A 112,687-nucleotide genomic window follows, 5' to 3' on the forward strand; every position below is an offset into this window, starting at 1 on the left:
CCATCTCCTGGCCGAGGGCGATATCCCGGACTTCGTCGATGCCGACGCACATCACGTCTTCCTTGGGGCCGATATTCCATCCATAGGTGGCATCGTCGGTGTAGAAGCGTGCCAACGGTTTCCAGTCGCCGGCCTTTTCGGCATCCAGGTTGGCCTGTAGCCAGTCCGCGACGACATCGTCGAGTTCTTGGCGAGGGAATTGGGGCACAGTCGGCACTCCTAATACTTTTCGGTGATGAACAGGGCTCGTGCAGGACATTCCTCGACGGCGCGCTCGACCTCGTCGCGAGCCTCGTCGGGGGGTTCGTGGTCGAGAATCTCGACGGTGCCTCGCTTGGGGACGCGGAAGTAGTCCGGGGCCTCCAACTCGCACATCGCGTGGCCTTGGCACAGGTCGCGGTCCACATCGACCCGGAATGGCATCAGGGCCTCCGGCGGTAACGAACCTTGGCCGGCTGTGCCAGTTGCACCACCATCTTGGAGTGGTCGTTGTGGTACGAGTCAGCCGGCTGTGCCATCTCGAACTCATACTCGCGCAATAGCACTGAGAAGATCGCCTTGATCTGCATGGTGGCGAAGGCCGCGCCCACGCAGCGGTGTCTACCCGCGCCAAAGGGTATCCATGTCCAGCGATTGACAATGTCTTCCTGCCGCGGCTTCTCGTAGCGGTCCGGTATGAAGCCGTCCGGGTTGGGGAAGTCCTCGGCGATCCGGTTCGACACGGCGGGGGAGGCTGCCACCATGTCGCCGTTGTGAATGGGAAATCCGCCCACCTCGAATTCGCCCTTGGCGACTCGCATCAGGACGATGAGTGGTGGGTGTAGTCGCAGCGTTTCCTTGAGCACATTCTCCAGCTTCGGGATCTGGCGCAGCGCATGGAAACTCACCTCGCTCCCGTCCGCGTATAGCTCGTTCAGCTCATCGATGACCTGCGTCTGGACGTCGGGGTGGCGCAGCAGCTCGATGAGCACCCATGAGGCGGTGCCCGAGCTGGTGTGGTGCCCGGCGAACATCATCGAGATGAACATGCCGGTGATCTCGTCGGCGGTGAAGCGGGGATTGCCGCCTTCGTCCTTGATCGTGATCAGCACATCGAGCATGTCGCGCCGACTCTTGTCCGTCGGCGGGTTGGCGATCCGGTTGTTCATGATCTCTTGAACGAGCGCCACCAAACCCTGTCGCGCCGCATCGCGTTGACGGAAGCTCTCGATCTCCAGGTACGGGTCCACGTAGCACAGCGGATCGGTGCCCTGCTCGAGCTGGTGGTACAGGTGGGCGAACCTGCCGTCGAGCTCGTCACGGAACTTCTTGCCAATCAGGCAGGCCGAGGAGGTGTAGATCGTCAGCTCGGCGAAAAAGTCGAGAAGGTCAATCTCACCGCTGTCGCCCCAGCGCGAGATCATCTGCCGGACTTCATTTTCGATGGTTGTCGCGTGCCCCTTCATCTGTTCGCCGCGCAGCGCCGCGTTGTGCAGCATCTCCTTGCGCCGTTCGGGGTCGGCGTCGAAGACGACACCCTTGCCGAAGATCGGGGTCATGAAGGGGTAGGCCTCGGCCTGGTCCAGATCTTCGTCACTGGACCGGAAGAAGAACTCATTGGCTTCAGCGCCGGAGAGAAATACCACCTGCTTGTCGGCGAGTTGGAAGGTGCCGACGTTTCCGCACTCGTCCCGGATGCGTTTCATCAGCGCAATGGGATCGGTGCGGAATTCCTCCAGATGACCGTACTGATCCTCTCCGCCGGAGACCCGCGGAACGGTTGGGGTAGTCATGACGGCATGCCCTCCTCGCCGAGTTCAAGCTTCTGTTTATCGGCCGGGGCGTCCGTCAACGGCGCCTCCGGCTGTACTTCCATCTCCGCGATATGGGCGCCCCTGGGGGTTTCGGCGACAAAGGTGACCGCGCGCGCGATATCGGAGGGACGCAGAAAGTAGGAGTGACGCGCCTGTCCCCAGGTTTTCCAGTCCTCGAGCATGGGGCCGACTTGTTCAGCGGAAAGCTGCCAGCCCATCGAGGTCAATGTCGGGCCGGGGTGCACGATCGAGGCCCGAACACCGGTGCCTTCCAGCTCCATGCGCATGGTGTTCACCATGGCGAGCAAGGCGGCCTTCGCCGCCCCATAGGCGCCCATGTGCGGACGCTGGTGCAACGCGACATCGGACCCGATGAACACCACATCGCCGCGCTGTCGCGCGACCATATCGGGCACGATCGCCGTGGCGAGTCGATTGGCACCCAACAGGTGCACCTGAATCTGTGCGGCGAAGGTGTCTGCGCTCATTTCATGGACCCGGCCCGGGTACATGTCGCCGGCGCCGGACACTAGCAGATCTATCTCGCCCAGCGCGTCAATGCTCTCCGCGACAAACGATTTCACCGAGTCAGCATCGGTGACGTCGAGGGGAAAGGCCACGGCTTCGCCGCCGTCGGCCCGGATCTTCTCGACGAGTTCGGTCAGCTTGTCGACACGGCGGGCGCCGAGCGCAACCGGAAACCCCCGGCCGGCGAGTTCGATCGCCGTCGCCGCACCGATGCCCGAGGAGGCTCCGGCGATGATTGATGGGCGTCGATCCGGGTGGGGCTCAAAGCGCGGCATCAGTAGACCTCCACGGTGATGGGCAGATATGCGAAACCGCGGACGTTGCTGGAATGCACTCGTACGGAGGCACTTTCGTCGATTTCGTAATGTTTAATCCGGGTGAACAGCTCGGTCAGGGCGACCTTGGCCTCCATGCGTGCCAGGTGTGCGCCGAGGCAGAAGTGGGCACCGCTGCCGAAGCTCACGAGCTTGGCGCCGATCTCCCGTCCGATGCGATAGTCGTCGGCATCCTCGAACACCCGGTCGTCGCGGTTGGCCGAACCAGGAAGCAGCAGCAGGATGTCACCGGCGGGGATGGTCGTGTCGTACAACGTCATATCCTCGGCCACGGTGCGCGCGAGAATCTGGCTGGAGGTGTCATAGCGCAGCGATTCCTCAACCCACAGCGGTATCCGCTCGTGGTCTGCGTAGACGCCGGCGAGCTGATCGGGATTGCGGTGGCCCCAGTACACGGCGTTGGCCAGCAGCTTGGTGGTGGTCTCGTTACCCGCGATCACCATGAGGAACAGGAAGGCGATCACTTCCTCGTCGGTGAGGCGGTCGCCGTCGATTTCCGCCTGTAGCAGAGCGGACGTCAGATCGTTGGAGGGCTGACGTCTGCGCTCTTTGACCATGTCGATGTAGTAGGTCATCAGGTCGATCGAGGCCTGAATGGCCTTCTGTGGCACGTCGGCGACGCCATCCTCGCGATGCATGACGCCGTCGGCCAGTTCCCGGATGCGGATGCGGTCGGGCCCGGGCACGCCCATCAGCTCAGAGATGACGTCCATGGGCAGCTTGCCGGCGTAATCGGCGATGAAGTCGAAGCTCTTGTGCTGTAACGCCCTGTCCAAGTGCATGCGTGCCAGCGCGACGACCCGGCCCTCGAGTTCGCGGATTCGCCGGGGAGTAAACCCCTTGGACACCAGCGTGCGCAACCGAAGGTGCTCGGGGTCGTCCATCGCCAGAAACGACATCACCAGTTTGGCATGCGGCCCGAAGGAGGCCTTGTCCATCGAGACCCCGTTCGCATTGGACAGAGCCTCGCTGTTCCTGAAGCCCTGCAACACATCCTGGTGTCGCGACAGTGCCCAGAAGTTCAGCTCGTCGTTGCGATACAGCGGTGCCTCGTCACGCAATCGCCGGTAGTACGGGTACGGGTCTTCGTGGAAGTCGTAGTCGTACGGGTCGAACACCAATGAGGACATAGAGGCGGCTGTCATTCGTTCTTTCCCAGCATGAGATCCACCACGAAGGTGAGCTTGTCGGCGATCTCGTGATAGGTGAAGGTGCCGCTGCCCGCGTGCATGAGGGCGCCGAAGAAGGTCATCTCGAGGGCCGACACCACGCGTGGATCTGCATCGGGTCCCATCGCCGAACGGATCCTGCGGTGGATTTCCAGCCCGATCTTGTCGCGGACGGCGCGCACGGCCTCGTCGTTGTTGCTGAGCAGTGCCGTCGTGCATCCCGTGGCGATCTCGGGCTCGTCGGCAACCACCAACGCCAGGCTCCGCAGCGTCTTGGTGACCCGCGCGGACTGGCCGTCGTTGACATCGGTGAAGTACGGCGCCTGATGGATGAGGTCGAGGTAGATCTCGGCGACGAGATGACTCTTAGAGGAGAAGTACGTGTATGCGGTCGCGGGGGCGACCTTGGCGCGGGCCGCCACGCCGCGGATCGTCATATCCGCGTAGGTGGTCTCGCCGAGCATCTCCCGGCCCGCGGTGACGATCTTGCGAATCGTCTCTTCCTGCCGCCGGTTTCGGGGCGATTCACTTGTGAGGGTCACCACAGCTTCACTGGACACATGTCCAGATTAGCGCGCGCATCGAGACTGAGCAAGACGTCCTGTGAAAAATACTGTCCACCACTAATTTCTAAGCCTTCCCTGACTCCGGTCTTGCCATGGTGGGATTTGGATGGTTATGGTTCACAGGTAGGGAATGGACAAGTGTCCAGATTTGTGGGATGAGGTGACATGGCACTCCTGGCCGATGGTGACAGTGATCTGTTCATCGACGGAAAGTTGATTCCCGGAGGTGCCGGGCGGTTCCCGACGGTGAACCCGGCCACCGAGGAGGTGCTCGGTACCGCGGCCGATGCCGACATCGATGACATGAGCCATGCCATCGAGGCGGCGCGTCGGGCGTTCGACGACACCGATTGGTCACGGGATGTGGGTCTGCGCGTGCAGTGTCTCCGTCAGCTGCGCGATGGCATGAGGGCTCATGTCGAAGAATTGCGAGAACTGACCATCGCCGAGGTGGGGGCGCCCCGGATGCTGACCGCCGGTGCGCAGCTCGAGGGGCCGGTGGACGATCTGCGCTTCGCCGCCGATACCGCGGAATCCTTTGACTGGAACGCCGATCTCGGTGTCGCCGCGCCTATGGGTATCAAGACCAGGCGCACCCTCGCTCGTGAGGCCGTCGGCGTGGTCGGGGCGGTGACGCCGTGGAACTTTCCGCATCAGATCAACCTCGCCAAGGTCGGCCCGGCGCTGGCGGCTGGTAACACCCTGATACTCAAGCCGGCACCGGATACCCCATGGTGTGCAGCGGTACTGGGGCGAATCATCGCCGAACACACCGACTTTCCGCCGGGCGTCTTCAACATCGTCACCGCCAGTGATCACCGCATCGGTGCGCTGCTGTCGACGGATCCCCGGGTGGACATGGTGTCGTTCACCGGCTCCACGGCGACCGGGCGCGCGGTGATGACCGATGCGGCCGCCACCGTCAAGAAGGTGTTTCTGGAACTCGGCGGCAAGTCGGCATTCATTGTGCTTGACGACGCAGAGCTGAGCGGGGCGTGCTCCGTCGCCGGATTTACCGCGGCCATGCATGCCGGCCAGGGTTGCGCGATCACCACCCGGTTGGTGGTGCCGCGCGCACGCTATGACGAGGCGGTGCAGGCGGCGGCGGCGACCATGGGTTCCCTGAAACCGGGGGATCCCAACAAGCCGGGAACCGTATGTGGACCGGTTATCTCGGCGCGCCAGCGCGACAGGGTCCAGTCCTATTTGGATCTGGCTATCGCCGAGGGTGGTTCGTTCGCCTGTGGAGGCGGGCGACCCGAGGGCAAGGATCGAGGTTTCTATATCGAGCCCACCGTCGTCGCCGGGCTGACCAACGACGCACGGGTGGCACGCGAGGAGATCTTCGGTCCCGTACTCGTGGTGATCGCGCACGACGGCGACGACGACGCGGTGCGGATCGCCAACGATTCACCGTATGGACTGTCCGGGACGGTCTTCAGTGGGGACGACGAACGCGCGGCGCGGGTCGCGTCGCGGCTACGGGTCGGAACCGTGAATGTCAACGGCGGTGTCTGGTACTCCGCAGACGCCCCCTTCGGTGGGTACAAGCAATCGGGTATCGGCAGGGAAATGGGTGTAGCCGGTTTCGAGGAGTACCTGGAAACCAAAGTCATTGCAACGGCTGTGAAGTAGGAAGGATCGTAACGTGAGTTCGACTGGGCAGTTCGAGGGCAAGGTGGCCATCGTCACCGGCGCCGCGCAAGGCATCGGTGAGGCGTACGCGCATGCCCTGGCGCGCGAGGGCGCGGCGGTGGTGGTCGCCGATATCAACGCCGAGTTGGGCGAGAGCGTCGCCAAACAGATCGTGGCCGATGGTGGTAAGGCCCTCTTCGCGAACGTCGACGTCTCCGATCCCGATTCAGCAATAGCCATGGCGGACAAGGCTGTCTCCGAGTTCGGCGGTATCGACTTTCTGGTGAACAACGCGGCGATCTACGGCGGTATGAAGCTCGATCTACTGCTGTCGGTGCCGTGGGATTACTACAAGAAGTTCATGAGCGTGAACCAGGACGGGGCGCTGGTGTGTACCCGGGCCGTGTACAAGCACATCGCCAAGCGCGGAGGCGGTGCTATCGTCAACCAATCCTCTACGGCGGCATGGCTGTACTCGGGCTTCTACGGACTGGCGAAGGTGGGCATCAATGGCCTCACCCAGCAGCTGTCCCGCGAATTGGGCGGGCAGAAGATCCGCATCAACGCCATCGCGCCGGGGCCTACCGACACCGAGGCCACTCGCGGCACCGTGCCGGAGCAGTTCCGCAGCGAACTGGTCAAAAACATCCCGCTGAGCCGGATGGGCACCGTCGACGACATGGTGGGCATGTGCCTGTTCCTGCTGTCGGACAAGGCGTCCTGGATCACCGGTCAGGTGTTCAACGTCGATGGCGGACAGATCATCCGATCATGACGCAGTCTGCCCTCAAATTGGGGTACATCGGTCTGGGTAACATGGGTGCTCCCATGGCCCAGCGACTTGTCGACTGGCCCGGCGGGCTCACGGTTTTCGATCTGCGGGCCGAGGCTGTGGCAACGCTGGTCGAGGCGGGTGCGCGCGCGGCGGACGGCCTGGCCGATCTCGCGGATGCCGACCTGATCAGCGTCACGGTGCTGGACGACGCGCAGGTACGTGAGGTCATCGGGGAGCTGGCGCCGAAGGTAAAGCGCGGCACCATTATCGCGATCCACTCCACCATCAGCGACACCACGGCCGTCGAACTCGCACAACACTGGGCGCCCAAGGACATCCACGTCATCGATGCGCCGGTGAGCGGCGGCGCTCCGGGGGCACACAAGGGTGAGCTTGCCACCATGGTCGGCGCCGACGATGAGACATTCGCGCGGGTCAAGGAACCCTTGTCGAAGTGGGCGTCACTGGTGATTCATGCCGGCGCGCCGGGCGCGGGGACCCGAATGAAATTGGCGCGCAATCTCCTCCATTTTGTAGCCTTTACCGCGGCGGGGGAGGCGCAGCGACTGGCCGAAAGTTGCGGGCTGGACATCACCGATCTGGGCAAGGTGGTGCGCCACACCGATGCCATCACCGGCGGGCCGGGCGCCATCATGCTGCGAGACACCACCGCACCGGTGGCATCGGACAGCTTCTGGCATCCCATCTTCACGCATGTGCGCGGTCTCGGCGAAAAGGACCTGAGCCTGGCATTGGCACTGGGTGAAGAGCAGTCAGTCCAGCTGCCGCTGGCGACGTTGGCCCGTGAGCGTCTGGCCGCGAGTCTTGGTGTGCCCCATGCTGTGCCGTCTACGGAGGGAGAGATCTAATGGATGAGCTGCGCCGCAAGGGGCTGGACAAGATGAAAGAGGTCTACGGCTGGGACATGCCCGACCTGCCCGGCGACTATTTCAAGTACACCGCAGAGCATCTCTTCGGCACCATTTGGGATAGGCCCGAGCTGTCCATGCGTGATCGCCGGCTGCTGCTCCTCGGCGCGGTGAGTGCCCTGGGGCTCGACGAGATCCTGGAGATCCAGACGGGGGCCGCGCTCAAGAACGCTGAGCTCACCGATGCCGAGCTGCGGGAGGTCGCGCTGTTCATCACGCACTACGTCGGGTGGCCACTGGGCCAACGGGTCAACAAGCACGTCGAGATGGCCATAGCAAAAAACAATGAAGCCAAACGTGCGAAAGAGTCAAAGGGTGACTAGCCGATTCTCCGGGTTGTCCCAGGGCCAGTTGGCGGTCCTGGTTCCGGAGCTGCTGCTCATCGGTCAGCTTATTGACCGTTCCGGAATGGCTTACTGCATACAGCATTTCGGAAGAGAGGAGATGCTGCAGGTCGCCATCGAGGAATGGGCGTCATCCAGCCCGATCTACACCCGGCGCATGCAGAAGGCGCTGCGGTTCGAGGGCGACGATGTGATTACCATCTTCAAGGGTATGCAGCTCGACATCGGGGCCCCGCCACAGTTCATGGACTTCCGGTACACCGTGCATGACAAGTGGCACGGGGAGTTTCATCTTGACCACTGCGGCGCGCTGCTCGATGTGGAACCGCTCGGACCTGACTACGTGACGGGCATGTGTCACGACATCGAGGACCCCACATTCGATGCGACGGCATTCGCCACCAACCCGCATGCGCAGGTTCGGCCGATTCACCGGCCTCCGCGCACGCCTGCGGATCGGCATCCGCATTGCGCATGGACGGTGACCATCGACGAGTCCTATCCGGCGGTGTCCGGGATTCCCGCTCTGGACGTGGTCGGCGCGTCTGTGGCCGCCGGTTGGGAATTGGACGCTATCGATACCGCCGATGCGGGGGCCTCCGACTACGCCGGGCCCCTGCTGTCCGACCTGGATTTCGGTGCCTTCTCGCATTCGGCGCTGGTGCGGATAGCCGACGAGATCTGTCTGCAGATGCATCTCCTGTTTCTTGGGTTCTCGATCGCGGTAGGCAAGAGGGCTCCCGATGCCGAGTTGGCGCGCACCATTCGCACCCAACAGCTCATCGGTATTGCGGGTGTCGCCGCGGCGCGGATCAAGCAGGCGTTGCAGGTACCCGACGGGATCGACGGAGTGCTGCAGGTACTCCACGTGCACCCGCTGTTGAATCCCGTCGGATACGTGAACGCCGAAATCTCCGATGGCCGGCTCCAGGTGTGGGGGTCACCCGCTCACCAGGAGCAGGCCTGGATCTCGCTGTGTGGGCCCGCGGAAACACGGCCGTTGCAGGCGATCGCGACCGCGGTCGATCCGCATTTCGGTGTGGAGGTTTCGGGGAATGCCGAGGAATGGGTGGCGGTATTCACCGAGCATGAGGGTGAGGACAAGCAGCTGCCCGAGGTGATGATCGCCAATGTCAGCGGGGGATCGCGGTTCGTCTTCGAGCCGCGCAAGTCGCTGCCGCTGACGGTGGTCTGAGGTGCTGATGGCAAAGAGCTCGAAATATGTTGTGCGGGTTCCTGTTCAGGTGCAGACCGCGAACGGGGTCGTGGAGGGGTTTCGCGATAATGGTGTGCATCGCTTTCGTGCCATACCGTACGCCGAGCCTCCGGTGGGTGCTTTACGTCTGCGCAGCCCAGCGCCCGCGAAGCCCTGGGTAGGTGTGCTGCCGTGTGATTCTTGGAAATCGGCGTCACCGCAGAAACGTATCTACGTACCGCTCTCGATCAATAGGTTCCAGGCGGTCAGCGAGGACTGTCTGACGGTGAACGTGACTGTGCCGGAAGAGACCTCTACGGAGGCCCTGCCGGTGATGTTCTACATCCACGGCGGCGCCTATGTTTTGGGGAGTTCCGCACTGGCCTTGTACGACGGCGCCGACCTTGCGCGGCGCGGCTGTGTTTTCGTCTCCGTGAACTATCGGGTGGGGGCCTATGGCGCCATCGACCTGTCCTCCCTGTCGGATGACCGGCATACCATCGACAGCAATCTGTACCTGCGCGATTTGGTGCTGGCACTGCAGTGGGTGCGCGACAACATCGCGGCCTTCGGCGGAGACCCCAACAGTGTCACGATCTTTGGAGAAAGTGCCGGGGCGCATTGTGTCCAAATGCTGTTGACCGTTCCGGCGGCCGCCGGGTTGTTCCAGCGCGCGATCTGCCAGAGCACGGCCAGCGGAATGATCCACACCCGGGACGAAGCGGCGGCCAATGCGCGCCGGCTCGTCGAGTATCTCGGTATCGACGTCCGCGGCCCCGCTGGGGCGGTCATCAATGCCAGACCGCGCGATCTCGTGCGGGCGACACACCGGCTACTCACCGCGAAAACCAGGGAATCGGCCTTCTCGTTGGGCGTGGGCCCCAGCATCGACGGTGAGGTTGTGCCCGATGACCCGATCGCGATGATGGAACGCGGTGAGGCGCATCGGGTCCCGCTCATCATCGGATATAACGCGGAAGAGGTTCGGTTGTTCAACCGACTGCTGACCCGGGTGATGTCGTTGTCCCGGTTTGACGCCCGTGCTGTTGCGAGCACCCTCGGCGCGCTGAGCCCGGAGGCCGCGAAGCGGGTGATCGACTCCTATGAGGGCTACCCGTCCAAGGCTGCCCTGGTGCGTCTCATGGGTGATGCGATGTTCGGCTCGGAGGCCTGGCGGGTGGCGCAGGCGCACAGCCATCACTCATCGGTCTACTTCTACCGGTACGACTACGCGCCGCGACCGCTGCGACGGTTCGGGCCGGGGGCCGCGCATGCGACGGAACTGTTCGCGGTGTTCGGCCTCTTCAAGCGTTGGCCCGCGTTGGCAGGGAAGAGAGATATGCATGACGCGCTGGCGCTGACGGAGGATATCCAGAGCCGTTGGCTCGCCTTCTCGCGGACGGGTATCCCGGGCATCGAGTGGCCGGTCTACACGGAGCCGGAGCACGCCGTCATGGTGTTCGACCAGCATCGGCGTATCGAGCTGGACCCGCAGCGCGCGCAGCGGGAGTTGTGGCGCGATATAAGCCGAGCAGCCTGAGCGGTTCTTGCGGGAACTTGCCACCAGACTGCTGCGTTGACGGTCAATGCCAGCTGCTCAGGATGAATTCGACCGCCAGCTCGCCCATCTGACCGAACGTGGGTACCCGGTGAGCGACCGCGCCGCCGAGCTTCGTACTCGGGTCGCTGATCTTCCGCCGTCCACCGTCGATCCCGCCGATCATATTCCCTTCGTTCTCGCCGTCACCGGAACCAGCTATGAGCAGACGGCGCCGCTGATGAGCTTGAATGGGCGCAACGGGTTTCATGTCATGGATGACGGCGATACCGAGGTGTACCAGCCGATCGTGGAGATCCCGGATCAGGCCTATCTGCTCACCGATATCGACACCGGGAGCGAGTTCTGCAATGTGACACCGGAGCAGGCATTGGCGACAATCACCGCCCGCGGACGCAGTCCGCTGACTATTGACGAGGGCATCGCGCTGGTGCTCGCGCGACCGGACATGCTGCGCAAGAACAAATGTTTCTCACTGGCGGCCTCCCGCGGGAAGGGACAGCGGGTGCCTGCCATCTGGATCTCTGATCGCAAGCCCAAGCTCGGTTGGTGCTGGGACCGCAATCCGCACACTTGGCTGGGCACCGCCTCATGCGGTGGCCGGGTAGTCCCGTAGCTCCAAGGTCCGGCACCTGTCACACTGTTAGTGATGGTGGCGATGTCGGCACTGGTGTTCGGACTCAGCTGGTGGCTGGGTCTGTATCTGCTGGCGCGCAACCCGCGAAAGCCCGTCTTGGTCCTCGCCGCGATCGGGCTGATCGGCTACTCCCTCGTCGTGGCACTCGACGCTATCCGGGTCACCGCGGGTTCCGATGCCGAACTCCTGGGTCGCATCGAGGTCTTCACCGCGATCATCCCGAGCGTTGCCTGGCTGCTGGTGCTGCTTGAACTCACCAACACCGGCGACCGGTGGCGTGATCGCGCCGCGATGGCGATACCCGGCGCTGTCCTGGCCGTCGTGCTGCTCGTGGGGGCGTCGCTAGCGGGCACCATCGCGGGTCCCGCACAGCTCGGGCACTGGATCATGTTCTATGCCAATGGGACCGCCGCCATCGGGGCCGCCATTCGGTTGTTCCGCCGACGTGCCTCGATACCCGGTTCGGCACGGGGCGTTGTCCTGGTCGCCACCATGTTCTTCACCCTCGGCGACGCTCAGCTGATCATCCCGCTCGGTATCTTGCCGAGCTGGCTGGCGTTGGCGTCGACAGGTTTCGACCTGGTGCTACTTGGTCTGGGTGTTGCGCTCTGGGACGCCTTCGACGAGGGGCAGGCGCTGCGCGGCGACATGCTGCGCTCCTTTGTCGCCTCCATTCTCGTCGGAGCGTTGTTCGGCGCCCAGGCCATGGTCGGCATCGCTGTCGTCGGTCAATCGGTCGCTCTGGTGGTCCTGCTGTTCACCAGCGTGGGCCTGGCCATCTGTATCCAGGTGCAATCGGGCCCCTTCGCGGACTTCCTTGACCGCCTGGCCTTCTCGCGTTCCCCGCAGCTACGTCACGAGCGTTCCGAGCTGCGCAGCACCGAGGCGGCACTGCCGTTGAAATCGGCATCGCCCATCGAGGGCGTCGACGACGAGACGTTCACCCGGCTGACGCGCCGGGCCCTGAGCCACTACGGCGATCTCGCCAAACTCGTCGCCAGCCCGCTCACATCGCTGCCCGCCATCGATGAACGCCTCACCGATCGCGGCGCCTCTGATCAGCCTGTCGAACGAGCCAACGAACTCAGAGCGGTGCTCGCCGAATCCATCTCACGGCTCAAACCGCGGGATGACGGGGATTTTGGCACCACCGATCAATGGCGTTACTACAACGCCCTGTACTTCCCGTATGTCATGGGCGTGCGAGCGTACGCACAAGGCGCGACGGCCGCGGGATTGGACCCGGTAGCGCGTCAAGCGTGGCAGTGGCTGGTCACTGAGGTGCCGCAGCGTTCACTGCATAACTGGCAGAACGCCGCGGCCAAACTCATCGCCGCGGACCTGCGCGTGCAGACCGCCCCCGCGCCGAATGGTCTTCGCACGACTGGCTCATCACCAGTTCCGCGGTAGCCGTCCCCGTTCGCGCCGCCATCCGGCATGGCTGCCCGGATGCCATCTCCACGATGTCGGGATGAAGGGCCACGCCAGTGGCACGGCCCGCAGTAGCGCGCGGTAGGCCGTCTCGTCCGCCAGGTTCCAGCGGATCCCAAAACGTTTGCGTACCTGGGGCGGCAAGCCACCGTAGATCGTCAGCCGGAGCGGAGGTGCCAACGCCATACGCATCGGCGCCGTGGGCAAGGCAAGTCTCGCGGCCGGCTTTAGATAAGGCGCCACCGGTAGATACGGAGACTTGCTCATATCGGGGACGGCACGTCCCTCGATGACCTTCATCAGATAGTCGGCCGCGGGGTTGGGTGCGAGCACCTCGTCGCAGTATCGGTCCCACTCCTGTTGGAATGCGGCTCTATTCGGTGGCAGCGGCTGCTCGCTCATCGCGTACCGGCGATACCATTCGACACCCTCCTGGTAGAGCTGCTCACGTTCGGCGTCGGTGAGCCGGTAGGACGAGTAGCGGTCCACCGTCTGTTCGACCATCACCTGAAACGTGGCGTGAGCCCACCAGAAGGTCGTCGGGTTCAGCGCGTGGTAGCGGACGCCGTCGGGCTGGGTTCCCTTGATATCGCGGTGAAAGTCCCGCACCTTCATGCCGGTGCCGGCCGCGGGATCGTCGTACACGGTGCCGAGGATCGGGGGCAGCGAGCGGAACACTCTGTCCACGGGATCTGCGAAGAAGTTCGAGTGCTCGATCAGTGCGTAGCCGATGGCGGGATCCATCGTTTGCAGGAGTCCGGCGGTGCCGCCGGTGAGCGCGATACGCATATCACCAGCCCAGCGCCATAACAGTGAACGACGGTCCAGCTGGGCACCGGGTGCGATAGAGATGACATCCGCTGTTGTCATCATCAGATGATGGCACAGCACGCGGCGAATTGGCAGGAATTGGCAGCGTCGAATGTCGAGATGGCAGTGCATCAGCGGCAATGTCGGTGGTGTCAGCTTTCGCACAGAGCTTTCTCACAAGGAGTCCCTCATGTCCATAGCTTCGGAGAACGCCTCGGTACTTCGCACACGCTTCGCCCAACCCGACTCGCTTCTGCGATTCGGCATCGGCCTCGACGGCATCGCCACCGGTTCGGTTGCCGTCGTCCTCCTGATCGCCGCGAAATGGCTCGTCGGGCCGCTCGGTCCCTCGCTGGGATTTCAGGTGGCGCACGCCGCCGCGCTCATCGGATACGGGGTGCTGGCCTTCGTCTTGAGCCGGGCCGACAGGTCCAAGCTCGCCGCCATCGGTGCCGTCTACATTGTCGGTAACCTGCTGGCGACCGTGCTCTACGTGGTGGCGGGCGTCATGAAATGGGTACCGCTGACCACCGCCGGCGTCACGCTGTGCATCGTGTTCGGCATCTACACCGCCGTCATGGCGGACATCCAATTCCTCGGACTACGGCGCCTGCGCTCCGCGTAGCCGCCCACATGCTCACCCGTTTCCACGGTGAGCCGGTGCCGGGCCATCCGCTTGGTGGCCCGGCACCTTTATGTCTAGACCGGTGTCAGCGGTAACCGCAGTGCGCCCGGCGCGGACTCGGGAACGGTCGGATGGTTGGGCTGTACCGGGAAGACGCGCTTGTAGGGCGAACCCAGCTCCGGCCGCGGGTCGAGCTCACCGTTGTTGGGCCAGAACGCCATTGCGCGCTCGGCCTGGGCGGTGATGGTGAACGACGGGTTGACCCCGAGGTTGGCCGATATCGCCGAGCCGTCAGCGACATGCAGTCCCGGATAGCCGTAGATCCGCTGGTACGGGTCGATGACACCGGTCTCGGGAGAGTCGCCGATCGCGCAACCGCCGATGAAATGCGCGGTGAGCGGGATGTTGATCGAGTCCAGGTGGGTGCTCCCGGCGTACCCGTCGACCTTCTCGGCCATCCGGCGGGCGACATCGTGGGCGACCGGTATCCAGTCCGGGTTCGGTTCTCCCGAGCCTTGTTTGGTGGTCATCTTCTTGCCGAACAACCCGCGTTTGAGGTATGTGGTCAGCGAATTGTCGAGTGATTGCATGACCAGCACGATGATCGAATGTTCCGAGGCATTGCGCGGGAACATGGAGCGCATCAGCAAGCCCGGATGCCGCGCATTGGTGAGCCAGGTCCGCGCAAAGCGCCAGGGGCCGCCGTCGGCCATGCCCGTGCCCAGCATGCTCAAGAAATTCGAACCCTTGCCATACCGGCACACCTCGACATGGGTGTTGGGCTCCGGGTGAATCGAGGAGGTGATGGCCACGCCCTGGGCGAAGTCATTGCGCTTGGGGGAGTAGACGACCGGCACTTCCTCGGAGTTGGTGCGGGTCTGCTCACCCAGGCGTGCCGACAGATCGGGCAGCGATCCGGAGTCCTTGAACTTGTGTAGCAGGCGTTGCGTGCCGAGCGAGGCCGCGGAGAAGACCACGTGCCGCGCAGTGAAATCCCGCTTGTTCTTCCGGACCAGGCGGCCGGTCTGCTTGGTGCTGACCACATACCCTTCGCGGTCTTCGAGCGGGCGTACGTCGAGTACCTGCGTCAGCGGGTGGATCTGTGCCCCAGCATGTTCGGCCAGGTACAGGTAGTTGGTCTCGGTGGTGTTCTTGGCGTTGTGCGGGCACCCGGTGAAACACTGTGCGCATCCGATACAGCCGGCACGCTCGGGCCCCGCCCCGCCGAAGAACGGGTCGGGAACGGTCTTGCCTGGCTCGTCGCCGAAGAACACGCCCACGTTGGTGGGGTGGTAAGTGTCCTCCACGCCTAGGTCCTTCGCCACTGCCAGCAGCACCTCGTCCGGTGGTGTGGTGTGCGGTGTCTGTACGACACCCAGCATCCGGCTGGCCTGGTCGTAATACGGCGCCAGCTCCACCTTCCAGTCGGTGATGTGCGCCCATTGCTTATCGGTATAGAACTGCTCCAGCGGCTCGTAGAGCGTGTTGCCGTAGATCAGCGAGCCGCCGCCCACACCCACTGCGCTGGCGATGAACGTCTTACCCAGCACCGTCATCCGCTGGGGGCCGTAACAGCCCAGCCCCGGTGCCCACATGGCCTTGCGGACATGCCAGTTGTTAGGCGGAACGTCTTCGCGTTTCCAGCGCTTTCCCATTTCAAGTACGCCGACTCGGTAGCCTTTTTCGGTGAGGCGGAGGGCCGCAACGCTCCCACCGAAACCGGACCCGATGACGACTACGTCGTAGTCATAGTCCATGCGGTCAACCTACTGGTTGGTTGCCGCTGACGCACTGTAAATCAGGACGCAGCTTCTAGAGCCGCGCGCATCTTTTCGTGGATGGCGTTGATGGCCTGCAGCGGGCGGATCATGACCTTGAACTCGATGATCTTGCCGGCGTCGTCGCAGGTGATGATGTCGACTCCGTTGACGTACTTGCCGTCGATGGTCGACTCGAACTCCAGGGCAGCGGTGTTCCCATCAAGAACTTCCTTGACGTAGTGGAAGTCGCTGTCGGGTCCGGCGAGCGTCGTGAACGCGGCCAGCAAGTACATGGCGGTGATAGCCTTGCCGCGCTGGGGGGTGAACACCACGGGGGAGTAGAAGACGACATCCTCGGCCAGTAGTTCGTCGAGCGCTTCCGGGTTCGCGCCGGAAATGATGCCGTGCCAGGTTTCAACCACGCTGTTGATCATGGGGCGAATATACCAGTCGGTCTACCTGACGCAAGTCCGTCTACAGCTTGCGCAGGCGCAACCTGTTGATCGTGTGGTCGGCGTCCTTGCGTAGTACCAGCGTGGCGCGCGGCCGGGTCGGCAGAATGTTCTCCCGCAGATTCGGCAGGTTGATCGAATGCCAAATCTCCTGTGCGGCAAGGGTTGCCTGCTTATCGGACAGCTTGGCGTAGTGGTGGAAATGCGAGGACGGATTTGCGAATGACGTGGAGCGCATCGCCAGGAATCGGGAGATGTACCACTGCTCGATGTCCTCGATGCGTGCGTCCACATAGATCGAGAAATCGAACAGGTCCGAGACCATCAGGGTTGGGCCGGTTTGCAGTACGTTCAGGCCCTCGAGAATCAGGATATCGGGTTGCTGCACAACGTGTTTCTCGTTCTTGATGATGTCGTACAGCAAGTGCGAGTACACCGGGGCCGTGACCTCATGCGCCCCCGATTTGACCTCGGTGACGAATCGCAGCAGCCCGCGCCTGTTGTAACTCTCCGGAAATCCCTTGCGGTGCATGATGTTCCGTCGAGATAGCTCGGCATTGGGGTAGAGGAATCCGTCGGTGGTCACCAGGTCCACCCGGGGATGGTGATCCCATCGCGCAAGCAGCGCCTGCAGCACGCGGGCCGTGGTCGACTTGCCGACAGCGACGCTGCCCGCCACCCCAATGACAAAGGGGACCAGACGGTCCGGGTGCTGATCTCCGAGGAAGGTCGCGGTGGCGGCAAACAGGCGCTGCCGGGCGGCCACCTGAAGGTGGATGAGGCGAGCGAGCGGCAGGTAGACCTCGGCGACCTCGGTCAGGTCGATCTGCTCGCCCAGACCGCGCAGGCCGATGAGCTCTTCTTCGGTGAGCACCAGCGGCGTGGACTTGCGCAGCGCGCGCCACTGTTTCCGGTCGAACTCCACATAGGGGCTCGGCTCGCTCAGCCGCGGCATCGATGCGCCGCTCGCGAGAAGGAAGAGTGCGTGGATGGGCCGCTTGCGCGAAGACCAACACTCATAGTGGCAAGTCTTGCAGGAACCCTTCGTGAACGCGGCACTAGGGTTGTGTGACATGGGCGATAACGGCGAGTCGGAAAACACCCTAGTTACCGAATATCTGCTGCTTGGGCTGCGATTTGACCGTATCGAAAGTGGATACGTCGACGCGTTCACGGGTGACCCCGCGCTGCGGCAGCGTGTCGAGAACGAGCCCACCCCCAATCCGGTCGAGCTCGCGCGTCAGGCCAGTGCGTTGCGTGGCGAGTTGGCCGCCAGCGACCTGGACGAGGCGCGTAAGGCCTTCATCGACACCCACCTGAAGGCACTGGCCTGTGCCGGGCGCAAGTTCGCGGGCGAGAACATCGGATTTGTGGACGAGGTGCATGACTACTTCGATGTGCGCATTGCCAAGGGCGACGAGGAGCGTTATCGGCAAGCGCACGAGGCCCTCGAAAGTGTTCTGCCGGAGGGCGGTTCGCTATTGGAACGAAAAACGGCCTACGACCGGTCCCAGGAGATCGACCCGAACCGGCTGCAGGAATGTGTGGATGCTTTCTCCAGCGCACTGCGCGACCGGGTACGCGCGGAGTTTCCGCTGCCCGACACCGAGACGGTGACGTATGAGGTCGTCAGCGACAAACCCTGGTCGGGGTTCAACTACTACGAGGGCAACTACCGCTCGACGGTCGCCATCAATTCGGACCTCAAGCAGTATCTGAGTAATGTGCCCGCGCTGATCGCCCACGAGTCCTACCCCGGGCACCACACCGAGCACTGCCGTAAGGAAGCCGGCCTGGTGCATCTGGGGGACCAGCAGGAACAAACCATCTTCCTGGTCAACACCCCGCAGTGCCTGATGGCCGAGGGGCTCGCCGACCTTGCCCTCTACGCGGCAGTCGGAGAGGACTGGGGGCTGTGGGCCCAGGAGATCTACGCCGACCTCGGGCTGCGTTTCGACGGTGAACAGGCGCAGGCCATGGGGCGCGCGCGAGCCGGACTGATCAACGTCCGTCAAGACGCGGCGCTGATGCTGCATGACGAGCACCGCGACGTCGACGAGGTGATCGCCTTCCTGAAACGCTGGCTGCTGGTCTCCGAGGAGCGTGCCCGGCACATGCTCACATTCCTGTCCTCGCCACTGTGGCGGGCGTACATCTCCACTTACGTCGAGGGCTATCAATTGTTGAAGGGGTGGCTGGATCGTCGTCCGCCGGAGCAGTCCCTCACGACCCGCTTCGGGCGGCTGCTGGACGAGCCCCTGGTGGCGTCCACCTTGGTATAGGCGCCTACTAGGCTGAGGGGCATGACGACTTCAGCTTCCAGCGACATTGCGCAGGGCGCGCAGTACGCCGAGACCGCCAGCGCCGCGTACCGTTCGGCCCTGGAGGTCATCGAGACCATCGAACCGCGGATCGCGGACGCGACACGCAAAGAACTTGCCGACCAACGCGATTCGCTCAAGCTGATCGCCAGCGAGAACTACGCCTCGCCCGCCGTGTTGCTCACCATGGGCACCTGGCTCTCCGACAAGTATGCCGAGGGCACCATCGGCCACCGCTTCTATGCCGGCTGCCAGAACATCGATACCGTCGAGGCGCTGGCCGCCGAGCATGCCCGCGAGCTGTTCGGTGCGCCCTACGCGTACGCCCAGCCGCACTCGGGAATCGACGCCAATCTCGTTGCCTACTGGGCAATCCTGGCCACTCGGGTCGAGGCACCGGCTCTCGCTGAGAAGGGTGTGCGCAACGTCAACGACCTGTCCGAGACCGATTGGGAAGAGCTGCGCCACCAGTACGGCAACCAGCGCCTGATGGGTATGTCACTGGACACCGGCGGCCACCTCACCCACGGCTTCCGCCCGAACATCTCGGGCAAGATGTTCCACCAGCGCAGCTACGGCACGGACCCGGAGACCGGGTTGCTGGACTACGACGCGCTGGCCGCGGCCGCACGCGAGTTCAAGCCGCTGGTGCTGGTCGGTGGTTACTCCGCGTACCCGCGCCGGGTGAACTTCGCCAAGATGCGCGAGATCGCCGACGAGGTGGGCGCCACCCTGTTCGTGGACATGGCGCACTTCGCCGGCCTGGTCGCCGGAAAGGTCTTCACCGGCGATGAGGATCCGGTGCCGCACGCTCACATCACCACGACCACCACACACAAGTCGCTTCGCGGACCCCGCGGTGGCCTGGTGCTGGCCACGGCCGAGTACTCCGATGCCGTCGACAAGGGCTGCCCCATGGTGTTGGGCGGACCGCTGTCGCATGTGATGGCCGCCAAGGCCGTCGCCCTGGCCGAGGCGCGCCAGCCCTCATTCCAGGCGTACGCACAGCGTGTCGCCGATAACGCCAAGTCGCTGGCCGAGGGCTTCCTGAAGCGCGGCGCACGCCTCGTCACCGGTGGCACCGACAACCACCTGGTGCTCCTCGACGTGCAGTCCTTCGGGCTCACCGGGCGACAGGCCGAGTCCGCCCTGCTGGATGCCGGCGTCGTCACCAACCGCAACTCCATTCCGGCCGACCCCAACGGGGCTTGGTACACCAGCGGCATCCGGTTCGGCACCCCGGCGCTCACCAGCCGCGGATTTAACGGCGACGAGTTCGACAAGGTGGCCGAGCTCGTGGTCGACGTGCTGTCCAACACGAGTCCTGCGGGAGGCACCGCTGGTTCTTCCAAGGCGAAGTACACGCTCGCCGACGGTGTCGCGGACCGCGTGAAGGCCGCTTCGGCCGAGTTGCTGGCCGCCAACCCCCTGTATCCGGGCCTCACTCTCTAGGGTCTTTAGTCACCACGGCTCGATGTAAAAGCCCCCGGCACGCTGGTGTTTCGGGGGCTTTTACTTATGCTCGCGAAGAGTCGCGCGGCGATTTCACATTTCTGACGCGTCCGGTTAGTGTTACCGCATGGCACAGAAACCTGTACCCAATGCGTTGACTCTTGAGCTGACGGACGTCGTCGCCGAGAACATCGATCGCCATCGCGATACGGCGGAGCTTTGGTACTCCCATGAGCACGTCCCCTATGACCAGGGCGAGAACTTCGCCTTCCTGGGTGGACGCGACTGGGAACCCTCTGACGTCAAGCTGCCCAAGGCTGTTGTCGACGCCATCCAGATCCTGCTGATCACCAAGGACAACCTGGCGGGCTACCACCGCGAGATGGTCGAGCATTTCTCGCTGGAGGTCATCCCGTGGGCGGATTTCATCGGGCGCTGGACCGCCGAGGAGAACCTGCACGCCATCACGCTGCGTGAGTACCTCGTGGTGACGCGCAATGCCGACCCCAGCGCCGACGAGGACACCCGGCTGGCTCACGTCATGAAGGGCTACCGGGCCGACTCGTTCAGCCAGATCGAGACGCTGGTGTTCAATGCGTTCTTCGAGCAGATGCACGCCGTGTTCGTCCGGAACCTGGCCGCGCAGGCCGAGGATGACGTGCTCAAGGGCCTGCTCGCGAACATCGAGAAGGATGAGCGCCGCCACGAGCAGATGTACAGCAATATCGTGCTCGAATGCCTGCGGCTGTACCCCGAGGACACCATCGCCGCCATCAAGGCCCGCGCCGCGGAACTGAAGGTCATCGGCGCCGACATCGACGGTTACGAGGACAAGGTCGCCTCCGTGGCCGAGGCCGGGATTATTGACGAGGTCACCGTCCAGGACGTGGTTCGCGAACTCACCGACAAGTGGGGCGTGACCGAGCGGCTCTGATAACCAGTCGGCTGTTCGCCGAGCGCATACCGCACGCACAGAATCCGGGGGTTCATGTGCACCCGGTATGCGCTCGACGCATTTCAGGGCCCCGCCGCACGCCTGTAACCGGCGTTAACCCGGTGTTAGTCAACACGCTCGATTCGGTGCGCGGCATCCGCGTGTAGGTGCGAGTAGCGTCAAAAGCGATGGCTAGCGACATGCTTTGCTATCCGGGAGGTACTGATCGTGGCGAAAGCGACAGGACCGGCCCCGGTCCTGATGTGGACGGTCTCATGAGGCGTCCACACACGGTACCGACCGCGTCCACGACAGATCGCGTGTGGTGCCGCACGGATGTCAGGAGCGCTCGGTGACTGCTTCAATGAACCCTGGGACAATCCGTACCTATGTGCTCGACACCTCGGTGTTGTTGTCTGACCCTTGGGCCACAAACCGATTCGCCGAACATGAGGTAGTGATCCCGTTGGTGGTGATCAGTGAGCTGGAAGGCAAACGTCACCATCATGAGCTGGGTTGGTTCGCCCGCACTGCGTTGCGGATGCTTGACGATCTGAGGCTGGAGTATGGCCGTCTTGATCAGTCAATTCCTGTTGGGACACAGGGTGGTTCGCTGCATGTCGAGCTGAATCACACCGATCCCTCGGTGCTGCCCGTGGGCTTCCGCACCGACTCCAACGACTCTCGGATTCTGGCGTGTGCGCTCAATCTCGCCGCCGAGGGCAAGCTGGTTACGTTGGTGAGCAAGGACATTCCGCTGCGTGTCAAGGCCGGCGCGGTGGGCTTGGCCGCCGACGAGTACCGGGCCCAGGACGTGGTGAACTCGGGCTGGATGGGTATGGCCGAGCTGGACACGGCTCCTGACGTCATCGACTCGCTCTTTGAGGCCGGCGAGGTCGATCTGGAGGCGGCGCGAGATCTCCCGTGCCACACCGGAATTCGACTACTCGGTGGGACCTCGAGCGCGCTTGGCCGAGTCAATGCCGAGAAGCGGGTGCAGCTGGTACGCGGTGATCGTGAGGTCTTCGGGCTGCGTGGGCGCTCCGCGGAACAGCGTGTGGCACTGGACATCCTGCTCGACGAGTCGGTCGGAATCGTCTCTCTCGGCGGCAAGGCGGGTACCGGTAAGTCGGCACTGGCGCTGTGCGCGGGGCTCGAAGCGGTGCTGGAGCGGCGTAGCCACCGCAAGGTAGTGGTGTTCCGTCCCCTGTACGCCGTCGGCGGTCAGGAGTTGGGCTATCTGCCGGGCAGCGAGAGCGAGAAGATGGGCCCGTGGGCGCAGGCTGTCTTCGACACCCTCGAAGGGCTGGCGTCACCGGCGGTCATTGAAGAAGTACTCTCGCGCGGCATGCTCGAGGTACTCCCACTCACGCACATCCGTGGACGGTCCCTGCATGACTCGTTTGTGATCGTCGACGAGGCGCAATCCCTGGAACGCAACGTGCTCCTGACGGTGCTGTCGCGGTTGGGCAGCGGCTCGCGTGTGGTGCTCACTCATGACGTCGCGCAGCGCGACAACCTGCGTGTCGGTCGTCACGACGGTGTGGCCGCGGTGATTGAGAAGCTCAAGGGCCATCCACTGTTCGCGCACGTCACGTTGGTGCGTAGTGAGCGTTCGCCCATCGCCGCACTGGTCACAGAGATGCTGGAGGAGTTCGGGCCCGGGCTCGCTCCCTGAACTGACGGTTACGCTGTTGGGCGTGCTATCCAAGCGTGATGTCTTTCGGTGGACGATGGTCGCGGCCGCTGTGGGAAGTTTGATCGCGGCCGCGATCGTCGTCACCGACAAGCAACGCGCCCTGGACGAGCCGGTGGACTGTCAACGTGAGAAGTGCGTGGCGCTGACGTTCGATGACGGGCCGAGCCCGTTCACCGAGCGGCTGTTGGAAATCCTGCGAGCCAATGGCGCGCACTCGACCTTCTTCGAAATCGGCAACAAGGTCCAGCGTGATCCGGCGGGCGCCAAGCGGGTCGTGGACGCCGGGATGGAGCTGGGAAGCCATACCTGGGAACACCCCAACATGACGACGATCCCGCCGGAGGCAATCGCGGGCCAGCTGAGTAAGGCCAGCGACGCCATCGAAGCCGCCACGGGCCAGCGCCCCAAGCTGTTCCGCACCGCGGGTGGCCTGATCAACGATCAGGTGCTGGCCGAAGCCAAGAAGCAGGGCCTGGCCGATATCAACTGGGATGTCATCCCGTTCGACTGGGCCAACGACGCGAACACCGATGCCAGCCGGGCCATCCTGATGTCACAGATCAAGCCGGGATCCGTGGTGCTTTTCCACGACACCTATTCGAGCACAGTGGATCTAGTCGAGCAGTTCCTCCCGGTGCTTCGGGCCAACGGTTACCACGCGGTGACCGTCACGACGTTGCTTGGTCCGCGTGAGCCCGGCAGCAGTTATGGAAGCCGGGATAACGGTCCGCCTGTGAACCTCCTGAAAGACATTCCGGCGTCGGAGATTCCGCCGCTGCCGAACACTCCGTCGCCGCTGCCCGCGACCAATATCCCCATTACCGACCTGCCCAATCAGGGTGCGGGTGGGCCGGCCGTCGGGCAATAGGGGTGCGTCTCGTCGCTTTGGCGTTGATCACGGCACTACTTGTCGGACCCGCCAGCGTCGTGCTTCCCGCCCCGCAGCGCTATTCGGCGACGATCAGCCGAGACGAACGTGGTGTCCCGCATATCAGCGCCGATGATTGGGGCTCACTGGGTTACGGCACCGGGTACGCGTTCGGTGAGGATCGTGCCTGCACCCTGATCGATCAGATTGTGAAGGTGCGCGGTGAGCGCAGCAAGTGGCTCGGGCCGGGCCCCAACAATCGGAACGTCGATATGGACTTCGGTTACCGGCACCTGAAACTGTGGGAGAACGCGCCCAAACGCTGGGCCGACCAGCCGGTCAGAGTGCGCGAATTGGTCGACGGATACGTCGCAGGGTTCAACGAGTCGTTGTCGGTCAACGGTGTGAACGGCGGCTGGTGCGATGGAGCCGGCTGGGTGGGGCCGATCACCGCGCAGGACCTGTACGCGCATTTCTCCGATGTCGTGATGACGGTGTCCAGCATCTCCATGATCACCGAAATCGGCAGGGCACAACCACCTTCAGGTGCATCGGCACCTCGACCGGGTGCCTTGCCCGCGCCGCCGCGGATGGGTAGTAACGGGTGGGCCCTGGGTTCGGAACGCTCCAGCACCGGCGGTGGCCTGCTGTTGGCCAACCCGCACTATCCGTGGACGGGCGAGAACCGTCTCTGGGAGGCGCACCAGAGCATTCCCGGACAGCTCAACGTCTACGGTGTCGGATTGTCCGGAATGCCTTTGGTGCAACTCGGATTCACCGATGCGGTGGCCTGGACGGCCACTGTCGCAGCCGGACGCCGCTTCGCGCTGTATCGCTACGACCTGGATCCCTCAGACCCCACCGCGTATTACGTCGACGGCCGGCGTCAGGTGATGACGCCCGACCCCATCACCATCGACGTGGCCGGTGAACATGGCATCTCGCCGATGAGCCGCACCCTGTACTCCACCAACCACGGGCCGGTGGCCGATGTGGATACCGTGGGCTGGACACCGGTGCAGGCCATCGCGATGGCCGATGCCAACGCCGACACCAACACCACGCTGTCGCAATACCTGGGCATGGCGACCGCGGGTTCCATGGATGAGTTCCAGGATGTGTTCCGGACCAATCGCGGTGTGCCATGGATGAATACCGTCTCGACGAGTGCTGACGGACGTGCCTGGATCGTCGATTCCTCCGCGACCCCCAACCTGTCCAGGGAGGCCCTTGCCGCGTGGGCGATCGACCGCGAAAAGCCGGGGTTGATCAGGGACGCGTACCGCTCCGCGGGCATGGTGGTGCTCAATGGATCCCGGTCGCTCTTCGACTGGACCGACGATGAGAATGCCGCCGCACCCGGGCTCATCGGATACGACCACATGCCGCAGCTGGAACGGCGCGACTACGTCTTCAACGCCAATGACAGCATGTGGCTTGCGCACCCGGATCAGCTGCTCACCGGATATCAGCCGCAGCAGGGCGGTGAGGGGTGGATTTTGTCACCCCGGACCAAGACCAACGCGCGACTACTTGCCGAGAACCGGGGCAAGTGGACCACTGACGACGTCAGTGCCGCGCTGTTCGCCGACCATGCGATCCTTGCCGATCAGCTGCGCATACCGCTGGTGCGGGCGTGCATGGCGACCAAGGTCGTCGATGGCGTCGACCTGGGGCCCGCCTGTTCCGCGCTGGCGGGCTGGGATGGCAGGTTCACCAAGACCGCGCGCGGCGCCGTCGTGTTCCGAGAATGGCTCTCCCGATTCACTCCGGGGGAGCGCAAGGACCGGGGCAGGCTGTTCGCGGACGGATTCGACCCGGCCAAGCCCGTTGATTCGCCCTCGGTTCCGGCGGCCGATGTCAAGCCCTGGCTCACGGAACTGGCTGCCGCCGTGCGCCTTCTGCAGCGTGCCGGTGTTCCGGTCGACGCCCCCTTGGGTGATGTGCAACGCGAAGTGCACACCGGCCGTCTGTTGCCGATAGGTGGCGGAACGGATATCGAGGGTGCCGCCAATATCGTGGATTGCTGTTCCTGGGGTACCAGCTCCGAGCCGCAACCCAACCCCGGGGAGCGCCTGGAACCGGGTACCGAGCTGCGCGCCATCCCGGGTGCCGCGGGGGTGCTCAACGGATACCCGGTTCAAGAGGGGGACAGCTTCATCATGGCGCTGCAATACGGTCCCGATGGCCCGGATGCGAAAGGTGTTCTGGTTTATGGAAACCCGGACGACTCGAAGAATCCTGCGTACTACGCGGGGGCACAGGCGTTCAGCGCCGAGCAGCTGCGCCCGTTGGCCTTCGATGCCCACGACGTCGCCAAGACCGCCGTTTCCACGGTGACCATATCGCGGCCGCGTTAATGGGAGCCAAGACCGGCGTGGGCGTGTGCTCACCACGCCGGCCCTGACACCAGGGCGTGAATTACTTGCCGGTCAACTTGTCTTTGACCGCCTCGATGCCTTCCTTCACTTTGTCTGCTGCATCAGAGATCGCCTGCTTCGCGGAGGCAATTCCCTGGTCCGCCTGACCCTCGGCCTTGAGGTCATCGTTGTCGGTGGCCGCTCCAAAGGCCTCCTTCGCGCGACCTTTCAAGTCTTCAGCCGTGTTCTTTGCGTCGTCGGTTATTCCCATGTCGTGGAATCCTTTCCGTTGGGCGGTGCTCGATCGTTACCTACTCCCGGGGGCAGCCGATCGATTCACGGTTGCACCCAAGCTTTTTCGTCCTGTGCTCAGACGACCTGCGGGCGGACCTTGTCCTCGGATACTTCCTTGACCAGGAGCTGGACGTCCAGGTCGTTGTTGGCCGCACGCCGAATATCGGCGCCGCATTGTCGGGCGAGGTGTCGGATTTCAGTGGTTGAGGTATGGGGCGAGACGCCCATGGTGACTCGGACCACCGGTCGGCCCTTCTCGCGGAGTGTCACTGCGCGGGCACTCTGCACGGAGGGGTGACGTGCCAGGTCATCCGCGGCCGCGTCGGCCAATCGGGACAGATCGACTTGCCCGTCGGTGTCGCCGAGACTGCGGACCGATGTGGGGCGCAGATGGACGAGCAATAACCAGAGCCCGACGAGGAAGGCAGCGACTCCGGCTCCCGCAAGAACGCCTGATAGCCACGGCCATTCGAGTGCGCGGGCCGGGGCCTGTGAGTCGACTGCTGCCGCCGCCTGGCGCGCCTGGCGCGCCAGGCGGGTGTCGGTGCGGTAGCCAATCAGCCAGACCGCGCTGGTCAACAACACGATGGCCAATAGAGCCGTGAGTAACCTATCGATGAATTGCGTGGTGCGCGTCACTGATTGGTTCCGCCCTTCTTCTCGCGAAGTGAGCCGCGATGTCCGTCGCGCCATCGGTGAACTGATGCATGAGGCACCAAGATTCCATCGCCTACCGCGATATGGGTGCGGCGTCGCGGCTTCACCGCGAGGACGAGCAGGATCAATCCCGCGATCCCCGCCACCACGGCTGCTGGCCAGGTCCACCACATCCAGTGCGCGTGCTGTACCCACCCGGCCACTGTGGCGGTCCACATCGAACCGCCTACCCATCCCACACCGATCGCTGCGTCGCGCAGCGCGATCACGCCCGCGGCAACCAGCCCCATGGCGATGAGGGTGCTGGTGATGGTTGATCCGGCGACACGGTGCGGTCCTCGGTATCTACTGCTTACCTCTATCGCGGTGTCGCTCTCCTCCGGGTCACCGGCATCTGCGGCGTAGGCGTCGGCCACTTCGGCCGGCGTGCGATTGCTTTCGATCCGCGCGATACGCACGTTGACGCCGGCCGGGTCCTCGCCGAGCGATTCGTGCAGTTCTTGGGCCACCGCTGCCCGGACCGCGTCGACAACGCGCGCACCGTCAGTGGGCCAGGTGGCCGCGATCTTGACGTTCACCGTGGGGCGTATGTCGTCGGCGATGGCGATCGATGGCAATGCCCGGCCGGGAGCCATGCTCCCGTGGCGAACCACCCCGGGTACCGAAAGCACGGCATGCTCAATCAAACGATGGCGCACCCGCTCGTGAACGCGGGTAGTACCGCGCACCGGTACCACCCCAGTAGTGGTCACCATCGTCAGCTCCGGTCGCGGCGACCGAGCGCGGTGAGATCGATGGTGCCGTCGAGATGCGCACCGAGGGCGCCTCCGGCTCCGGCCAATACCACCGCAAGGAGGAATCCGATCAGGCCACCAGTGACGACTGCTATCGCCAGCAGCAGGCCCGCGAACAGGCCGATCACTGTGTAATTTCCATTCATTCTCGTCATCTCCTATCGAGATATTTGATGCGTTGTCGCTGGATGCGCCGCCGGCGAGCTGCGCTCGCAAGGGTCGTAAACCGGCCGCGCCAGGTCCGCTGTACTCGAACCGTGGCGCGCCGCGGGGCTCGATCGTCGGCCAGAGTCTGCAGCGCTGCCATGAGCGCCTCTCCCGATCCACCCGCATCGGGGTGATGCCTTCGTACGGCCTCGCGGCGTGCCTGCCGTTCAACATCGAGCACGGCGGTCAGGCCTGTGCTTCGGCCACTGCCACGTCGTCGACCACGACGACAACCGGTACGCCCGCCGCCTCGCTGGCGGCCCGGCGCACCCGGGCCGCCACGTCGAGTAGACCGGTCCGGAGGTCGAGCACCACGTGAACCTCGCCGCCGTCGGCCCCCAGCCGCACACCTCGCACCGTCCGACCGGGTAGGTGTGTGGCGGGGACTCCCAGCCCTCCGGAATAGAGGCCGATGACGCCGTCGACGGCAGTCACCGCCGCGACCACACGATCGACCCGCTCGCCGGTCGCGTCCGTCACTGGACTCGTGGCTCTCCGGCGTCGGATGCGTCGTCATCACCGTCGGCGAAGTGCACGTCGTGCACGGTGACGTTGACCTCGGTGACCTCGAGCCCGGTCATGTTCTCGACGGAGGAGATGACGTTGCTGCGAATTCCCTCGGCCAGGTCATGGATGGCGATCCCGTAATCAGCGACTATCCCGATGTCGATGGCTGCTTGACGTTCGCCAACCTCGACGCTCACGCCCTGGGTGAGGCTGGGTGAACCTGGCAGCGTCTCGCGCAACTTTCCCACGACGCGGGCAGCCTGGCCTCCCAGGTCGTAGACACCGTCGACCTCGCGCGTAGCGATACCAGCGATCTTGGAGACCACCACGTCGGCGATGGTGGTGACGCCATGGTTGGCGACTTTCTCGACGGCATTACTGGACTTGTCTACCTGCTTCGACGAACTCACTTCATGGGTTTGGGTTGCCGTGGTCATCAGCTTCTCCTTCGACTTGTCTCAGCTTCCGGACATTTCCGTCCGGCACAATGAGTTCGTCGGGCAACGGTTGGTATTACGCACGCCGATGAGATCTAACGCACATTTCCGCGCTCACGACGACAGGGGACACAGTGGTGCTGCCGCTCTTGCCGCGGGGGGAACTGCTGGCGTCACTGTCGGACGAGATGCTTGCTCGACGCGCCCAGCACGGTGATTCAGAGGCGTTCGATGTTCTGGTCGTCCGGCATGGCCCCGCGCTGCTGAGATTCGTTGCCCGCACGTATCCGGAGCGGGCGGAGTATGACGACATCGTCCAGGAGACGTTCATCGCCGCCTGGAAAGGGCTGCCGTCGTTTGCCTTTCGGTCGCAGTTCCGCACCTGGTTGTACTCACTTGCGTCCCGGAAGACCGTGGACGCAATGCGGCGGCGCCGTCGCGACGTCGATATCGACGACGTGCCCGAAGTCGCGGATATCAGTGCTGGGCCCGGTGAACGAGCCCTGGACGGCGATTTCCTTGCCGCGTTGAGTCGTGAGTTATCGCAGCTGCCCTATTCGGCGCGGGCGACCTGGTGGCTTCGTGAGGTCTACGACCTACCGCTGGCGGAGATAGCGACGGTTCTTCGGACCACTGAGGGATCGGTCCGCGGCAACTTGCAGCGCACCCGCAAGCGGCTGGCGGAAGCGCTGAAGGATTTCCGCCCATGAACGAACGCGGAGACCACATTGAGTCCGCCAGCTGTACAGCTCCCGGCATATGGCGTAACACTGGAGAACTGATGGATGCGAGAACCGGGGACCACCATGATGCCGTCGCTGACGCCACGGCATGGATCGCCGATGCCACCCGCCGATTGGCCGAGCTCGACGGCGGACCAGATGACTATGTACCGGGAGCATCCTGGAGTGAGGGTGGATCGGCTCTTGAGCAGCTGCGCGCCGCCGTCGCGCACCGGATCGCCGCACTTCCACGCAGGGGCAAGCCGATCAGCACGGCAATCCCGGGGATCACTGTCAGTCATCTTGCGTTGGCAAAAGCACTGGCATCAGGCCTGGCCGAGCTCGCCGCTGAGGCGTCAGCGGCGATCGCTGCCGTAGACGTGGAGGTGGACGCGCAGGCAGTGACAGCGCTCCGTATCAACCTGGTGGCCATCGGTGCCGGCGATCGTGACCACACCTACCTCGATGACGGTGACGCACTGCGGAAGCGAGCTGCCGCAGTGGTCAACGACATCATCGGTATCGAGCCACCGACCATAACCGTCACCTGGGAGGACATCGTCCTGCCGTCGTACTAGGTACCCACGGTCACGGGGTCTTAATTAATCTTTCACCTTTGCCATGGCGAGCACGTCCAGGCGCTTGTCCAGCTCCTCGATGCTCAGCTTGTCGCCGATGAGGCCGCGGTCGATGACGGTCTGGCGAATTGTCTTGCGCTGCTTGAGCGCCTCCTTGGCCACGGCCGCCGCTTCCTCGTAGCCGATCGCCGAGTTCAGCGGGGTAACGATCGACGGAGAGGATTCCGCCAGCGTCCGCAGGTGGTCCTCGTTGGCGATCAGGCCGTCCACGCACTTGTCGACGAAGAGGCGAGACACGTTGGCCAGCAGCGTGAATGACTCCAGCAGGTTGCGGGCCATCACCGGGATGTACACGTTGAGCTCGAAGGCGCCGGACAGTCCGCCCACGGTGATGGCGGCGTCGTTACCGATCACCTGTGCGGCCACCTGGGTGACTGCCTCGGGTAGCACCGGGTTCACCTTGCCGGGCATGATCGAGCTGCCGGGCTGCAGATCGGGCAGCTGGATCTCGCCCAGACCGGTCAGCGGGCCCGAACCCATCCAGCGAATGTCGTTGGCGATCTTGGTCAGCGACGCCGCGATGGTCTTCAGTGCGCCGGAAGCCTCGACCAGCCCGTCGCGCGCGGCCTGCGCCTCGAACGAATCCGTGGCCGTCTTCAGTTCCGAGAGGCCCGTCGACTTCTTCAGTACCTCAACAACTTTCGAACCAAAGCCATCGGGTGCGTTCAGGCCCGTGCCGACGGCGGTGCCACCGATGGGCAGCTCGCCCAGGCGGGGCAGGGTCGCCTTGACCCGCTCGATGCCGGCCTCGATCTGTCGGGCGTAACCACCGAACTCCTGGCCGAGAGTCACCGGCACCGCATCCATGAGGTGGGTGCGGCCGGACTTCACCACGGTCTTCCACGCCTTGGCCTTGGTGGCCAGCGCCTGCTGCAGGTACTCCAGCGCCGGAATCAGGTCGCGCGCAGCAGCTTCGGTCGCGGCCAGGTGGGTGGCCGTCGGGAAGGTGTCATTGGAGGACTGCGACATGTTCACGTCGTCATTGGGGTGAACAGTGGTGCCACCTAGTGCGGCGATCGACGCGATCACCTCGTTGGCGTTCATGTTCGAGCTGGTGCCCGAACCGGTCTGGAACACGTCGATGGGGAACTGGTCGTCATGCTTGCCGTCGGCGATTTCCTGTGCCGCAGCGATAATGGCGTCGGCCTTTTCCGGCGCGAGCAGGCCCAGGTCCTTGTTGACCTGGGCGCAGGCGCCCTTCAGCAGGCCGAGCGCACGGATCTGTGTGCGCTCCAGGCCACGCCCCGAGATGGGGAAGTTTTCGACGGCGCGCTGTGTCTGCGCGCGCCACAGTGCTTCCACGGGCACGCGAACCTCGCCCATGGTGTCGTGCTCGATGCGGTACTGCTGCCCTGGCTGGTCAGTCATGTGATTCCTTCTCGTCGTCGATGAGGGAGTGATCAGGGGAGGGGATGGGTGGCGTCGTCGTCGCCGGTGAAGTCGACCGCGGAGTATTCGCGGAGCTTGGTAAGGCGGTGGTATGCCTCGATCATCCGGACGGTGCCGGACTTGGAGCGCATCACGATGGACTGTGTGGTGCAGCCGCCGCCGAAGTATCGGACGCCCTGCAGCAGGTCGCCGTCGGTGACACCGGTCGCGCAGAAGAAGACGTTTTCGCCGGATACCAGGTCTTCGGTGGTGAGGATCTGGTCCAGGTCGTAGCCGGCGTCGATGGCCTTCTGGCGTTCCTCGTCATCGCGCGGAGCGAGCTTGCCGTGGATGGCGCCGCCCATGCAGCGCATGGCGGCAGCGGCGATGATGCCCTCGGGGGTGCCGCCGATGCCGAGCAGCATGTCGGTGCCTGAGTTCGGACGGGCCGTCGAGATCGCACCCGCCACGTCACCATCGGAAATCAGGCGAATGCGGGCGCCGGTCTCGCGGACGTTCTGGATGAGCTCGCCATGGCGGGGCCGGTCCAGGATGCACACGGTGATGTCGGAGACCGAACAGTTGCGCACCTTGGCGACGCGCTTGATGTTTTCCGAGACGGGTGCAGTGATGTCGATGACATCGGCGGCGTCGGGGCCGACGGCGATCTTCTCCATGTAGAAGACGGCCGACGGATCGAACATGGTGCCACGCTCGGAGACCGCGAGCACGGAGATCGCGTTCGGCATGCCCTTGCTCATCAGGGTGGTGCCGTCCACCGGATCCACGGCGAAATCGCAGTCCGGTCCGTCGCCGTTGCCGACATCCTCGCCGTTGTAGAGCATTGGGGCGTTGTCCTTCTCGCCCTCACCGATGACGACCACACCGCGCATGGAAACGGAGTTGACCAGCTCACGCATGGCGTCGACGGCGGCGCCGTCGCCCTTTTCCTTCTCACCGCGGCCGACCCATCGACCCGCGGCCATGGCACCCGCCTCGGTGACTCTGACCAGCTCTAATGCCAGGTTGCGGTCCGGGGCTTCTCTGCGCGACGGGCTCATGAGTTGTGATTCTTTCATGCGCGCCTGCAAGGATGGGGGCGTGGGAGGTGCACCAGATCCGGACCAAGATTCCGGACCCGACGATCGCATCGCCGTGCCCGCACCCCGGCCGGCCAAGCCGCGGTTGTTCCAAGATGGCCGCGACATGTTCTGGTCGATGGCTCCGCTGGTGGTCGCGTGCATCGTGCTGGCCGGCTTGTTGGGAATGTGCTCCTTCACTCCCAACGGCCCGACGGCCGGTGACCCGCCCTCCTATGACGCGCACGCCGCACTGCAGGGCGACGCCCGGCAGTTCTCGTTCCCGGTCCGGGAGCCGTCGCTGCCCGAGGGCTGGCGGGCGAATTCCGGGGGGCGAGACAGTGTCGAGGGAGTTCCGCTGACCAGGGTGGGATACCTGAGCCCATCGGGTGCCTACATGGCGGTGGTGCAAAGCGGCGCCCCCGAGGAGAAGCTCGTCCCGAAGCTGAACAGTGCACTCGTGCCACGCGGGCCCGAAGATGTGGACGGTGTGCGTTGGATCGCGTACGAGGGCGGCGAAGGTACCGAGCCGCTGTGGGTGACCCGACTGGACAACACGGTGACCGTCGCCGTCACCGGTGCCGGTAACACCGAGGCCTTCCAGACCGTCGCCCGCGCGGTACAGACGGCCAAGCCGCTGCCGCGCTGATCCGCTAGGTGTTGGTGCCGCGCGCCGCTACCGCCCAGTGCCGCGGACCATCCGCCGTGGCAATGACCAGCGAGTCGACCAGATTCACCGCGTTGCACAGATGATTCGGCGCGATGCGCAGGCGGGTGCCGGGAGATGGTGCAGCGCCGGGAAACTCGATGGTCGCGTGGTGCTCGGACAGTGCGACGATGCGGGCATCCGGCTCGTCGATCAGACGCCCGAAGCCAGTGGCCCACCCCGGCCGGTCGGCGCCCAGGATCTTGCTGCCCGCATCCACGATCGCGGTCCGGCCCCGGGTGTGCACCACGGTGGTGACGGCACTGAGTGCGATGTCGTCGAGCGTGCAGACGTCCAACTCGAATTGCTGTGCGTCGTTGAACGGGTAGACGCCGGGCCTCACCTCGGTCAACACAGTGTTGTCGGCGGAGTCGACGGTGGGGGTGGAGCCGCCGCTGCGCACCGAAGGTTCGATTCCCGCTGCACGCAGGCTGTTGGCTGCCGCGTCCAACGCCTGTGCTTCCTGCGCGGCGACCTCGGCACGTTGTCCAGGGGTGTAGCCGTGGCCCGGAAATGTGAAGACACCCACGACATTCAGCCCGGCCGAGCGTGCTGCTGTCGCCACCGCACCGGCTTCGGCCGGGGCTACCCCGGTGCGGTGATGTCCGGAATCGATCTCCACGACTACGGTGATGGGCAGATCGCCGAGGTGTTCGGCCAACTGCTGGGCACCCGCAACGGAATCCACCGCCACACGGAGCCCCGCGCGGGCAGACACCCGCCGCAGCCGATGTGCCTTCTGCGGGGTCAGCCACAGCGGGTAGGCGATGAATAGGTCGGTGAATCCCGCCTCGGCGAATACCTCGGCCTCGCCGATCGTGGCGACGGTAAGGCCAATCGCTCCGCTATCGATCTGGCGCTGTGCTATTTCAACGCACTTGTGGCTCTTGGCATGTGGCCGCAGCTGGACCCCGGTGCCGCGGAGACGTCCGGCGAGCCGTTCGATATTGCGGTCCATCACTGCCAAATCGACGGCCAGGAAAGGAGTGTCGATATCGTCCAGACCACCAGGCTCCGTCGTGTCAGACATGCTGCGACACTAACGGAGGCGATGCTAGTCATAATCCAGCCCGCGCTGCTCGAGCTGCCGCACGCCGTCGATTAGCTCGGCGCGCACCTGCTCGTAGCCGAGTTCGGCGACTCCTCAGGATGGCAGGGTTTTGGCCACCCACGCATTGATGTCGCCGCGGGTTAGGGCTTGTGCCAGCAGATCAGGGAACATGTCCGGCGTGCAGGCGAAGGCGGGTATCTCCATGGTCGCCAGTGCCGCCGCGATTTCCCGGTCGAACGCGGGGGCACCTTCGTCCGAAAGCGCCAGTAGCACGATCACCTGGATGCCCGCCGCTTTCATCTGTGCGGTACGAGCCAGCATCTTGTCTTTGAGACCGCCCTCGTAGAGGTCGGATATGAGGACGAACACCGAGTCTCGAGGCCGGGTAATCAATCCCTGGCAGTAGGCAATGGCGCGGTTGATGTCGGTACCGCCGCCGAGCGTCGCACCAAACAGGACATCCACCGGATCGGCGAGCTTATCCGTGAGATCCACGATCTCGGTGTCGAACAACACTAGTGAGGTGTGAACGGCGCGGATCGAAGCAAGCACAGCGCCGAACACCGACGAATACACGATCGAGTTGGCCATGGACCCGGACTGGTCGATGGCCAGCACAATGTCCCGGCCCACGATCTGCGACCGGCGCGCATACCCGACGAGCCGCTCCGGAACGATCGTCTTCTGCTCGGGTAGGTAGTTCTTGAGGTTCTTGCCAATGGTCCGGTTCCAATCGATATCAGCCGTGCGAGGTCGTTGGGTGCGGGCGGCGCGGTTCAACGCACCACCGACTGCCGTGCGTGTCTTGTCGGCGATGCGCCGCTCGATCTCGGCAACCACCTTGGCGACGACGGCTCGTGCTGACGCACGGGACGTCTCCGGAATCGCCTTGCCGAGACTTATCAGTGTGGCGACCATGTCCACATTCGCTTCGACGGTCTCGATGAGTTCTGGTTCGACAAGTAGCGCTGCGAGATTGAGCCTCTCCACCGCGTCTTTCTGCATTACCTGAACAACGGTGGAAGGAAAGTACTTTCGGATATCGCCGAGCCATCGGGCCACCGATGGAGCGGAGGAACCGAGCCCTCCCTTGCGATCGCCGTCGTACAGCGCGGCCAGCGCCTTGTCCATCGCCGACGCGTCGCCGGAGAGTGCGCCCAGAGATTCGGTGGATGGCTCCCCGAGTACCAGGCGCCAGCGGCGATCGCGCTCACTCATGGTCCAGCCCTAGGATTCGGGCGACGGTAGCGACAGCGGGCGCGGCTCGCTCGGTATCCAAGTCGGTGGACTCCAGGCAGGTAACCACTCCAGTCCCTGCGCGCAGGTTCTCGGCGATGTTGCGCCTGACCGGGGTCTCGAATTCCGAGAAGGTGCGGCGCAGCAGCGGCAGCAGATCGGTGAACGTGTCATCGCGAAGCTTGGTCAGCCATTCGTCGATAACGTTCAGCAGCATCCGATCGTGGACCAGTAGCACCCCTCCGCCTGCCAGGAAGCCCGCCAACCATTGCGCCTTATCGACCGGGGTTGCACTTGTCGACAAAGCGCGTTGCAGCCGGACGGCAGTCTCGTTGGCATCGATCCTTCTGGCATCGAACAGAATTCGAACCAATCGCCCAACCAGGATGCCGTTGACATCGCCGCGGTTGGCTAGCGCGATAAGAGTGGACAGCCAGTCGGCGCGACGCTCCTCGGACATTAGCGCGGTCGCATCGTTCACCCCATCGATGAGCGGCCGTAGTTGTTGGGCCGCGTCTTCACCGAGCCCGGTCACCGCGGCGGGCAGGCTGGCGCAGATGCGGACCAGCAATGAGGCGGCGACATCGGCGACGATCTGGATGCTGGTGCCGCGAACATCTCCGTACCGTTGCGCACGGGCCAATGCTGGCAGCGCGGCCATCAGGTGTTCGATATCACGGTCCACCGCGGCACGCGCGTCGAGTGCGGCCAGGATCGGTGAAATCGCCTGGGGGAGTTCGGCGAGCAGTGCGGCCTCGAGAGCGTCGGAGATGTGGGCCAGGGTCTCGGCCGAATCAGCGCGGTCTATGAGTCGGGCACTGGCGGCGGTCGCCACAGTACTTCCCCACACCGCGGCGACGACGATGTCAACGGCCAGCTCTGGTCGCCAAGTTAACGACCAGCCTTCCTTGAAGGTGCCGGTGCCGCGGGTCGCTGCCGGTGTTCCCCAACCGATATCCAAGGCATTGAGCCGGTGCAGCAGGTGGGACTTGCCAAGGTCATTAGGCTTACGAAGATCCAGCACCACCTCGATGGTCAGCGGATCAATTTTGAGGCGTAACGATTTCGCGGTGGCACGTAGGTCTGCCTCCAGCGGCACCATCGGAGTGTCATCGGGAATCGTACCCAGCGCCTCGCCGACGACGAGGTCGCGCCAGATGAGGTCGACGAGCATGGGTTCGCCCTCACACATCACCGCCTCGGTGGCCTCGGTGACTTCTGCGAGGCCGGCCAGCGGACGTCGGCGCATGGTGGCAAGGGCGTCGGCGAGCCTGGCACTTTCGATGATATGCGCCGACGACACCGGAACATCCTTCTCGCGCAGTCGATACGCGACCGACGTGAGCCAGCGTTCGACCGGCCTATCAGGTGCGGTAAACAGGTGGTGGTACCAGCCAGGGGAGAGTACACCGGCTCCGTAGCCGGACGCGTACGCCAACCGGGAGTGCGTCCACGGCACCCAGGTGAGTTGGGTCTTGCGTTTGGGAGTATCGCGAAGGAGTGCGGTGTCCGCGGTCGCGGTGGTTAGCTTGCCGGTGAGGGCCGGCGCATGCCAGGCTCCGCACACTACCGCGACGTGGCCGACATCGGACGCTTTCATATTCTTGCGCAGTACCTGCCGCATGTGGGCTTCGCGACGCAGATCGCGGTCATCAACCCCGTCTTGACGCAGCTCACCCATGGCTTCTGTAATGGCATCGAATCCTTGGTCGCCAGAACGTGATTCGATGACGTCGTCCCACCATCGTTCCGGGTCGTCATAACCGGCGGCGTTGGCAAGTGCGGCGATCGGGTCTGTGCGCGGACTGTCGGCATTGCTGTTGTCGCTGCGGGACTCGCGTTCGCTTTCGGCCAGCACCGTGCCGGTTGGTTGATCGCAGAATCCGACGGGTACTCCACGGCTAGACGCCCACACCATCGCCTGCCACTCCGGCGAGAACACTCCCAGTGGCCAAAACGCGGAGAGTCTTGGATTATCGGGTGCGTATCCGAGAATGGCGACCGGTGGGATCATGCCCTCGGCAGTGACCAACGGTATGAGATGGTCGGCGTCGCTGGGCCCTTCGATGAGAATTCGATCAGGGTTGATTCGATCGAGGGCTGCCAACACCGCTCGTGCCGATCCGGGACCGTGGTGGCGCACTCCTAAGACGTGAACGGTGGCGGTCACGTGTGTTCCCGGCAAGCACGGTAGAAGTCATTCCAGTCCTGGCGTTCCCGGACCACGGCTTCCAGGTACTCGGTCCACACCACGGCGTCGGCGACCGGATCTTTGATGACCGCGCCGACGATTCCGGACGCCACATCGCCTGGTCGCAGCACTCCGTCACCGAAGTGGACGGCCAAGGCTATTCCATGGGTGAGCACCGAAATCGCCTCTGCCGTAGATAGTGTGCCCGAGGGTTGTTTGACCTTGGTGCGTCCATCAGTCGTCAGACCCGAACGCAGCTCGCGGAATACGGTGACCACGCGACGTATCTCCTCGGCTGCGGCCGGTACCTCGGGGAGTGACAATGCCTTGCCGAGTGAGTCGACGCGCTGGGTGACGATGGCTACTTCGTCCTCGGCAGAGGCAGGCAGCGGCAGCACCACGGTGTTGAAACGCCTGCGTAAGGCTGACGACAGCTCGTTGACCCCCCGGTCTCTGTCGTTGGCTGTCGCGATTACGGAAAACCCTTGGGTGGCCTGTACTTCCATGTTCAGTTCGGGAATGGGAAGCGTCTTCTCGGACAGCACGGTGATCAGGGCATCTTGTACCTCAGACGGGATGCGCGTCAGTTCCTCTAGCCGTGCAACCTTGCCCTCGGCCATCGCCGTCATGATCGGCGATGGCACCAGAGCCTCCCTGCTAGGTCCCTCGGCTATCAGCCGCGCGTAATTCCATCCGTACCTGATTGCTTCCTCTGGCGTGCCGGCTGTGCCCTGGATGAGCAATGTCGAGGTGCCGGATATCGCTGCGGAAAGATGTTCGGAAACCCAGGTTTTCGCGGTCCCTGGCACGCCAAGGAGTAGCAGCGCTCTGTCGGTCGCCAGCGTTGCCACCGCGACCTCCATGAGCCGGCGCGGGCCGATGTATTTGGGTGTGATTACCGTCCCGTCCGCGGACGTTCCGCCGAGTAAGTAAGTAACCACAGCCGTGGGCGATAGCTGCCAGTTGGGCGGACGAACACCGCCGTCACTGGCCTTCAAGGCGTCGAGTTCGTGGGCGAACTGCTGCTCGGCGTGCGGCCGGATCAGGGTATCGACTGCGGTCATGGCAACTCCTTGGTGATGGCAGATCGTAACGTCAGGGCATCGATCAGCCGGGTAAAGATGACTGACCAGGTCTCGGCGGCCTCGGCTTGTAGATCAACAAGTTGTTTGATCCACGGATCATGTTGACCAACAGGAAGATTGATTTCCAACTCGCGGGTGTACTCTGACCAACGCCAGCCGGCGGCTGTCGGAGTGTTCACCTCGTTGCTCAGGCGTTTTACCGCGGCGGCGCAGATCCTGGGTGGCCACGGCACGGCAATCGAAGTCAGTATTTCCCCATGCTGCACGTTGGCTTGGGCTAATCGGCGCTCGACAAACTCAGACCGCTGCGGATCGGGAAGTGCACTGACCACAACATCCGGGCAGGCATCGTGTCGTACGAGCGCGAGTGCCCAGGTGGCGTCGTTGGCGCGGGCGGTCTGGTGTGCCAACGGTTCGATAATATCGGCCGAGAACTCTTCGGGGAGCGCGCGCACGATATCTCGTGGAGATGCGCGCAGGCTCTCGGTCAGTGCCGGCAGCAGCGGCGTTTTCGAGAGGATCTGCCGCAGCAGCCAGACGCTACGGCCTGTGCCGGAGGGAGCTTGACCGGTATCGATACCGTCGCGTGCTGCCTGCTCATCCAGTTCGTCCGGTAGCGCGATATGAATTGTTAATCTGCCCAAACGTTTCCGTGCAGAGATGATCGACCGGGTGCGCTCGGTCATACGCTGTTGCAACGCGGAGCCGGGCAGCTTGGCCAAGAACTGTGCTGCCACAGAACGTACTCCCTTAGCGCGGTCATCAAGAGCCTGCTCAAGGAAGGCCTCGTCGGCGAGGGACAGTCCGGGCTCGAGCGCCGCCAGCAGCGACTCGCGATCGGCGGCCTTTTCCTTGGCCCATACCGCTTCTAGCGCCCGCCGGGCGGATTCTGGATCTCTGCGACGCAGAGCAGATAGCCAGCCCTCTCGCTGGCTGAGTGAACCGTGAGTCCACAGCGAGTCGTCGGAATCATCGACGTAACCAACGCCCGCCACTTCGGCCACCCACTGCCCGCGACGCCCGAGGATTGCGGTGATCTCGGCATGATCCTGCTTGTGGGTGCCGGCCAGCTGTAGCAACCGGGGTATCAGCTGAATTGGCACCCGACGCTCTCGTGTCGCGATCTCGCGTAATGCCCAGGACGTCACGCGTTGGTTTGATTCCATTGCACTACAAAGTAATTCGGTAAGGGCGGGGGATACTTCGGGTAACTCGTCAGTGGGAGCAGGAGGCAGCGGGTCGACGGCGGGCGCGGGTTGAACACCGGCGCGCCCGGCGACGGTCATGAGGGCCGCGATCTCATAGGTGCCGTCGATGGAGTCGGTGTGCTGCTGTCCAAGGTGGTGGGAGATCAGCGGGTGATACCCGTCGAGCGGTATCGGTTTTCCGGCCAAACCGGTCACTGACAGCGATACCAGCTGATCCCAGGCTGCTGTCATTGATGCACCAGCCCTTCTGGGGACCATGCCGCGACGAAACACATGCCGTGATCGGCGAGATCGCCCAGCACGTGCACTGGCTGCCCGCCGCTGACGGCCAACAGCGACCACCACCAGTCGTCAGCGGCATGTAACGGCACCGAGTGTCCATCCTCATCCACCAACGTTGGCTCTCGTGAATTACTCAGGGCGGGACGGACAGTGACGATCACTGGGAACTGGGTGAGCCAAGGGTCTAGGGCGATAGCCGCAGCGCGGTCGTCGAACGCGGCGGCGATGGTTGTGCCTGTCGCCGTCGGTGTGCCGATTGGCTGCGGGGCGTGGTGGCCGTCGGCGAGTAGCACCCGTTGCCTCGGCTGACCGGGATAGAAGTGCGCGGTCGCGGCAATGGCGGTGCCGGGCGGCGTGCCTGCGTCGAGCCCAGTGGAGTTGGGGGCGAAGGACATCAGTGTCGCTAACCTGTTGGTGGCGCGCCCGTACAGAAAGGTGCGGCGGGTCACCAGCTTGTCGCTGCCGGTGTAGTTGCGCCCCAACACCTCCCATTCGTCCAGAACCCCCGGTATAGCCAGCACTTCCTCGGTAGTCACTGGGTAGCCAATGTGCCTGCGCACTGTGGCGGCCAGTGGCGGATCCAGCTCGTTGAGGTGGCGGTGAGCGTGTATCAGCAGTCTCAGCATGGACAGTTCGCGCAGCAGCTGATCGGGCCAATTCGGCATCCGGAAGACGGAGGCCAGCTCCCGCACCCTAACGGCGACCCCCGGTGCTTGAGCGTCAACAAGGCGGGAGGCCACCGGGTCAAGCCACTTGTAGACCGAGGTATCGACACCGGCGAGGCCGTTGTGCAGTTGGTCGCGCAGCCACCGATCGAACTCTTCGAGACCGTCGCTGACGCGCTCTCTGCGGCGTTCGGCGGCTTTTGCGGCTCGCACGGGATCCGGGGCGGTTTTTGTCTCTGAGCGGGTGGCTCGGGTGGTCCGCCCATCGAGCCAGGACTGGACGAAGTCGACTGGTTCGTCGGTGTCGGGGACGGTGCCTGCGGACCACAGCAGCAGCAACCCGAGCGCATGTTTGCAGGGAAACTTGCGTGATGGGCAGGAGCACTTGTAAGCGGGGCTGGCGAGGTCGATCATGGTCTGATACGGATTTTTGCCGCTACCGGCGCACAACCCCCAAACTGCTGTGCTGGTGCAGCCGATCTGGCTCCACGGTGTTTCTACTCCGAGCTTGCGGCCAGCAGATTGCGAGGAACTATCAGGGGCCAACGCCAAGACCTGATCGGCCCCCCACCGTTCTCCTCCCACGCTGACAGCTAACTCCAGAATGCTGCCATCCGCAACCTATGTTTATTCGGAGAGCGCGTCTTCGATGCGCTTGCGGGCGCCCGCCAGATGCTCCTCGCAGCGTTTGGCCAGTGCCTCGCCGCGCTCCCAGAGGGCCAGCGACGTGTCCAGATCCAGCCCGCCCTGTTCGAGCTGCTGCACGACGTCGATCAACTCGGCGCGCGCCTGCTCGTAGCCGAGCTCGGCGGGGTTGGTCATGACGGTTCTCCTGTCGTCGATGAGCCGGTTACGTGAAGAGAATCGGTCACGGTCGCGGTCACGGCACCATCGGAAACGCGCACACGCAGCGATGCTCCGGCGGGCGCGTCGGCCACCGTGCGCAGAACCTCCACGGTGCCATCGTCGCGTACGCGCTGCACCACCGAGTACCCGCGTGCCAGGGTGGCGGCCGGTCCCAGCGTGGCCAGCTGTGCCGACAGGTGGCTCACCCGTTGGGTTTCGGATTCCACCATCCGCTTCATATCGCGGCGCAATGCCGTGCGGGCGACGCTGATTTCCTCGTGGCGCACCGTCACCATGCGGAGTGGATCGGCCAGCACCGGCCGGCTGCGTACCTGGTCCAACCCGCGCTGCTCGCGCTGCACCCAGTTGCGCAACGCCTGGGCCGAACGCCGCCGCAAGTCCAGAATCAGCGCTTGCTCGGCCGCCGCATCGGGCACCAGTTTCTTGGCCGCGTCGGTGGGTGTTGCCGCGCGCAGGTCTGCCACCAGATCGGATAGCGGGTTGTCCGGCTCATGCCCGACGGCGCTCACTATCGGGGTGCGGCAGGCCGAAATCGCGCGGCACAGCGTCTCATCGGAGAACGGCAGCAGATCCTCCACGCTGCCACCGCCGCGGGCCAGCACGATCACATCCACCGAGGGGTCGGCATCCAGTGCCTGTAGCGCGGACACGATTTCTGCCACCGCATGCGGGCCCTGTACCGGGGTATTGCGGACCGCGAATTGCACTGCGGGCCAACGTGCCAAGGCCACAGAGGTTACGTCGTGCTCGGCGGCACTCGCCCGGCCTGTGATCAGCCCGATGCGGGAAGGCAGGAACGGAACAGGGCGCTTCAACCGGGCATCGAACAATCCCTCGGCGGCCAGCAGCTGACGCAGCCGCTCGATTCGGGCGAGCAGCTCGCCGATCCCTACCGCACGAATCTCGCTGAGCCGCAACGAAAATGATCCACGCACCGTGTAGAAGGTGGGCTTGCCGCACACCACCACCTGGGTGCCTTCGGTCAGCTTCACCGGCGCGTTGCGCACCATGTCGGGCGGGCAGGTCACTGTCAGCGACATGTCGGCGGACGGGTCGCGCAGCACCATGAACACGGTCTTACTGCCCGGCCGGACGTCGATCTGGGTCAGCTGACCTTCTACCCACACCTGGCCCAGGCGGTCGATCCACTTGGCCACCCGGGTGGCAACAGCCCGGACCGGCCAGGGGTTTTCGGGGCTGGTTCCCGGATCAGCCACGGGCAGCGGCGCGGGTGATCCTGTTCGCGAGCAGGGTCTGATACGGCGCCCGTGCCTTGTGAGCGTCCTCGTAGGTCAGCAGGTCTTCGAGCTCGCCCACGGACAGCGACTGCAGCCGTGCGCGCAGCTGAGCCAGCGTCAGGTCGTGGTAGCCGAGCTCGACGACGATGTCGGGAGCGTTCGGGTCCGGGGCGTCGGCGGGCGCCGCTGGTGCCGCCTTTTTGGCCGGGGCCTTCGGGGCGGCCGCCTTCTTCGCCGGCGTCTTGCGTGGCGTGGCCTTCGCGATCTCCGGCTCGGCCTCGGGTGCCGGTGCCGTCGCGGGTTCGGGAGCAGACGGCGCCGTGGGCTCCGCGGAGTACAGCGCAAACCGTCCCTGTGTCATCCGCTCGGCGGCGTCCTCGTAGACGGCGTTGGCCTGTGTCTCGTCGGGTTCGGGTGCGTCGAGCTCGTCGAGATCCTCGTCGAACGTTGCCCACTCCGGCTGCTCATCGGTGGGCGGGAAGATGTTTTCCCAGGTCTCGTCGCCCTTGATGGCCAATTCCGTGACTGTCTGCTGGAACCGCATGAAGTTCTGCACGGTCTGACTGGCGGCCGTCATGGGATAGGTCAGTACCGCCTGCGGCAGCTTGCGGGTCTCTTCGAGAACGGTGGCGGCGACCCCAAGAAGCAACCGGACGCCGAACGGAGGACGAATCATGGGTCCAAGCTTGCCTTACATCGGTCGTGCAGCGAAAGGCTGGGCCGTAAGCTGGTGAGCATGGCTGCAGTCGATATGGGCACTCCGGGGATGGTGAGCGCCGTCGTCGGCCCGCCGACGAGCAAGCGAGTGCTGCTGGCAGAGCCGCGTGGTTACTGCGCGGGTGTCGATCGTGCGGTCGAGACGGTGGAGCGGGCGCTGGAGAAACACGGCGCCCCTGTCTACGTCCGTCACGAGATTGTGCACAACCGCTACGTGGTGGAAACGCTGGCCAAGGCCGGGGCGATCTTCGTCGACGAGACCGATCAGGTGCCCGAGGGGGCGATCGTGGTGTTCTCCGCCCACGGTGTGGCTCCGACCGTCCACGTCGACGCCGCAGCGCGCAACCTGAAGACCATTGACGCCACCTGCCCGCTGGTTACCAAGGTGCACCAGGAGGCCAAGCGCTTCGCACGCGACGACTACGACATCCTGCTCATCGGTCACGAGGGGCATGAGGAGGTCGTCGGTACCGCCGGCGAGGCTCCCGATCACGTGCAGTTGGTCGACGGCCCCGGCTCGGTGGACAAGGTCACCGTGCGTGACGAGAACAAGGTCATCTGGCTGTCCCAGACGACGCTGAGCGTGGACGAGACCATGGAGACGGTCCAGCGCCTGCGGGAGCGATTCCCGACGCTGCAGGACCCGCCGAGCGACGACATCTGCTACGCCACCCAGAACCGTCAGGTCGCGGTGAAGGCGATGGCTCCCGAATGTGAGCTCGTGATCGTTGTCGGTTCGCGCAACTCGTCGAACTCGGTGCGCCTGGTCGAGGTGGCCCTCGGTGCGGGCTCCCACGCCTCGTACCTGGTGGATTACGCCGAAGACATCGACCCGGCCTGGCTTCAGGACGTGACGACGGTCGGGGTCACCTCAGGTGCCTCGGTGCCCGAAGTGCTGGTGCGCGGGGTTCTGGATCGGCTCGCCGAGTACGGCTACGGCCAGGTACAACCGGTCACCACCGCCAACGAGACATTGGTGTTCTCGCTGCCGCGAGAGCTGCGGGCCGCACGCCGCTAGCTAGCGGTCGTAGTCCCAGGCGTCGTCGTATCGGTCCTGACGACGCCGTGGCGGCGTCGGCGGGCGTTCGTCCCTGTACCTGACCGCCGGGCGGTGCGGTTCGCGCGTGGGTTCCGCCAGGGGCTCCCGGTAGCGGGGCCGCGGTTCGTACCCGTATTCGTCATATTCGTCGCGGACCCGACGCGCGGGACGGCGCTCGGTCCGCATCGGGCGCTCGTCCTCCCACGGTGTGCCGACCGCCGACGTCCGCCGCGAGACGGGTTCGGAGTCATGGGTCGGACGGCGACGGACTCCGGACTCATGCCGACCGTGGCGTGTCCGTGCGGCGGGCTCGTCGGCGCGGGGGCGACGGGTCCGCGCGGTACTTCCGGCGGCCTTGCCGGTTGCGTCGGCATCCACCAGCGCCTGCACCCGTGTCCGGGCCGAAGACTTCGGCTTGGTCGTCTTGGTGGTCTTCGTCCTGGCGGGCCTGGCTGCCTTTTCCTTGGTGGGCCTGCCGGCGAAAATCCCCCAGTACCAGCGCACCACCCCGATGATCAGCACGCCCAGCGCCGTGCTGATCATCAGCGGAAAACGTTCGATCAGCGGGTACCCGATGGTGATCGCCGTCGACTTTCCGCCGGATAGTGGCGCCTGCGACATGACCATGTAGGCCATGGGAATGCTCGCGAACAGGATGAGCGGCGGCTGCACGACGGCGGTGAAAATCGATGAGTGCCGCACCGCGAAAACCGCCACGACGCATCCCGCCGCATAGCAGCCGGCAAAGGCGCCAGTCAGCTTCTCACCGTTGGTCATCGCGTCAATCGCAAAACCAAGAGCGGTACCAGCGACCGCGATCAGGATGGCGCCCCACCATGGCACACCCGGAATATCGGGGTGCGCCGACCGGTGATCGGCTTCCACCGATGAGCGGGCGCGTTGACCTGTCACATGTTGAAAGGTACCGGTGTCGAGCCGGATGTTCGGTAACGGTGCCCGTCAGCGCGCTTGTGTCAGCAGCATCGCGCGGATGGATTCGCGTCGGCGTCGGCGTACCGCGCCCGCCAAAACTCGGCTTCGGTGGGCACCGGATGGCCCGGGTGGCGCCGCCGCAGGTGCTCGACGTACCGCTGGTAGTCGTGGTCGCCCATGACGGAGGTGACCCACCACACCAGCCCTTTGATCACCTTCATGTTCGGGTCCCGGCGAGTTCACGCGCTGCCCATTGTTTTTCGACTTCCTTCTCCACGTCGGTGGGCAGGAAGCCGCTGGGCGCGAAGAGTCTGGAAGGCACTGCCGGATCTTCCGTTACGGGCAGACCTCCGGCCCGGACTGCGCGCAGACATGTCCAGGCACCGGCCGCGACGACGATCAGCACCAACGAAGCGAAGACAGCCGACAGCGTCCCCTGGACCAACGTGTTACGGATCACGGCGTCGATAGCTTCGGGTGTCTTGGCGGTCTTGAACGTCGTCAAACCCGTATCGCGGGCCGCCGCATAGAGCCGGTGCTGTGTGAAGTACCCCACGGCGGGGTCCGAGGAGAAGATCTTCTGCCAGGACGCGGCCATGGTGACGGTCAGGTCCCAGGCCAGCGGGATGCCCGGAATCCACGCCCACGCATAGAGCCGTTGTTTGACGGTCACCGTGAGCACCACCGTCAGGGCGATCGCGGCCAGCAGTTGGTTGGCGATGCCGAATAGCGGGAACAGGGTATTGATACCGCCCAGAGGGTCGGTGACACCCATGAGCAGAATCGAACCCCAGCCACCGACGACGATCGCCGAGCAGATCCATGCCCCGGCGCGCCAGGAGGCGTCCTTGAAGCGACGTAGCGGCCCGCCCAGGTTTCCCAGGGAGTCGGACAACATGAACCGGGCGACCCGGGTGCCGGCGTCGACGGTGGTGAGGATGAACAGTGCCTCGAACATGATCGCGAAGTGGTACCAGAAGGCCTTGAAACCGCTGCCGCCGAATACATCCGACATGACATGCGAGATTCCGATGGCCAGGGTGGGGGCACCGCCCGTGCGCGAGACGATCGATGTTTCGCCGATGTCCTTGGCGGTTTGGGTCAGCTGCGCGCCGGTGATGTCCGGGCCGCCGATCGGCAGCGCGTTGACGTAGGCGGCCGCGGTCTCCGCGGTACCGCCGGTTACCGCGGTGGGGGCGTTGATCGCAAAGTACAAGTGCTGGTTGAGGATCGCCGCGGTGACCAATGCCATGACAGCGACGAAGGACTCTGTGAGCATGCCGCCGTATCCGATGAAGCGGGCCTGGCTCTCTTTCTGCAGCAGCTTGGGAGTGGTACCGGAGGCGATCAGTGAGTGAAAGCCCGACAGCGCCCCGCAGGCGATGGTGATGAATAGGAAGGGGAATAGCGATCCGGCGAAGGCCGGCCCCGAGCTGTTGAAGGCGAACTCGCTGACTGCCGGTAGTTGCGCCACCGGCCGGGCGATCAGGATGCCGACGGCCAGCATCGCGATGGTCCCGACCTTCATGAAGGTCGACAGGTAGTCGCGGGGAGCAAGGAGCAGCCACACCGGCAGCACCGAGGCGGCGAATCCGTAAAACATCATCAGCCAGGCGATGGTGGTCTTGTCGAGGCTGAACAGTGTCTCGCCCCAGCCGGATTCGGCGACCCAACGGCCGGAGATGATGGCGGCGAGCAATAGTGCCACGCCGATGACGGTGACCTCGGTGACCTGCCCGGGTCGCAGATAGCGCAGGTACACGCCCATGAACAGCGCGATGGGGATGGTCATCGCGATGGAGAACACACCCCAGGGGCTTTCGCCCAGGGCGTTGACGACAACCAGGCCCAGTACCGCGATCAGGATGATCATGATGACGAAAATCGCGACCATCGCCGCGACTCCGCCGACGGTTCCCATCTCGTCGCGGGCCATCTGGCCCAGGCTGCGACCGCCGCGCCGGGTCGAGATCACCAGCACCAGGTAGTCCTGAACCGCCCCGGCGAGAACGACGCCAACGACGATCCAGATGATCCCGGGCAGGTAGCCCATCTGGGCGGCCAGCACCGGACCGACCAAGGGGCCGGCTCCGGCGATGGCGGCGAAGTGGTGGCCGAAGAGCACCCGCCGGTCGGTGGGGACGAAGTCCTTGCCGTTGTCGAGGGCCTCGGCGGGGGTGGCGCGGTCATCCCGCGGCCTGACGAGTTTGCGTTCAATCAGCTTGGCGTAGAACCGGTAGGCGATCAGGTACGTGCAGATCGCGGCGACCACGAACCACACCGCGTTGACGTGCTCCCCGCGCAGCAGCGCGATCATCGTCCAGGCGAAGGCTCCCAGCAGTGCCACCAGTACCAGCACCACACGCGATGTGGGCGAGGGCGCCCGGTTGTCGACGACGCCGACGGGAGGGAGGTCGGGGTCGGTGCGCAGCAGCTCGACGCCGGGTGGGGGAGTCAGATCCTGGGGCTCTACCGAGGTGGCCATGCGCGTTACCTTAGGTCCCTGCTGTGGCGCCCTGTCGTACATCGAGTGTCTGCTCAAGTTCAGGGATAGATCGGGGCGATCCCTGATGTGGCTCGTGATCTTGATTCATAGCGTTGGGGTATGACCAAAACAGTGTGGTTTACAAAGGCTTTGGGTGCCATCGTGGTGTTCCCGATTGTGGCGGTGGCACTGTCGGCCATTGCACATGCGGGTCCGCAGGACTATGGCGACCCCGAGACCGTGATCAGTTCCCTTGAGGAACAAGGAAATTACGTCATGCTGAACCGAACGGGTACTTGGCCATTGGAGGATTGCGTGGTGACCGGAGTGCGGCAGGGCACTTCGGTGTACCGAGAGGAGCATCCTGTCGGCGCTCACCGCAAGTCGGTTCAGAAGACGCTGGATCACGGAACCTATTACGTGGACCTGAAATGCTGAGTCGCGAAGACCAGGAAAAGATCAGGGACTTCCCTGATGCGCCACGGTGTTTCGGTGGCCTACGGTGATGACATGACTACTGCACTGCGACGTCCCCAGACCGGGAAGATGATCGGCGGGGTGTGCGCGGCAATTGCCCAGCGCTTCGGATGGGACGTGACCATCGTCCGGGTGCTCACGGTCGCGTCGATCCTGCTCCCAGGGCCGCAGGTGCTGGCCTACCTGGTGTTGTGGGCGCTTATTCCGCGGGAGCAGTGAGCTCGGCGACGGGCGTTAAGTTAATTTTTCGTAACCACCGGGTGTATAGGTCTCGGCATAGGGGCAAAGCGTGAGCTAGTGTGCGCTCATGCGGCCATACGATTACCCCCTACGGGTTACCGTGTTGGTCCTTGTCGCCGGGGTGCTGTGCTTCGTGGGGGTGAACCCGGGAAGTGTCATGGCCGAGACCGGATCAGTGTCGACGGTGCACGCTCTCGATGAAGATGGGGCGAATGCCTCGCCGGCGCACGAGCCCCAGGTAGATGCCTTCGCGCAGGTCGTGCAGATCGCCAAGATGTGCCGGGGTATCCCCGCGGGGGCCATGCTGCTGGTGTTGGCGTTCGTGGTGGTCTTCTTGCTGTTCACGGCGACACGTGGATCGCCTATGTCGCAACGAATTATCGCTCGAGGCGGCCGGATGGTGTTGCTCAGGAGCTGTGTGAATCGGTGCTGACGGGGTCGGTGATATCCGACCCCAAATCAGCCATGCCGCGGTATCGCGGTTCTACACAGGAGCATCCATGATTTCTCGTTTTGCGGTATCCGCGGTGGCGGTCGCAGCGACATTGCTTACCGCGCCGTCGGCGCACGCCGGCCCCGATGGGGAGAGCGCCACCGATGTGATCGCCGACCTGGAGTCGCGCGGCAACATCGTCGTCGTCAACCGCGTGGGTAGCGGCCCCATGGCTGACTGCAAGGCGACCGCCGTCCGTCCAGGCCGGCTCTTGGCCCCGGGTGCATCGATCAACGCGCCGGGAGCCAGCTGGGGTGGCTCCATCCTGTCGAATCATCGGGTGATGCACGTCGACATCACCTGCTGACATCAACTACTAAGGAAGTCCAGCAGCACGATCGCGTGATTGTGCTCCGGGTCCTTCGCGGCGTAGAGCAGCGTGACGGTGCCATGTTCGCGTTCAAGCTCACGCGCGGTATCGACCGCCGGGTTGGTGGCCAGCTCGGCGCGGTACTCCTCGGCGTGGGTGCCCCAATCCTCGGCGGGGGCATGGTGCCAGCGGACCCGCAGGTCCGGGCTCGGCGCGATGTCCTTGAACCAGAGATCGACCTGTGCGGCGGCCTTGCTCACTCCGCGTGGCCAGAGGCGGTCGACCAGCACGCGGTAACCGTCCGCAGGGTCGGGAGTCTCGTAGATCCGCTTGGTGGAAAAGGTCACCTGAGCATTCTTATCTGCCCGGGTCCGTAGAATCACCATCTCGTGAGCCTGAACTTGGGAATCGTTGGTCTGCCAAACGTCGGAAAGTCGACGCTGTTCAACGCGCTGACGCGCAATAACGTGCTGGCGGCCAACTACCCGTTTGCGACGATCGAACCGAACGAGGGCGTGGTGCCGCTGCCGGACCCGCGCCTGGACAAGCTCGCGGAGGTATTCGGCTCGGCGCGAACGCTGCCCGCCACCGTGACGTTCGTGGACATCGCCGGAATCGTCAAGGGTGCCTCGGAAGGGGCGGGGCTCGGGAACAAGTTCCTGGCCAACATCCGCGAATGCGATGCCATCTGTCAGGTGGTGCGGGTGTTCGCCGACGACGACGTTGTTCACGTCGATGGCCGGGTCGATCCTGCGGCCGATATCGAGGTGATCGAGACCGAGCTGATTCTCGCCGACATGCAGACGCTGGAGAAGGCGGTGCCGCGGCTGGAGAAGGAAGCCAAAACCAAGAAGGAACGCCAGCCGCTCGCCGATGCCGCCAAGGCCGCGCAAGAGGTGCTCGACGAGGGCAAGACGTTGTTCTCGACGGGTAGGGACTGGTCGGTGGTGCGCGAGCTGAACCTGATGACCACCAAGCCCTTCCTGTACGTGTTCAACGCCGACGAGTCGGTGCTGGGTGATGACGCCCGTGTTGCGCAACTGCGGCAGCTGGTGGCCCCGGCCGATGCGGTGTTCCTGGACGCGAAGATCGAGTCCGAGCTGCAGGAGCTGGACGAGGAGTCTGCCGCTGAGCTCTTGGAGTCGATCGGGCAGACCGAGCGGGGTCTGGATGCGTTGGCCCATGCGGGTTTCCACACGCTGAAGCTGCAGACCTACCTGACCGCCGGGCCAAAAGAGGCGCGGGCGTGGACGATTCACCAGGGTGACACCGCGCCGAAGGCTGCCGGCGTCATCCACACCGACTTCGAGAAGGGCTTCATCAAGGCCGAGGTGGTGTCCTATGAGGATCTCGTCGAGGCCGGTTCGATGACCGCGGCGAAGGCGGCCGGAAAGGTCCGTATGGAAGGCAAGGAGTACGTCATGGTCGACGGCGACGTGGTGGAATTCCGGTTCAACGTCTAGCAGCAAAGCTCTTGAGGATGCCGGGTCGTGCGGCGCTCGAGTAGCGACTAACCGGAAGCCGACTCGTCAAGGATGGAAGCGACGAGTGACGAGCGTGGAAAGAAGACATCGAGGAGCCCGACGGCGCGTACCCCGGGTACAAGGTTTCGGAGCTCGCTTTCGATGTCTGCGTAGCGCGGATCTGACTGGGGAGTGGTTTCCAACAGTTTGGCGTTTGCGATGAACGCGGCGACGGTGCCCTTGCGTACGGTGACTCCATCGACTGTTGCGGAGTTTTCGGCGTCTGATAGGACATCTTCCGGGCGAATTGCACCTTGTTCGGTCACCAGGTGGTCCCTTCTCTCTTCTATGACTCTCTGTGCAAGCCTAAAGACGATGCAGACTGAATGGGCCGCTACCCGGCATTCGGACACCGGTGATCAGCATCCGCCGACGGTGACGTGATCGAATTCCGCTTCAACGTCTGACCTGCGTGTTAACGTGATTGTCGTGGCGGCGACGCCTGCCACATTCGCGCTTCCAGGTGAACGATCACCTGAATCATTGCGGAGAGGCCTGACTGATCAGGACATGTCCGAATGGGGTGCTGCGCCTTGTGGCGCGCTAATTCCATTGCGCCGGTGTTACCGACATCGGCTGACGAAAGGACATGACAATGGCTACGAAGGACGACAAGAACCTCCAGCAGGTACTCGACAAAATCGCGGGGATGAATGAGCCTGCGCGGGGTGTCATGCGGCGCATGCACGACGTGATTGTCGCTGCTGCACCCGAACTCAAGCCGCGTATTTGGTACGGCATGCCGGGCTACGCCAAGTCTGCGAGCAGTCCTGTCCTCGTCTTCTTCCGGAACGACGACCTGATGAGCCTTGGTGTGAGCGAAAAGGCCACGCTCAAGCCCGCCGGGGGCGAGGACGGACTATTGATTCCTGCGGCCTGGTACTTCGAGGGCCTGGACGACGTCACCGAGCAGCGTGTTGCCGAGATCGTCCGCGCCGCGATCACGTAGCCGATCGCGATCGAATTCCGTTTCAACGTCTGATCACCCGATGGGTTCAACCCACTGAGCGCGGGATGGTCCGGCTTCGAAGGGCTCGCTGAAGTACTGCGTTTCGCGGATCACCTCGCCGTCGTCGAACTCCATGATGCTCACCACATGAAAGGGCTTCGCGTCGTAGGTCGTGACGAGCTCGCTGACCCATAGGTCGCCACCACCGGTGATTCGTCGCACGGTGAACCGTTTCTTGTTCGGTTGCGCTTCGCGCGAGGCCTGAATGTTGGCGCGGCCGCGGATTCGCTCACCCGACTGCGGGTACTCGAGAACCGCGTCACGTCGGTAGACGCGATGCTCTGTATCGAAGTCGTTCGCGTCGGAGGCGGCCCAGTGTGCTTCGAGCACGCCTCGCAGTTCCGTGTCATTCATGGCGGCCTTTCTTCCGATCAGGTGCTTCCAGTCTCCCGGACTTGTCGGGGTGCGCACCTAACATCTGGCTCACCGCGCAATCCGCCGATCATCGGCGGCATCTTCAGGAGGTCTACCCATGAGATTCGTTTCGACGCGGATCATCACCGCCGACGTCGATCGGTTGGTCACGTTCTACGAGATGATCACCGACGCAGAGGCCGTCTGGGGGAACGAACTCTTCGCGGAGATTCCGACTCCGGTCGGCACGCTGGCGATCGGCAGCGAGAAGACCGTCCCGCTGTTTGGGCATGGATCTGCTGAGTCGGCGGCCAACCGCACAGTCATTCTCGAGTTCATCGTGGATGACGTGGACGCCGAATACGCCCGGCTTCGTGAGCAGCTCACCGAGGTGGTCACCGAGCCGACAACAATGCCGTGGGGGAACCGCGCCTTGCTGTTCCGGGACCCCGACGGGAATCTCGTCAATCTGTTCACTCCGGTCACCCCCGAGGCGCGTGCCAAGTTCGGAGTATGACCTGCCGTCAGTCGTAGAACTGGACGAGGCAGAACTCATTTCCTTCCGGATCGAACATGACGAGCACAACCCCCTCGTCGTAGTCATGACGCTCGCCCGACCACGATCCGCCGAGTCGCTCCACTTGAGCCCTCGCGACATCGATGTCATCGACCTCAACATCGAGATGAAGGCGCACCTTCGAGGTCTTCGCCTCCGGCACACGCTGAAAGGTAAGCCGTGGTTGATGGCCGGTGCGTGTGCCTAGCGTCGCCCAATCCGGGTCATCACCATGCTCGGTGGAGGGTGTGAGCTCGAGCAGCGCACCCCAGAACGACGAGAGCCGTGCAGGGTCCGCGCAGTCGATGGTGAGCCCAAACCAGCGATTCGTCACCCTGTCATTGTTGACTGATCAACCGGAGTTGTCGCATATAGCCGGGCAATTCCCTTATGTGTTGAGGAATCTTCTGCGCACGCTAGTCCTGCACATAGGACACGACCGCCATCATTCCGGCTTCGCCGTGATAGATGTTGTGGCAGTGGGTAAGCCACTGCCCGGGATTGTCGGCGTCGAAGTCCACCTCGACGGTCTTCATGGGAGCCACGAGAACCGTGTCCTTGCGGGCGCGGAAGGCCCCCTGTGCATCTCGAACCGAGAATGTGTGTCCGTGTAGATGCATGGGGTGGAACATCATTGAGTCGTTGATGAAACGCAGACGTACGCGTTGTCCCTCACGCACCGGAAGTCCATCGCGCGGGTCATAGGTCTTGCCATTGATGGTCCACGTGTACTTACCGACCGGCCCGGCCAAGCGCACGTCATGGGTGACATCCGGGTCGCGGCGCTCGAGCTGGACCTCGGGGATAGCGCTGAGCGTCGCGGTATCCAGCGGCACCTGGGACTTCATCAGCGTTGCAGCGTCGTCGGCGCGGCCGCGCACCGGAGTATCGCCCGAACGCAGAATCAGTTGTGCGAAGCCATTTTTGCCCTCGGGCACGGCCACCAGCGGCACCGATGAACCCGGGATCGTGACCACTGCGTCGACCCGCTCGCCCATGGTGACCAGGATGGTGTCGGTTGTGTAGGGCTGTACCGGGAAGCCGTCGGTGTGCGTGACTGTCATCGGCGCACCGGGAATGCTGACCCGGAATGCCGTGTCGCCGCCTGCGTTGACGATGCGCAGCCGCACGCGTTGGCCGGCGCGATAGGTGGCGGCGAACGGATCTGCGGCCACTCTTCCATTGATCAAATAGTGGGGATACTGCACATCGCCGGCGTCCATACCCAGTGGTGCCGTCGGGTCCATCCCCATGCCTCCCATGGAGTGATCCATCGGCGGCATGCCCTTCGCGCGTAGCCCTTCGAGCACCTGGTCGGGATCGGTGCCGGTGCCATCGATCCAGTCATCGAGAGCTACGACCAGTTCTTCGTCGTAATCGACACGCTCGTCGGGGTCCTCGATGATCAGCGGTGCGTACAGCCCGCGATCGATTTGCGTTCCGACATGTGGGTGGAACCAGTACGTCCCCGCGTGCGGCACCGCGAACTCGTAGTCGAACACCCCTGTCGGCGGGATCTCCGGTTGGGTGAGGCCGGGTACGCCGTCCATGTCGTTGCGTAGCGCCAGGCCGTGCCAATGGATCGTGGTGGGCGCCGGGAGATTGTTGACTGTTTGCACGCGGAGGATTTCACCCTTGCGCACGCGGATCTCCTGGCCGGGTACCCGTCCTCCGTATGCCCATGTTGACACTCGGTTCCCGGCAAGGTCGATCTGAGCGGGTCCGGCATTCAGAGCGAACTGTCTGACCGGAGCCCCCTGGATCCGTCGGGCCGCTTCCACTGCGGCGACTCGGGCCGAATCAGGGTTAATACGTTGCGCCATTACGGCTGCGGGGGAGTTCTTGGTGCAGGACGCGAGAAATCCTGCCGCGGCAACTGTCATGCCCAGACGGAGGAGCCCGCGGCGGTCAAGCAGTGGTGAATCGCTCGGTGTCATAACATCATATATACCCCGTAGGGGTATGAAAGACAATCACGTGCTAGTGCCGTGACGTGTTGCCGCCCGATGGCGAACTGCAACCGGTATTGGACTATCGGGTCATGCATGTCAGCGTTGAGTGCTGACCACGATTAGATAGCGATCAGGTCACATACCCCGTGAGGGTATGTAAAATCGTGCTAATCTCGCGTCATGCTGACCGGAGCGCGCCGCACCCGTGGCCGTGGTCGGCTGTGGCTTGTCGCGGTCCTGGTGGCCATGGTCGCGAGTCTGCCGGTTTTGCATTGCGCTTCCGCCGGTCACGGCGGCGCCGAGGCGCCGCACCATCAAGCAACGCACGCCGCGCTCCAGGGGCACGGGCCGTCGGCTACGCATGCGCACCTCGACAACGCGGTGCATCAGATGGCATGCCAGACCGTGGACGGGCTGGTTGGGCTGACCCGGAGCCATAATCCATTGCGGATTCTTTTCGTGCTGGCCGCGTTTGCTCTCGCCGCCCTGGTGTTCCAGCCCGTGGCTGCGCATCTCTCGCGCGGTCCACCACGTGCCGCCGGCTATCACGGGGCCCGAACGGGTCGCGACATTCTCACCGATCTCTGCGTCATTCGGCGCTGATCGGCTCGTCGGGCAAAGCGGAGTTCCGCCATGCCCATACGCCGTCATCAGCTTCCCGGCCGCCGCGTGCGGCCCTCACGCAGGGATTCTCCATGAACAACAGCATTGCTCTGTCATCTCGTCGTAGCTGCACTCACTTGGGGCCCAAGTTCCATGACCCCAACACTTTGGTGGGCAACACCCCGGTGTTATGGGTGTCGGAGCCGTTCGCAACGCCGGGCACCGGCTTCTGGGCCAAGCTCGAAGGGCATAACCCCAACGGCATGAAGGACCGGCCCGCGCTACACATGATCGAACAGGCCCGCGCGCGCGGGGAACTCAAGCCCGGCGCCATGATCGTCGAATCGACCAGCGGAACACTGGGGTTGGGGCTGGCCCTGGCCGGAATCATCTATCGGCACCCGGTCACCCTCGTCACCGATCCGGGCTTGGAGCCGATCGTGAGCAGCATGCTGACGGCCTACGGTGCGCGGGTGGTCACTGTGACCGAGCCGCATCCGATCGGAGGCTGGCAGCAGGCACGTAAGGATCGCGTCGCCGAAATACTTGCCGCCGAAACGGATTCATGGTGCCCCGACCAATATCAGAACCCTGACAATGTGGATGCCTACCGCGGGCTCGCGGAGGAACTGATCGATCAGCTGGGAACCGTCGACACCCTGGTCTGCTCGGTGGGAACCGGTGGGCACTCCTCGGGTGTGGGACGTGTACTGCGGGAACATAATCCGAATCTGCGACTGGTGGGTGTCGACACCGTTGGCTCCACCATCTTCGGGCAGCCTGCCAGCTCGCGGCTGATGCGTGGCCTCGGGTCGAGCATCTACCCGGGCAATGTCGACTACCCCGCGTTCGACGAAGCCCATTGGGTCGCGCCGAATGAGGCCGTCTGGGCGGCCCGGACTCTGGCCTCCAGCTACCATGCCAGCGGTGGATGGAGCGTCGGGTCGGTGGCGTTGGTCGCGGGGTGGGTAGCGCGGACATCGGCGCCCGAATCGCGCGTCGCCGCTATCTTCCCCGACGGCCCGATGCGCTACCACGGCACGATTTACGATGACGATTACTGCCGCGACCACGATCTGCTGGACCGCCCACCGGCGCAGGATCCCGATGTGATCGACGATCCGTCGGATCGGGTGGTAGACCGCTGGACCAGGCTGAACCATGTGATCGACCCGATAGGGAGGAGGGCGTGATCCAAACCTTGCGCCAGTTCCGATCTTTCGATCGTCCCAGCCAGATCCTGATGGTGAACCAATTCGCCATCAACGTCGGCTTCTACATGCTGATGCCGTACCTCGCCGGGTACCTTGCCGGGCCACTGGGTTTGGCGGCGTGGATGGTGGGGCTGGTGCTGGGTGTCCGAAACTTCTCCCAGCAGGGCATGTTTCTGGTCGGCGGCACCCTGGCCGACAGGTTCGGGTACAAGCCGCTGATCGTGGCCGGATGTCTCTTACGCGTCGCCGGATTCCTGATGTTGGCCTTTGTCGGCTCCCTACCGGCGATATTGATCGCCTCGGCGGCAACGGGTTTCGCGGGTGCACTATTCAATCCCGCGGTGCGTGCCTACCTGGCGGCGGATTCGGGGGAGCGCCGGGTGGAGGCGTTCGCGGTCTTCAACGTCTTTTACCAGGCGGGAATCCTCTTCGGGCCGATCGTCGGTCTGGCATTGACAGCGTGGGATTTCAGGATCACGTGTGCGGTCGCCGCAGCGGTTTTCGCGGTCCTGACGGTGATCCAATTGATGGCCCTGCCGTCGAACCGCGTCGAGCAGGACGTAGACAGGCAGCCCGTGCTCGCCGACTGGCGCTCGGTGGTGTCCAACAAGGCCTTCCTGTTGTTCTCCGGCGCCATGATCGGCTCGTACGTGCTGACATTCCAGGTGTACCTGGCGTTGCCATTCCAAGCGGCACTGCTGACCAGCGACAAGAAATCCGAAACGGTTTTGGTGACAAGCATCTTCGTGGTGTCCGGGCTGGTGGCCATCGCCGGCCAGGTGCGGCTTACGGGCTGGTTGTCCGCGCGGTTCGGTCCCAGCCGCAGCCTGGTGCTCGGGATGCTGGTCATCGCGGCAGCCTTTGTGCCGCTGATGCTGATGCCGACGACCGCGGCCGGATCGGTCCCTGCGATCACTGCGCTGCTGCTGGCGGCGGCCCTGCTGGCCGTGGGTACCATCGCGACCTTCCCCTTCGAGATGGACACCGTGGTCCGGTTGGCGGATAACCGGCTGATTGCCACTCACTACGGGCTGTACAACACGATCGTCGGTGTCGGCATTCTGGCGGGGAATCTCCTGACCGGCTCGATATTCGGCTATACCCAGCAGCACGGTAAGCCCGCCCTGTTGTGGGTATCGCTCACCGGCATTGGACTGGTGTGTGCGGCGGCATTGTTCGCCTTGCGACGGGCGGGGCTCCTCGACCGGGGTAGCAAAGTGGCGCCGGCTGCCCGTCCCTGAGTAGTTTGTGGAGGCCATGACCTCCCCTGCGAAAGCCATCAACCTCGTCAATCTCGAGAACGTCTCGAAGTCATACGGCGTCAAGCCGTTGCTCTCGAACGTGAGTCTCGGGGTGCAAGCAGGAGACCGCATCGGAGTGGTGGGCCTCAACGGCGGAGGCAAGACCACGCTGCTGGAGGTACTCGCAGGTGTCGAGCCGGCGGATCAGGGCAGAGTGAGTCGCACCGGAGACCTGCGCCAAGCCGTCGTCACCCAGCGCGAGGACCTTGTCGGTGACACTGTGTTCGATGTCGTGATCGCGCCGCTTGGCGTCGACGAGCACGAGTGGGCCGGGGATGCACGGATCCGTTCGATTCTCGACGGGCTTGGAGTGGCGGCCCTCGGCCTCGACAGACGGGTGGACCAGCTCTCCGGCGGCCAGCGGCGCCGGGTCGGGCTCGCCGCCGCACTCGTTCGCGATCTTGATCTGTTGATTCTTGACGAGCCGACGAACCACCTGGACGTCGAAGGCGTGCAGTGGCTGGCTGAGCACCTCCTAGCGCGGCGCACCGCGCTGGTGGTCGTGACGCACGATCGGTGGTTCCTGGACACCGTCGCCACTCGTACCTGGGAGGTCGTCGACGGCAGCGTCGAATCGTACGAGGGCGGATACGCGGACTGGACGTTCGCGCGTGCCGAACGCGGGCGGCAGGCCGACGCCGCCGAGGCACGACGCCGCAATCTCGCGCGCAAGGAGCTCGCCTGGTTGCGGCGCGGGCCACCCGCGCGCACGTCCAAGCCCCGGTACCGGATCGAGGCGGCCGAAGCCTTGATCGCGGATGTGCCGCCGCCGCGAGACTCGGTGGCGCTCAGCGCATTTGCGCGTCGCCGTCTGGGGCGAATCGTCATCGAGCTCGAGGATGCGACGGTAACGACACCCACCGGTGAGGAGCTGGTGAGTGATCTGACCTGGCGCCTGGCCCCAGGCGAGCGCATCGGCTTGGTGGGGGTCAACGGATCCGGGAAGACGACCCTGTTGCGCGTGCTCGCGGGCGCGGTGCCGCTGGCGGCCGGGCATCGCAAGGAAGGTAAGACGGTCAGCATCGGCTGGCTGCGCCAGGAGCTCGACGACCTGCCGGGGGACATTCGGGTGCTCGATGCGATCGAGGAGATCGCTCTGCGGATTGTGCTGGGCGACAAGGAAATGTCGGCTTCGCAGGTCGCCGAGATGCTCGGGTTCAGCCCGGCGCGTCAACGCACCCCCGTAGGCGATCTCTCCGGTGGCGAGCGTCGCCGACTGCAGCTGACTCGTGTGCTGATGGCGGAGCCGAATGTGCTTCTTCTCGACGAGCCCACCAATGACCTGGACATCGAAACCCTGCAGCAGGTGGAGGATCTGCTGGACGGCTGGGCAGGCACCCTGGTCGTGGTCAGCCACGATCGGTATCTCATCGAGCGGGTCTGTGATTCGACGTGGGCGCTATTGGGTGATGGCAAGCTGACCAACCTGCCCGGAGGCATCGAGGAATACCTGCGCCGGCATACCCCGTTGGCTGCCGCTCCTGTGAAAGTCGCATCGGATCGCGGCCGGGATGGCGCGGCACTGCGGAATGCACAGAAGGAGCTCGGCCGGCTCGAGCGGGCTGTTGTGAAGCTAGACGAACGCGAGGCCGTGCTGCACGAGAAGCTCGCCGAACATGCCACCGATCCGGACCGGGTGGTGACCCTGACCGCCGAGCTCAACGCCGTCGTCGCCGAGAAGGACGCGGCCGAGGTGCAGTGGATGGAGCTCGCCGGGGAGCTCGAGTAGCTCCCGGTTCGGTCCTCAACAACTTGCTCATGAAAAAAGCGAGGGCAGTCATGTGACTGCCCTCGCCTACAACTGGATGGGATGAGTGAGAATCATCCGGGGCTGGGCCCGGCATGCGATGCGCTACGCGCCTCGCCGATGCGTCCCCCCTCTGGGGTTCGCCTACCTGCCGTTATACGGCTAGCGGGAACCACTCATCGGTCTGCTCCGAGTTGTCGCCCTCAACCAGCATCTCGCCGCTGTAGATGGCTTCGAAGTCAATCTCGATGACCGTGGCACCGAATTCCTCGTTCGTCATGTACTGAACAGTAGGGGTCACTATTAAGAAATCATTGAGTCACGAATCGGAAAAGTCTGGCAATTTTCGCTAGACGCATCGGCCCAGGTCATAGACCATGACCGGCCTTGCTGAACTCTTAAGAAAGCGGATTTGTGCCCTTGACGAGCACCCAGGCCGCGATCGCGCCCCCGATTCCGGCTATGACCAGCACCGATGAGACGGCTGCGGGCCACTCGTCGCGGTCAAAACGCCCGTCCACAGAGATGCGTCCCGGGCCAAGCAGCAGCACCGCCAGCGCGGCGGCGGCGAGAATAAGGGGGAATTGCAGAGCGGGGCCGGATGGAAAGAGGTCGTTTCGCACTGAATAGGTCTGGACTGCGGCGTAGAGCATCGAACCCAGCACGGCACTGGCGCCAAAGGGAGTGAGGAGTCCGGCGACCAGCATGGCGCCGCCGATGCTGTAGATACCCGCGAGCACGCGTGCCGGCAGATCGGGATGCCCGACGATCGGCGATGAGCCGAGCTGTGTGAACTGGTCGGAGGCGAACACGATGTTCAACCCGTTCCAGCACAGCGTCACCCCCACCGCGACACGCAGGACCAAGAGTCCAATATCGTTGCGGGTCAAGGGATCGCTGTACTTGCTGGTGCTCGGCACGGCGGAAGTCTATGGCATGGGGGCTATGGTGAATCCGCTATGGCGGCGGTCAATTCCCGGTACGACGACGGCAACGACATTCCCGGCATACCGTCCGTGCGGGTCGCGCGCGCCGAGCTGACAGCGATCACCGCGATTACCGCCCTCGTGTTCGGCTGGGCCAGCAGGGGATACGGGTACTTCTTCGACGAGGCCTACTTCGTTGTTGCCGGACGCGACCACCTGTCCTGGGGATACTTCGATCAGCCCCCGCTGGTGCCGTTCATCGCGGGCCTGGCCGACAACATCGCGCCCGGGTCGTTGTGGGTGCTGCGCCTCGCCGCGACAGCGGCGGTGGCGATCGGGACGTTGATGTGCGGCTTGATCGCGGCGGAGCTCGGTGGGGGCCGCCTGACGCAGTCTCTGTCGGCGATCGCCTACGCCACCGCGATGTTCCAGATCCTGGCCCATTGGTTGCAGACGCCGGCCATCGATCCGGCGCTGTGGTCGGTGGTGTGCTGGCTGCTGGTGCGCTGGACCCGCGGCTTCCGGGAACTGCTGCCTGACGATCGGCTGCTGCTGTGGGCGGGAATCGTCACCGCGATCAGCATGCAGACCAAGTTCCTCATTCCGGCGCTCTGGCTTGCGGTGCTGCTGTGCGCGGTCGTACTCGGGCCGCGCGCGCTGCTGCGCCGTCGGCAATTGTGGACCGGGGGGGCTGTTGCCGTCGTGGCCACCGTCCCGACCCTCATCTGGCAGGCCACCCACGGGTGGCCGTACCTGGGGATGGCCGGGATCGTGGCGGCGGAGTCCGAACGTGGAGCGGCGCTGTTGGGAGGCATGCTCGTCGGTTCCGTGTTCCTCGGACTGGTGCTGCTGCTGGCCGGGATTGTGGCGCTGTTGGCGGCGCCGTCACTGCGGCCCTATCGGTACCTGGGGGCGGCTGCGGTGTTGGTGGGGGCATTGATGTTCGCGACCCATGGACGTGCGTACTACGCCATGGGGTTGTACGCCTTGCTGATTGCCGCGGGCGCGGTGGGGCTTTCCCGCTGGCGTCCTCCTCGGCCCGCGGTGCGGGGTGTGGTCTACGCACTCTTCGGGTTGGTGACGGCCGCATCGGTGATCATGGCGATCATCAGGCTGCCCATCGTGTCCGAATCGGCTGCCGCGCGCTGGTTTTCCTGGGCCGGTGCCATGGGGCCAACGATGCTCGTCGGCGGCGATCACTCCACGGAGGGCCTGCGCCAGGTGGCCCGCGACACCTACGATGCGATGCCGCCGAACGTACGCGACCGTACGGCTCTGGTGCTGCAGATCTACCCCATGGCCGCCGCCTATGACGTCGAGGCGGGACGTGAGGGGCACTCCCGTGCCTACAGTTTCCACCGTGGGTACTACTACTTCGGGGCGCCGCCGGATTCCATGACGGACATGATGTACATCGGCGTCGACGATCCGGATCCCACACTTGCTCAAGGCTTCTTGGGGGTGCAGCGGATCGAACTGTTACATGCCCCCGACGAGGACGAGGCACATGTCTATCGCTACTACGGCAGAATTACGCCGTGGCAACAGCTGTGGGACACCTGGCGCACCTACAAGTAGGCGGCGTATGACAATGTTCAATGGTCTTCGCGCAAGCGGCTCATCCGTCGAACAGATGGAGCCCCGCGACGCCCAGATGTACTGGATGTCGACGAGGATCCCGAACGATCAGTTCCTGTTGTTCTGCTTCGACTCGCCGACAGACGATGTCGACGCCGTGCGGGAGACGATCGCCGAACGTGCGACCCACATCGCGGATCTGCGCGTGCGGGCCGCCGACGTCGCCGGACACCTTGACTACCCGTACTGGGCGCCGCGCGACGAATCCCAGGTGCCCTTGACCGTGCACGCGCTGCCGGAGTCCAGCTGGCCGCAGTGTCGCGCCGCGATCGCGGCGCTGCTCACGAGCACCGTCAACGTCCGTGAAAGCCCTTGGCATCTACATCTTTTTCCTGAGGTGCATGGCGCGCCGCAGACATCGGGCCGGGCGCTCGTCGCAGTACTGCAGGTATCGCACGCGTTGGCCGACGGACGACGGGCCACCGCTGCGGCGCGGGCCTTGTTCGGCGATGACGTGGCGGTGGGCGGCGCGTTACCGGACGTGCCTGGGTATGCGGCGCTGCGCGGGCTGGCAGGTTTTCCGGTGCAGTTGGGTCGGCTGCTGAGCGCGAGCCGCGCTGGGTACCTGGCTTACCGTCAGCAGCAAGAGCTCGTCGAGGTGGGCGAGCTGGAGCCCGAACCGCAAGGTTTCCCGCTGATTTCGCTCAATGCCCGGCCCGATGAGCACCGGGAGATCCGGATGATCGTGCGGCCGCGCGACGAACTTCGCACCGACGACATCAGTGTCACCGTCGCCGTTCTGACGGCGATAGGTACGGCGCTGCCGCAGTATCTGCGTGATCACGGTCAGTGGGTTCCGGACAGGCTGGGCGCAGAGGTGACCGTCGCAGAGTCCGGGGAATCTGTGGCACGCAACAACTTCCGCAATGTCGGAGTCGACCTGTGTTGGGGCGAGCCGGAGGTACGCACCCGTGCCCGGCGGATCTCGGACGGCATTGACAGCAGGCGCCGTCGTGCTACGCACCCGGTGCTGGTCGCACAACGCGCCGGTGGTGCGGCACTGCCTGCACCGATGATGTGGCTGGGTGTCAACGCCTTCAACACCGATCTCATCCCGCCCACCGTGGCGGGCAACACCGTGGTGTCAAGCGTGGTTCGTGGCGCGGCCGATCTGACTCTCGCCGGTGGGCGCGTGGTGTTCACCGCGGGGTTCCCGGCGCTGTCGCCGGTGATGGGCCTGACCCATGGGGTGCACGGGATCGGCGACACCGTGACGGTAAGCGTGCACACCAGTGCCTCGGTGATGCCCGATGCCGATCACTATGAGAGCCTGCTGGCCGCCGCCCTCACTGAGGTATCTCGCCAACTGCGATGAGTTTTCTTATCGCCGCGAGTCGATACCGATATGCCGACGATTACCCCTTGCCTCTGGTTCGACACCCGCGCCGAAGAGGCCGCCAACTTCTATGTGTCCGTGTTTCCGAACTCCCGGATCCACGAGGTCACCCACTACGGGCCGAACACTCCCATGCCGGAGGGCACGGTGCTCACCGTCGAGTTCGAGCTCGACGGACAGCGGTACTCCGCCCTGAACGGCGGACCCCTATTCACCTTCGATGAGGCGATCTCCTTTCAGATCGACTGCGGATCGCAGGAGGAGGTCGACCGCTACTGGGAGGCGCTCACGGCGGACGGGGGAGAAGAGTCCCAATGGGGTTGGCTCAAGGACAAATTCGGAGTCTCCTGGCAGGTGGTCTCACGCGAGCTGATCGACCTGATTTTCCACTCCGATCCCGTGACCGGTAACGCAGCGATGCAGGCCATGATGACCATGCGCAAGCTCGATCTGGCTGTCGCCCGAGAGGCGGTGGCCGCGGCGCGGGCTGGGTCTTAGTCGTCGTCTCCGAAGTCGACGTTCCATCCCATGGACTTGTAGCGGCGTTTCTCCGACTCGCGGCGCTGCTTCTCGGCACGTTCGTGCTCGGACCAGTCGCCGATGACGCCGGGGGATGCCTTGGGTAGATCGCCGAACAGCTCGTTGCCGTTGTCCCAGTTGATGAGGAATTCCGGAGTCTGGTGTTCGTCGTCGTCTTCGCCCTTGCCGCCGCGGCCGTGGGCGCCGCCCATGGGGGCCATGCCCATGCCGCCCATACCCATTGCGCCACCACGGACTCCGGCACCGCCGATGCCGGCGGCGTTGGTTCCGGCGCCGCCCGGTCCGGGAACGCCCGCGCCGCCGCGCAATGCACCTGGGCCGCCGAGGGTTCCAGTACCCGAGCCCGAACCTGAGGGGGAGCCGAAACCTGCTGCGGTCGTGTTGCCGGGTGCCAGGCCGGAGCCGTCCTTGCCCAGGCCGCCCGCGAGGCCGCCGAGCGCATTGCCCAGGCCGCTACCCGAACCGCCGGAGCCACTTTGGGGGCTGCCGCCTCCCGAACCGCCGCCACTGCCCGCGCCTTGGCCCTGGCCTTGTCCGTTCTGGCTGCCGGACCCGTCGCTGAAGGCGGGTTTGGTGTTCTTGTCGGCCAGGCCGTCGCCGAACTTGTTTGAGGTATTGGGACTTTGGCCTCCGCCTGCGCCACCGTTCTGTCCGCCCCCGCCGCCGCTGGGGTTGGATTCGGGGTTGTTGGTGGGCTGCTGAAGCGTGATGTTCCCGGGGTTGTTGCCCTTCGGTGGTTGCACGTCGGTGACATTGTCGCCCTCGCGAACCACGGGCTCGCTGAACAGGCCGATCATCTGAAGGCGTGCGAAGAACTGCTCTTGGTTTTTCCGCTGCTTGATCTCGGCATCGGAGTATCCGGACTTCTTCATGTCTGCGGCAGCGGCATCAGACATTGGCGGCTCGATCTTCGACTTCGCGGTGCTCATCGCATCGCCCAGCGGCGGCATCCTGTCTGCCACATGCCGGATGCTGAGGATGCCCGTCTCTGATGCGCGGAAGTATTCGGACATGTTGGTCTGCAAGGATTTTGCCGCCTGGCCGCGCCAATCCTCGACCAGCATGCCCTGCACCTTGCCGCCGAGCGTGTGCATGATGTCGCCCAGCTGCTCGGCGATGCTGTTGATCGATTCCTTGGCGGCCTGCGGGCTACCAGTCTGGAAAGCCTGGGCGGCGTTGTAGATCGACTGGTGGTCGTGGCCTTCCCAGTGTTCCTTTTGGATCTGCTTCTTCCCCATGTCTTCTCCTCCTGAAAACTATTAGCTCTAAGGTATTTTCGGCTCGATCTGCTTCATGATCTGCAGGGTCAACGGGCATTGGTCGTAGTGTTTCTCGGTGAGTTCAGTCTTTAGATCAACCTGGACTGCGGCCACTGATTGCTGCGAAGGAATCGCGACCGCACAGCCCATCGCATTCGCGGTGTGAACCAGCCACCCCGAACGTGATCCGATCTGAAGGCGTTCCTGCCGATCAAAACGTTTCTGAGGCTGTTCAAGTTGGTCTAAGTTGGCATCGACCGCGTAGATCTTGACTCCCCATTTCGGACCGACCCACATGCATCCTCGAACGTTCTGACCAAAGGCGATGTTGTGTGCGTCCTGTCTGCTCGCAGGGTCTACTTCCCAGCTCGCAAGATCGGCATCAGTCACCGCTGCGCATCCGTCGAAGGTGGTTCCTTTGGCGGGACTGTTGTTGGTGCTTGTAGTTGTCGGAGCCGTGTTGCTAAATGACGAAGACGAACTCGATAAGGTCGAGTTTGACCCCGTGGCAGGCGCGCCCTGGATCCCTTCGTGGGTGCAGCCAGCGACCATCGCTGTCAAAGTGACGACGGCAGCGATCCATTTCATCTTCATCGGTTCGAGTCTTCCTGACCTGTCAGCTGGTGGTGGGCGGTGGGTAGACGCCCAGCCCGTTGCTGTCGATGGTGTCTCCCCTTAGCTGCTCGAATGATTCGGCGTTTCGGTGCTCAGTGTTGTCGTACTCGTTCTGGGCCACCTTGGCCCACTCGGCCCACGTCTTCACTGTTTTGATGTGTGCGTTGATCACGGCAACGACGGAGTCTGATTCGCCGGACACCAAGTCGGTCACGGCGTCGTTCCAGGACGTACCTTCCGCGCACGAACCCATGCCCAAATCGATGTAGTTACCGGCGGCCGTTAAACGAAGTTCTTCAAGCTTGTCGACTGCCCCGCTGAACTCCTGTGACACCTTCGTTGCAGCTCCGGGCGCTAGATGCAGCTCGTTCATATCGAGCCCTGAATTTCCGGGCATGGACGCTCCCCTCGCTGGTCAAGCAGACATGTTTGTCCTACATATAGCTCTGACGTCAGCTGGCTCGATTTGGTTCCATGTTTTTTCGGATGAGGAGGAAGTCGGGTCGTCAGGTGCCTGCCGCCGGCCAGCCGGGGTCGGCAGGCAGGGTGGGGTAGTCGCCGCGGGAGTGTTCGCCGTTGATGAAGAAAAGACGCTTTTCGTAGGGGTCAGGCGACTTCTCCATACAGGCTTTCTGGTCGTGGCTGAATGCTTTCTGCGGCCAGTAGTTGGGCTCGTCGCGCCACCCTGTGGTGGCGAGATGGTCCGCTGTTCGGATTTTCCAGCCGCCGAATACATCGGTGGTGGCGTTTGGCGCGGTTCCACGCTGAGGCTGAGTAGCCGGTTTCGAGCCTGGCGGTGGCGGCGTGAAAGTGATCCGGTAGAGGCCGATGCCGGTGTACGGATCTATGAAGGCCGGTTTTTTCGGGGGAGGGCGGTTCTCGTAGCTATATGTGCCGTCCGATTGCTGCACACCGGTGGCGTAATCCCAGGAGCAGACAATCGCTATGTAGCCGGAGGTGTCGTCGCCGGTGAGCGATAGGATGTGTTCATACCACGCGCCGACGATCGGGGTGGTGATCTGAAATCCGCTGTCTTCCAAGTGTGGGTCACCCACGACATAGGGCCGGATTGCGAGATCGTAGATCTGATGGCCGTTGGGTGGGACGGCCTGTTCGAAGCCGGGGTAATAGAACTTGGGACTGGCCATCAGTCCACCGAGCACAAATGACTCACGGTAAGCCCGGATGACGACTGCCGGGCCGGTGAGTAGGTCAATGCCCTGTTCTGCGCTCCACCTGATCCGTAGGTCTTGGGTGAGTCCGGTGAACGGTATTGGCGACTGTGTGCCGCTAGGGGTGGGGTTGGTGTTGCCGGGGCGGTGTGTGCATCCGGCCAATACCAACGCGACAAGAAGCAGTACACCGGTTCGCGACGCCGCTTTGCGTAGGAATGGAACGGGGTTCATTAATGGCCCTTGGTTTCTGCGGGCTTGGCGGCTATGTCCTTAGTGGCACTGTTGTACGCGTCTTGGATCTTCGACGAGGTGCGGGCATCGGGTGGCACCTCAAGCATGGCCTTGTCCACGTAGGTGTGGTAATCGTCGGCGGATAGTTTTGGGTGAAGTAGCTTCCCTTCGGGCCCTATCACCGCTCTCACTTCCTCCAGAGTGCCAACCTTCATGGGGACCGGGTGTTCAGGATCAACCCGCTGGTGAGGATCAACGGGCACAAGCAGTTCCGGAGCGATCTGGTCATGCCGCAGTACTCCTGTAGCGGCGTATGCGCTCACGAGCTGTTGCTGGGCCCTCGCTTCGCTGAGATCCGGAACGATGCTGGTCGTGAGTTGGCTGGGATCGGGGGCAGACCCGAGGATGCCGGATTTGAGGGCGTCGGTCATGATGCCAAAGCCTGGAGACAGGTCCGCCGGAACAGGCAGGATCTTCGTTATGGCGCCGTATGCCGCTTCTTTCATTTGCTGAAGATCCTTGGCTTTCTGCTCAGCGGTGACGGATGCGTCGTAATGCTGTGCATCGTGTGCCGCCGCCAACCCCGCATCGGCTAAGCCGCGGAACCTGCCTGCTGCGCTCAAGTCGCCGGCTGGCCCAACGCCGTGCTGTTTGACTTCCTCGGCGTAGTGATTTGTTGACAGAATTGAGTCACCGTACAGCGCGCTGCCGAGCGTTTCGGCGGCCTCCTTATCTGTATCCAGGACCCTGAACAGAGCCTTGGCCTTAGCCATCGTGCCATCATCGACTGCATCTTGAGTATCTGGCGTATCGCCGAAACCCGGTGTTTCCCCGAGTATTTTGGGGTCGCCTCCGGCAATGATCCCCGCATACGGCACCAAGCCGTCAGCCATCCCGCGTGCGAGACCAGGGCTGAGTTCTCCGAATGTCTTGACTCCTCTGTTGCCGAATCCTTGGTCGTCTGAGGAGGGCAGCGAGTTCAGCTCGGGGTGATCCATCACGTAGCTCGAGTATGCACGGGCGGTCTCACCTGACATGCGTGCTTGTTCTAGGGATACCCCTGGCCCTACGTGAGCAGAGTCGTGGGTCCAGCTCATTAGGCCGCCTGCGGCGGTGCCACCATCAGGGAACTGGTGATGCGTCAGATCACCCAAGAACTGGTCATTGCGTCCGCCATCAGGGTTCACCATCATGCCGTGGTCAACAATGTGATCGCGGCCCGCAGACGAGAAGATGTTCTGAATGGTCGAGTCCGCAGGACCTAAGTGCGAGCTCTTGTTCTCGTTCTCGAAATGCAAGATGTCGGCGCCGCGCTGCATAAGTTTCTGATCCAGCTCGGTGCCATGTTGGAACCCAGCGTCGCCGTCCTTGATGACGTCCGACAGCCTGTCCAGATTGCCGAGGACCGACCCTTCAGTCACCACTCCGCGACCCTGGCCGTGTTCGAGTGGGACGTAGTTGTATCCAGGTGACTTGTCGTTCAACGCCTGCTGAACCGACGTCGGCAGCTTGTCATACCCACCTGTCGTGAGCTCGGTGGTGGAACCCTGTGCGCCGGGGCGTAATTCGGTCTTCGCATAGCCGTACTGATTCGAACCCATCATCTGCAGCGCGTTACCGATAATGCTCTTGTTGTTGCCCAAGCGCCGCTCGGCCCGGTGAATGTCCTCCACCGACATCCCGTTCATTTGCCCCTGCAGCTGCCCCAACACCTGTTGCTGTGAACGCGTCAACTGCACCGGCCGACCCGCATCGCGATCCGCGATCTGTTCCGGGCTAAGGATCGATGCCGCCTGGACGCGCGCCTTCTGCTGTTCTGTAGCGGTTCCGGCCAAAACGTCGTGGACATCACGTTCGGCTTGTTCAGGACTTCCCTCGGCGATCTGTTTCTCCGCCATGGTGTGGCCGCCGGTGCCTTCGTCGAGCACGCGTGCCAGCGAGTCGTCCAACATTTCGCCGCGTGCCACCAGGCCCGTCACCCGCTGATGGAGATCCTTCAGTTTGTTGATGACTTTCTGGAGCTGATCCTTGTCCATCCCGGTGATGTCCGGCGGCGTCACAGCATTCGTCTTGGGATCGATGTCCACCTTGGGAGGAGCCGCAGCGTCTGCCAAGAAGGTGCCGATGTCGGCGGCTAACGCTTGCGACTCTCCATAGGCCTTGTTGGCGTGCATCGCGACATACATCGCCTCGAACCCCGAGGTCTCGAATCGGGCGGACGAGCGTTTCATCGCGTCCCTGGCGGCGTCGCCGGCATCACCCTTCCAGGTCGACATATCGACAATGGCCTGCACCTTGTCCGCGGCTTGCTGGCTGGCATCACCGCGTTTAGACGCGGCATCGGCGAGTGACTTAATCTGCGGCGGCCAGTGCTGCAACTCGTCAAGTGTCATCCCCATGTTTGTTCCCCCCTAGACCGCGCTGCTGGGTCCGGCTTGCTCGATACCCGCACGATTGAGCTCGTCCCGGGTCACGAATTTGGCCGCGGACGCCTTGTGGTTTTCGCCGTGGCTGGTGAGCTCTGCGTGATGGTCCGCGGTTTCCTTCTCCCACTCGGAAATCCGGTTGCTCAACGCCTTGGCGGCACGACCCGATCCGAAACCTGCTTGTGCATCGGTCAATGCGCGGTGGGCGGCGTCGTGTGCGTCCTTCAGATCGGCAGCATGTATGTGGAGTTGGTCTCCATGAATCTGCAGTTCGGCCGGGTCCACATGCAAGTGCCCACCCGATGAACCCGAAACGCTCGACATGTCTGATTCTCCTCGTCCGTACGGCATGCATGCCTCTATACAAAGATCCGACGGGATAGCGCCTCGTTTGGTTCCATCTATTTTCTGGGAATCGAGGGCGTGCCGCGCGCCTGGCACCGTCCTTCGCCGAGTGCATACCGCACGCAGGGGAAACGCTCGAAAGGCCTGCGTGCGGTATGCAGTCGGCGGGGACATTCCCACCCTTGACCCGCCTAACTTATCGCTGATAACTTAACGCCGTTATCCTCCGGAGGAAGGCGTTGCGATGCTGGAACGTTTAGCTCGATCGGTTATCGCGGCACCTCGCCTCGTACTCGGTGCGGCACTGCTCATCGCCATAGCGGCCGCCATCTTCGGGGTCCCGGTGACCAAGCATCTCGCCGCGGGCGGACAGCAAGACCCCAATTCCGAGTCCGCGTATGTGACGCGAGTTCTCGCCGACAAGTTCGACATCAGCGACCAATCCCTGGTCTTCATGCTCACCAGCGATCAGGGAGTCAAGAGCCCGCAGATGCGCGCCGTCGCGGCCGATCTGGAGCGCCAGCTCAAAGACTCCGGTGAGGTGCTCAACCTGACCTCGGCGTGGACGGGTCCACCGCAGGTCGCCGATGATCTCTTCGGCACCGACGGCAAGTCGGGCTTGATCGTCGCCGGGCTGACCGGGGGCGAGAACGACGCCCAGAAGCACGCGGCGATTCTCATCAAGTCGCTCGCCGTCGACCGCGACGGGGTCTCGGTCAAGGCCGGCGGCGTGGCCACGCTCTACAACCAGATCGTCACGCAGTCCGAGAAGGACCTGCTAGTCATGGAATCGATCGCGATTCCGATCAGCTTCGTGGTGCTGGTCTGGATCTTCGGCGGTCTCTACGCGGCCTTGCTGCCCCTGGTCGTCGGGGTCTTCTCGATCGTCGGGGCGATGTCCATCTTGCGGGGCCTGACGTACGTCACCGACGTGTCGGTGTTCGCATTGAACCTGGCTGTCGCCATGGGATTGGCACTCGCCATCGATTACTCGCTGCTGATCATCAGTCGCTATCGCGAAGAGGTGAACTCCGGCAAGCCGCGCGACGAAGCGCTGGTACTGACCATGACCACGGCGGGCCGCACCGTGCTGTTCTCGGCGCTGACCGTCGCCCTGGCGCTGGTGGCACTGATCCTGTTCCCGATGTACTTCCTCAAGTCCTTCGGGTACGCGGGTGTCGCCGTGGTGTTCGTCGGTGCCATTGCGGCTCTTGTCATCGTGCCCGCGGTCGTGACACTCCTTGGCGATCGGATTGATGCCCTCGATGTACGCCGACTCATTCGCAAGATCCTGGGTAGGCCGGAACCCACGGCCAAGGAGATCACCGAGACCTTCTGGTATCGAAACACCAAACGGGTTATGGCCCGGGCGATTCCGATCTCCATCGTCATCGTGACGGCGTTGGTGGTTCTGGGCCTGCCGTTCCTCAACGGAACCTTCGGGTTCCCGGACGACCGGGTGTTGCCGGCATCGGCCTCGGCGCATCAGGTCGGCAACGAGATGCGCCGAAACTTCAACAACAACAGCTCGACCAATCTGTCCGTCGTCGCCGAGGACATCGGTGCGGTGCCGCCGCGGGACATCGACGAGTACGCCACGGACCTCTCGAAGATCGAGGATGTCAAGGAAGTGGCCGCGCCCACCGGTGCGTTCATCCGGGGCATGAAGGTCGGTCCGCCCTCGAGCGCAACCGGGATCAAGGACGGGGCAGCACTTTTCACGGTCCAGACCGGTGCCAAGCCCTACACCGACGCTGCTGAGCGCCAGCTTGACGCCATTCACGCCCTCCCTGGTCCGGGCGATACCACGGTCAAGATCGGTGGGGGTGCCCAACTGGACCGCGACGCGGTCGACGGCATCGTGCACAAGCTTCCCCTGGTGCTGGCCATCATCGCGATCGTCACCTTCGCGCTGCTGTTCCTGCTGACCGGCTCGGTGGTTCTGCCGCTGAAGGCGCTCGTCCTCAACGTGCTGTCGCTGACGGCGACCTTTGGCGCGCTGATCTGGATATTCCAAGAGGGACACCTAGGCGGATTCGGGACCGAGGTCACCGGCACGATTGTCGCCACCATGCCGATGCTGTTGTTCTGTATAGCGTTTGGGCTGTCGATGGACTACGAGGTATTCCTCATCTCGCGGATCCGGGAGTACTGGATGGCGTCCGGACACACGCGCGCCGACAACGACGAGGCCGTGGCACTCGGGGTGGCCCGCACCGGCCGGGTGGTCACCGCGGCGGCGATGATCATGACCATTGCCTTCGCCGCACTGATCGCCGCGCAGGTGGCGTTCATGCGGATGTTCGGCACCGGACTGACCATTGCGATCGTGGTCGACGCCACCATCATCCGGATGCTACTGGTGCCCTCGTTCATGCGAATGCTCGGACGCTTCAACTGGTGGGCGCCCAAGCCCTTGGTCAAACTCCATGAACGAATCGGATTCAGTGACTAAGCGTCAGCGTTCCTCGCGCGGGGAAGGAGACCAGCTGCGCGACGAAATCATTGACGCGGCAATCGATCTTGTCCTGGAAGCCAAGGAGCTGCGCGCCCCCTCCATCCGCGAGGTGGCGCGCAAGATCGGGGTGACCCCGCCGTCGATCTATCTGCACTTCGCAGATAAGGACGAGCTGATGGACGCGGTCTGCGGGCAGTACTACCAACGACTGGACGACGAGATGGTGACCGCGGCGCTGGACCAGCCGACCGCGCTGGAGCGTTTACACGCGCAGGGCATGGCCTACGTGCGCTTTGCCGTGGCGACCCCGTTGATGTACCGGCTGGCCACCTCAGCGCCGCCCCGTGACGACAGTGAACTGGACGAGACGATGGTCAGTGCGGCATTCGCGCACTTGCACAAGGGAGTTCAGGAACTCGTGGGAGAAGGTTTCTACCCCGACGGCGACACCGTGGCTATGGCGTTGCAACTGTGGACCGCGGCGCATGGGGTGGCCTCGATGCTCGTCACCAAACCGTATCTGCCCTGGGGTGATGCCGAAGAGTTCGCCGACAACGCGTTACGCGTCGCCTGCCTGGGGCAGGCGGTCAGCGATATCGACCTGACCGGCGTGCTACCGCGTCAGAAATAGAGCCGCACCGAAGCCAGCGTGCCCGGTGCCGCCGAGTTGTCGGAGAACTCGAAGAGCCCGACCCCGCGCCGATCGCCCAGGCGCACGGTGGCCGATACCGAGGATCCCGCGGCCAACAGCTTCTCGACGGTCAAAGAACTTGTTGCCGAGGCGAACTCGGCTAGCGAGGCCTCGGCCACGCCGTCGAGCGAGAGGACGGCTTGCGGAGAGAGCAGTGTGGTGACCGTCGGGATGTCCCGGGCCGCCAGCGCGGCCGCCAGTTCCTCGACGCGCTGCTTGCCGGCCGCGTGTACACCCTTGAGTCCACGCATGAATCCCAGCACGCCGTTGAGGCCCTGGTTCTTCAGCAGTTGTGGCCCCAGCTTGGCGCTCGCCAGCAGTCCGTCGCCACCGGCACCCAACAGCTGGCCGATCATGGCGCGCAGTTCCCAATAGGCGAACAGCCGATCGATCTTGAGTGAGGAGGCCGGCCCGTCCTCGACGAGGTCATAGCGCAGATGCATCGGGATATGCATGGTGACGCCGGTCGACATGGTCGTATGAATCGTCAGATCGCGTAGTACCGACATCCCGGCGACCACATCGTTTTCGACCTCGAACACGATCGTGTTGGGCGCGATGAAAGTGTCGTAGAACTTGCTGATCGCGGCCTCGCCGATATGCGGCCGCGAGCCCACCGGATCATTTACCTGGCCGTAGGTGGCGAACAGGCCGACCCAGGTGTCCTTGTCGTGTGCACCGACAGCGGCTGGCGACGCCTGAACGGTCGCCAGCAGCTCGTCGGCAAATGGGGCGCTGGACACTGGGCTTAGGACAGTGCCCCGAGCACCGCGTCGTAGTCGGGTTCCTGAGCGATCTCGGGCACCAGCTCGGTGTACGCGACATTGCCATCGGCACCGATGACGACGATCGCGCGGCCCAGCAGCCCGGTCATCGGACCGTCGGCGATGGTGACACCGAAGTCCTCGCCGAACGAGCTACGGAACGCCGACGCGGTACCGACGTTCTCGATGCCCTCGGCGCCACAGAAGCGCTTCTGGGCAAACGGCAGGTCCTTCGACACACACAGCACCGGCGCGCCCGCCTCGGCGGCGCGCTGGTTGAAGGTCCGCACACTGGCCTGGCAGACGGGGGTGTCGATCGAGGGAAAGATGTTGAGGATCACCGGCTTATCCCGGTACTGGTCGCTGGTGACGGGGCCAAGATCGGCGCCTACCAGCTCAAATGCCGGGGCAGGAGAGCCGACAGCGGGAAGCTCGCCGACCGTGTTGATGGGGTTTCCGCGCAACGTGATCTGTGCCATGGGTCCAGTGTTCCAGAGTTCGGTTATCGCTGGGGTGGTGGGGTGGGAGCTAGTTTGCGTGGTTGGTGGGGGCTAGATGAGCTTCGGCGGGGCTAGGTTGGATGCTATGGCGACGCCTGTCAGCTTCGACAACAGATTCTTCTCGGCCGTCTGGTCTGCCATCGCGCGCCGGGAACCACCCGCGATCAAGGAGTTGCGTGCCGAGAACCTGCGGGGGCTGACGGGACACGTCCTGGAGGTGGGCGCGGGCATCGGCTCGAACTTCCCGCTGTATCCGGACACCGTGACGTCGGTGACGGCGCTCGAACCCGAATCCAGGCTGCGTCCGCAAGCCGAGGACGCCGCCGCGGCGGCGTCGATTCCGGTGACGGTGACCGCCGGTGTGTTCGAGGACCTCGCCGTCACCGGTGAGGATCGATTCGACGCGGTGGTGTGCTCGCTGGTGTTGTGTTCGGTGGGTGACCCCGACCGCGCCGCCGCGCAGGCGTTCGAGGTACTCAAGCCCGGTGGCGAGGTGCGCTTCTTCGAGCACGTCGCCCATGGGGGTGCGCTCGGATTGGTGCAGCGCGCGGTGGACGTGACGTTCTGGCCCCGATTGTTCGGGAACTGCCATACGCACCGGGACACGCTGGCCGCGATCGAACGGGCGGGATTCGAGATCGAGGGGCAGCGCGACGACTGGCTGAAGGTATTCGGTGTCCCCATGCCGTCCTCATCGATCGTGATCGGACGCGCGGTCAAACCCGCCTAGAGCTTCTGCGGGTCAACCGAATTCGACGACGGTCATTGCCGGCCTTATCCGGTCGGACAAGGGGAGGTCGTAGAACAGCGGTGTCGCCAGCCGAAGGAAGGCCCCGCGACCGGGAGGCATCCGGACCTCGCGCACCGCGCGAACACCGTCGAGGGCCCGCAGCTCCCCGTACTGGTGGGCGGTGAACGAGAAAGGCATCGGCGGCACGGTGTAGTGCTCGCTCAGCTTCCAGCCGCGCCGCTGCGAGTACACGCTCATCAACCATGGGATGGTGTCGAAAACCATCCACCCGCCGGGGAAGCGTTTGGCACACGCGGCGATGAGGTCAAACACCAGGTCGCGCTCCAGGTACATCAATAGCCCCTCGGCGGTGATCAGCACGCCGTTGGAGTCGTCGACGTGATCCATCCAGGAGTGGTCGAGAGCGGACTGTGCGATGTATCGGAGCCGATCCGAGGGCGGAAGCAGCTGCTGACGCAGCCGCACGATGGGTTCCAGGTCGACGGACAACCAGGTCAGCTCGCCGTTGTCGATGCGCCAGAAGCTGGTCTGCAGGCCCTCCGCCAGCGCCACCACGGTGGCACGCGGATGATCAGCCAGATACTCATTGGAGACGTTGTCGAATGTCAACGCCCGCAGGGCAATTCCCTGATGCGTGCGGCCAAAGTGCTGATAGTCGTAATCCAGGCTGTCCCGCAGGACGATGGCCATCGGATCCTCGAGTACACCGTCGGGCCGGTTCGCTTCGGTGGCTCGTTGATTCAATGTGATGAGCGCGGTTTCGGACACCCCGTCGAGGTGGCGGGCATCGATGGCAGCCATGCACGCCACAGTACTAGCGAATGAGCTTGTGCAACGTTCTCAGGTTTCGGGTGGTCGTCGTCGACTTGTATCGCTTCTTGCCGGTCGTCTTGCCGATGGGGCTGGCCAGGGTCTGCGACCTGGGCACCTGCCAATACAGCACGCCGTCACCGGCGGCGATGCGTTCGCTCTCGTCGAGCTCGCCACCGAGGGCGGCCAGCTCGGTGAGCACCGCGGGGTCGCTGCAGAACATCACGTACGAATGCACGCCCTCGATCTCCGGCTCCCAGGGGAACGCTGTGATGATGTCGCCAATGGTGTTCAGGTCGTACACCAGCACCCAGGCCTCGTACCCGAAGCGATCGCCGAGTACCCGCTGCAGCCGTTCCTTGACCGCGGAGGCGGATTCGGTTGAGTCCAACAGCACGTTTCCGCTGGCGAGAATTGTTGTGACACCGGTAAATCCGTCGGCCTCGAGAGCATCGCGGACATCGGCCATCTTCATCGTGATGCCACCGACGTTGACTCCGCGCAGCAGGGCGGCATATCTGGGCATGGCTATCCGAACTGCAGGAGCGTCATGGACGGGCGAGTACGGCGCAGAAACCCGCGATCAAGGCGCTTGGAGTTGACGAATTTCCAGATTCCACGCCCAGGATGCAGCGGTATGTCGATGGCCGCCGTCACCCCCGGAACAGAGGTGAGCATCTCGCCTTCATCGGGTGTCTGCGCGAACGGCATGGGTGGGGCCACGTAGCGATCCGACAACGTGAACCCCTGCAGGGTCCGCCTGCTGAACCAGTGCGGGATGTTGTCGAACATCATCTGCCCGCCGGGAAAACGCTTGGCGCAGGCCTCGATTAGCCCAAGCGATTCCTCCGGCTGCAGATACATGAGCAGACCCTCGGCCGTGATGAACACGCCGCCCGAGGCATCGACCCGATCCATCCAGCTCAGGTCCAGGGCCGACTGTGCCAGCTCTACGATCCGTTCGTTTGTGGGCAGCAGCTTGTTGCGTAACTCCATCACCGGCGGCAGATCGACGGAGTACCAAGTGAATTGGGCTGTGGATTCCGCGCCGCCCAACCGCCAGAAGCTGGTTTGCATGCCTTCTGCGAGTGCGACAACCGCCGCCCGGGGATGCGTCGCGAGATACACACGGGCCTGTGCGTCGAAGGCCCGGGCCCGCAGGGCGTGGCTCTGCGACGGGCGGCCGAACTTGCGGTAGTCGTACTCGATGGCGTCGAAGAGCTCGGCGGCCAGCGGATCCTGAATCACACCGTCCGGGCGTTTGGCCTCGGTGCCGCGGTTGTGCAGTGTCCACAGGGTGGTAGCCGAGACGCCCTCCAGGCTGTCTCCGCTGATCCGCGATGAACCACCCGGATGAGGAGCGTCGGACTCGGTCATGAAGCTGATGCTAGTGAAATGGTGCGGCGATCGGTCTGTCCCTTGGTTAGGCTGACGGGTATGACCGATTCGAAGGCGAGCGGCGACTCGGCCGCGGACGATGCCAAGCGCAGGTTCCGCGAGGCACTTGACCGTAAGAACAACAAGGCCAACGCCGCCGCCGACAACAAGGACACCGCCAGCAAGCCGACCCATGCACATGGCCGGGCCGGCTCGCATCGCGAATTCCGTCGTAAGAGCGGTGGTTAGACACCCTTCTTGTCGCTGGCCAGCGCCCGTGCGGTGATCAAGCCGGCCAGAGCAACCACCCAGCACGTAAGGCCAAAGCCCTTGAGTCCCCAGACGACTGAGGCCAGGGTGAACCCTCCGGCCGTCATCAGCGCTATCCCGACGGCGGTACTGCGCATGCCGGGGTACGCGACATAGCCACCGTCCCAGCCGGGCAGAGGGTTGTTTTCCAGCGGTCGCAGGGCCAGGAAGAGCCCGGTCACCAGGACGGCCATCGTCATCACCTGAAGTACCGACAGCACGACGAAATTCGGTGCCGCGGTGTTGTATCGGGGGAACCCGAGGAAATCGAACACCAGGTGCATGCCCAGCAGCGCGGGCATGTGCCAGAGGTACAGCGTCATCGCGCCCGAGTTGCCGATGGCCACGGCCCACCACACCCGAGGGCGCTGAGCCCATCGATTGATGGCCGGCATCGCCGCGATGGCGAGTGCGGACAGGACGATGGCGTGTCCGGCCAACACCAGCGAGGGTGGAATCATGTTCGGCACCTTCTGTCCGGCCACGCCGACCAGACTGATCGTGTACGGACCGAACGCCACCAGCGCGATGTTGACCGCGAATACGGCGGCTGCCAGCATCAATGCGGCCTTCTGGGTGATCAGCTGCCGGCGGTACCCCACGCCCAAAACCGCCGGCAGCAGCCACACCACGAAGTTCACGTATCCGATGCCCTTGGGCGCGTCCAGGCCCAGCCGCAGTACGTCGATGGCCGCGATACCCAGATAGATTCCCGCCAACGCGGTGAACATGCTCCGTGTCGTCGTGATGCGGGCCAGTAGCGGAACCGCGGCCAGCACCAGCACATAGGCGCCGAGGAACCACAGCAGCTGGGTGCTCACACCGGCGACCGGCTCGTAGACGTGTAGCGGCAGGATCTGCCGAAGTATCAGCAGCGCCGCCGCCCAGAAGCCCAGGTAGTAGAACACCGGGCGGTACAGCCGGGTGCAGCGATGCATGAGCCAGGACCCCCAGCTGGTGCCGGGCTTCCAGGAGCCCACGCTGGCCGCGACACCTGCGAAGAAGAACAGCGGCATGATCTGGAAAACCCAGGTCAACGCCTGGAAAACGGGGCGGCCGTTGAGCAGGTTGCCCCACAGCAGCACACCGTTGTCGATGGCACTCACCGCCATGATGGTGTGTCCGAGGACCACACCGACCAGCGACACGATCCGGATCACGTCAAGTGCGCGGTCGCGGGTTGCCGGAGTGGCGGCGCCCACCTCGTCGGCGGTGGGCAGGCCCAGCGATGAGCGGCTCGCGCGAAGAGCCTTGATTGGTGCAATCGTCATGCACCTAGCGTCGTCGAGCGCCGATCACCAACACAGCGCGTCGCTACGCGATCACGCTAGGTAGTTTCCCCTGGGCCTCGCGAGTAGGACTAGCCGCCGAGAGCGGCGATGAGGTCCTTGATCTTGGCGGCCTCGTCCTCGGTGACGGATTCCTCGGACTCGACTGCCGTCAGGAATCCGACCTTCAGGCCGGCGCCATTGGCGGTTTCCTGCGCGGTGAGCCGTGCCCGCCGGCGCGCGGTGTAGAGACGTTGGCCCAATGTCGCGCTGGGGCTGTTGGCCGCGTCCTTCATCAGATCGTCGTACCGATGGCGCACGCCACTCAGCGCGACGATGACCGAGGGCGTGACGCGGCTGCGGCCGGCCGCCTTCGAGATCGCACCTTCGAGCTTTCGCAACCCGCTGAGGACGACGCCAACGCGTTCGCCGTACTCGGGGTCGGTGGGTTCGGGCAAGGTGTCGATGGCGGAGGTGTACATGTGCACCGCCGCATCGACGAGGCTGACAATGACTGGGGCTTCTCCGTCATCCGGCACGACTTCAGGCACGACCCATCGACTCCTTCTGAAAAGACCGGTAACGACCCCGGAGTAGGCAGGGGCCGCCGACAACTTAGCGCCGATCCACGGCCCGGACAACCCCTATCGGATGAACGGTTTCTGGCCCGAGCGTCTCAGTGGGGGCGTGTGAACTGTGCTGTGCTACCTATGGTTTCGGCACCGCAGCTGTGTTCATGGGGTGTAGCGGCAACAGATCTTGATTAGCCGGTGGTCACTGGCGCCGCTGATTCCGCCCGGCGCGGACGTTCTTGCCAGATGACCGCGATCAGGCAGAGTGCCGCCAGGGCGGCCACCGCGAGCGCGAACGTGATCCCCGCGGTGCGTAGTCCCCACGCGTGGGCGGCCAGGCCCTCGCCGATGACCGGCAGCGCGATTCCGATGTAGGCGACGACGAAGTAGCTGGAGGTCACCTCCGCGCGGTTGTCCTCGGGAGTGCGGTCGGCGATGGAGGCCAGTCCGCGGCTGAAGCTGATGCCCTGCCCGATGCCGACCACCACCGCGCTGGCCAGGTACCAGGGCAGTGACGAGGTGTGCAGGGCCACCACCACGAGCAGCATCCCGGTCAGCAGGACTGCGCAGCCTAGGATCAGCGCCTTGGCCGCGGGCACCTGCCGGACGAGAATTTGTGCCACACAAGAGGATCCGAATGTGAGGAAGACACTTGCGCCGGCGACCGCGTGGTTGTCGATGCCGAGCACCCCGGACAGGAATCCGGGGGCCACCGCCGTGAAGGATCCGAGGGCTGCGAATCCGGCGAATCCGGCTGTCGCCGCGGCCGCGAATGTCGCACGGACCTGGGGAGGTAGTGAAAGACGTTGCACACCAAGTCTTCCGTGTCTCGGTGCGGTTTCCGGTGCCAAGAGCAGGGCCACTGCCGCGATGGACACGAGTCCGATATGAACGATGAATGCCAGATGGGTGGGCCAGGGCGCGTACTGAACGAGGATGCCGGCCACCAGGGGCCCGAGTCCAAGGCCGCCGGTGTTGGCGATGGTGGCCACGGCGGCCGCGCGTCCCCGCCATTGTTCGGGGGCTGCCTCGATGACGGCGACGGTAGCCGCGCCGGTGAAGAATCCCGCGGACAGTCCCGAGACGATGCGCGCGATCAGCAGCAGCGGAACCGAGTCGACAAACAGGAAGATGACCGAGCTGAGGATGGCGAATCCGGCACCGGTCAGCAGCAGGGGGCGACGGCCCAGAACGTCGGACCAGCCGCCGAACAGCAGCAGTGCGAACAGCACACCCGCCGCGTAGGTGGCATACACCACCGTCGTGGTGAGCACGGAAAAGTGCATCTGCTGCGAGTACAGCGCGTACATCGGGGTCGGCATCGTGGTGCCGATCATGACCGTCGAGAAGCTGAACGCCAGCAGGATGAACGCGGCCGAACGGCGCAGACGGGCAATCACAACCCAATGTAAGTCACGGGCGGGCCCGTCTCATTCCAGCGGGATCAATGGGTGATCGCCTTTTCCGCGCCGATGCCCGTCAGGGAACGCACCTCCATCTCCGCGTTCAACCCGGGATCGCCCTTGTCGTTCGAGGTCAGCGTTCCGACGATGCCCAGCAGGAAGGCCAAGGGAATCGACACGATGCCGGGATTGGCCAGGGGGAACCAGGCGAAGTCGGCGCCGGGGGTCATCGCCGTCTTCGCGCCGGAGACGGCGGGGGAGAAGACGATGAGCACGATGGTCGAGATCAACCCGCCATACATGCTCCACAGCGCGCCGCGGGTATTGAACCGCGCCCAGTACAGCGAGTACAGGATGGTCGGCAGATTGGCCGCTGCCGCGACCGCGAAGGCCAGTGCCACCAGGAACGCGACATTCTGCCCGTTGGCCAAGATGCCGAGGCCGATCGCGATGACGCCCAGTATTACCGCGGTGATCCGCGAAACCCGGACCTGTTCCGCCTCAGAGACGTTGTGGCCCTTAATGACTGAGGCGTAGATGTCGTGTGCGAATGATGCCGACGCGGTAATCGTCAGTCCGGCCACCACGGCGAGAATGGTTGCGAAGGCCACCGCCGAGATGACCGCAAGCAGGATCACCCCGCCGAGCTCGAAGGCCAACAGCGGTGCGGCCGAGTTCTGTCCACCGGCCGCCGCCAGGATGCGATCCGGTCCGACGAGCGCCGCGGCGCCATAGCCCAGCGCCAGGGTGAACAGGTAGAAGGCACCTATCAGTGCGATGGCCCACACCACCGATCGGCGGGCCTCCTTGGCGGTGGGCACGGTGTAGAAGCGCATCAGGACGTGGGGGAGTCCCGCGGTGCCGAGCACCAGCGCGAGTCCGAGCGACAGGAAGTTGATCTTTGATGTCAGTGAACCGCCGTATTGCGCGCCGGGGGCTAGAACATCGCGTGATGCAACACCTTTGGTGTGGCTGCCAGAAACGGCGTGCTGTGCCGCGCCAAGAATGTCGGAGATGTTGAAGCCGAACTTGGCCAGCACGGCGGCCGTCATGAGCGCGGCACCGGTGATCAACAACACCGCCTTGATGATTTGCACCCAGGTGGTGCCCTTCATGCCGCCCACCAGGACGTAGACGATCATGAGCACACCAACCACGCCGATGACGATCGACTGACCCAGTCTGCTGTGGATGTTGAGAAGGAGCGCCACCAAACCTCCGGCGCCCGCCATCTGCGCCAGGAGGTAGAACAGCGACACCGTCAACGTGGAGATGGCCGCCGCCAGTCGTACGGGACGCTGCTTGAGCCGAAAGCTCAGCACATCGGCCATCGTGAACTTTCCTGTGTTGCGCAGCAATTCGGCCACAAGGAGCAGTGCCACCAGCCAGGCCACCAGGAAGCCGACGGAATACAGGAAGCCGTCATAGCCGTATACCGCGATGGCTCCTGCGATGCCGAGGAAGCTGGCGGCGGACAGGTAGTCCCCGGCGATGGCGATGCCGTTCTGCGGACCGGAGAAGGCGCGCCCGCCGGTGAAGAATCCCTCTGCGGTCTTGTTGCTGCCGCTGGCGCGGATGACGAGGTAGAGGGTGACCGCGACGAAGACGGCGAATATCGCGATGTTGGTGGCCGGATCGCCGACGGTTTCGGCCGCCAGTATCGATGGGGTGCTCATGCCTGTTCCACCTCGGCGCGGATGGCCGCGGCCCGCGGATCCAACTCGCGGTTGGCGAATCTGACGTAGAGGCCGGTGATGACGAATGTCGTGACGAACTGGCCAAGGCCCAGCACGAGTCCGACGTTGATGTTGCCGAGGAGCTTGATTGCCATGAAGTCGTGAGCGAAAGCACCCAGCACCACATAGAGGCCATACCACACGAGGAAGAACGCAGTCATGGGAAAGACAAAGCGGCGCAATGCTTTCCGAAGTTCTTGAAATTCCGCGCTGCCCTGGATTTCCAGGGCTCGTTCGGCGGAGAGCTCGGTAGGATCGATAGCGGTCAACGCTGACTCCTTATGAGTACCTGTCAGGGTGCTGGGAGAGCGTAATGAGGGCCGAGCCACCGCCGTGGGGTTTCTCGCGCTGGTTTGTCAGGTGTTCACCTGATTGGCCTGGCGTCGAGGGCCCGGACTCAGACGCTTCTGCGCGCGGACTCTTCCCCGTACTGCTGGTTGACCGCGCGGAGGAACTTCTCCGCATCGGTGGGCTCGACCGGAGGCAAGTGGATGGTTTCGCTGACGATGCCATCTGGCAGGCGCGGCTCGGAGCCGACGTCGGGAATGAAGTTCTTCAGGGCGCCATCGGTGAAGGGCACGCCGGATTTGACCTGATTGTTGGACACCAGGTCGAACGCTCGCGTCATCGCGTCGCGCGATTCCTCGGGTAGTCCTGCCTTGATGGCGGCGATCTCGGTGGCGGATTTGCCGTCGAAGGACTGTGCGAATTCGTACAGATACTGCAGCTGATTGGACGGGATGGTGACGCTCTTACCCGCGGCGAGGTCCTTGAGCTGCCGATCGTCCAGGAGCGATGCCGCGTTGACCCGGCTCAACACACTGTGGTCTTGCTGGCTGTGCGCCTGAAAGTGCTCCCCGTCCCGATTCCCCTGTGCGGAGGTCAGCCCGCTGTAAGGATTGAACGAAGACCCCAGCTCATCGCAAATGGCGTCGATCTGCTGCTGGGCTTCCAATTCGGCTGCCCACCACTTGTCGTAGGCCTTCCGCATCATCCGTGTGAACTTCACGGCGTTCTGGTTCGCCTTCTCGATGACCTCCGCGCTGGTGTGGGGCTGCATGATCCAGCTGGCGGTGAGGTCCTCTGCCACGGTGTAGCCGTGGTCGGTGGCCTCGTTGTACAGGTCGACTGCCTCGCGGCGATACTCGATCGACTGGAACTCCAACGTGACCAAGGCCTTCGGGGCGTCATCGAGTAGTACCTGGGTGGCCAGGTAGATCGTCTTCTCGTCGCTGGCCGCGGTGTCCTGGATCGCACGGGCGGTTTCACCGTCCCAGGGCAGGCCGCCGGGTCTGTCGATCGAATGCTTGTAGTCCTGGGCGCGGTGTTGCAGCTCGGTGGCGGCGAGCATCGCCTGGCGCAACGGCACGATGGACTGTTCGGGGTGGTTGGTCAGCAACCTTCTGGCTGAGTACTCCGACTTCATTGTGGCCTCGACAACGATGCGGCGGAAAGGATGGTCTGTCGCACGTACTCTTCGGTGTCCCCGAACCGGGCCTGTGCTTGCTCGGATAGGTCGGCCATGTTCACGCAGCGAGCCGCAAACATGCGCTGTAATTCGGGGATGACCTCGGTGACGAGCCGTCTCACTGCGGTCAGCGAGGGGGCGTCCCCGGCTTCGACCCTGGTGGGGTTGGCGGCCCGGCTGCACAGCTTGTGGGCCTGTTCTCGTAATTCCGGCGACAGCTTGCGCAACGCCTCTAGATCAACGTCCAATTGGCCTGACAGCGGCAGCCTCCCCGAACACTGTGATCTTGGTCGCCCAAGTTGCCGTAGCCTAGCACCGCTCGGGTTGTCAAAGTTCAGAAGGAAGGAATGTCACATTGGCGAAATTGCAGCTAGCGCAGGACCCGGCCGCCGATGAGTTGCTGGAGGAGAATCCGTTGGCGCTTCTGATCGCGATGCTCCTCGATCAACAGATTCCTATGGAGGTCGCGTTCGCGGGGCCCAAGAAGATCGCCGACCGGATCGGCGGTATCGACGCTCACCAGATCGCCGACTACGACCCCGATAAGTTCGTCGCCTTATGTTCCGAACGCCCGGCGATACACCGCTTCCCCGGTTCGATGGCCAAGCGTGTCCAGGTACTCGCGCATGAGATCGTCGACGAGTACGACGGCCGCGCGGAGAACATCTGGAAGGCGGGCGATCCGAATGGGGCCGAGCTACTCAAGCGACTCAAGGCGCTTCCTGGTTTCGGTGAGCAAAAGGCCAAGATCTTTGTGGCACTGCTGGGCAAACAATACGGAGTTCAGCCGAAGGATTGGCGCAAGGCCGCCGGAAACTACGGCGAGAAGGACACGCACCTGTCGGTTGCGGACGTCGTCGACGGAGAGTCGCTCGGTCTTGTGCGCGCCCATAAGAAGGAAATGAAGGCTGCGGCCAAAGCAAAGGCGGCCAAGGCATAACGCCCTGACCGCCTTGCTTGTGTCGTGAACTACGGCAGCGCTGCGAACATCGGTGCCGACGGGACCATGCCGACACCGGGTGCGGTGGCAGCGGGCAACCCGGCGACGGGAGCCGCCGCAGCAGCCGGGATTCCGTTGACCAGGGCCGGCGGAATCAGCGTCTGCTGCACGCCCGCGGGCAGCAGCTTGGGCAGGTTGGTGGCCCACAGATCAACAGTCTGCGTGACACCGTCTGCGCCGGGGATCTGCCCGACGCCGGGCAGGTTGCTGGTGGCGGGAACCGACGCCGGAGACAGTGCCTGCGCGGCAGCGGGTGTCAGTGCCTGGGCGGCGGCCGGCGGCAGTGCTGCCGGAGCGGCAGGAGCAGCCGGAGCCACACCGGGAGCCGGCGCGACCGCAGGAGCGGCCGGAGTGATCGCCGGTAGGGCAGGTGCTGCCGGAGCCACACCGGGAGCCGGCGCGACCGCAGGAGCGGCCGGAGTGATCGCCGGTAGGGCAGGTGCTGCCGGGGCGGCGATCGCGGCGGGTGCTGCGGGAGCGTTACCGAAGCCCGCAGCGGCCTGGCCCAGGAGCGCGGCCGGGTTGGTCGGGTTCGGAGTGGGGCCCGGAACAGGGTCGGCGCCAGCGGTCGACGCCATGCCCAGTGCCAGGCCGGCTGACGCGAAGGCCGCGATCGACGCGCCCACGAAGACGTTGGGGAGCCGGGACATAAACCGTGACATATTGAACTCCAATGCTGTTTCGCTAGACCTGATTGCCGGTGTTAAAACCCAAGGTAATCCGTTACGCGTGTTACTCAAGTGACGCGTGTGACGTAGATGGAACCGTTACCAAAACGAGTGAGTGAGGTTATCGAAACCCCGATGAGTACCGAGCCGACCAGGGCGGATGCAAAGCCGCTGGTGCCGACACGCGGCGCGGCGGCGTGGCGGCGTGTCCGGGAATGGGGCCCGTGGCTGCTCGTGCTGAGCGTCGCGGTGCGCATCGCCTGGGCTTACCTGACTCCGCATGGCGCCGACCTTGTGGACCTGCATGTATACGTCAGCGGTCCTGCCACTCTGGGGCACGGCAATCTCTATGAGTTCACGTATCCGGACAAGACCCCCGACTTCCCGCTGCCCTTCACCTATCCGCCGTTCGCGGCCGTGGTGTTCTGGCCGCTGCACCTGCTGCCGTTCACCCTGCTCGGCCTGTGTTGGATTCTGGGCACCATTGCCGCGCTGTACGTGGTGGTTCGGCTGAGTCAGCGGTTGCTCGGATTCAACGACGCCCGCGGGGCCGCCGTGTGGACCGCCGTCACGATGTGGACCGAACCCGTGCGCTCGACGCTCGACTATGGGCAGATCAACGTGCTGCTGATGCTGCTGATCCTGGTGGCGGTGACTTCCTCACGCTGGTGGATCTCGGGAACACTGGTGGGGCTCGCCGGCGGGGTGAAGCTGACCCCGTTGGTTTCCGGGCTCTACTTCCTGGGCGCACGTCGGTGGGTGACCGCCCTGTGGGCAGGCGTGGTTTTTGTCTTGACTGTGGCGGTCGGCGTGGCCGTGGTCGGGGCGCAGGGGCGGTACTACTTCACCGACCTATTGGGTAAGCCGGACCGGATCGGGCCGATCGCCACCGTGTTCAACCAGTCCTGGCGGGGCGGTATCTCCAGGATCCTCGGACACGATGCGGGGTCTGGAGCACTGGTGTTGGCGGCCTACCTGGTGACCGCGGTGCTGGCCTTCTTCGCCTGGCGGGTCGTGGACGACAGGTTGGGGCAGATCTGTGTGGTGCAGCTCTTCGGTCTGCTCATCTCACCCATCTCGTGGACACACCATTGGGTGTGGATGGTTCCGTTCATGGTGTGGCTGCTGCACGGACCGTGGCGAGAAAAACTGGGCGCCAAGATCTTTGGGTATGGGTGGCTGGGGCTGTTGTTGGTGGGTGTGCCCTGGCTGCTCAGCTTCGCCCAACCCGACATCTGGCGCATCGACCGGCCGTGGCCGCTGGCCTGGGCCGGGCTGGTGGACATTGCGGCTGCCATGGCGACGCTCGGCTGGATGGCGGTGACGGGAATCAGGTCACGTCGCAACGCAGTACCAATCACCGGCTAGCGTTGCTGTCATGTCTGAACATTGGACCGTCCTGGTCACCGGTGCTTCCAGCGGGATCGGCGCGAGCGCGGCTCGGATCTTCGTCGAGCGCGGGCACCGCGTGTTCGGCACCAGTCGTCATCCCGATAACGTCACCGACCGCATCGCCGGGGTGCAATATCTGCGGCTTGATCAAACCGACAAGGCGAGTATCGCCGAGTGTGTCGCGCAGGCGGGCGAGGTGGACATCCTGGTCAACAACGCCGGCGAGAGTCAGATCGGTGCGCTGGAAGACATCTCCATTGATGATTTCGAGATGCTGTACAACACGAATGTCTTTGGGCCCGTTGCGCTCACCAAGGCGGTACTGCCGGGGATGAGGGAACGGCGCCGCGGCGCCATCGTGATGGTGGGGTCGATGGCGGGCACCCTGCACGTCCCGTTCCGATCGACCTACAGTTCGGCGAAGTCGGCACTGCACACCGTGGCCGACTGCCTGCGGCACGAGGTGGCACCGTTCGGGATCACCGTGAGCACCGTGGAACCCGGCGTCATCGCGACCGGGATCGAAACGCGGCGCAACCGCATCGTGTCCCAGGGATCTGCCTACCGCGATGCGTTCCAGACCGTCGATGCCGCCATGGCCGCGCGGGAGCAGCACGGCATGGCCTCCGATGATCTGGCGCGCCTGGTGGTCGACGTGGCATTGAATCCAAACCCGAAGCCCTTGTATGCCAAGGGCAGTAACGCTCCGCTCATCATGGCCGCGCAGCGGCTGCTGCCTGCCGGACTATTTCTGACGTTCCTGGCGCGCATGCACGGGCTGACGTCGAGGTAGGGCATGTTTCCCATATCTCCCCAAGGGGCTCACCCTACCGGGTCTTCAGATGCCTTCCACTCCAAGGATATCGGCAGGTTACTGCTGCAATGTCCCGACCGGATTGGCGTGGTCGCCGCCGTGAGTGCCTTCCTGGCAGACGCCGGTGCGAGCATCATTTCGCTGGCGCAGTACTCGACGGAACCGCAGGGCGGCTGGTTCATGCAGCGCACCGTGTTCCACCGTGCCGGGCTCACCGCCGCGCGCGAGGGCATGGAGAAAGAATTCGCCGCCATCGCTGAAAAATTCGATATCCAGTACCGGTTCAGCGAGGCGGCCAAGCCCAAACGAGTCGCGATCATGGTGTCGCGTACCGATCACTGTCTGCTGGATCTGCTGTGGCGCAACCGCCGTGGCGAGCTCGACATGTCGATCGTGGTGGTGATCTCGAACCATCCCGACCTCGCCGAGCAGGTGCGCTCGTTCGGCTTGCCCTTCGTGCACATCCCCGCTACCCGCGAGAATCGTGCGGAGGCCGAACGTAGGCAGCTGGACCTGCTGCGGGGAAACGTCGACCTGGTGGTCCTGGCCAGATACATGCAGATCCTCTCGCCGGAGTTTCTCGACGAGATCGACTGCCCGCTGATCAACATCCACCATTCGTTCCTTCCCGCATTCACCGGCGCGATGCCGTATCGCCGTGCGCGGGAACGTGGCGTCAAAATGATCGGTGCCACAGCGCATTACGTGACGCGGGAGCTCGACGAGGGGCCGATCATCGAGCAGGACGTGATCCGGGTCGATCACACTCATACCGTCGAGGACCTGGTGCGGCTGGGATCCGATGTGGAACGTCTGGTGCTCTCGCGCGCGGTTGCCTGGCACTGTGAGGACCGGGTCATGCGGCACGGCAATGTCACCGCGATCTTGTGACGTCCGATCGCGTTGCGGTTTCCCGGAAACCATGGTGCCGTTGCCCAGCTCTATGCGACAACGTGGGCAGTGCGGCGGGGACTAAAGCACATTTGTCGCATAGAGGCGGGCGGGGCCTGCATATGGTGTTGAGACCGTCGCGCTGCTCTAGAACGTCTCTAGCTTCCGACCTGTGAGTCGATCGCCTGGGCCAGTGCGACGTCCTTGTCGGTGATGCCACCCTCGGAGTGGGTGGACAGCACGAACGTCACTGTGCGCCATCGAATATCGATATCGGGATGGTGGTCGACGGATTCCGCGTGCTCGGCGATGCGGCGCACTGCGTCGATTCCGTCCAGGAAGGCGTCGAATGTAACGGCGCGGCGCAGGGAATCGCCCTCGCGTGTCCACCCCGGAAGCCCGGAGAGCGCCGCGTTGATCTGGTCGTCGGTGAGCAGGGCCATGAACTCAACGTATAGCGTCGACCACCATGGCGATAGTGGTCGCGGGCGCGGTGATCGACGGGGACAAGCTGCTCATCGCGCAGCGATCAAAACCCGTCGAGCTCGCCGGACAGTGGGAGCTCCCGGGAGGCAAGGTCGTCGAGGGCGAATCGGAGCCGCAGGCACTCGCGCGGGAGCTGCGCGAGGAACTCGGCATCGAGGTCGTAGTCGATTCTCGGCTCGGTGAGGATGTTGTCGTCGGGAACCTGGTGCTGCGTGCTTACCGCGCACGGCTGGACGGGGGCATCCCGCACCCACATGAGCATCTGGCGTTGCGCTGGGTCACCGCCGATGAACTCGACACGGTCGAATGGGTCCCGGCGGACGGGGGATGGATCCCCGCGTTGCGGGCGGCGCTAGTGGGCGCGCGCCCGGTGTAGCAGCTTTTTCAGCTCCTTTTCGGAGAGTCCGTGCTGCTCGGCCTTCTGCATCTTGTGCACGACAAGAGGGCACTTCATGCAGCGTGGTTTGCTCTTACAGCACTTCTTCTTGGGCTTGAGCCGTGCGACCTTGCTGGCCTTCACTGGGGTCCTACTTCTGGGTCTTAAATGTCTCTGGGGCTGTATTTGGGCTATGTCGGGCGTCACACGTGATAACGCCAGTTTCGTGAACTGGGGTAGTCACTGCCAGAATTGACAGACGTGACCCATAGTTTCCGGAACGTAGCCATTGTTGCGCACGTCGACCACGGTAAGACAACCCTGGTCGACGCGATGCTCAAGCAATCGGGTGCGCTCACGCACCGAGGTGATGACGCTGTCGAGCGCCTGATGGACTCCGGTGATCTGGAGAAGGAAAAGGGCATCACCATCCTGGCCAAGAACACCGCGGTGCACCGGCACCATGCGGATGGCTCGATGACGGTCATCAACGTCATCGACACCCCCGGCCACGCGGACTTCGGCGGCGAGGTGGAGCGCGGACTGTCGATGGTCGACGGCGTGCTGCTGCTGGTCGACGCCTCCGAGGGGCCGCTGCCGCAGACGCGATTCGTGCTGCGCAAGGCTCTCGGCGCGCACCTGCCGGTGATCCTCGTCGTCAACAAGACCGACCGGCCCGACGCCCGCATCGCCGAGGTGGTCTCCGACAGCCATGACCTACTGCTCGACGTCGCCTCGGACCTGGACGAGGAGGCGCAGAAGGCTGCCGAGGACGCGCTCGGACTGCCGACGCTGTACGCCTCGGGTCGTGCCGGTGTGGCCAGTACGGTCGAGCCCGCCAACGGCGAGATCCCCGAGGGCGACAACCTCGACCCGCTCTTCGACGTCCTGCTTGAGCACATTCCGCCGCCCAAGGGTGACGCTGAGGCACCCCTGCAGGCGTTGGTCACCAACCTCGACGCATCGGCATTCCTGGGCCGCCTCGCGCTCATCCGCATCTACAACGGGCGGATCCGCAAGGGGCAGCAGATCGCCTGGATGCGCGAAGTGGACGGCCACCCCGTCATCACCAACTCGAAGATCACCGAGCTGCTCGCCACCGAGGGTGTCGACCGCAGTCCCACCGAGGAAGCAGTCGCCGGCGACATCGTCGCCGTCGCCGGGATGTCCGAGATCATGATCGGCGACACGCTGGCCGATCCCGAGCACGCCCATGCGCTGCCACGGATCACCGTCGATGAGCCCGCGATCTCGGTGACCATCGGCACCAACAGCTCGCCGCTGGCAGGCAAGGTGTCGGGACACAAGCTCACCGCACGCATGGTCAAGTCGAGGCTGGATTCGGAGCTCATCGGCAACGTGTCGATCAAGGTCGTCGATATCGGCCGTCCGGACGCCTGGGAGGTGCAGGGCCGTGGTGAGCTGGCGCTGGCCATCCTCGTCGAGCAGATGCGCCGTGAGGGCTTCGAACTGACCGTCGGAAAGCCTCAGGTGGTCACCCGGCAGATCGACGGCAAGCTGCACGAGCCGTTCGAAGCCATGACCATCGACTGTCCCGAGGAGTTCGTCGGGGCAGTCACCCAGCTGATGGCCGCCCGCAAGGGCCGCATGGAGGAGATGGCCAACCACGCCGCGGGATGGGTCCGCATGGACTTCATCGTGCCGTCGCGTGGCCTCATCGGCTTCCGCACCGACTTCCTGACACTGACCCGGGGCACCGGCATCGCGAACGCCGTCTTCGAGGGTTACCGCCCCTGGGCCGGCGAGATCCGCGCACGGCACACCGGCTCACTCGTGTCGGACCGCACCGGCACCGTTACCCCGTTCGCGATGACCCAGCTGTCCGATCGCGGGCAGTTCTTCGTGGAGCCGGGTGACTCAACCTATGAGGGCCAGGTTGTCGGGATCAACCCGCGGGCCGAGGACCTTGACGTCAACGTCACCCGTGAGAAGAAGCTGACCAACATGCGGTCCGCGACGGCCGATGTCTTCGAGACTCTCGCCAGGCCGATGGAACTCGACCTTGAGAAGGCTATGGAGTTCTGCGCGGGCGACGAATGTGTCGAGGTGACACCGGAGATCGTGCGCGTACGCAAGGTCGACCTGGATGCCAACACCCGTGCACGCAATCGCTCACGCGCGAAGGCAGCGGCCAACAACAGCTAGGTTTGGCCGGCCCGCTCTCGCGCCGCCGGTGGAATCGGGGCAGACTGCACGGCGTGGCCGATTTCAACTCCATCAAGCGGCTGGTGGTTCACAACGCGCAGCGGTACCTCGTCAATCCGGTAGGGCGACGGCTGCCGGTCGTGCAGCTGGAAACCACGGGTCGCACGTCGGGACAACCGCGCCGCACCGCGATAGGCGGACGCCTGGTCGGCAGTCAGTTCTGGCTGGTCTCCGAGCACGGCGAGCACTCCGACTACGTGCGCAACATCAAGGCAAACCCCGCGGTGCGGCTGCGCATCCGCGACCAGTGGCGCACCGGGACCGCACACCTGCTGCCCGAGGATGACGCGCGCGCGCGGCTGCAGCAGTTGCCGACGGCCAACAGCGCGGTGGTCCGTGCGGTCGGCACCGAGCTGCTGACCGTCCGGGTGGATCTGGACTGACTGTGGTAGCAGAGGTTGCCTCGGATGGATGAAGTCTTCTGAGAGATAACAGCTTTCACCTTCGCTGATCGCGGGATGATCGGTACCATCGCGATATGCCGGATCAAACCCAACCCACGTCCCGCATCATCGAACAGAACGCGGCGGCGGAGCGGGAGCTCCCCTTTGCCAACGCGGTGGACCAAGAAGATGCAGATCGAGGATTCATCGCCGCGCTTGAACCCGGGGTGGTCAAGGACGCCTCGGGAAAGGTCGTGTGGGACAACGACTCCTATGCGTTCCTCCGTGAAGGTTGCCCGTCATCGGTGCATCCAAGCCTGTGGCGGCAATGCGGGCTGGTGATCAGGCAGGGGTTGTACGAAGTCACTGAGGGTATCTATCAGATCCGTGGGCTCGACATGTCGAACATGACCCTCGTCGAGGGTGACGCAGGCGTTATCGTCATCGATCCGTTGATCTCTGCCGAGACCGCCGCAGCCGGACTCGCGCTCTACCGCAGCCACCGCGGCGACCGTCCGGTCACCGGGCTGATTTACACGCACTCGCATGTCGATCACTTCGGCGGTGCGCTCGGGGTTATCACGAATGAGGAGGTGATGGCGGGGCGCTGTTCCGTGATCGCACCCGCCGGCTTCCTGGAGCATGCCGTCGCCGAGAACGTCTACGCCGGCACCGCGATGACTCGCCGCGCGGTCTACATGTATGGCGCGGTGCTGCCCAGGGGGCCGCTCGGGCAGGTGGGAGCCGGTCTGGGGCAAACTAATTCGATCGGCACTGTGACCCTGATTGCGCCAACACTGAACGTCACGCACAGTGGTCAGGAGGAGGCTGTCGACGGAGTTCGCGTGGTCTTCCAGCTCACCCCGGGTACCGAGGCGCCCGCAGAAATGAACTTTTACTTCCCCGAGCGCCGCGCGCTCTGCATGGCCGAGAACGCCACCCACACCCTGCACAACCTGCTGACATTGCGTGGCGCGCTGGTACGCGACCCGCATGTGTGGTCGCAGTACATCACCGAGGCCATCAACCTGTTCGGGTACGACTCCGATGTGGTGTTCGCATCGCACCATTGGCCGACCTGGGGCACCGAGAGGCTGGTGGAATACCTGTCTCTGCAACGTGATCTGTATGCCTACCTGCATGACCAGACCCTGCGACGGCTGAACCAGGGGCAGGTGGGTTCGGAGATCGCCGAGACCATGCAGCTGCCGCCCGCGATTGCGCATGCGTGGCATACGCGCGGCTACTACGGCTCGGTCAGCCACAACGTCAAGGCCATCTACCAGCGTTACATGGGCTGGTTCGACGGCAATCCCGCGCACCTGTGGGAACACCCTCCGGTGGCCGGCGCGCAGCGGCACGTGGAGTTCATGGGGGGTGCGCAGGAAGTGTTGCGCAAGGCGCGCAAGGCATTCGACGACGGCGACTACCGTTGGGTGGCGCAGGTGGTCAACTATGTGATCTTCGCCGACCCCACGAACGATGAGGCAAAAGACTTGCAGGCCAGCTGTTTCGAACAACTCGGATATGGCTCGGAAAACGCCACCTGGCGCAATTTCTACTTGATGGGCGCCCATGAATTACGGCATGGCAGTGTCGGAACCCCGATCGCGACCGACTCGCCGACCATGCTCGCGGCGCTGACCATCGACCAGGTATTCGATGCGCTGGCGCTGCGGGTCAACGGGCCGAAGGCCTGGAACGATCGGTTCGTCAGCGATTGGCACTTCACCGACGAGGGTCGGGTCGACCGGCTCGAGCTACGAAACGGCGTGCTGGTGCACTATCCCCGGCCGTCCGGGACATCGCTGCCGTCTGCCGATGTCACCTTCACTCTTACCCGACCCGCCTTGATCACGGTGCTGCTCGGCGGCGGCGATCCGGCACAGGCCTTCGGCTCGGGCGACATCACCGTCGACGGCGATGTCAGCGGGTTCGCGCGGCTGGTGGCGGTGCTTGATCAGCCCGATCCCAACTTTGCCATCGTGACGCCATAACCAGTTGGGGCGCAGGTGCCCGTGACGGGTAACTAAGGTTGGTCCTCATGCCTACCGAGATCCCGCGCCTTCGTCTGTGCGCAGTGCTTGGTGTGGTGCTTCTGGCCGGGTGCTCCGTCAGCGCGCCCCCGGCCGTGCAGGGCAGCGAGACGACCAGCTCGACGACGCCGCCACCGCCCAGGAAAGAGCAGATCGTGGTCGGGATCGACTCGATCGGTGCCGGGTTCAACCCGCACTTGCTGTCCGATCAGTCGCCGGTGAACTCCGCGATCAGCTCGCTGGTGCTGCCCAGCGCGTTCCGGCCGATACCCGACTCGGCGACCACCACCGGCTCGCGCTGGGAGCTGGACCCGACCCTGCTGGTTTCCGCCGAGGAGACCAGCCAGGAACCCTTCACCGTCACCTACACGATCCGTCCCGAGGCGCAGTGGACCGATAACGCACCTATCGGCGCCGATGACTTCTCGTACCTGTGGCAACAGATGCTCATTCAGCCCGGGACCGTCGACCCGGCGGGCTACGGAAGCATCACCGATGTGCAGTCCCGTGATGGCGGTAAGCGCGTGGTCGTCACGTTTGACCACAAGTACCCGGCGTGGCGCGAGCTGTTCACCGACCTGCTGCCCGCGCACATCGTGAAGGACATCCCCGGTGGGTTCGCCTCCGGGCTGATCAAGTCGATGCCTGCCTCCGGGGGGCGTTTCCGGGTCGACGCGATTGACCCCCAGCGTGACGAGATTCTGCTGGCACGCAACGACCGGTACTGGGCGACACCCGCGGTTCCCGACGAGATCCTGTTCCGTCGTGCGGGCGTCCCCACGGTGCTGGCGGACTCCATTCGCAATGGGGACACCCAGGTGGCTCAGGTGCATGGCAGCGCGGTGACCTTCGCTCAGCTGTCCAACATTCCCGGGGTGCGCACCGCGCGCATTGTCGCACCACGCACCCTGCAGCTGACCCTGCGTGCCAGGCAGCCGGCGCTCAGCGATTCCAAGGTGCGTCGCGGACTGCTCGGGCTGCTCGATGTCGGGCTGCTGGCGGCGGTGGCCGCGGGCAACGACAACGCCGTCACCCTGGCCGCGGCGCAGGTGCGTTCTCCGTCGGATCCCGGATACAAGCCCACCGCGCCCACCGCTCTCACCCGAGACGCGGCCCTCGCGTTGTTCACGGAGGCCGGGTATGAGGCCGTCGAGGTGACGCCATCGCCCGGTGCGCCGGCGGGTCCACCGCAGATCACCCGGGACGGCGAGCCACTAAGTCTGGTCATCGGCGCGGCCTCCAACGATCCGACTTCGGTGGCCGTCGCCAACACCGCCGCCGACCAACTGCGCAATGCGGGGGTGCGAGCCACCGTCGCCGCGCTCGATCCACCCACGCTGTATGGCCAGGCGATTCCGGACGGTCGCGTGGACGCCATCGTCGGCTGGCATCAGTCCGGCGGTGATCTGGCCACCGTGCTGGCCTCCCGGTATGGCTGCCCGGCACTGCAAGCGGGCAGGGTGCCCGATACCCGCACCACCACACCCCCTCCGCCGCCGGCGAGCAATACGCCCTCGCCGCCGTCGAGGGAAGAATCCGTCCGTGCCCCAAGCAATCTCACCGGGTTATGCGATGAGGGACTGCAGGCCAGCATCGACGCGGCGTTGACCGGACAGGCCGATGTGGGCAAGGTCGTCGATCAGGCCGAGCCCCAATTGTGGAAGATGGCAACAGTTTTGCCGATCATGCAGGACACCACCATCGCCGCGGCCGGACCCAGCGTGAGGAACGTCGAGCTGGCCGGCGCGGTGCCGGTGGGTATCGTCGCCACGGCAGGAGAGTGGAAGAAAACGCGCCCATGACCCGACGACTCATGCTGGTCCACGCTCACCCCGACGATGAATCTCTCACGACCGGAGGAACCATCGCGCGGTATGCCGCCGAAGGTGCCGATGTCCGGGTTGTCACCTGCACGCTCGGGGAGGAAGGCGAGGTGATCGGCGATCGCTGGGAACAGCTCGCCGTTGATCACGCCGATCAGCTCGGTGGATACCGGATCGCCGAATTATCCAGTGCGCTAAGTCACCTGGGCGTCGATCGGCCCACCTTCCTCGGCGGTGCGGGGCACTGGCGTGACTCCGGCATGGCCGACACCGGGCCGCTGCACCCTCGGGCGTTCGCGGGCGCCAATGTGGACGACGCGGCGGCGGTGTTGGCCGAGCTGATTGACGAACACCGCCCGCATGTCGTCGTCACCTATGACCCCTTCGGGGGATACGGGCACCCTGATCACATCCAGGCACACACGGTGACCACCGCTGCCGTGGAGAAGGCTTCCTGGAAGGTGGCCAAGCTGTACTGGACCGTCATCGCGACCAGTGCACTCAGCGCGGGACTCGCGGCCATGACGCAGCTCCCGCCGGGATGTGAACCGGCGCCCATCGATCTCATACCCACCTTTGCCGACGAGCAGATCAGCGCCGCCATCGACGTATCGGCCTACCACGGCGCCAAGGCGGCGGCGCTGCGCGCGCACGCCACCCAGCTCACGGTCTCCGAGGACGGGACCTCGCTGGCGCTGTCGAACATGATCGCGTTGCCCATCGCGGACACCGAGCATTTTGTCCTGGTGCGAGGTGTGCCCGGCGTCGACACCGGATGGGAATCCGATCTGTTCGCCGGGGTGGAGTTGTAAGCTCGATTCATGCCACCCGATCAAGACCAGGATCCCAACCAGCAGCACTGGCAAGACCGGCTGGACAACTTCCAATGGGTCGTCGGCTCACTCGTGGCCCAGCTCGACTCTGTCCCCATCTAGACGCCTGAACGGTTTCGTGCGCGCGTTCGTGCTGTCCGCGCTCGTCGTCGACGGCATCATCAGCGCCATCCTCGGCGCTGCCCTGCTCAATACGCGCTTCGGCGGGGTTCTCGTTCCACTCGGGCTCATCATCAGCGCCGTCCTCAACGCGGTGCTGGTGTGGTGCGCTACGCAGTGGGCGCCGTCGTCGCGATGGGCGGGTGCACCGCTGTGGGCCTTCGTGGCGACCACGACAGTGCTCTTGTTCGGTGGGCCCGGCGGCGATGTGGTCTTCGCAGGCTTGTGGCCCGTGCTGCTGATGGTGCTCGGCGTGCTGCCCGCGGCGTATGTCTTGCGCCGCGCGAACGACTAGCCCAGGCCGACGGTCTTCGCGCAGGCGCTCATCCCAGATACTCCGATTCGAGAACCAGGTCCTTCACCAGGGTCTGGTATTCGACATGGGTCTCGTGCTCGACGGTCTGCCAGAGCTTGCCCTGCTGCTCCTTCATGTATGCGCGGTACTTGGGGGAGCCGGGGAATCCGACGTTATCGGCGACGACGATCGTGCCCGGATGCAGCCAGCCCCGTTCCAGCAGCCGCTGTAGGTCATCGAGGTAGACGTCCTTCCAGTGGTCGATGAACACGAAGTCCAGACATCCCGCGGTGAATCCGTAGTCCTTGGCCAGTGTGTCCAGGGTGGTTCCGTCATCAACCGTGCCGGTGAGGCAGGTGGTGCGGTCCGACAGCCCGGCGTGCGCCCATACCCGGCGAGCCACCGAGGCGTTGGCCCCCGACTTCTCAATGGAGAAGAACTTGGCGCCGGGAGCCGCACGCGCGATCCGTAGGCCGCTGTAGCCGCAGTACGCACCCAGCTCCAAGGCGATCTTGGGGTTGGCGCGTGTGACGGCGGCATCGAGCAGCCGGCCCTTCTCGTCGCCGACATTCATCAGGATCGATTGGTCGTACGCGAAATTGTCGATGGCATCGATCGCGGCGTCGACATCCCCGGCCGGGGCGGTCGCGATCACGTACTCAGCGGTGGCCTCTTCGCGGCCATCGCCCATCTGACCGGTGCGCATGACGTTCAAACCACCGAACACCGCACGCAGAAACGAATACCGCAGAAACGGAAGTTTCTGCTTGAGGGTTCTCGTAAGACTCACGAAGATCAGCCTAGCGATCCCAGGTGTTTCTGCAGCGTGACCCCGTTGATGAACCCCCGAGTGGTCGGGCTTTTGGAACGGGCGGATGATCTGAGGGTGACCGACGGTTGTACAAATGTGCCCGACGACCTAACGCCGCTGCCAAATCCTGTCTTTCCCGCGCCGAAAGCGGCGTCGTCCGCATCGGATGCCCGGCGAGCGGGCGGCTCATCGCCGGCGCTGCGGCGGGTGCTGCGTCGTGCGCGCGACGGGGTGACGTTGAACGTCGATGAGGCCGCGCTCGCGCTCACCGCGCGTGGAGACGATCTCGCCGATTTGATGGCCAGCGCCGCGCGGGTGCGTGATGCCGGGCTGGAATCGGCCGGGCGCCTCGGCGCGACCGGGCGTCTGCCGATCTCCTATTCGCGCAAGGTATTCATCCCGATCACCCATCTGTGCCGCGACAAGTGCCATTACTGCACGTTTGTGACGGTTCCGGGGAAGCTGCGGGCACAGGGCCAGGGCATGTATTTGGAGCCCGACGAGATTCTGGACATCGCTCGCCGCGGTGCAGAATTGGGTTGCAAAGAGGCCTTGTTCACGCTGGGGGACAGGCCCGAGGACCGCTGGCCGGAGGCCAAGCAGTGGCTCGATGAGCGCGGCTATGACACCACGCTGGACTATGTGCGGGCGATGGCGATCCGGGTCTTGGAGGAGACAGGTCTGCTTCCACATCTGAATCCGGGAGTGATGAGCTGGTCGGAGCTGGCGCGGCTCAAGCCGGTGGCGCCGTCGATGGGCATGATGCTGGAAACCACGTCGCGACGATTGTTCGAGGATCGCGGCGAGGCGCATTACGGCAGCCCCGACAAAGACCCCGCCGTGCGGCTGCGGACCCTGACGGACGCGGGCCGGCTGTCGATCCCGTTCACCACGGGTCTGTTGGTGGGGATCGGTGAGAATCTGACCGAGCGTGCGGAGACCATTCACGCGATCCGCAAGGTGCACAAGGAATTCGGGCACGTCCAGGAAGTAATCGTGCAGAACTTCCGTGCCAAATCGGATACCGCTATGAAGGCGGCGCCGGATGCCGACATCGACGAATTCTTGGCGACGATCGCGGTGACGCGTCTGGTGCTGGGCCCCAAGATGCGGGTGCAGGCGCCGCCAAACCTGGTGTCGCGCAGCGAGTGCTTGGCCCTGATCGGCGCCGGTGTGGATGACTGGGGCGGGGTGTCGCCGCTGACCCCCGATCACGTGAATCCCGAACGGCCATGGCCCAATGTGGACGATTTGGCGTCGGTGACTGCCGAGGCCGGATATGAGCTGGTGCAACGCCTCACGGCGCAACCGCAGTACGTGCAGGCCGGGTCTGCGTGGATCGATCCACGGGTGCGTGGGCATGTGGAGGCCCTGGCCGACCCGGAGACCGGTTTTGCCCTGGATGTTTCGCCGACCGGATCGCCCTGGCAGGAGCCCGACGAGACGTGGGAGTCGACCGGCCGGGTAGATCTGCACGCGGCGATCGACTCGGAGGGCCGTAACACCGATACCCGTAGCGATCTGGCGAGCGCCTTCGGGGATTGGGAGTCCATCCGCGAGCATGTTCGTGAACTGAACGCGCGGGCTCCGGAGAAGGTGAGCTCCGACGTGTTGGCGGCTCTGCGCTCTGCCGAGCGGGATCCGGCCGGATGCAGCGACGACGAGTATCTAGCGCTGGCGACCGCCGAGGGGCCCGCGATGGAGGCCCTTGCCGCACTGGCTGATTCGATCCGTGCGGATGTGGTCGGCGATGACGTCACGTATGTGGTGAACCGGAACATCAACTTCACCAACATCTGCTACACGGGCTGCCGTTTCTGCGCCTTCGCGCAGCGCAAGGGCGATGCCGATGCCTTCTCACTGTCGGCCGAGGAGGTGGGTGACCGGGCGTGGGAGGCATATGTCGCCGGTGCCACCGAGGTCTGCATGCAGGGCGGTATTGACCCGGAGCTGCCCGCAACCGGGTACGCGGATCTCGTGCGCGCCATCAAGAAGCGGGTGCCCAGCATGCACGTGCACGCCTTCAGCCCGATGGAGATCGTCAATGGCGCCTCCAAGGGCGGTCAGAGCGTCCGCGAATGGTTGACCGAGCTGCGTGCCGCGGGTCTGGACACCATCCCGGGCACCGCTGCCGAGATCCTCGACGACGAGATTCGGTGGGTGCTCACCAAGGGCAAGCTGCCGGCATCCGAATGGATCGATGTCATCAGCACCGCACACGAGGTGGGGCTGCGCTCCAGCTCAACCATGATGTACGGGCACGTCGATACGCCCAAGCACTGGGTGGGACATCTGCGGGTCCTCGCCGGAATTCAGGACCGCACAGGCGGGTTCACCGAGTTTGTACCGCTGCCGTTCGTGCACCAGAGCGCCCCGCTGTACCTGGCGGGTGCCGCGCGCCCCGGGCCGACCAACCGGGACAATCGCGCGGTGCACGCGCTGGCGCGCATCATGTTGCACGGGCGTATCCACAACATCCAGACCAGCTGGGTCAAGCTCGGTATCGATGGCACGCGGGCCATGCTCGAAGGCGGCGCCAATGATCTCGGCGGCACCCTCATGGAGGAGACCATCTCCCGGATGGCCGGCTCCGAACACGGATCCGCCAAGACCATTGCCGAACTGGAGGAGATCGCCGAAGGCATCGGACGGCCCGCGGTGGAACGCACCACGACGTACTCGCGGCGGCCGTCCGCCGCGTAGGGCAGGTGTGGATTTCGGCTGTGGGCTGCCGCTGATGGCGGTAGCCTCGTGCCCTGATGACCAGTAACCCGCCCGACGAGGAGTCGATGCCGCCGACGACCCAGCGGCCATTGGATCCGCCCGCGTCCGCATACTCCGAGGCGGATGATTCCGAGATTTCCGTCGGTAATCGCTCATGGCGCTGGGTGTGGATCGTCTGCGCGGTTGCGGGCGTGGCCATTGCGGTGGCGCTGGTCCTAGCCCTGCTGGAGGTCGACAAGGCCGAGGAGCCGGCGACACCGGCCCCGGCGACGTCGACAACCGAACATCCTTCTGCGCCAAGTAGTTTGGTGCCGGTAGCGCCGCCGCCCCAGACGGTGATCAGTACCGTCATCGAAACCACGGTGGTGGTGGAGACGCCCGCGCCGGTAGCGCCGCCTGAGGTGGTGCCGACGCGTCCGGAGGAGGGGCGGCTGTGCCACGAGTTGCACCCGCGCCGGGATTGCGAGGGGTACCGGTAAGTTGACGGTCTCTGTCCGCACCTGACTGACTGGATGGCGCTGGGTTAACTCCGGTGTTCGGTTTGGGCATCGTGATGTGCGTGATTGCCCGACTCATAGCGACAAGTTTGATCGTTGCCATGCTTGGGCTCCTGGCAGCCGTCCCGGCTACCGCAGAGCCGAGAGAAATGGCGCCACAGTCGTATTCGCGGACTACTCGGGATGGCTGGCAGCTGCAGATTCGGCTCGAGAATGAACGCGTTAACCCGGTGCCCAATCTGGCGTCGGCAACCAACTCGCGCGAGGCATTCATCACCCTCTCGGGCACCGCGACCGCGACCGGCGGCACCAACCCCATCACCGACAGCCTCTTCGTCATCGGATATCAGCTCGGTTGCCAGTCCGATGTGTCCTCGGGATTGCAGCTGGGCGGGTCAGCAGGTATCGCGCCGTCGGTAAGCCTTGGGGTGGCGCCCACGCCGTCGGTAGGAGTCGGTGGTAGTGCGGGCGTCAGCGGATTTGTGCAGACCGTGGTGCAGCCGGGCGTCATCGTCAACCTGCCGATGGCCAATATGGTGCTCTCTCATGGTGGTACGGGTGCGCTGGACTTGGACAACGTGCACGTAAAGGCCGACGCCTGCGGTGGCGATGTGACGATCCGTTCGTTCGCATCGTTGCGCGCATCGACCGAGACCGGCCACACCGAGTTCGCGATCTACGGCGACCCGATCAAGATCTGATGATGAAATTCGTCTGTGCCGCAACGATCTTGATGTGCTCGCTAGGTGCGGCGCCGGTGGCCCTGGCGGACCCGCCGCCGGTTAACCCGATGCCTGCCGTACCCGTGGCAGTACCCGGTGGGACGCCCAACTATGCGGCCACTGCCTCACAGCCACCCTTCGGATTGTCCCCGGCATCGCCGCGCGGAGCTCGGATCTCCGCCGGCGTCGATTCCGGGTACACCGCCCGCATCGGTGCCGGGATGACCGCCGGGCAGTTGGAGGACCCTCGCGGCATGACCGAAGGAGCAATACCGTGATCAGAACACTTTGTGTAGTAACGATTGTCGTGGGACTTGCGGTCGGTCTCGCCGTGCCCGCCACGGCGGCACCGCCGCCGCCGAACCCGGCGCCCTACAACCCGGTCTTTGTGCCCGGTCAGCTGCCCGCGCTGCGACCGTCGCGCGGTACTCAACTACCGGTGCTGATGTCGGGCCCGTCACGTGGTCCCAGGATTTCGGCCGGTGTGGATGGCGTCGCGGTGCCGGGTGGAGTGAAACCGGGTGTCGGGGTGGGAGACGGGAAGTTGGAAAGCCCGACCGGCGCGCCGCCGCGGTAACTCGCCCGCACGGCGCCCAAGTATTTGGCAGCTGCATCCCAGCGGTACTTCAGATTCGCTCGCTACCATCGCGGGCATCCGGCGCCATCGGCTCGGTATGTGATCGAGCGATGACAGCCACGGAGGTGCCGACGGAATGCCGCCACGCGAGCCCGCCAATACCGAAGAGACGATGCGGGCCTGGGGAATGTCGGGTGATGCCGGAGAGGACCCCACCCGATTGATTCCGGTTGTCCCACAGTCCGGTGGTCATGCTCGGCAGGTGTGGATCATCGGCGTGACCGTGGCTGCCGGTGTGGCCGTGCTGATTGCTCTGGGCTTTCTGCTTCTTGGTCCGCAGAAAGCAACGACGCCGCCACTCGTCCCTATCACCTCGACGACGACGCCTTCGGTGTCGCCGTCCCCATCAGCTGCGCCGACGGAGACTGTTACGGAGACGGTTACGGCAACGACCTACGTCCCGGTCCCGGCGATCACGCCCACAACCGACGCACCGCCCAGCAGCACGCCGGCGGACCCGAGCCATGTCTGGAGGACGTGTCGCCAGATGCATCCGCACCGTTGGTGTAACGGGTATCGGTAGCCGACCAAGCAGTTACAGCTTGGCGGCGAGCTCGGTGCCCTGCCTGATGGCGCGCTTGGCATCGAGCTCGCCGGCCAGTGCCGCACCACCGATCACATGGGCACTGATGCCCGCCTCCTTGAGCACGTCGTCGAGATCGCGCACCGACTCCTGGCCGGCACAGATCACCACGTTGTCGACCTCGAGCACTCGCGGGTCCTTGCGCTCCTCGCCGAAGGTGATGTGCAGCCCGGCGTCATCGATCTTTTCGTAGTTGACGCCCGCCAGCTCCGTGACCTTCTTGGCCTTCAACGATGCGCGATGCACCCAGCCCGTGGTCTTGCCGAGCCCCTTGCCGAGTGAGCCCTTCTTGCGTTGGCACAGGTAGACCTCCCGAACCGGCGGAGCGGGAATGGGTTTGGTGAGCGAACCCCGGGACTCGTGATCCTCGGAGATGCCCCACTCGGCGCGCCATTCCTTGAGGTTGAGTGTCGGTGACTCGTCGATGATCAAGAACTCCGACACGTCGAAGCCGATGCCTCCGGCGCCCACGACGGCCACGCGCTTACCGACGGGCTTACCGCCCTTGATGACATCCGGGTAGGACAGCACCATCGGGTGGTCGATACCGGGGATGGCGGGCACCCGGGGCTTGACGCCGGTGGCCAGGATGACGTGGTCGAACTTGCCGTCGATCAGTTCCTGCGCGTCCACCTTCTTGTTCAAAAGCACTGTGACGCTGTGCTTCTTGAGCATCGTGGTGTAGTACCGAATGGTCTCGTTGAACTCCTCCTTGCCGGGGATTCTGCGTGCCATATCGAACTGGCCGCCGATCTCGGCGTTGGCCTCGAACAGCACCACCTTGTGCCCGCGCTGTGCCGCGGTGACGGCCGCCGACAGTCCGGCAGGTCCGGCACCGACGACGGCGATTTTCTTGGTATGCCGGGTCGGGAGCAGTTGGAGCGTCGTCTCGTGCCCGGCCCGAGGGTTGAGCAGGCAGCTGGCCTTTTTGTTCACGAACGAGTGGTCCAGGCAAGCCTGGTTGCACGCGATGCAGGTGTTGATCTCATCGGCGTGATCCGCTGAGGCCTTGTTCACCCAGTCCGGGTCGGCCAGCAGCGGACGGGCCATCGAAATCAGCTGGACCTGGCCGTCGTTGAGGATCTGTTCGCCCGATTGCGGCATGTTGATCCGGTTGGATGCCATCACCGGGATGCGGACTTCTTGGGCGATCTTGTTGGACAGATCGACGAAGGCGTTCTGCGGCACCGAGGTGACGATGGTGGGTACGCGCGCCTCATGCCAGCCGATTCCGGTGTTGATGATCGTCGCGCCGGCCGCCTCGATTTCCTTGGCCAGGGCCACGATCTCGTCCCAGGTCTGGCCGTCGGGCACGTAATCGGCCATGGAGAGCCGGTAGCAGATGATGAAGTCGGGGCCCACGGCCTCGCGAACCGCCTTGACCACCTCGACGGGCAATCTGCGTCGGTTCTCCGGGCTGCCGCCGAATTCGTCGGAGCGGTTGTTGGTGTACGGCGCGAGAAACTGGTTGATGAAATAACCTTCGCTGCCCATGATTTCGACACCGTCGTAGCCCGCCTTCTTGGCCATCTTGGCGCTGTGGGCCCAGTCGTCGATGGTCTGCCACACACCCTTGGTGCTGAGCTTGCGCGGCTTGAAGGGGGTGATCGGGGACTTCTTGGCCGAGGCACTCACCGAAAACGGGTGGTACCCATAGCGTCCCGCATGTAGCAGCTGCACGATGATCTTGCCGCCATTTTTGTGCACGGCGTTCGTGACGATGCGATGCCGGTACGCCTCAAGGGATGTGGTCAGTTTTCCGGCGAGGGGCTTGAGCCAGGCAGTGCGGTTGATGGCGTATCCGCCGGTGATGATCATGCCTACCCCGCCCTTGGCGCGCTCGGCGAAGTAAGCGGCCAATGCCGGGGTGTCCCAGGGAAAGTCCTCCAGGCCGGCATGCATGGATCCCATGACGACTCGGTTCTTGAGCGTGGTGAAGCCAAGATCCAAGGGGGACAGCAGGGTTGGATATGGATTACTCATGATTCTCGCTTTCAGTCCGGGCTGGGGACAAGGAAGTGATCATTTCGTCGCACCAATCGGTGAAGCCCTCCTCCATGCGGACACCTCCGCGTAGGACGAGATATTGGTGCAGGGCCGCGCCGGTGAGCTGATTCGGAGCGGGAAACTGGCGCTTTTCCATTTCGCGGTAGTTGTCGAGCATGACGGCGTGGATGTTGCGTTGGACGCGGATGTGTTCGACCACCATGTTGATGTCGCCGTAGGTGCCCGCGCGGATCTTGAGGGCCAGATCGCGCATATCGGTGCCCTCGGCGCTGTTGACCCATCGGGATAACTCGCGATAGCCGAGCTCGGCAACGGTGTAGACCTTCTTGGCCGGTCGCCCTTCTTGGTCGACGACCTGACAGTGCAGCCAGCTGTCGTCTTCCATGCGGCGCAAAGTCCGGTAGATCTGCTGGTGGGTGGCGCTGTAGAAGTACCCGATCGAGCGATCGAATCGGCTCGTGAGCTCGTAACCTGACCCGTTCTGCTCGGCCAGGGACAACAGGATCGCGTGGGTAAGTGCCACGGCAGCATGCTGACACGAAACGGGACCCCTATGCAACTTGTTGCAGTGCAACAGTCTGCATAGCGCGTCCAGTTACATGTTGCTACAAGTAACTGTAACTGGTAGAAACGTGTAATTGGCCGGAGTGCACCAGGGGGTTTCCCGTGACGTATGTGATCGCCGAACCGTGTGTTGACGTGATGGACAAGGCGTGTGTCGAGGAGTGCCCGGTCGATTGCATCTATGAGGGTGCTCGCACGATGTACATCCATCCGGATGAGTGCACGGATTGCACTGCATGCGAACCGGTTTGCCCGGTGGAGGCGATTTTCTACGAGGACGATGTGCCCGAGGAATGGAGCGGCTACGTGCGGGCGAACGCCGACTTCTTCGACGGGCTCGATTCGCGGGTCAGCGCGCGCAGGACCGGGAAGATCGATCGTGATGTACCGCTGGTTGCCCAACTTGCGCCCAGGGGCTGAGCGCGCCTGCTAGACGCCAAGTCGCGTTAAACCTAAGCTAAAATAACTGTTACCGACGGAAACGGCTAGATTGCCCCGGCGAGTTAGGACAGCCTGTGTCAAAAGGCGCGTCTGGGGACCGGAATACTGGCGGCAACGCAGGAACTGGACATCGAGGAGAGCTTCGTGACCTACACGATCGCGGAACCGTGCGTCGACGTTATGGACAAGGCATGTATCGAAGAATGCCCCGTCGACTGCATCTATGAGGGTGGGCGCATGCTCTACATCCACCCCGACGAATGTGTGGACTGCGGTGCTTGCGAGCCGGTATGCCCCGTGGAGGCCATCTTCTATGAGGACGATGTGCCGGATCAGTGGACCGGTTACATCCAGGGCAACGCCGACTTCTTCGTGGACCTGGGCTCGCCCGGCGGTGCCGCGAAGGTCGGCAAGACCGAGTACGACCCGCCGTCGGTCAAGGAGCTTCCGCCCATGGGTGAAGGACACTGAGTTCGCCGTCTGAGTCGCGACTGCGCATGTCGGCTGTGTCGTCTCGGCTGCCGGAGTTTCCGTGGGACACCATCGCCGATGCCAAGGCGACGGCTGCGGCGCACCCCGAAGGAATCGTTGACCTTTCGGTCGGTACCCCTGTGGACAGCGTGGCACCGCTGATTCGCGATGCGCTCGCCGCGGGCAGCGACCTTCCGGGATATCCGGCGACCGCCGGCACACCCGCATTGCGGCAGGCAATCCGCGACGCGGTGTCGCGGCGCTACGGCATCGTTGCGCCTGCCGACAATGCCGTGTTGCCGGTCATCGGCACCAAGGAGCTCATCGCGTGGCTGCCGACCCTGCTGGGGTTGGGCGCCGATGATCTGATCGTCATCCCCGAATTGGCATACCCCACCTATGAAGTGGGCGCACGGCTGGCCGGTGTACCGACGGTCCGGGCGGACTCGCTGACACAGTTGGGGCCGCAGCGCCCTTCCGTGATCTACCTCAATTCGCCCAGCAATCCGACGGGCGCGGTACTCCCGGTCGAGCATCTGCGCAAGGTCGTCGAGTGGGCGCGCGAGCGCGGCGCCCTCGTGGTTTCCGATGAGTGCTACCTGGGCCTGGGGTGGGACGCGGAGCCGGTGTCGGTGCTTGATCCTCGGGTCTGCGATGGCGATACCGCCGGGTTGTTGGCCGTGCACTCGCTGTCCAAGACGTCGTCGCTGGCGGGATATCGGGCCGGGTTCGTGCTGGGTGACGCATCCGTGGTCGGTGAGCTGCTCGCGGTGCGCAAGCATGCGGGGATGATGGTGCCGGGGCCGGTGCAGGCGGCGATGACCGCCGCGCTGAGCGAGGATGATCATCAGCGCGACCAGCGCGCACGCTATGAGAGTCGCCGCGGCAGGCTCTCGAAGGCTTTGACCGGCAATGGATTCCGAATCGACCACTCCGAGGCGGGCCTGTACCTCTGGGCCACCCGGGGTGGCTCCTGTGATGACGCGCTGGCATATCTGGCGCAGCGCGGGATTCTGGTGGCACCCGGACGGTTCTACGGACCGCGTGGCAAGGAACATGTGCGGGTGGCCCTCACCGCCACCGATGAGCGCATCGACGCCGCTGTCGCGCGGCTTATCGACTAGTCGCACTGAGCGTCGAAGACTCGGCCTACCACACGTAACGTCCCGCCGGAATTCGGCGTTACCTGAGGTTTCGTTGCGCAATCTCCAGATTCCTCGACACCCACGAGGGATCAGGGCGATGCTGGATGCATGGACGCCATCACCACCGTGCCGGCTCCCATCAACGAGCCGGTGCTCACGTACGCCCCGAACACTCCCGAACGCGACCGGTTGACCACGGCACTGACCAACCTCGCCGCGACGCCCATCGACCTGCCGCACGTTATCGGCGGCGCTCGCCGAATGAGTGACGGTGAACGCATCGATGTGGTGCAGCCGCATAACCACCGCGCCGTGCTGGGGACCGTCACCAACGCGGGTCATGCCGAGGCCAGCGATGCGGTGGAGGCAGCTATCACTGCCAAAAATGATTGGGCAGCACTGTCTTTCGATGACAGGGCGGCGGTCTTCTTGCGTGCCGCCGATCTGTTGTCGGGGTCGTGGCGAGCCACCCTCAACGCCGCGACCATGCTCGGGCAGTCGAAGACCGCCTACCAGGCCGAGATCGATGCGGCCTGCGAGCTGGCCGACTTCTGGCGGTTCAACGTGCAGTTCGCGCGACATATCCTGGCCGAGCAGCCCAGCAGCGGCGGCGGCGCGTGGAATCGGATGGAGTACCGCCCACTGGAGGGCTTTGTCTACGCCATCACGCCCTTCAACTTCACCGCGATTGCGGGAAACCTACCCACGGCCCCAGCGCTTTTGGGAAACACCGTGGTGTGGAAGCCATCCATCACTCAGGCCTTCGCCGCACATTTCACCCTGGAGCTACTTGAGGCTGCTGGACTACCGGCCGGGGTCATCAACCTGCTCAACGGAGACGGGATTGCGGTATCCGATGTGGCGCTTGCCGATCCACGTCTGGCGGGCATCCATTTCACCGGTTCCACCCGGACATTTCAGCATCTGTGGCGTGAAGTGGGCACCAACATCGACAGGTACAACACGTACCCTCGGCTTGTCGGTGAGACCGGCGGCAAGGATTTCGTCGTCGCGCACAGCTCGGCACGTCCGGACGTGTTGCGTACCGCGCTTATTCGTGGTGCCTTCGACTACCAGGGGCAGAAGTGTTCCGCGGCCTCCCGCGCTTTCGTGGCCCGATCGGTGTGGGAGCAGATGGGCGATGAGTTCCTTGATGCGGCGTCCGGGCTGACGTACGGGGACGTCACAGACCTCTCCAACTTCGGTGGTGCCGTCATCGACGAGAAGTCGTTCAAGCGCAACGCGGCCGCCATCGATCGTGCCAAGAGCGCCGGGGTGACGATCGCGGCGGGAGGCGAATACGACGACAGCGAAGGATATTTCGTCCGGCCCACCGTGCTGCTCTCGGACGATCCAACCGACGAGGCATTCTCCACCGAGTACTTCGGCCCGATCTTGGCGGTACATGTCTATCCCGACAGCGACTATGAGCGCATCCTCGACGTGGTGGACACCGGCTCCCGTTACGCGCTTACCGGTGCCGTCATCGCCGATGACCGTCAGGCCGTTCAGGCGGCCAGTGACCGGCTTCGATTCGCGGCCGGAAACTTCTACATCAACGACAAGCCCACCGGTGCCGTCGTCGGCCAACAGCCCTTCGGAGGTGGCCGGGCGTCGGGCACCAACGACAAAGCCGGGTCGCCGCTGAATCTGCAGCGCTGGCTGTTGCCGCGATCCATCAAGGAAACATTCGACGCGCCAACAGATTATCGATACCCGCACATGGATGCCGGGGAGCGTGAGGATGGCTGAATGGTTCGGCAAAACGGCCAGGCCCGCCATCTTGGCGGCCAGTAGGTCGGTACGGCTGCGACACGCCGCCGAACGGATGCCGTTGACGCGGCAGGTGGTGCGTCGTTTCGTGCCGGGTGAATCTCAGGACGATGTGCTCATGGCCAGTACCGCGCTGCTCGATTCCGGGCGGTCCATCTCGATTGATTACCTCGGTGAGGACACCACCGATATCGGACAAGCGACCCGTACCGTGTCGGCCTATCTGTCACTGCTGGACGCGTTGGCACGGCGCAGCGACACCGTGCACACCGGCGTGCGCCCGCTGGAAATCTCGCTGAAACTCTCCGCGTTGGGGCAGGCTCTACCGCGCGATGGGGAACAGATAGCCCTGGAGAACGCACAGCTCTTGTGTGCCAAGGCCGATCAGGCCGGGGTGTGGGTTACCGTCGATGCCGAGGACCACACCACGACGGATTCGACCCTGAGCATCGTGCGCGAGCTGCGCGCCGACTTCCCGTGGCTGGGTACCGTGCTCCAGGCTTACCTGAAACGCACGTACACAGACTGCGCCGACCTGTCAGGTAAAGGCTCGCGCATTCGGTTGTGTAAGGGGGCCTACGACGAGCCCGAGTCGGTCGCGTACCGAGACCCCGAGGACGTCGATGTCGCCTACTTGCGCTGTCTACGCGTGTTGATGGAGGGGGACGGGTACCCCATGGTGGCCTCACACGATCCCGCCATCGTCGATGCCGCGAGTCTGATGGCTCGCGAGACGGGCAGAGGTCCGGGCGATTACGAGTACCAGATGCTCTATGGGATTCGCGATGCCGAACAGCGCCGTCTCGCCGGCGAGGGACACCACGTGCGCGTGTACGTGCCCTTTGGCGAGGAGTGGTACGGGTACTTCGTGCGGCGCATTGCCGAGCGGCCCGCCAACATGACCTTCTTCCTGCGCGCACTGGTTTCCGGAGGCTAGCTTTAGGCTGGCTTCATGCTGCTGACGTCCCTTCACCCCAAGTCACCCGATCTCGCGGACGCGGTTCGTATCGGCGAAGACGGCTGGGGTCGCGGCGACCTGATGGGCGCCGCGACGGCAGCAGCCGAACGCGTTGGCGGCGCTTCGGGTCCCCTCGCGGTGCTCGCTCGCCCGAGTATCGACACGGTCCTGGCGGTGATCGCCGGGCTTATCGCAGGGGTCCCGATAGTGCCGGTACCGGCAGACGTCGGGATGGCGGAACGCCGACACATCCTCACCGACAGCGGGGCGATCGCGTGGCTGGGTGAATCACCGGACGAGTCGGATGGGCTACCGCACGTGCCGGTGCGGCGACACGCACGATCATGGCATCAGTACTCCGAACCGCGACCGGAGTCGACGGCGTTCATCGTGTACACCTCGGGGACCACCGGCGCGCCCAAAGGGGTGCAACTGAGCCGGCGTGCGTTGGCCGCTAGCCTCGACGGTCTGGCGGATGCGTGGGCGTGGACTTCCGATGATGTTCTGGTGCATGGACTTCCCTTGTTTCACGTACACGGGCTGGTGCTCGGCCTGCTCGGATCACTGCGGGTGGGAAATCGGTTTGTGCACACCGTCAAACCGACACCCGAGGCCTACGCTGCTACACCAGGCACAATGTATTTCGGTGTGCCGACGGTGTGGTCACGGGTGGTTGCCGACGAATCCTGTGCGCGTGCACTGTCTTCGGCGCGACTATTGGTGTCGGGGAGCGCGCCACTGCCGGTGCCGGTCTTCGATGGGCTGCGCCGGCTCACCGGCCATGCCCCCATCGAGCGCTACGGCGCCACCGAAACCGTCATCACGCTGTCCACACGCGCCGACGGAGAACGCCGCGCCGGGTGGGTCGGTCACCCGTTGACCGGTGTGCGGACTCGTCTGCTGAACGAGGACGGCTCCGCGGCCCCACACGACGGGGAAACCGTTGGCCAGCTACAGGTTCAGGGACCGACGCTGTTCAGCGGATATCTGAATCTGCCGGAGAAGACGGCCGA

The 112,687-nt window shown here is 64.2% G+C and carries 120 protein-coding genes (2 of these 120 cut by a window edge); 60 read left to right on the forward strand and 60 right to left on the reverse strand.

All coding sequences use genetic code 11. The features are described from left to right. The 6 genes in view from DSM43276_RS05380 to DSM43276_RS05405 are tightly spaced (at most 11 nt apart) and all read right to left on the reverse strand, a layout consistent with a single transcriptional unit that may run on beyond the window. Window positions 1-208 carry the beginning of a Cif family virulence factor gene (locus tag DSM43276_RS05380; RefSeq protein ID WP_078329499.1) on the reverse strand. Its footprint begins 338 nt before the window's first position, so the window shows 208 of its 546 coding nt (coding positions 1-208); its start codon is at window positions 206-208; its stop codon lies off the left edge, out of view. An 11-nt stretch (window positions 209-219) separates the two neighbouring features. Next, window positions 220-423 carry a ferredoxin gene (locus DSM43276_RS05385; RefSeq protein WP_078325128.1) on the reverse strand — a complete coding sequence of 68 codons (204 nt, stop codon included), beginning with the start codon at window positions 421-423 and terminating at the stop codon, window positions 220-222. After that, window positions 423-1,772, reverse strand: a complete 1,350-nt coding sequence (locus DSM43276_RS05390) for a cytochrome P450 (protein ID WP_078329421.1) — start codon at window positions 1,770-1,772, stop codon at window positions 423-425. The genes DSM43276_RS05385 and DSM43276_RS05390 overlap by 1 nt, the downstream gene beginning before the upstream one ends. Continuing rightward, complete coding sequence (locus tag DSM43276_RS05395; RefSeq protein WP_078329422.1) at window positions 1,769-2,596, reverse strand: SDR family oxidoreductase; 828 nt, start codon at window positions 2,594-2,596, stop codon at window positions 1,769-1,771. The genes DSM43276_RS05390 and DSM43276_RS05395 overlap by 4 nt, the downstream gene beginning before the upstream one ends. Beyond that, on the reverse strand, window positions 2,596-3,801 hold the full coding sequence (locus DSM43276_RS05400) for a cytochrome P450 (RefSeq protein WP_078329423.1): 1,206 nt from the start codon (window positions 3,799-3,801) through the stop codon (window positions 2,596-2,598). The genes DSM43276_RS05395 and DSM43276_RS05400 overlap by 1 nt, the downstream gene beginning before the upstream one ends. Then, window positions 3,798-4,385: a TetR/AcrR family transcriptional regulator gene (locus DSM43276_RS05405; RefSeq protein ID WP_078329424.1), complete on the reverse strand. Its 588-nt coding sequence runs from the start codon at window positions 4,383-4,385 to the stop codon at window positions 3,798-3,800. The genes DSM43276_RS05400 and DSM43276_RS05405 overlap by 4 nt, the downstream gene beginning before the upstream one ends. Window positions 4,386-4,556: 171 nt before the next feature. On the opposite strand from DSM43276_RS05405, the gene DSM43276_RS05410 reads away from it, so the two are divergent. Genes DSM43276_RS05410 through DSM43276_RS05445 form a run of 8 tightly spaced genes read left to right on the forward strand, consistent with a single transcriptional unit; the run spans window position 4,557 to window position 12,874 of the window. Then, complete coding sequence (locus DSM43276_RS05410) at window positions 4,557-6,026, forward strand: aldehyde dehydrogenase (RefSeq protein WP_078329425.1); 1,470 nt, start codon at window positions 4,557-4,559, stop codon at window positions 6,024-6,026. Between the two features lie 13 nt (window positions 6,027-6,039). Further along, complete coding sequence (locus tag DSM43276_RS05415; protein ID WP_078329426.1) at window positions 6,040-6,801, forward strand: SDR family oxidoreductase; 762 nt, start codon at window positions 6,040-6,042, stop codon at window positions 6,799-6,801. Beyond that, window positions 6,798-7,670: an NAD(P)-dependent oxidoreductase gene (locus tag DSM43276_RS05420; RefSeq protein ID WP_078329427.1), complete on the forward strand. Its 873-nt coding sequence runs from the start codon at window positions 6,798-6,800 to the stop codon at window positions 7,668-7,670. The genes DSM43276_RS05415 and DSM43276_RS05420 overlap by 4 nt, the downstream gene beginning before the upstream one ends. Continuing rightward, window positions 7,670-8,053: a carboxymuconolactone decarboxylase family protein gene (locus DSM43276_RS05425; RefSeq protein ID WP_078329428.1), complete on the forward strand. Its 384-nt coding sequence runs from the start codon at window positions 7,670-7,672 to the stop codon at window positions 8,051-8,053. Before DSM43276_RS05420 ends, DSM43276_RS05425 begins: the two co-directional genes overlap by 1 nt. Further along, entirely contained in the window at window positions 8,046-9,269 is a 1,224-nt protein-coding gene (locus DSM43276_RS05430; RefSeq protein WP_078329429.1) for a hypothetical protein, read from the forward strand. The genes DSM43276_RS05425 and DSM43276_RS05430 overlap by 8 nt, the downstream gene beginning before the upstream one ends. A gap of 7 nt (window positions 9,270-9,276) precedes the next feature. Continuing rightward, a complete protein-coding gene (locus DSM43276_RS05435; RefSeq protein ID WP_078329500.1) occupies window positions 9,277-10,809 on the forward strand; it encodes a carboxylesterase/lipase family protein in 1,533 nt (510 codons plus the stop codon). 46 nt (window positions 10,810-10,855) lie between these two features. Further along, window positions 10,856-11,443 (forward strand): DUF5701 family protein, encoded by a 588-nt coding sequence (locus tag DSM43276_RS05440; RefSeq protein WP_078329430.1) that lies wholly within the window; start codon window positions 10,856-10,858, stop codon window positions 11,441-11,443. Between the two features lie 33 nt (window positions 11,444-11,476). After that, window positions 11,477-12,874, forward strand: coding sequence for a hypothetical protein (locus DSM43276_RS05445; protein WP_078329431.1), 1,398 nt, complete (start codon window positions 11,477-11,479; stop codon window positions 12,872-12,874). Here the strand turns inward: DSM43276_RS05445 and DSM43276_RS05450 are convergent. Continuing rightward, complete coding sequence (locus tag DSM43276_RS05450; RefSeq protein ID WP_078329501.1) at window positions 12,857-13,768, reverse strand: oxygenase MpaB family protein; 912 nt, start codon at window positions 13,766-13,768, stop codon at window positions 12,857-12,859. The genes DSM43276_RS05445 and DSM43276_RS05450 overlap by 18 nt on opposite strands. A 127-nt stretch (window positions 13,769-13,895) precedes the next feature. On the opposite strand from DSM43276_RS05450, the gene DSM43276_RS05455 reads away from it, so the two are divergent. Next, entirely contained in the window at window positions 13,896-14,330 is a 435-nt protein-coding gene (locus DSM43276_RS05455; RefSeq protein ID WP_078329502.1) for a hypothetical protein, read from the forward strand. A 74-nt stretch (window positions 14,331-14,404) separates the two neighbouring features. Here DSM43276_RS05455 and DSM43276_RS05460 read toward each other — a convergent pair whose 3' ends face one another. The 3 genes from DSM43276_RS05460 to coaA are packed head-to-tail and all read right to left on the reverse strand — an operon-like array spanning window position 14,405 to window position 17,497. Then, window positions 14,405-16,087 (reverse strand): GMC oxidoreductase, encoded by a 1,683-nt coding sequence (locus DSM43276_RS05460; RefSeq protein WP_078329432.1) that lies wholly within the window; start codon window positions 16,085-16,087, stop codon window positions 14,405-14,407. A 41-nt stretch (window positions 16,088-16,128) separates the two neighbouring features. Continuing rightward, the gene (locus DSM43276_RS05465; protein ID WP_078329433.1) at window positions 16,129-16,524 is read right to left on the reverse strand and encodes a nuclear transport factor 2 family protein; all 396 of its coding nucleotides are present in this window, start codon (window positions 16,522-16,524) and stop codon (window positions 16,129-16,131) included. A 40-nt stretch (window positions 16,525-16,564) separates the two neighbouring features. Beyond that, window positions 16,565-17,497, reverse strand: a complete 933-nt coding sequence (coaA, locus tag DSM43276_RS05470) for a type I pantothenate kinase (protein ID WP_078325142.1) — start codon at window positions 17,495-17,497, stop codon at window positions 16,565-16,567. Between the two features lie 118 nt (window positions 17,498-17,615). Here coaA and DSM43276_RS05475 point away from each other — a divergent pair, with 118 nt between their 5' ends. The 6 genes from DSM43276_RS05475 to DSM43276_RS05505 all read left to right on the forward strand — a co-directional run bounded on the left by DSM43276_RS05475 (window position 17,616) and on the right by DSM43276_RS05505 (window position 26,176). After that, window positions 17,616-18,824: a DUF885 domain-containing protein gene (locus tag DSM43276_RS05475; RefSeq protein WP_078329434.1), complete on the forward strand. Its 1,209-nt coding sequence runs from the start codon at window positions 17,616-17,618 to the stop codon at window positions 18,822-18,824. 21 nt (window positions 18,825-18,845) lie between these two features. Further along, window positions 18,846-20,315: a glycine hydroxymethyltransferase gene (locus DSM43276_RS05480; protein WP_078329435.1), complete on the forward strand. Its 1,470-nt coding sequence runs from the start codon at window positions 18,846-18,848 to the stop codon at window positions 20,313-20,315. Window positions 20,316-20,442: 127 nt separating this feature from the next. Further along, window positions 20,443-21,249 (forward strand): acyl-ACP desaturase, encoded by an 807-nt coding sequence (locus tag DSM43276_RS05485; RefSeq protein WP_078325144.1) that lies wholly within the window; start codon window positions 20,443-20,445, stop codon window positions 21,247-21,249. Window positions 21,250-21,613: 364 nt separating this feature from the next. Continuing rightward, window positions 21,614-22,927: a PhoH family protein gene (locus DSM43276_RS05495; RefSeq protein ID WP_078325145.1), complete on the forward strand. Its 1,314-nt coding sequence runs from the start codon at window positions 21,614-21,616 to the stop codon at window positions 22,925-22,927. A 22-nt stretch (window positions 22,928-22,949) separates the two neighbouring features. Further along, window positions 22,950-23,816 carry a polysaccharide deacetylase family protein gene (locus DSM43276_RS05500; protein WP_109556061.1) on the forward strand — a complete coding sequence of 289 codons (867 nt, stop codon included), beginning with the start codon at window positions 22,950-22,952 and terminating at the stop codon, window positions 23,814-23,816. Between the two features lie 2 nt (window positions 23,817-23,818). After that, window positions 23,819-26,176 (forward strand): penicillin acylase family protein, encoded by a 2,358-nt coding sequence (locus DSM43276_RS05505; RefSeq protein ID WP_078329436.1) that lies wholly within the window; start codon window positions 23,819-23,821, stop codon window positions 26,174-26,176. 61 nt (window positions 26,177-26,237) lie between these two features. On the opposite strand, the gene DSM43276_RS05510 is transcribed toward DSM43276_RS05505, so the two are convergent. From DSM43276_RS05510 to DSM43276_RS05540, 6 genes are all read right to left on the reverse strand, one after another. Next, window positions 26,238-26,447, reverse strand: coding sequence for a CsbD family protein (locus DSM43276_RS05510; RefSeq protein ID WP_078325147.1), 210 nt, complete (start codon window positions 26,445-26,447; stop codon window positions 26,238-26,240). 98 nt (window positions 26,448-26,545) lie between these two features. Then, window positions 26,546-27,109 (reverse strand): hypothetical protein, encoded by a 564-nt coding sequence (locus DSM43276_RS05515; protein WP_078329437.1) that lies wholly within the window; start codon window positions 27,107-27,109, stop codon window positions 26,546-26,548. Further along, entirely contained in the window at window positions 27,106-27,882 is a 777-nt protein-coding gene (locus tag DSM43276_RS05520; protein WP_078329438.1) for a hypothetical protein, read from the reverse strand. The genes DSM43276_RS05515 and DSM43276_RS05520 overlap by 4 nt, the downstream gene beginning before the upstream one ends. A gap of 2 nt (window positions 27,883-27,884) precedes the next feature. Further along, window positions 27,885-28,067 carry a DUF2273 domain-containing protein gene (locus DSM43276_RS05525; RefSeq protein ID WP_078297393.1) on the reverse strand — a complete coding sequence of 61 codons (183 nt, stop codon included), beginning with the start codon at window positions 28,065-28,067 and terminating at the stop codon, window positions 27,885-27,887. A gap of 247 nt (window positions 28,068-28,314) precedes the next feature. Further along, the gene (locus DSM43276_RS05535) at window positions 28,315-28,608 is read right to left on the reverse strand and encodes a hypothetical protein (protein ID WP_070936142.1); all 294 of its coding nucleotides are present in this window, start codon (window positions 28,606-28,608) and stop codon (window positions 28,315-28,317) included. Then, the gene (locus DSM43276_RS05540; protein ID WP_078325152.1) at window positions 28,605-29,072 is read right to left on the reverse strand and encodes an Asp23/Gls24 family envelope stress response protein; all 468 of its coding nucleotides are present in this window, start codon (window positions 29,070-29,072) and stop codon (window positions 28,605-28,607) included. Before DSM43276_RS05540 ends, DSM43276_RS05535 begins: the two co-directional genes overlap by 4 nt. A gap of 149 nt (window positions 29,073-29,221) precedes the next feature. Between DSM43276_RS05540 and DSM43276_RS05545 the strand changes: the two genes are divergently transcribed. Together DSM43276_RS05545 and DSM43276_RS05550 are read left to right on the forward strand one after the other, a co-directional pair. Beyond that, window positions 29,222-29,782 (forward strand): RNA polymerase sigma factor, encoded by a 561-nt coding sequence (locus tag DSM43276_RS05545; RefSeq protein WP_078329504.1) that lies wholly within the window; start codon window positions 29,222-29,224, stop codon window positions 29,780-29,782. Window positions 29,783-29,853: 71 nt separating this feature from the next. Further along, window positions 29,854-30,372 carry a class I SAM-dependent methyltransferase gene (locus tag DSM43276_RS05550; RefSeq protein ID WP_078329440.1) on the forward strand — a complete coding sequence of 173 codons (519 nt, stop codon included), beginning with the start codon at window positions 29,854-29,856 and terminating at the stop codon, window positions 30,370-30,372. Between the two features lie 24 nt (window positions 30,373-30,396). Here the strand turns inward: DSM43276_RS05550 and DSM43276_RS05555 are convergent, their stop codons facing one another. Both DSM43276_RS05555 and glpX read right to left on the reverse strand, forming a co-directional pair. After that, window positions 30,397-31,800, reverse strand: a complete 1,404-nt coding sequence (locus tag DSM43276_RS05555) for a class II fumarate hydratase (protein WP_078329441.1) — start codon at window positions 31,798-31,800, stop codon at window positions 30,397-30,399. Between the two features lie 32 nt (window positions 31,801-31,832). Further along, window positions 31,833-32,861: a class II fructose-bisphosphatase gene (gene glpX, locus DSM43276_RS05560; RefSeq protein ID WP_078309785.1), complete on the reverse strand. Its 1,029-nt coding sequence runs from the start codon at window positions 32,859-32,861 to the stop codon at window positions 31,833-31,835. Between the two features lie 94 nt (window positions 32,862-32,955). Here glpX and DSM43276_RS05565 point away from each other — a divergent pair, with 94 nt between their 5' ends. Continuing rightward, window positions 32,956-33,528 carry a DUF4245 domain-containing protein gene (locus DSM43276_RS05565; protein ID WP_078329505.1) on the forward strand — a complete coding sequence of 191 codons (573 nt, stop codon included), beginning with the start codon at window positions 32,956-32,958 and terminating at the stop codon, window positions 33,526-33,528. Between the two features lie 4 nt (window positions 33,529-33,532). Here the strand turns inward: DSM43276_RS05565 and DSM43276_RS05570 are convergent, their stop codons facing one another. From DSM43276_RS05570 to DSM43276_RS05610, 9 genes are all read right to left on the reverse strand, one after another. After that, window positions 33,533-34,615: an alanine racemase gene (locus tag DSM43276_RS05570; RefSeq protein WP_078329442.1), complete on the reverse strand. Its 1,083-nt coding sequence runs from the start codon at window positions 34,613-34,615 to the stop codon at window positions 33,533-33,535. Between the two features lie 114 nt (window positions 34,616-34,729). Then, entirely contained in the window at window positions 34,730-35,854 is a 1,125-nt protein-coding gene (locus tag DSM43276_RS05575; protein ID WP_078329443.1) for a VWA domain-containing protein, read from the reverse strand. Next, window positions 35,847-38,042 (reverse strand): DUF5682 family protein, encoded by a 2,196-nt coding sequence (locus tag DSM43276_RS05580; protein WP_234803015.1) that lies wholly within the window; start codon window positions 38,040-38,042, stop codon window positions 35,847-35,849. The genes DSM43276_RS05575 and DSM43276_RS05580 overlap by 8 nt, the downstream gene beginning before the upstream one ends. Next, window positions 38,039-39,127, reverse strand: a complete 1,089-nt coding sequence (locus DSM43276_RS05585; RefSeq protein WP_078329445.1) for an ATP-binding protein — start codon at window positions 39,125-39,127, stop codon at window positions 38,039-38,041. The genes DSM43276_RS05580 and DSM43276_RS05585 overlap by 4 nt, the downstream gene beginning before the upstream one ends. Continuing rightward, a complete protein-coding gene (locus DSM43276_RS05590; protein ID WP_078329446.1) occupies window positions 39,124-40,587 on the reverse strand; it encodes a DUF5691 domain-containing protein in 1,464 nt (487 codons plus the stop codon). The genes DSM43276_RS05585 and DSM43276_RS05590 overlap by 4 nt, the downstream gene beginning before the upstream one ends. Further along, window positions 40,584-41,717, reverse strand: a complete 1,134-nt coding sequence (locus tag DSM43276_RS05595) for an SWIM zinc finger family protein (protein WP_234803016.1) — start codon at window positions 41,715-41,717, stop codon at window positions 40,584-40,586. Before DSM43276_RS05595 ends, DSM43276_RS05590 begins: the two co-directional genes overlap by 4 nt. Before the next feature lie 213 nt (window positions 41,718-41,930). After that, a complete protein-coding gene (locus tag DSM43276_RS05600) occupies window positions 41,931-42,125 on the reverse strand; it encodes an exodeoxyribonuclease VII small subunit (RefSeq protein ID WP_078329448.1) in 195 nt (64 codons plus the stop codon). Then, complete coding sequence (gene xseA / locus DSM43276_RS05605; RefSeq protein WP_412458662.1) at window positions 42,122-43,393, reverse strand: exodeoxyribonuclease VII large subunit; 1,272 nt, start codon at window positions 43,391-43,393, stop codon at window positions 42,122-42,124. The genes DSM43276_RS05600 and xseA overlap by 4 nt, the downstream gene beginning before the upstream one ends. After that, window positions 43,380-44,084, reverse strand: coding sequence for a lipid droplet-associated protein (locus DSM43276_RS05610; protein ID WP_078329450.1), 705 nt, complete (start codon window positions 44,082-44,084; stop codon window positions 43,380-43,382). Before DSM43276_RS05610 ends, xseA begins: the two co-directional genes overlap by 14 nt. Window positions 44,085-44,144: 60 nt before the next feature. Between DSM43276_RS05610 and DSM43276_RS05615 the strand changes: the two genes are divergently transcribed. After that, window positions 44,145-45,143: a 4-hydroxy-3-methylbut-2-enyl diphosphate reductase gene (locus DSM43276_RS05615; protein ID WP_078329506.1), complete on the forward strand. Its 999-nt coding sequence runs from the start codon at window positions 44,145-44,147 to the stop codon at window positions 45,141-45,143. On the opposite strand, the gene DSM43276_RS05620 is transcribed toward DSM43276_RS05615, so the two are convergent. From DSM43276_RS05620 to DSM43276_RS05630, 3 genes are all read right to left on the reverse strand, one after another. Further along, complete coding sequence (locus DSM43276_RS05620) at window positions 45,144-46,076, reverse strand: DMT family transporter (protein ID WP_211196711.1); 933 nt, start codon at window positions 46,074-46,076, stop codon at window positions 45,144-45,146. Window positions 46,077-46,138: 62 nt separating this feature from the next. Continuing rightward, window positions 46,139-46,318 carry a YbdD/YjiX family protein gene (locus DSM43276_RS05625; protein ID WP_078329452.1) on the reverse strand — a complete coding sequence of 60 codons (180 nt, stop codon included), beginning with the start codon at window positions 46,316-46,318 and terminating at the stop codon, window positions 46,139-46,141. Next, window positions 46,315-48,582 carry a carbon starvation CstA family protein gene (locus tag DSM43276_RS05630; RefSeq protein ID WP_109556064.1) on the reverse strand — a complete coding sequence of 756 codons (2,268 nt, stop codon included), beginning with the start codon at window positions 48,580-48,582 and terminating at the stop codon, window positions 46,315-46,317. Before DSM43276_RS05630 ends, DSM43276_RS05625 begins: the two co-directional genes overlap by 4 nt. Window positions 48,583-48,702: 120 nt before the next feature. Here DSM43276_RS05630 and DSM43276_RS05635 point away from each other — a divergent pair, with 120 nt between their 5' ends. The 4 genes from DSM43276_RS05635 (at window position 48,703) to DSM43276_RS05650 (ending at window position 50,099) form a co-directional block, all read left to right on the forward strand. Further along, a complete protein-coding gene (locus DSM43276_RS05635; RefSeq protein ID WP_078329453.1) occupies window positions 48,703-49,020 on the forward strand; it encodes a hypothetical protein in 318 nt (105 codons plus the stop codon). A 36-nt stretch (window positions 49,021-49,056) separates the two neighbouring features. Continuing rightward, window positions 49,057-49,278, forward strand: coding sequence for a PspC domain-containing protein (locus DSM43276_RS05640; protein ID WP_078292872.1), 222 nt, complete (start codon window positions 49,057-49,059; stop codon window positions 49,276-49,278). Between the two features lie 121 nt (window positions 49,279-49,399). Continuing rightward, a complete protein-coding gene (locus DSM43276_RS05645) occupies window positions 49,400-49,732 on the forward strand; it encodes a hypothetical protein (protein ID WP_078329454.1) in 333 nt (110 codons plus the stop codon). Window positions 49,733-49,799: 67 nt separating this feature from the next. Next, window positions 49,800-50,099, forward strand: a complete 300-nt coding sequence (locus DSM43276_RS05650; protein ID WP_078329455.1) for a hypothetical protein — start codon at window positions 49,800-49,802, stop codon at window positions 50,097-50,099. 2 nt (window positions 50,100-50,101) lie between these two features. On the opposite strand, the gene DSM43276_RS05655 is transcribed toward DSM43276_RS05650, so the two are convergent. After that, window positions 50,102-50,488 carry a DUF488 domain-containing protein gene (locus DSM43276_RS05655; RefSeq protein ID WP_078329456.1) on the reverse strand — a complete coding sequence of 129 codons (387 nt, stop codon included), beginning with the start codon at window positions 50,486-50,488 and terminating at the stop codon, window positions 50,102-50,104. Between the two features lie 3 nt (window positions 50,489-50,491). Between DSM43276_RS05655 and ychF the strand changes: the two genes are divergently transcribed. Continuing rightward, the gene (gene ychF / locus DSM43276_RS05660; protein ID WP_078329457.1) at window positions 50,492-51,565 is read left to right on the forward strand and encodes a redox-regulated ATPase YchF; all 1,074 of its coding nucleotides are present in this window, start codon (window positions 50,492-50,494) and stop codon (window positions 51,563-51,565) included. Between the two features lie 47 nt (window positions 51,566-51,612). Here the strand turns inward: ychF and DSM43276_RS05665 are convergent, their stop codons facing one another. Then, window positions 51,613-51,891, reverse strand: coding sequence for a hypothetical protein (locus DSM43276_RS05665; protein ID WP_078329458.1), 279 nt, complete (start codon window positions 51,889-51,891; stop codon window positions 51,613-51,615). A gap of 329 nt (window positions 51,892-52,220) precedes the next feature. Here DSM43276_RS05665 and DSM43276_RS05670 point away from each other — a divergent pair, with 329 nt between their 5' ends. Next, a complete protein-coding gene (locus DSM43276_RS05670; protein ID WP_234803017.1) occupies window positions 52,221-52,574 on the forward strand; it encodes a DUF1801 domain-containing protein in 354 nt (117 codons plus the stop codon). 33 nt (window positions 52,575-52,607) lie between these two features. Here DSM43276_RS05670 and DSM43276_RS05675 read toward each other — a convergent pair whose 3' ends face one another. Then, a complete protein-coding gene (locus tag DSM43276_RS05675; RefSeq protein WP_078329508.1) occupies window positions 52,608-52,988 on the reverse strand; it encodes a nuclear transport factor 2 family protein in 381 nt (126 codons plus the stop codon). A gap of 118 nt (window positions 52,989-53,106) precedes the next feature. Here DSM43276_RS05675 and DSM43276_RS05680 point away from each other — a divergent pair, with 118 nt between their 5' ends. Next, window positions 53,107-53,505, forward strand: coding sequence for a VOC family protein (locus DSM43276_RS05680; protein ID WP_078329460.1), 399 nt, complete (start codon window positions 53,107-53,109; stop codon window positions 53,503-53,505). 7 nt (window positions 53,506-53,512) lie between these two features. On the opposite strand, the gene DSM43276_RS05685 is transcribed toward DSM43276_RS05680, so the two are convergent. Next, a complete protein-coding gene (locus DSM43276_RS05685) occupies window positions 53,513-53,878 on the reverse strand; it encodes a VOC family protein (RefSeq protein ID WP_078329461.1) in 366 nt (121 codons plus the stop codon). An 82-nt stretch (window positions 53,879-53,960) separates the two neighbouring features. Continuing rightward, entirely contained in the window at window positions 53,961-55,481 is a 1,521-nt protein-coding gene (locus DSM43276_RS05690; RefSeq protein ID WP_078329462.1) for a multicopper oxidase family protein, read from the reverse strand. Between the two features lie 195 nt (window positions 55,482-55,676). Between DSM43276_RS05690 and lpqS the strand changes: the two genes are divergently transcribed. The 4 genes from lpqS to DSM43276_RS05710 all read left to right on the forward strand — a co-directional run bounded on the left by lpqS (window position 55,677) and on the right by DSM43276_RS05710 (window position 60,343). Next, window positions 55,677-56,099 carry a putative copper homeostasis (lipo)protein LpqS gene (lpqS, locus tag DSM43276_RS05695; protein ID WP_109556066.1) on the forward strand — a complete coding sequence of 141 codons (423 nt, stop codon included), beginning with the start codon at window positions 55,677-55,679 and terminating at the stop codon, window positions 56,097-56,099. A 167-nt stretch (window positions 56,100-56,266) separates the two neighbouring features. After that, window positions 56,267-57,292, forward strand: a complete 1,026-nt coding sequence (locus DSM43276_RS05700) for a PLP-dependent cysteine synthase family protein (RefSeq protein WP_078329509.1) — start codon at window positions 56,267-56,269, stop codon at window positions 57,290-57,292. A gap of 8 nt (window positions 57,293-57,300) precedes the next feature. Next, window positions 57,301-58,554 carry an MFS transporter gene (locus DSM43276_RS05705; protein ID WP_078329511.1) on the forward strand — a complete coding sequence of 418 codons (1,254 nt, stop codon included), beginning with the start codon at window positions 57,301-57,303 and terminating at the stop codon, window positions 58,552-58,554. Window positions 58,555-58,561: 7 nt separating this feature from the next. Further along, window positions 58,562-60,343, forward strand: a complete 1,782-nt coding sequence (locus DSM43276_RS05710) for an ABC-F family ATP-binding cassette domain-containing protein (protein WP_078329463.1) — start codon at window positions 58,562-58,564, stop codon at window positions 60,341-60,343. Window positions 60,344-60,515: 172 nt separating this feature from the next. Here DSM43276_RS05710 and DSM43276_RS23930 read toward each other — a convergent pair whose 3' ends face one another. Both DSM43276_RS23930 and DSM43276_RS05715 read right to left on the reverse strand, forming a co-directional pair. Then, a complete protein-coding gene (locus DSM43276_RS23930; protein ID WP_044104255.1) occupies window positions 60,516-60,641 on the reverse strand; it encodes a hypothetical protein in 126 nt (41 codons plus the stop codon). A 118-nt stretch (window positions 60,642-60,759) separates the two neighbouring features. Beyond that, a complete protein-coding gene (locus tag DSM43276_RS05715) occupies window positions 60,760-61,281 on the reverse strand; it encodes a DoxX family protein (protein ID WP_078329464.1) in 522 nt (173 codons plus the stop codon). 39 nt (window positions 61,282-61,320) lie between these two features. Between DSM43276_RS05715 and DSM43276_RS05720 the strand changes: the two genes are divergently transcribed. The 3 genes from DSM43276_RS05720 to DSM43276_RS05730 are packed head-to-tail and all read left to right on the forward strand — an operon-like array spanning window position 61,321 to window position 64,759. Further along, complete coding sequence (locus DSM43276_RS05720; RefSeq protein ID WP_078329465.1) at window positions 61,321-62,865, forward strand: ArnT family glycosyltransferase; 1,545 nt, start codon at window positions 61,321-61,323, stop codon at window positions 62,863-62,865. Between the two features lie 13 nt (window positions 62,866-62,878). Then, complete coding sequence (locus tag DSM43276_RS05725) at window positions 62,879-64,240, forward strand: WS/DGAT domain-containing protein (protein WP_078329466.1); 1,362 nt, start codon at window positions 62,879-62,881, stop codon at window positions 64,238-64,240. A gap of 30 nt (window positions 64,241-64,270) precedes the next feature. Further along, entirely contained in the window at window positions 64,271-64,759 is a 489-nt protein-coding gene (locus tag DSM43276_RS05730; protein WP_078329467.1) for a VOC family protein, read from the forward strand. Here the strand turns inward: DSM43276_RS05730 and DSM43276_RS05735 are convergent. From DSM43276_RS05735 to DSM43276_RS05760, 6 genes are all read right to left on the reverse strand, one after another. After that, on the reverse strand, window positions 64,756-66,039 hold the full coding sequence (locus tag DSM43276_RS05735) for a hypothetical protein (RefSeq protein ID WP_078329468.1): 1,284 nt from the start codon (window positions 66,037-66,039) through the stop codon (window positions 64,756-64,758). The genes DSM43276_RS05730 and DSM43276_RS05735 overlap by 4 nt on opposite strands. Before the next feature lie 27 nt (window positions 66,040-66,066). Further along, window positions 66,067-66,654 carry a DUF3558 family protein gene (locus DSM43276_RS05740; protein WP_234803018.1) on the reverse strand — a complete coding sequence of 196 codons (588 nt, stop codon included), beginning with the start codon at window positions 66,652-66,654 and terminating at the stop codon, window positions 66,067-66,069. Window positions 66,655-66,676: 22 nt separating this feature from the next. Then, window positions 66,677-67,072 (reverse strand): hypothetical protein, encoded by a 396-nt coding sequence (locus DSM43276_RS05745; RefSeq protein WP_078329469.1) that lies wholly within the window; start codon window positions 67,070-67,072, stop codon window positions 66,677-66,679. Between the two features lie 109 nt (window positions 67,073-67,181). Continuing rightward, window positions 67,182-68,081 (reverse strand): hypothetical protein, encoded by a 900-nt coding sequence (locus tag DSM43276_RS05750; RefSeq protein WP_078329470.1) that lies wholly within the window; start codon window positions 68,079-68,081, stop codon window positions 67,182-67,184. Then, window positions 68,081-70,480 (reverse strand): TPR repeat domain-containing protein, encoded by a 2,400-nt coding sequence (locus tag DSM43276_RS05755; RefSeq protein ID WP_078329471.1) that lies wholly within the window; start codon window positions 70,478-70,480, stop codon window positions 68,081-68,083. Before DSM43276_RS05755 ends, DSM43276_RS05750 begins: the two co-directional genes overlap by 1 nt. A 12-nt stretch (window positions 70,481-70,492) precedes the next feature. Continuing rightward, window positions 70,493-70,831: a WXG100 family type VII secretion target gene (locus DSM43276_RS05760; RefSeq protein WP_078329472.1), complete on the reverse strand. Its 339-nt coding sequence runs from the start codon at window positions 70,829-70,831 to the stop codon at window positions 70,493-70,495. A gap of 265 nt (window positions 70,832-71,096) precedes the next feature. Here DSM43276_RS05760 and DSM43276_RS05765 point away from each other — a divergent pair, with 265 nt between their 5' ends. Further along, window positions 71,097-73,307 carry an MMPL family transporter gene (locus DSM43276_RS05765; protein WP_078329473.1) on the forward strand — a complete coding sequence of 737 codons (2,211 nt, stop codon included), beginning with the start codon at window positions 71,097-71,099 and terminating at the stop codon, window positions 73,305-73,307. Beyond that, the gene (locus tag DSM43276_RS05770; protein WP_109556069.1) at window positions 73,300-73,941 is read left to right on the forward strand and encodes a TetR/AcrR family transcriptional regulator; all 642 of its coding nucleotides are present in this window, start codon (window positions 73,300-73,302) and stop codon (window positions 73,939-73,941) included. Before DSM43276_RS05765 ends, DSM43276_RS05770 begins: the two co-directional genes overlap by 8 nt. Here the strand turns inward: DSM43276_RS05770 and DSM43276_RS05775 are convergent. Together DSM43276_RS05775 and tpx are read right to left on the reverse strand one after the other, a co-directional pair. Further along, window positions 73,932-74,744, reverse strand: a complete 813-nt coding sequence (locus tag DSM43276_RS05775) for a nuclear transport factor 2 family protein (protein ID WP_078329475.1) — start codon at window positions 74,742-74,744, stop codon at window positions 73,932-73,934. The two genes, DSM43276_RS05770 and DSM43276_RS05775, sit on opposite strands and share 10 nt — an antisense overlap. 5 nt (window positions 74,745-74,749) lie before the next feature. Continuing rightward, window positions 74,750-75,244 carry a thiol peroxidase gene (tpx, locus tag DSM43276_RS05780; RefSeq protein WP_005059496.1) on the reverse strand — a complete coding sequence of 165 codons (495 nt, stop codon included), beginning with the start codon at window positions 75,242-75,244 and terminating at the stop codon, window positions 74,750-74,752. Window positions 75,245-75,350: 106 nt separating this feature from the next. Between tpx and DSM43276_RS05785 the strand changes: the two genes are divergently transcribed. Next, a complete protein-coding gene (locus tag DSM43276_RS05785; protein WP_078329476.1) occupies window positions 75,351-75,995 on the forward strand; it encodes a class I SAM-dependent methyltransferase in 645 nt (214 codons plus the stop codon). 12 nt (window positions 75,996-76,007) lie between these two features. Here DSM43276_RS05785 and DSM43276_RS05790 read toward each other — a convergent pair whose 3' ends face one another. Genes DSM43276_RS05790 through DSM43276_RS05800 form a run of 3 tightly spaced genes read right to left on the reverse strand, consistent with a single transcriptional unit; the run spans window position 76,008 to window position 78,203 of the window. Further along, on the reverse strand, window positions 76,008-76,817 hold the full coding sequence (locus DSM43276_RS05790; RefSeq protein WP_078329477.1) for a class I SAM-dependent methyltransferase: 810 nt from the start codon (window positions 76,815-76,817) through the stop codon (window positions 76,008-76,010). 13 nt (window positions 76,818-76,830) lie between these two features. Further along, window positions 76,831-77,352 carry a DUF1697 domain-containing protein gene (locus DSM43276_RS05795; protein WP_078329478.1) on the reverse strand — a complete coding sequence of 174 codons (522 nt, stop codon included), beginning with the start codon at window positions 77,350-77,352 and terminating at the stop codon, window positions 76,831-76,833. A 2-nt stretch (window positions 77,353-77,354) separates the two neighbouring features. Further along, window positions 77,355-78,203 carry a class I SAM-dependent methyltransferase gene (locus DSM43276_RS05800; RefSeq protein ID WP_078329479.1) on the reverse strand — a complete coding sequence of 283 codons (849 nt, stop codon included), beginning with the start codon at window positions 78,201-78,203 and terminating at the stop codon, window positions 77,355-77,357. A 60-nt stretch (window positions 78,204-78,263) separates the two neighbouring features. Between DSM43276_RS05800 and DSM43276_RS05805 the strand changes: the two genes are divergently transcribed. Continuing rightward, window positions 78,264-78,452, forward strand: a complete 189-nt coding sequence (locus DSM43276_RS05805) for a DUF5302 domain-containing protein (protein ID WP_078329480.1) — start codon at window positions 78,264-78,266, stop codon at window positions 78,450-78,452. Here DSM43276_RS05805 and DSM43276_RS05810 read toward each other — a convergent pair. From DSM43276_RS05810 to DSM43276_RS05840, 7 genes are all read right to left on the reverse strand, one after another. After that, window positions 78,449-79,783 carry an acyltransferase family protein gene (locus tag DSM43276_RS05810; RefSeq protein ID WP_078329481.1) on the reverse strand — a complete coding sequence of 445 codons (1,335 nt, stop codon included), beginning with the start codon at window positions 79,781-79,783 and terminating at the stop codon, window positions 78,449-78,451. The two genes, DSM43276_RS05805 and DSM43276_RS05810, sit on opposite strands and share 4 nt — an antisense overlap. An 89-nt stretch (window positions 79,784-79,872) precedes the next feature. Further along, a complete protein-coding gene (locus DSM43276_RS05815) occupies window positions 79,873-80,262 on the reverse strand; it encodes a hypothetical protein (protein WP_078325564.1) in 390 nt (129 codons plus the stop codon). Window positions 80,263-80,543: 281 nt separating this feature from the next. Continuing rightward, entirely contained in the window at window positions 80,544-81,752 is a 1,209-nt protein-coding gene (locus DSM43276_RS05820) for an MFS transporter (protein WP_078329482.1), read from the reverse strand. A 44-nt stretch (window positions 81,753-81,796) separates the two neighbouring features. Beyond that, window positions 81,797-83,431, reverse strand: coding sequence for a solute symporter family protein (locus tag DSM43276_RS05825; RefSeq protein WP_078329483.1), 1,635 nt, complete (start codon window positions 83,429-83,431; stop codon window positions 81,797-81,799). Further along, window positions 83,428-83,751, reverse strand: a complete 324-nt coding sequence (locus DSM43276_RS05830; RefSeq protein WP_078329513.1) for a DUF485 domain-containing protein — start codon at window positions 83,749-83,751, stop codon at window positions 83,428-83,430. The genes DSM43276_RS05825 and DSM43276_RS05830 overlap by 4 nt, the downstream gene beginning before the upstream one ends. A 137-nt stretch (window positions 83,752-83,888) precedes the next feature. Further along, the gene (locus DSM43276_RS05835; RefSeq protein ID WP_078329484.1) at window positions 83,889-84,917 is read right to left on the reverse strand and encodes a TPR repeat domain-containing protein; all 1,029 of its coding nucleotides are present in this window, start codon (window positions 84,915-84,917) and stop codon (window positions 83,889-83,891) included. After that, window positions 84,914-85,207 carry a hypothetical protein gene (locus DSM43276_RS05840; RefSeq protein WP_078289433.1) on the reverse strand — a complete coding sequence of 98 codons (294 nt, stop codon included), beginning with the start codon at window positions 85,205-85,207 and terminating at the stop codon, window positions 84,914-84,916. The genes DSM43276_RS05835 and DSM43276_RS05840 overlap by 4 nt, the downstream gene beginning before the upstream one ends. Before the next feature lie 116 nt (window positions 85,208-85,323). Here DSM43276_RS05840 and DSM43276_RS05845 point away from each other — a divergent pair, with 116 nt between their 5' ends. After that, entirely contained in the window at window positions 85,324-85,899 is a 576-nt protein-coding gene (locus tag DSM43276_RS05845; protein ID WP_211196755.1) for an HhH-GPD-type base excision DNA repair protein, read from the forward strand. A gap of 29 nt (window positions 85,900-85,928) precedes the next feature. On the opposite strand, the gene DSM43276_RS05850 is transcribed toward DSM43276_RS05845, so the two are convergent. Then, window positions 85,929-86,609: a hypothetical protein gene (locus tag DSM43276_RS05850; RefSeq protein WP_136629153.1), complete on the reverse strand. Its 681-nt coding sequence runs from the start codon at window positions 86,607-86,609 to the stop codon at window positions 85,929-85,931. A gap of 153 nt (window positions 86,610-86,762) precedes the next feature. Between DSM43276_RS05850 and DSM43276_RS05855 the strand changes: the two genes are divergently transcribed. From DSM43276_RS05855 to purU, 3 genes are read left to right on the forward strand one after another with little or no spacing between them, the layout of a single operon-like run. Further along, window positions 86,763-87,995 carry a mannosyltransferase gene (locus DSM43276_RS05855; RefSeq protein WP_078329515.1) on the forward strand — a complete coding sequence of 411 codons (1,233 nt, stop codon included), beginning with the start codon at window positions 86,763-86,765 and terminating at the stop codon, window positions 87,993-87,995. A 10-nt stretch (window positions 87,996-88,005) separates the two neighbouring features. Next, on the forward strand, window positions 88,006-88,812 hold the full coding sequence (locus DSM43276_RS05860) for an SDR family oxidoreductase (RefSeq protein WP_078329516.1): 807 nt from the start codon (window positions 88,006-88,008) through the stop codon (window positions 88,810-88,812). 12 nt (window positions 88,813-88,824) lie between these two features. Beyond that, window positions 88,825-89,724 (forward strand): formyltetrahydrofolate deformylase, encoded by a 900-nt coding sequence (gene purU / locus DSM43276_RS05865; protein ID WP_078329550.1) that lies wholly within the window; start codon window positions 88,825-88,827, stop codon window positions 89,722-89,724. 158 nt (window positions 89,725-89,882) lie between these two features. Here purU and DSM43276_RS05870 read toward each other — a convergent pair whose 3' ends face one another. Next, window positions 89,883-90,167, reverse strand: coding sequence for a 4a-hydroxytetrahydrobiopterin dehydratase (locus tag DSM43276_RS05870; RefSeq protein ID WP_078325207.1), 285 nt, complete (start codon window positions 90,165-90,167; stop codon window positions 89,883-89,885). Between the two features lie 26 nt (window positions 90,168-90,193). On the opposite strand from DSM43276_RS05870, the gene DSM43276_RS05875 reads away from it, so the two are divergent. The 7 genes from DSM43276_RS05875 to DSM43276_RS05910 all read left to right on the forward strand — a co-directional run bounded on the left by DSM43276_RS05875 (window position 90,194) and on the right by DSM43276_RS05910 (window position 98,341). After that, window positions 90,194-90,586 carry a (deoxy)nucleoside triphosphate pyrophosphohydrolase gene (locus DSM43276_RS05875; protein ID WP_078329517.1) on the forward strand — a complete coding sequence of 131 codons (393 nt, stop codon included), beginning with the start codon at window positions 90,194-90,196 and terminating at the stop codon, window positions 90,584-90,586. Between the two features lie 261 nt (window positions 90,587-90,847). Continuing rightward, the gene (gene typA, locus DSM43276_RS05885) at window positions 90,848-92,752 is read left to right on the forward strand and encodes a translational GTPase TypA (RefSeq protein WP_078325209.1); all 1,905 of its coding nucleotides are present in this window, start codon (window positions 90,848-90,850) and stop codon (window positions 92,750-92,752) included. 53 nt (window positions 92,753-92,805) lie between these two features. Then, entirely contained in the window at window positions 92,806-93,195 is a 390-nt protein-coding gene (locus DSM43276_RS05890; protein ID WP_234803021.1) for a nitroreductase/quinone reductase family protein, read from the forward strand. 95 nt (window positions 93,196-93,290) lie between these two features. Further along, window positions 93,291-95,192: an alkyl/aryl-sulfatase gene (locus DSM43276_RS05895; protein WP_078329519.1), complete on the forward strand. Its 1,902-nt coding sequence runs from the start codon at window positions 93,291-93,293 to the stop codon at window positions 95,190-95,192. A 47-nt stretch (window positions 95,193-95,239) separates the two neighbouring features. Then, entirely contained in the window at window positions 95,240-97,033 is a 1,794-nt protein-coding gene (locus DSM43276_RS05900) for an ABC transporter family substrate-binding protein (RefSeq protein WP_078329520.1), read from the forward strand. Between the two features lie 11 nt (window positions 97,034-97,044). Continuing rightward, window positions 97,045-97,866 (forward strand): N-acetyl-1-D-myo-inositol-2-amino-2-deoxy-alpha-D-glucopyranoside deacetylase, encoded by an 822-nt coding sequence (gene mshB / locus DSM43276_RS05905; protein WP_078329552.1) that lies wholly within the window; start codon window positions 97,045-97,047, stop codon window positions 97,864-97,866. Between the two features lie 139 nt (window positions 97,867-98,005). Further along, entirely contained in the window at window positions 98,006-98,341 is a 336-nt protein-coding gene (locus tag DSM43276_RS05910; RefSeq protein ID WP_078329521.1) for a hypothetical protein, read from the forward strand. A gap of 28 nt (window positions 98,342-98,369) precedes the next feature. Here DSM43276_RS05910 and DSM43276_RS05915 read toward each other — a convergent pair whose 3' ends face one another. Further along, window positions 98,370-99,131 carry an O-methyltransferase gene (locus DSM43276_RS05915; protein WP_078329522.1) on the reverse strand — a complete coding sequence of 254 codons (762 nt, stop codon included), beginning with the start codon at window positions 99,129-99,131 and terminating at the stop codon, window positions 98,370-98,372. A gap of 117 nt (window positions 99,132-99,248) precedes the next feature. Here DSM43276_RS05915 and DSM43276_RS05920 point away from each other — a divergent pair, with 117 nt between their 5' ends. The 6 genes from DSM43276_RS05920 (at window position 99,249) to DSM43276_RS05945 (ending at window position 104,255) form a co-directional block, all read left to right on the forward strand. After that, a complete protein-coding gene (locus tag DSM43276_RS05920; protein ID WP_211196712.1) occupies window positions 99,249-101,855 on the forward strand; it encodes a bifunctional FO biosynthesis protein CofGH in 2,607 nt (868 codons plus the stop codon). A gap of 56 nt (window positions 101,856-101,911) precedes the next feature. Beyond that, window positions 101,912-102,355, forward strand: a complete 444-nt coding sequence (locus DSM43276_RS05925) for a hypothetical protein (RefSeq protein WP_078329524.1) — start codon at window positions 101,912-101,914, stop codon at window positions 102,353-102,355. Between the two features lie 80 nt (window positions 102,356-102,435). Continuing rightward, on the forward strand, window positions 102,436-103,074 hold the full coding sequence (locus DSM43276_RS05930; RefSeq protein ID WP_078329553.1) for an MspA family porin: 639 nt from the start codon (window positions 102,436-102,438) through the stop codon (window positions 103,072-103,074). A gap of 2 nt (window positions 103,075-103,076) precedes the next feature. After that, a complete protein-coding gene (locus DSM43276_RS05935; protein WP_169053041.1) occupies window positions 103,077-103,373 on the forward strand; it encodes a hypothetical protein in 297 nt (98 codons plus the stop codon). Beyond that, complete coding sequence (locus DSM43276_RS05940) at window positions 103,370-103,672, forward strand: hypothetical protein (protein ID WP_078329526.1); 303 nt, start codon at window positions 103,370-103,372, stop codon at window positions 103,670-103,672. Before DSM43276_RS05935 ends, DSM43276_RS05940 begins: the two co-directional genes overlap by 4 nt. Window positions 103,673-103,808: 136 nt before the next feature. Beyond that, on the forward strand, window positions 103,809-104,255 hold the full coding sequence (locus DSM43276_RS05945) for a superantigen-like protein SSL4 (RefSeq protein WP_136628997.1): 447 nt from the start codon (window positions 103,809-103,811) through the stop codon (window positions 104,253-104,255). A gap of 12 nt (window positions 104,256-104,267) precedes the next feature. Here DSM43276_RS05945 and DSM43276_RS05950 read toward each other — a convergent pair whose 3' ends face one another. Continuing rightward, complete coding sequence (locus DSM43276_RS05950) at window positions 104,268-106,298, reverse strand: NADPH-dependent 2,4-dienoyl-CoA reductase (protein WP_078329528.1); 2,031 nt, start codon at window positions 106,296-106,298, stop codon at window positions 104,268-104,270. Then, entirely contained in the window at window positions 106,291-106,845 is a 555-nt protein-coding gene (locus tag DSM43276_RS05955) for a PadR family transcriptional regulator (protein WP_078329529.1), read from the reverse strand. Before DSM43276_RS05955 ends, DSM43276_RS05950 begins: the two co-directional genes overlap by 8 nt. A gap of 143 nt (window positions 106,846-106,988) precedes the next feature. Here DSM43276_RS05955 and fdxA (DSM43276_RS05960) point away from each other — a divergent pair, with 143 nt between their 5' ends. The 6 genes from fdxA (DSM43276_RS05960) to DSM43276_RS05985 all read left to right on the forward strand — a co-directional run. Next, the gene (fdxA, locus tag DSM43276_RS05960; RefSeq protein ID WP_078329530.1) at window positions 106,989-107,306 is read left to right on the forward strand and encodes a ferredoxin; all 318 of its coding nucleotides are present in this window, start codon (window positions 106,989-106,991) and stop codon (window positions 107,304-107,306) included. Between the two features lie 165 nt (window positions 107,307-107,471). After that, the gene (gene fdxA / locus DSM43276_RS05965) at window positions 107,472-107,798 is read left to right on the forward strand and encodes a ferredoxin (protein ID WP_078289378.1); all 327 of its coding nucleotides are present in this window, start codon (window positions 107,472-107,474) and stop codon (window positions 107,796-107,798) included. Between the two features lie 35 nt (window positions 107,799-107,833). Next, complete coding sequence (dapC, locus tag DSM43276_RS05970; protein WP_078329554.1) at window positions 107,834-108,922, forward strand: succinyldiaminopimelate transaminase; 1,089 nt, start codon at window positions 107,834-107,836, stop codon at window positions 108,920-108,922. Window positions 108,923-109,051: 129 nt separating this feature from the next. Continuing rightward, a complete protein-coding gene (gene pruA, locus DSM43276_RS05975) occupies window positions 109,052-110,695 on the forward strand; it encodes an L-glutamate gamma-semialdehyde dehydrogenase (protein WP_078329531.1) in 1,644 nt (547 codons plus the stop codon). Next, a complete protein-coding gene (locus tag DSM43276_RS05980) occupies window positions 110,688-111,653 on the forward strand; it encodes a proline dehydrogenase family protein (protein WP_078329532.1) in 966 nt (321 codons plus the stop codon). Before pruA ends, DSM43276_RS05980 begins: the two co-directional genes overlap by 8 nt. Window positions 111,654-111,668: 15 nt before the next feature. Next, window positions 111,669-112,687, forward strand: partial view of an acyl-CoA synthetase gene (locus DSM43276_RS05985; RefSeq protein WP_078329533.1) — the 5' portion only. 373 nt of this gene lie beyond the right edge of the window; only the first 1,019 of its 1,392 coding nucleotides appear in the window; the start codon lies at window positions 111,669-111,671; its stop codon lies beyond the right edge, outside the window.

The organism is Mycobacteroides salmoniphilum, assembly GCF_004924335.1.
In the GTDB taxonomy this organism is placed as follows: domain Bacteria; phylum Actinomycetota; class Actinomycetes; order Mycobacteriales; family Mycobacteriaceae; genus Mycobacterium; species Mycobacterium salmoniphilum.

Coding starts and splice junctions, on each gene's coding strand:
- DSM43276_RS05625 (WP_078329452.1), bottom strand. CDS start 46,318: ATGAAGGTGATCAAAGGGCTGGTGTGGTGGGTCACCTCCGTCATGGGC.
- coaA (WP_078325142.1), bottom strand. CDS start 17,497: ATGCCGCGGCTGAGCGAGCCGAGCCCCTATGTGGAGTTCGACCGGAAA.
- DSM43276_RS05630 (WP_109556064.1), bottom strand. CDS start 48,582: ATGGCCACCTCGGTAGAGCCCCAGGATCTGACTCCCCCACCCGGCGTC.
- DSM43276_RS05875 (WP_078329517.1), top strand. CDS start 90,194: ATGGCGATAGTGGTCGCGGGCGCGGTGATCGACGGGGACAAGCTGCTC.
- DSM43276_RS23930 (WP_044104255.1), bottom strand. CDS start 60,641: ATGACGAACGAGGAATTCGGTGCCACGGTCATCGAGATTGACTTCGAA.
- DSM43276_RS05475 (WP_078329434.1), top strand. CDS start 17,616: ATGGGCGATAACGGCGAGTCGGAAAACACCCTAGTTACCGAATATCTG.
- DSM43276_RS05455 (WP_078329502.1), top strand. CDS start 13,896: ATGTCCATAGCTTCGGAGAACGCCTCGGTACTTCGCACACGCTTCGCC.
- DSM43276_RS05870 (WP_078325207.1), bottom strand. CDS start 90,167: ATGGCCCTGCTCACCGACGACCAGATCAACGCGGCGCTCTCCGGGCTT.
- DSM43276_RS05860 (WP_078329516.1), top strand. CDS start 88,006: ATGTCTGAACATTGGACCGTCCTGGTCACCGGTGCTTCCAGCGGGATC.
- DSM43276_RS05810 (WP_078329481.1), bottom strand. CDS start 79,783: ATGACGATTGCACCAATCAAGGCTCTTCGCGCGAGCCGCTCATCGCTG.
- DSM43276_RS05690 (WP_078329462.1), bottom strand. CDS start 55,481: ATGACACCGAGCGATTCACCACTGCTTGACCGCCGCGGGCTCCTCCGT.
- DSM43276_RS05795 (WP_078329478.1), bottom strand. CDS start 77,352: ATGCCCAGATATGCCGCCCTGCTGCGCGGAGTCAACGTCGGTGGCATC.
- DSM43276_RS05675 (WP_078329508.1), bottom strand. CDS start 52,988: ATGAATGACACGGAACTGCGAGGCGTGCTCGAAGCACACTGGGCCGCC.
- DSM43276_RS05385 (WP_078325128.1), bottom strand. CDS start 423: ATGCCATTCCGGGTCGATGTGGACCGCGACCTGTGCCAAGGCCACGCG.
- DSM43276_RS05760 (WP_078329472.1), bottom strand. CDS start 70,831: ATGTCGAGCGTTTCGGGTTCATCGGGTGGGCACTTGCATGTGGACCCG.
- DSM43276_RS05790 (WP_078329477.1), bottom strand. CDS start 76,817: ATGGCTGCCATCGATGCCCGCCACCTCGACGGGGTGTCCGAAACCGCG.
- lpqS (WP_109556066.1), top strand. CDS start 55,677: ATGCTGACCGGAGCGCGCCGCACCCGTGGCCGTGGTCGGCTGTGGCTT.
- DSM43276_RS05735 (WP_078329468.1), bottom strand. CDS start 66,039: ATGGGGAAGAAGCAGATCCAAAAGGAACACTGGGAAGGCCACGACCAC.
- DSM43276_RS05570 (WP_078329442.1), bottom strand. CDS start 34,615: ATGTCTGACACGACGGAGCCTGGTGGTCTGGACGATATCGACACTCCT.
- DSM43276_RS05640 (WP_078292872.1), top strand. CDS start 49,057: ATGCGCCACGGTGTTTCGGTGGCCTACGGTGATGACATGACTACTGCA.
- DSM43276_RS05895 (WP_078329519.1), top strand. CDS start 93,291: ATGCCGGATCAAACCCAACCCACGTCCCGCATCATCGAACAGAACGCG.
- DSM43276_RS05610 (WP_078329450.1), bottom strand. CDS start 44,084: ATGATTCGTCCTCCGTTCGGCGTCCGGTTGCTTCTTGGGGTCGCCGCC.
- DSM43276_RS05510 (WP_078325147.1), bottom strand. CDS start 26,447: ATGGGAATAACCGACGACGCAAAGAACACGGCTGAAGACTTGAAAGGT.
- mshB (WP_078329552.1), top strand. CDS start 97,045: ATGCTGGTCCACGCTCACCCCGACGATGAATCTCTCACGACCGGAGGA.
- DSM43276_RS05445 (WP_078329431.1), top strand. CDS start 11,477: ATGGTGGCGATGTCGGCACTGGTGTTCGGACTCAGCTGGTGGCTGGGT.
- DSM43276_RS05725 (WP_078329466.1), top strand. CDS start 62,879: ATGTTCAATGGTCTTCGCGCAAGCGGCTCATCCGTCGAACAGATGGAG.
- DSM43276_RS05585 (WP_078329445.1), bottom strand. CDS start 39,127: ATGACCGCAGTCGATACCCTGATCCGGCCGCACGCCGAGCAGCAGTTC.
- DSM43276_RS05495 (WP_078325145.1), top strand. CDS start 21,614: ATGAACCCTGGGACAATCCGTACCTATGTGCTCGACACCTCGGTGTTG.
- DSM43276_RS05420 (WP_078329427.1), top strand. CDS start 6,798: ATGACGCAGTCTGCCCTCAAATTGGGGTACATCGGTCTGGGTAACATG.
- DSM43276_RS05740 (WP_234803018.1), bottom strand. CDS start 66,654: ATGAAGATGAAATGGATCGCTGCCGTCGTCACTTTGACAGCGATGGTC.
- DSM43276_RS05745 (WP_078329469.1), bottom strand. CDS start 67,072: ATGCCCGGAAATTCAGGGCTCGATATGAACGAGCTGCATCTAGCGCCC.
- DSM43276_RS05815 (WP_078325564.1), bottom strand. CDS start 80,262: ATGTACACCTCCGCCATCGACACCTTGCCCGAACCCACCGACCCCGAG.
- DSM43276_RS05450 (WP_078329501.1), bottom strand. CDS start 13,768: ATGATGACAACAGCGGATGTCATCTCTATCGCACCCGGTGCCCAGCTG.
- DSM43276_RS05485 (WP_078325144.1), top strand. CDS start 20,443: ATGGCACAGAAACCTGTACCCAATGCGTTGACTCTTGAGCTGACGGAC.
- DSM43276_RS05900 (WP_078329520.1), top strand. CDS start 95,240: ATGCCTACCGAGATCCCGCGCCTTCGTCTGTGCGCAGTGCTTGGTGTG.
- DSM43276_RS05400 (WP_078329423.1), bottom strand. CDS start 3,801: ATGACAGCCGCCTCTATGTCCTCATTGGTGTTCGACCCGTACGACTAC.
- DSM43276_RS05410 (WP_078329425.1), top strand. CDS start 4,557: ATGGCACTCCTGGCCGATGGTGACAGTGATCTGTTCATCGACGGAAAG.
- DSM43276_RS05435 (WP_078329500.1), top strand. CDS start 9,277: ATGGCAAAGAGCTCGAAATATGTTGTGCGGGTTCCTGTTCAGGTGCAG.
- DSM43276_RS05460 (WP_078329432.1), bottom strand. CDS start 16,087: ATGGACTATGACTACGACGTAGTCGTCATCGGGTCCGGTTTCGGTGGG.
- DSM43276_RS05555 (WP_078329441.1), bottom strand. CDS start 31,800: ATGACTGACCAGCCAGGGCAGCAGTACCGCATCGAGCACGACACCATG.
- DSM43276_RS05520 (WP_078329438.1), bottom strand. CDS start 27,882: ATGGTGACCACTACTGGGGTGGTACCGGTGCGCGGTACTACCCGCGTT.
- DSM43276_RS05540 (WP_078325152.1), bottom strand. CDS start 29,072: ATGACCACGGCAACCCAAACCCATGAAGTGAGTTCGTCGAAGCAGGTA.
- DSM43276_RS05750 (WP_078329470.1), bottom strand. CDS start 68,081: ATGAACCCCGTTCCATTCCTACGCAAAGCGGCGTCGCGAACCGGTGTA.
- DSM43276_RS05945 (WP_136628997.1), top strand. CDS start 103,809: ATGCCGCCACGCGAGCCCGCCAATACCGAAGAGACGATGCGGGCCTGG.
- DSM43276_RS05755 (WP_078329471.1), bottom strand. CDS start 70,480: ATGGGGATGACACTTGACGAGTTGCAGCACTGGCCGCCGCAGATTAAG.
- DSM43276_RS05670 (WP_234803017.1), top strand. CDS start 52,221: ATGGCTACGAAGGACGACAAGAACCTCCAGCAGGTACTCGACAAAATC.
- DSM43276_RS05425 (WP_078329428.1), top strand. CDS start 7,670: ATGGATGAGCTGCGCCGCAAGGGGCTGGACAAGATGAAAGAGGTCTAC.
- DSM43276_RS05825 (WP_078329483.1), bottom strand. CDS start 83,431: ATGAGCACCCCATCGATACTGGCGGCCGAAACCGTCGGCGATCCGGCC.
- DSM43276_RS05680 (WP_078329460.1), top strand. CDS start 53,107: ATGAGATTCGTTTCGACGCGGATCATCACCGCCGACGTCGATCGGTTG.
- DSM43276_RS05650 (WP_078329455.1), top strand. CDS start 49,800: ATGATTTCTCGTTTTGCGGTATCCGCGGTGGCGGTCGCAGCGACATTG.
- DSM43276_RS05655 (WP_078329456.1), bottom strand. CDS start 50,488: ATGGTGATTCTACGGACCCGGGCAGATAAGAATGCTCAGGTGACCTTT.
- DSM43276_RS05800 (WP_078329479.1), bottom strand. CDS start 78,203: ATGACCGAGTCCGACGCTCCTCATCCGGGTGGTTCATCGCGGATCAGC.
- DSM43276_RS05635 (WP_078329453.1), top strand. CDS start 48,703: ATGACCAAAACAGTGTGGTTTACAAAGGCTTTGGGTGCCATCGTGGTG.
- DSM43276_RS05600 (WP_078329448.1), bottom strand. CDS start 42,125: ATGACCAACCCCGCCGAGCTCGGCTACGAGCAGGCGCGCGCCGAGTTG.
- DSM43276_RS05590 (WP_078329446.1), bottom strand. CDS start 40,587: ATGACAGCAGCCTGGGATCAGCTGGTATCGCTGTCAGTGACCGGTTTG.
- DSM43276_RS05835 (WP_078329484.1), bottom strand. CDS start 84,917: ATGAAGTCGGAGTACTCAGCCAGAAGGTTGCTGACCAACCACCCCGAA.
- DSM43276_RS05805 (WP_078329480.1), top strand. CDS start 78,264: ATGACCGATTCGAAGGCGAGCGGCGACTCGGCCGCGGACGATGCCAAG.
- glpX (WP_078309785.1), bottom strand. CDS start 32,861: ATGAGCCCGTCGCGCAGAGAAGCCCCGGACCGCAACCTGGCATTAGAG.
- DSM43276_RS05525 (WP_078297393.1), bottom strand. CDS start 28,067: ATGAATGGAAATTACACAGTGATCGGCCTGTTCGCGGGCCTGCTGCTG.
- DSM43276_RS05615 (WP_078329506.1), top strand. CDS start 44,145: ATGGCTGCAGTCGATATGGGCACTCCGGGGATGGTGAGCGCCGTCGTC.
- DSM43276_RS05785 (WP_078329476.1), top strand. CDS start 75,351: ATGGCGACGCCTGTCAGCTTCGACAACAGATTCTTCTCGGCCGTCTGG.
- DSM43276_RS05925 (WP_078329524.1), top strand. CDS start 101,912: ATGACCAGTAACCCGCCCGACGAGGAGTCGATGCCGCCGACGACCCAG.
- pruA (WP_078329531.1), top strand. CDS start 109,052: ATGGACGCCATCACCACCGTGCCGGCTCCCATCAACGAGCCGGTGCTC.
- DSM43276_RS05480 (WP_078329435.1), top strand. CDS start 18,846: ATGACGACTTCAGCTTCCAGCGACATTGCGCAGGGCGCGCAGTACGCC.
- DSM43276_RS05390 (WP_078329421.1), bottom strand. CDS start 1,772: ATGACTACCCCAACCGTTCCGCGGGTCTCCGGCGGAGAGGATCAGTAC.
- DSM43276_RS05440 (WP_078329430.1), top strand. CDS start 10,856: ATGCCAGCTGCTCAGGATGAATTCGACCGCCAGCTCGCCCATCTGACC.
- DSM43276_RS05850 (WP_136629153.1), bottom strand. CDS start 86,609: ATGTCCCGGCTCCCCAACGTCTTCGTGGGCGCGTCGATCGCGGCCTTC.
- DSM43276_RS05765 (WP_078329473.1), top strand. CDS start 71,097: ATGCTGGAACGTTTAGCTCGATCGGTTATCGCGGCACCTCGCCTCGTA.
- tpx (WP_005059496.1), bottom strand. CDS start 75,244: ATGGCACAGATCACGTTGCGCGGAAACCCCATCAACACGGTCGGCGAG.
- DSM43276_RS05720 (WP_078329465.1), top strand. CDS start 61,321: ATGGCGGCGGTCAATTCCCGGTACGACGACGGCAACGACATTCCCGGC.
- DSM43276_RS05950 (WP_078329528.1), bottom strand. CDS start 106,298: ATGAGTAATCCATATCCAACCCTGCTGTCCCCCTTGGATCTTGGCTTC.
- DSM43276_RS05935 (WP_169053041.1), top strand. CDS start 103,077: ATGAAATTCGTCTGTGCCGCAACGATCTTGATGTGCTCGCTAGGTGCG.
- DSM43276_RS05395 (WP_078329422.1), bottom strand. CDS start 2,596: ATGCCGCGCTTTGAGCCCCACCCGGATCGACGCCCATCAATCATCGCC.
- DSM43276_RS05595 (WP_234803016.1), bottom strand. CDS start 41,717: ATGATCGACCTCGCCAGCCCCGCTTACAAGTGCTCCTGCCCATCACGC.
- DSM43276_RS05575 (WP_078329443.1), bottom strand. CDS start 35,854: ATGAGTGAGCGCGATCGCCGCTGGCGCCTGGTACTCGGGGAGCCATCC.
- DSM43276_RS05465 (WP_078329433.1), bottom strand. CDS start 16,524: ATGATCAACAGCGTGGTTGAAACCTGGCACGGCATCATTTCCGGCGCG.
- DSM43276_RS05855 (WP_078329515.1), top strand. CDS start 86,763: ATGAGTACCGAGCCGACCAGGGCGGATGCAAAGCCGCTGGTGCCGACA.
- DSM43276_RS05550 (WP_078329440.1), top strand. CDS start 29,854: ATGGATGCGAGAACCGGGGACCACCATGATGCCGTCGCTGACGCCACG.
- DSM43276_RS05980 (WP_078329532.1), top strand. CDS start 110,688: ATGGCTGAATGGTTCGGCAAAACGGCCAGGCCCGCCATCTTGGCGGCC.
- DSM43276_RS05730 (WP_078329467.1), top strand. CDS start 64,271: ATGCCGACGATTACCCCTTGCCTCTGGTTCGACACCCGCGCCGAAGAG.